Source organism: Marivivens sp. ABH4_498 (genome assembly GCF_056160585.1).
Map to the genome: position 1 here is coordinate 1 of NZ_JBSWXL010000002.1, position 114,701 is coordinate 114,701.

The 114,701-nt window shown below is 56.0% G+C and carries 112 protein-coding genes, 1 tRNA gene and 1 pseudogene (1 of these 114 running past the window's edge); 59 read left to right on the plus strand and 55 right to left on the minus strand.

What is annotated here, in order from left to right; genetic code table 11:
- Positions 1-292 precede the first annotated feature (292 nt).
- The 4 genes from msrQ to clpB all read right to left on the minus strand — a co-directional run bounded on the left by msrQ (position 293) and on the right by clpB (position 6,055).
- Positions 293-898 (minus strand): protein-methionine-sulfoxide reductase heme-binding subunit MsrQ, encoded by a 606-nt coding sequence (gene msrQ / locus ACXAGA_RS03965; protein WP_475116228.1) that lies wholly within the window; start codon positions 896-898, stop codon positions 293-295.
- Positions 898-1,791 carry a protein-methionine-sulfoxide reductase catalytic subunit MsrP gene (gene msrP, locus ACXAGA_RS03970; RefSeq protein WP_475116229.1) on the minus strand — a complete coding sequence of 298 codons (894 nt, stop codon included), beginning with the start codon at positions 1,789-1,791 and terminating at the stop codon, positions 898-900. Before msrP ends, msrQ begins: the two co-directional genes overlap by 1 nt.
- Positions 1,792-1,848: 57 nt before the next feature.
- The gene (locus ACXAGA_RS03975; protein ID WP_475116230.1) at positions 1,849-3,348 is read right to left on the minus strand and encodes an FMN-binding glutamate synthase family protein; all 1,500 of its coding nucleotides are present in this window, start codon (positions 3,346-3,348) and stop codon (positions 1,849-1,851) included.
- A gap of 91 nt (positions 3,349-3,439) precedes the next feature.
- Positions 3,440-6,055, minus strand: coding sequence for an ATP-dependent chaperone ClpB (gene clpB, locus ACXAGA_RS03980; protein ID WP_475116231.1), 2,616 nt, complete (start codon positions 6,053-6,055; stop codon positions 3,440-3,442).
- Positions 6,056-6,279: 224 nt separating this feature from the next.
- On the opposite strand from clpB, the gene pyrF reads away from it, so the two are divergent.
- A complete protein-coding gene (gene pyrF / locus ACXAGA_RS03985; RefSeq protein ID WP_475116232.1) occupies positions 6,280-6,984 on the plus strand; it encodes an orotidine-5'-phosphate decarboxylase in 705 nt (234 codons plus the stop codon).
- Between the two features lie 92 nt (positions 6,985-7,076).
- A complete protein-coding gene (locus ACXAGA_RS03990; RefSeq protein WP_475116233.1) occupies positions 7,077-7,277 on the plus strand; it encodes an orotidine 5'-phosphate decarboxylase in 201 nt (66 codons plus the stop codon).
- A gap of 108 nt (positions 7,278-7,385) precedes the next feature.
- Here ACXAGA_RS03990 and ACXAGA_RS03995 read toward each other — a convergent pair whose 3' ends face one another.
- On the minus strand, positions 7,386-7,799 hold the full coding sequence (locus ACXAGA_RS03995) for an NUDIX domain-containing protein (protein ID WP_475116234.1): 414 nt from the start codon (positions 7,797-7,799) through the stop codon (positions 7,386-7,388).
- 45 nt (positions 7,800-7,844) lie between these two features.
- Here ACXAGA_RS03995 and ACXAGA_RS04000 point away from each other — a divergent pair, with 45 nt between their 5' ends.
- Both ACXAGA_RS04000 and ACXAGA_RS04005 read left to right on the plus strand, forming a co-directional pair.
- Entirely contained in the window at positions 7,845-9,098 is a 1,254-nt protein-coding gene (locus ACXAGA_RS04000; RefSeq protein WP_475116235.1) for a DNA polymerase IV, read from the plus strand.
- A gap of 75 nt (positions 9,099-9,173) precedes the next feature.
- On the plus strand, positions 9,174-10,901 hold the full coding sequence (locus tag ACXAGA_RS04005) for a glycosyltransferase family 61 protein (RefSeq protein WP_475116236.1): 1,728 nt from the start codon (positions 9,174-9,176) through the stop codon (positions 10,899-10,901).
- On the opposite strand, the gene ACXAGA_RS04010 is transcribed toward ACXAGA_RS04005, so the two are convergent.
- Complete coding sequence (locus ACXAGA_RS04010; protein WP_475116237.1) at positions 10,902-11,759, minus strand: N-formylglutamate amidohydrolase; 858 nt, start codon at positions 11,757-11,759, stop codon at positions 10,902-10,904.
- Between the two features lie 149 nt (positions 11,760-11,908).
- Between ACXAGA_RS04010 and ACXAGA_RS04015 the strand changes: the two genes are divergently transcribed.
- The 3 genes from ACXAGA_RS04015 (at position 11,909) to ACXAGA_RS04025 (ending at position 13,513) form a co-directional block, all read left to right on the plus strand.
- A tRNA-Val gene (locus ACXAGA_RS04015) sits at positions 11,909-11,983 on the plus strand.
- Between the two features lie 68 nt (positions 11,984-12,051).
- Entirely contained in the window at positions 12,052-12,177 is a 126-nt protein-coding gene (ykgO, locus tag ACXAGA_RS04020) for a type B 50S ribosomal protein L36 (RefSeq protein ID WP_008231708.1), read from the plus strand.
- Positions 12,178-12,313: 136 nt separating this feature from the next.
- On the plus strand, positions 12,314-13,513 hold the full coding sequence (locus tag ACXAGA_RS04025; RefSeq protein WP_475116238.1) for a pre-peptidase C-terminal domain-containing protein: 1,200 nt from the start codon (positions 12,314-12,316) through the stop codon (positions 13,511-13,513).
- A gap of 40 nt (positions 13,514-13,553) precedes the next feature.
- Here the strand turns inward: ACXAGA_RS04025 and ACXAGA_RS04030 are convergent, their stop codons facing one another.
- Together ACXAGA_RS04030 and ACXAGA_RS04035 are read right to left on the minus strand one after the other, a co-directional pair.
- Positions 13,554-14,795, minus strand: coding sequence for an aminopeptidase (locus tag ACXAGA_RS04030; RefSeq protein WP_475116239.1), 1,242 nt, complete (start codon positions 14,793-14,795; stop codon positions 13,554-13,556).
- An 86-nt stretch (positions 14,796-14,881) separates the two neighbouring features.
- On the minus strand, positions 14,882-16,540 hold the full coding sequence (locus ACXAGA_RS04035) for a peptidoglycan-binding protein (protein ID WP_475116240.1): 1,659 nt from the start codon (positions 16,538-16,540) through the stop codon (positions 14,882-14,884).
- 172 nt (positions 16,541-16,712) lie between these two features.
- On the opposite strand from ACXAGA_RS04035, the gene ACXAGA_RS04040 reads away from it, so the two are divergent.
- Together ACXAGA_RS04040 and ACXAGA_RS04045 are read left to right on the plus strand one after the other, a co-directional pair.
- Positions 16,713-17,357: a histidine phosphatase family protein gene (locus ACXAGA_RS04040; protein WP_475116241.1), complete on the plus strand. Its 645-nt coding sequence runs from the start codon at positions 16,713-16,715 to the stop codon at positions 17,355-17,357.
- Positions 17,332-18,387 (plus strand): saccharopine dehydrogenase, encoded by a 1,056-nt coding sequence (locus tag ACXAGA_RS04045; RefSeq protein WP_475116242.1) that lies wholly within the window; start codon positions 17,332-17,334, stop codon positions 18,385-18,387. The genes ACXAGA_RS04040 and ACXAGA_RS04045 overlap by 26 nt, the downstream gene beginning before the upstream one ends.
- On the opposite strand, the gene ACXAGA_RS04050 is transcribed toward ACXAGA_RS04045, so the two are convergent.
- From ACXAGA_RS04050 to ACXAGA_RS04060, 3 genes are read right to left on the minus strand one after another with little or no spacing between them, the layout of a single operon-like run.
- On the minus strand, positions 18,388-18,738 hold the full coding sequence (locus ACXAGA_RS04050) for a hypothetical protein (RefSeq protein ID WP_475116243.1): 351 nt from the start codon (positions 18,736-18,738) through the stop codon (positions 18,388-18,390).
- Positions 18,738-19,328 carry an MlaC/ttg2D family ABC transporter substrate-binding protein gene (locus ACXAGA_RS04055; protein ID WP_475116244.1) on the minus strand — a complete coding sequence of 197 codons (591 nt, stop codon included), beginning with the start codon at positions 19,326-19,328 and terminating at the stop codon, positions 18,738-18,740. Before ACXAGA_RS04055 ends, ACXAGA_RS04050 begins: the two co-directional genes overlap by 1 nt.
- On the minus strand, positions 19,328-20,098 hold the full coding sequence (locus tag ACXAGA_RS04060) for an MlaA family lipoprotein (protein ID WP_475116245.1): 771 nt from the start codon (positions 20,096-20,098) through the stop codon (positions 19,328-19,330). Before ACXAGA_RS04060 ends, ACXAGA_RS04055 begins: the two co-directional genes overlap by 1 nt.
- 177 nt (positions 20,099-20,275) lie before the next feature.
- Here ACXAGA_RS04060 and ACXAGA_RS04065 point away from each other — a divergent pair, with 177 nt between their 5' ends.
- Genes ACXAGA_RS04065 through ACXAGA_RS04095 form a run of 7 tightly spaced genes read left to right on the plus strand, consistent with a single transcriptional unit; the run spans position 20,276 to position 26,865 of the window.
- Positions 20,276-22,012 carry a type I secretion system permease/ATPase gene (locus ACXAGA_RS04065; protein WP_475116246.1) on the plus strand — a complete coding sequence of 579 codons (1,737 nt, stop codon included), beginning with the start codon at positions 20,276-20,278 and terminating at the stop codon, positions 22,010-22,012.
- Positions 22,009-23,283, plus strand: coding sequence for an HlyD family type I secretion periplasmic adaptor subunit (locus ACXAGA_RS04070; protein WP_475116247.1), 1,275 nt, complete (start codon positions 22,009-22,011; stop codon positions 23,281-23,283). Before ACXAGA_RS04065 ends, ACXAGA_RS04070 begins: the two co-directional genes overlap by 4 nt.
- Positions 23,284-23,339: 56 nt before the next feature.
- Entirely contained in the window at positions 23,340-23,801 is a 462-nt protein-coding gene (locus tag ACXAGA_RS04075; RefSeq protein ID WP_475116248.1) for a RidA family protein, read from the plus strand.
- Complete coding sequence (locus ACXAGA_RS04080; RefSeq protein ID WP_475116249.1) at positions 23,801-24,550, plus strand: glycerophosphodiester phosphodiesterase family protein; 750 nt, start codon at positions 23,801-23,803, stop codon at positions 24,548-24,550. Before ACXAGA_RS04075 ends, ACXAGA_RS04080 begins: the two co-directional genes overlap by 1 nt.
- Before the next feature lie 31 nt (positions 24,551-24,581).
- On the plus strand, positions 24,582-25,754 hold the full coding sequence (locus tag ACXAGA_RS04085; protein WP_475116250.1) for a GNAT family N-acetyltransferase: 1,173 nt from the start codon (positions 24,582-24,584) through the stop codon (positions 25,752-25,754).
- The gene (locus tag ACXAGA_RS04090; RefSeq protein WP_475116251.1) at positions 25,754-26,020 is read left to right on the plus strand and encodes a 4a-hydroxytetrahydrobiopterin dehydratase; all 267 of its coding nucleotides are present in this window, start codon (positions 25,754-25,756) and stop codon (positions 26,018-26,020) included. Before ACXAGA_RS04085 ends, ACXAGA_RS04090 begins: the two co-directional genes overlap by 1 nt.
- Positions 26,020-26,865 carry a mechanosensitive ion channel family protein gene (locus tag ACXAGA_RS04095; RefSeq protein WP_086451210.1) on the plus strand — a complete coding sequence of 282 codons (846 nt, stop codon included), beginning with the start codon at positions 26,020-26,022 and terminating at the stop codon, positions 26,863-26,865. The genes ACXAGA_RS04090 and ACXAGA_RS04095 overlap by 1 nt, the downstream gene beginning before the upstream one ends.
- Positions 26,866-26,902: 37 nt before the next feature.
- Here ACXAGA_RS04095 and ACXAGA_RS04100 read toward each other — a convergent pair whose 3' ends face one another.
- Positions 26,903-27,391 carry a redoxin family protein gene (locus tag ACXAGA_RS04100; protein WP_475116252.1) on the minus strand — a complete coding sequence of 163 codons (489 nt, stop codon included), beginning with the start codon at positions 27,389-27,391 and terminating at the stop codon, positions 26,903-26,905.
- Between the two features lie 86 nt (positions 27,392-27,477).
- Between ACXAGA_RS04100 and ACXAGA_RS04105 the strand changes: the two genes are divergently transcribed.
- Genes ACXAGA_RS04105 through ACXAGA_RS04115 form a run of 3 tightly spaced genes read left to right on the plus strand, consistent with a single transcriptional unit; the run spans position 27,478 to position 29,887 of the window.
- On the plus strand, positions 27,478-28,692 hold the full coding sequence (locus tag ACXAGA_RS04105) for an NAD(P)/FAD-dependent oxidoreductase (RefSeq protein ID WP_475116253.1): 1,215 nt from the start codon (positions 27,478-27,480) through the stop codon (positions 28,690-28,692).
- Entirely contained in the window at positions 28,689-29,249 is a 561-nt protein-coding gene (rsmD, locus tag ACXAGA_RS04110; protein ID WP_475116254.1) for a 16S rRNA (guanine(966)-N(2))-methyltransferase RsmD, read from the plus strand. Before ACXAGA_RS04105 ends, rsmD begins: the two co-directional genes overlap by 4 nt.
- A complete protein-coding gene (locus ACXAGA_RS04115; RefSeq protein ID WP_475116255.1) occupies positions 29,246-29,887 on the plus strand; it encodes an HAD family hydrolase in 642 nt (213 codons plus the stop codon). Before rsmD ends, ACXAGA_RS04115 begins: the two co-directional genes overlap by 4 nt.
- 27 nt (positions 29,888-29,914) lie before the next feature.
- Here the strand turns inward: ACXAGA_RS04115 and map are convergent, their stop codons facing one another.
- Positions 29,915-30,727 (minus strand): type I methionyl aminopeptidase, encoded by an 813-nt coding sequence (gene map / locus ACXAGA_RS04120; protein WP_086451205.1) that lies wholly within the window; start codon positions 30,725-30,727, stop codon positions 29,915-29,917.
- A 60-nt stretch (positions 30,728-30,787) separates the two neighbouring features.
- Positions 30,788-31,498, minus strand: coding sequence for a DNA/RNA nuclease SfsA (gene sfsA, locus ACXAGA_RS04125; RefSeq protein ID WP_475116256.1), 711 nt, complete (start codon positions 31,496-31,498; stop codon positions 30,788-30,790).
- 41 nt (positions 31,499-31,539) lie between these two features.
- Here sfsA and ACXAGA_RS04130 point away from each other — a divergent pair, with 41 nt between their 5' ends.
- From ACXAGA_RS04130 to ACXAGA_RS04145, 4 genes and pseudogenes are all read left to right on the plus strand, one after another.
- Positions 31,540-32,262: a competence/damage-inducible protein A gene (locus ACXAGA_RS04130; RefSeq protein WP_475116257.1), complete on the plus strand. Its 723-nt coding sequence runs from the start codon at positions 31,540-31,542 to the stop codon at positions 32,260-32,262.
- Positions 32,259-32,972: a GNAT family N-acetyltransferase gene (locus tag ACXAGA_RS04135; protein WP_475116258.1), complete on the plus strand. Its 714-nt coding sequence runs from the start codon at positions 32,259-32,261 to the stop codon at positions 32,970-32,972. The genes ACXAGA_RS04130 and ACXAGA_RS04135 overlap by 4 nt, the downstream gene beginning before the upstream one ends.
- A 105-nt stretch (positions 32,973-33,077) precedes the next feature.
- Positions 33,078-33,929, plus strand: coding sequence for an OmpA family protein (locus ACXAGA_RS04140; RefSeq protein WP_475116259.1), 852 nt, complete (start codon positions 33,078-33,080; stop codon positions 33,927-33,929).
- An 84-nt stretch (positions 33,930-34,013) separates the two neighbouring features.
- Positions 34,014-34,874 (plus strand): annotated as a pseudogene (locus ACXAGA_RS04145) (cation diffusion facilitator family transporter).
- Between the two features lie 45 nt (positions 34,875-34,919).
- Here ACXAGA_RS04145 and ACXAGA_RS04150 read toward each other — a convergent pair.
- From ACXAGA_RS04150 to ACXAGA_RS04165, 4 genes are all read right to left on the minus strand, one after another.
- Complete coding sequence (locus ACXAGA_RS04150; protein ID WP_475116260.1) at positions 34,920-35,825, minus strand: LysR family transcriptional regulator; 906 nt, start codon at positions 35,823-35,825, stop codon at positions 34,920-34,922.
- Between the two features lie 131 nt (positions 35,826-35,956).
- Positions 35,957-37,978: an FAD-dependent oxidoreductase gene (locus tag ACXAGA_RS04155; RefSeq protein WP_475116261.1), complete on the minus strand. Its 2,022-nt coding sequence runs from the start codon at positions 37,976-37,978 to the stop codon at positions 35,957-35,959.
- 70 nt (positions 37,979-38,048) lie between these two features.
- The gene (locus tag ACXAGA_RS04160) at positions 38,049-38,408 is read right to left on the minus strand and encodes a hypothetical protein (RefSeq protein ID WP_475116262.1); all 360 of its coding nucleotides are present in this window, start codon (positions 38,406-38,408) and stop codon (positions 38,049-38,051) included.
- Between the two features lie 10 nt (positions 38,409-38,418).
- Positions 38,419-39,177 (minus strand): DUF6478 family protein, encoded by a 759-nt coding sequence (locus ACXAGA_RS04165; RefSeq protein ID WP_475116263.1) that lies wholly within the window; start codon positions 39,175-39,177, stop codon positions 38,419-38,421.
- Between the two features lie 213 nt (positions 39,178-39,390).
- Here ACXAGA_RS04165 and accD point away from each other — a divergent pair, with 213 nt between their 5' ends.
- From accD to ACXAGA_RS04185, 4 genes are all read left to right on the plus strand, one after another.
- Complete coding sequence (accD, locus tag ACXAGA_RS04170; RefSeq protein ID WP_475116264.1) at positions 39,391-40,317, plus strand: acetyl-CoA carboxylase, carboxyltransferase subunit beta; 927 nt, start codon at positions 39,391-39,393, stop codon at positions 40,315-40,317.
- A gap of 33 nt (positions 40,318-40,350) precedes the next feature.
- Positions 40,351-41,619: a bifunctional folylpolyglutamate synthase/dihydrofolate synthase gene (locus tag ACXAGA_RS04175; protein ID WP_475116265.1), complete on the plus strand. Its 1,269-nt coding sequence runs from the start codon at positions 40,351-40,353 to the stop codon at positions 41,617-41,619.
- Positions 41,620-42,025: 406 nt separating this feature from the next.
- Positions 42,026-42,664, plus strand: a complete 639-nt coding sequence (locus ACXAGA_RS04180) for a rhodanese-like domain-containing protein (RefSeq protein WP_475116266.1) — start codon at positions 42,026-42,028, stop codon at positions 42,662-42,664.
- A gap of 18 nt (positions 42,665-42,682) precedes the next feature.
- On the plus strand, positions 42,683-43,561 hold the full coding sequence (locus tag ACXAGA_RS04185; RefSeq protein WP_475116267.1) for a LysM peptidoglycan-binding domain-containing protein: 879 nt from the start codon (positions 42,683-42,685) through the stop codon (positions 43,559-43,561).
- Positions 43,562-43,590: 29 nt separating this feature from the next.
- Here ACXAGA_RS04185 and zapE read toward each other — a convergent pair whose 3' ends face one another.
- Complete coding sequence (zapE, locus tag ACXAGA_RS04190) at positions 43,591-44,664, minus strand: cell division protein ZapE (RefSeq protein ID WP_475116814.1); 1,074 nt, start codon at positions 44,662-44,664, stop codon at positions 43,591-43,593.
- A 137-nt stretch (positions 44,665-44,801) separates the two neighbouring features.
- Here zapE and ACXAGA_RS04195 point away from each other — a divergent pair, with 137 nt between their 5' ends.
- Positions 44,802-46,031: an MFS transporter gene (locus tag ACXAGA_RS04195; protein ID WP_475116268.1), complete on the plus strand. Its 1,230-nt coding sequence runs from the start codon at positions 44,802-44,804 to the stop codon at positions 46,029-46,031.
- On the opposite strand, the gene ACXAGA_RS04200 is transcribed toward ACXAGA_RS04195, so the two are convergent.
- The 6 genes from ACXAGA_RS04200 to rsfS are packed head-to-tail and all read right to left on the minus strand — an operon-like array spanning position 46,028 to position 49,732.
- Complete coding sequence (locus ACXAGA_RS04200) at positions 46,028-46,648, minus strand: HAD family hydrolase (RefSeq protein ID WP_475116269.1); 621 nt, start codon at positions 46,646-46,648, stop codon at positions 46,028-46,030. The genes ACXAGA_RS04195 and ACXAGA_RS04200 overlap by 4 nt on opposite strands.
- Positions 46,648-47,097, minus strand: coding sequence for a YaiI/YqxD family protein (locus tag ACXAGA_RS04205; RefSeq protein ID WP_475116270.1), 450 nt, complete (start codon positions 47,095-47,097; stop codon positions 46,648-46,650). The genes ACXAGA_RS04200 and ACXAGA_RS04205 overlap by 1 nt, the downstream gene beginning before the upstream one ends.
- On the minus strand, positions 47,094-47,921 hold the full coding sequence (gene fghA / locus ACXAGA_RS04210) for an S-formylglutathione hydrolase (RefSeq protein ID WP_475116271.1): 828 nt from the start codon (positions 47,919-47,921) through the stop codon (positions 47,094-47,096). The genes ACXAGA_RS04205 and fghA overlap by 4 nt, the downstream gene beginning before the upstream one ends.
- A gap of 12 nt (positions 47,922-47,933) precedes the next feature.
- Positions 47,934-48,860 carry an AEC family transporter gene (locus ACXAGA_RS04215; RefSeq protein ID WP_475116272.1) on the minus strand — a complete coding sequence of 309 codons (927 nt, stop codon included), beginning with the start codon at positions 48,858-48,860 and terminating at the stop codon, positions 47,934-47,936.
- Positions 48,861-48,899: 39 nt separating this feature from the next.
- Complete coding sequence (rlmH, locus tag ACXAGA_RS04220; protein ID WP_475116273.1) at positions 48,900-49,370, minus strand: 23S rRNA (pseudouridine(1915)-N(3))-methyltransferase RlmH; 471 nt, start codon at positions 49,368-49,370, stop codon at positions 48,900-48,902.
- Complete coding sequence (rsfS, locus tag ACXAGA_RS04225) at positions 49,370-49,732, minus strand: ribosome silencing factor (protein ID WP_475116274.1); 363 nt, start codon at positions 49,730-49,732, stop codon at positions 49,370-49,372. Before rsfS ends, rlmH begins: the two co-directional genes overlap by 1 nt.
- Positions 49,733-49,989: 257 nt before the next feature.
- On the opposite strand from rsfS, the gene ACXAGA_RS04230 reads away from it, so the two are divergent.
- From ACXAGA_RS04230 to ACXAGA_RS04260, 7 genes are all read left to right on the plus strand, one after another.
- Positions 49,990-51,321 (plus strand): hypothetical protein, encoded by a 1,332-nt coding sequence (locus ACXAGA_RS04230; protein ID WP_475116275.1) that lies wholly within the window; start codon positions 49,990-49,992, stop codon positions 51,319-51,321.
- 228 nt (positions 51,322-51,549) lie between these two features.
- Positions 51,550-52,956: a 3-isopropylmalate dehydratase large subunit gene (gene leuC, locus ACXAGA_RS04235; RefSeq protein WP_475116276.1), complete on the plus strand. Its 1,407-nt coding sequence runs from the start codon at positions 51,550-51,552 to the stop codon at positions 52,954-52,956.
- A 12-nt stretch (positions 52,957-52,968) separates the two neighbouring features.
- Positions 52,969-53,574, plus strand: a complete 606-nt coding sequence (gene leuD, locus ACXAGA_RS04240) for a 3-isopropylmalate dehydratase small subunit (RefSeq protein WP_475116277.1) — start codon at positions 52,969-52,971, stop codon at positions 53,572-53,574.
- A 390-nt stretch (positions 53,575-53,964) separates the two neighbouring features.
- On the plus strand, positions 53,965-54,795 hold the full coding sequence (locus ACXAGA_RS04245; RefSeq protein ID WP_475116278.1) for a hypothetical protein: 831 nt from the start codon (positions 53,965-53,967) through the stop codon (positions 54,793-54,795).
- A 23-nt stretch (positions 54,796-54,818) separates the two neighbouring features.
- Entirely contained in the window at positions 54,819-55,763 is a 945-nt protein-coding gene (locus ACXAGA_RS04250; RefSeq protein WP_475116279.1) for an endonuclease/exonuclease/phosphatase family protein, read from the plus strand.
- Positions 55,764-55,854: 91 nt separating this feature from the next.
- Positions 55,855-56,961, plus strand: coding sequence for a 3-isopropylmalate dehydrogenase (gene leuB / locus ACXAGA_RS04255; protein WP_475116280.1), 1,107 nt, complete (start codon positions 55,855-55,857; stop codon positions 56,959-56,961).
- Positions 56,962-57,088: 127 nt separating this feature from the next.
- The gene (locus ACXAGA_RS04260; RefSeq protein WP_475116281.1) at positions 57,089-58,081 is read left to right on the plus strand and encodes a DMT family transporter; all 993 of its coding nucleotides are present in this window, start codon (positions 57,089-57,091) and stop codon (positions 58,079-58,081) included.
- 33 nt (positions 58,082-58,114) lie between these two features.
- Here the strand turns inward: ACXAGA_RS04260 and ccoS are convergent, their stop codons facing one another.
- The 8 genes from ccoS to ccoN form a co-directional block, all read right to left on the minus strand.
- Positions 58,115-58,273, minus strand: coding sequence for a cbb3-type cytochrome oxidase assembly protein CcoS (gene ccoS, locus ACXAGA_RS04265; RefSeq protein ID WP_086451178.1), 159 nt, complete (start codon positions 58,271-58,273; stop codon positions 58,115-58,117).
- A 2-nt stretch (positions 58,274-58,275) separates the two neighbouring features.
- A complete protein-coding gene (locus tag ACXAGA_RS04270) occupies positions 58,276-60,453 on the minus strand; it encodes a heavy metal translocating P-type ATPase (protein WP_475116282.1) in 2,178 nt (725 codons plus the stop codon).
- 4 nt (positions 60,454-60,457) lie between these two features.
- Positions 60,458-60,925, minus strand: coding sequence for a FixH family protein (locus ACXAGA_RS04275; RefSeq protein ID WP_475116283.1), 468 nt, complete (start codon positions 60,923-60,925; stop codon positions 60,458-60,460).
- Positions 60,925-62,346 carry a cytochrome c oxidase accessory protein CcoG gene (gene ccoG / locus ACXAGA_RS04280; protein WP_475116284.1) on the minus strand — a complete coding sequence of 474 codons (1,422 nt, stop codon included), beginning with the start codon at positions 62,344-62,346 and terminating at the stop codon, positions 60,925-60,927. The genes ACXAGA_RS04275 and ccoG overlap by 1 nt, the downstream gene beginning before the upstream one ends.
- Before the next feature lie 241 nt (positions 62,347-62,587).
- A complete protein-coding gene (ccoP, locus tag ACXAGA_RS04285) occupies positions 62,588-63,520 on the minus strand; it encodes a cytochrome-c oxidase, cbb3-type subunit III (RefSeq protein ID WP_475116285.1) in 933 nt (310 codons plus the stop codon).
- Positions 63,517-63,711, minus strand: coding sequence for a cbb3-type cytochrome oxidase subunit 3 (locus ACXAGA_RS04290; protein WP_475116286.1), 195 nt, complete (start codon positions 63,709-63,711; stop codon positions 63,517-63,519). Before ACXAGA_RS04290 ends, ccoP begins: the two co-directional genes overlap by 4 nt.
- Before the next feature lie 9 nt (positions 63,712-63,720).
- A complete protein-coding gene (ccoO, locus tag ACXAGA_RS04295; RefSeq protein WP_475116287.1) occupies positions 63,721-64,446 on the minus strand; it encodes a cytochrome-c oxidase, cbb3-type subunit II in 726 nt (241 codons plus the stop codon).
- Between the two features lie 12 nt (positions 64,447-64,458).
- A complete protein-coding gene (ccoN, locus tag ACXAGA_RS04300; protein ID WP_475116288.1) occupies positions 64,459-66,051 on the minus strand; it encodes a cytochrome-c oxidase, cbb3-type subunit I in 1,593 nt (530 codons plus the stop codon).
- A 184-nt stretch (positions 66,052-66,235) separates the two neighbouring features.
- On the opposite strand from ccoN, the gene ACXAGA_RS04305 reads away from it, so the two are divergent.
- On the plus strand, positions 66,236-67,078 hold the full coding sequence (locus tag ACXAGA_RS04305) for a universal stress protein (RefSeq protein WP_475116289.1): 843 nt from the start codon (positions 66,236-66,238) through the stop codon (positions 67,076-67,078).
- Here the strand turns inward: ACXAGA_RS04305 and fnrL are convergent.
- On the minus strand, positions 67,075-67,812 hold the full coding sequence (gene fnrL / locus ACXAGA_RS04310; RefSeq protein ID WP_475116290.1) for a transcriptional regulator FnrL: 738 nt from the start codon (positions 67,810-67,812) through the stop codon (positions 67,075-67,077). The two genes, ACXAGA_RS04305 and fnrL, sit on opposite strands and share 4 nt — an antisense overlap.
- Before the next feature lie 69 nt (positions 67,813-67,881).
- Between fnrL and hemN the strand changes: the two genes are divergently transcribed.
- The 4 genes from hemN (at position 67,882) to ACXAGA_RS04330 (ending at position 71,650) form a co-directional block, all read left to right on the plus strand.
- Positions 67,882-69,237: an oxygen-independent coproporphyrinogen III oxidase gene (gene hemN, locus ACXAGA_RS04315; protein ID WP_475116291.1), complete on the plus strand. Its 1,356-nt coding sequence runs from the start codon at positions 67,882-67,884 to the stop codon at positions 69,235-69,237.
- Between the two features lie 54 nt (positions 69,238-69,291).
- On the plus strand, positions 69,292-69,855 hold the full coding sequence (locus ACXAGA_RS04320; protein WP_475116292.1) for a GNAT family N-acetyltransferase: 564 nt from the start codon (positions 69,292-69,294) through the stop codon (positions 69,853-69,855).
- Between the two features lie 82 nt (positions 69,856-69,937).
- Positions 69,938-70,960 carry an aspartate-semialdehyde dehydrogenase gene (locus ACXAGA_RS04325; RefSeq protein WP_475116293.1) on the plus strand — a complete coding sequence of 341 codons (1,023 nt, stop codon included), beginning with the start codon at positions 69,938-69,940 and terminating at the stop codon, positions 70,958-70,960.
- Between the two features lie 555 nt (positions 70,961-71,515).
- Positions 71,516-71,650, plus strand: a complete 135-nt coding sequence (locus ACXAGA_RS04330) for a hypothetical protein (RefSeq protein ID WP_475116294.1) — start codon at positions 71,516-71,518, stop codon at positions 71,648-71,650.
- Positions 71,651-72,346: 696 nt separating this feature from the next.
- Here the strand turns inward: ACXAGA_RS04330 and ACXAGA_RS04335 are convergent.
- Positions 72,347-72,994 carry a carbonic anhydrase gene (locus ACXAGA_RS04335; protein WP_475116295.1) on the minus strand — a complete coding sequence of 216 codons (648 nt, stop codon included), beginning with the start codon at positions 72,992-72,994 and terminating at the stop codon, positions 72,347-72,349.
- Between the two features lie 113 nt (positions 72,995-73,107).
- Here ACXAGA_RS04335 and ACXAGA_RS04340 point away from each other — a divergent pair, with 113 nt between their 5' ends.
- The 3 genes from ACXAGA_RS04340 to ACXAGA_RS04350 all read left to right on the plus strand — a co-directional run bounded on the left by ACXAGA_RS04340 (position 73,108) and on the right by ACXAGA_RS04350 (position 75,745).
- On the plus strand, positions 73,108-73,509 hold the full coding sequence (locus tag ACXAGA_RS04340) for a hypothetical protein (RefSeq protein ID WP_475116296.1): 402 nt from the start codon (positions 73,108-73,110) through the stop codon (positions 73,507-73,509).
- A gap of 62 nt (positions 73,510-73,571) precedes the next feature.
- The gene (locus tag ACXAGA_RS04345; protein WP_475116297.1) at positions 73,572-74,939 is read left to right on the plus strand and encodes a leucyl aminopeptidase family protein; all 1,368 of its coding nucleotides are present in this window, start codon (positions 73,572-73,574) and stop codon (positions 74,937-74,939) included.
- Positions 74,939-75,745, plus strand: coding sequence for a C40 family peptidase (locus ACXAGA_RS04350; RefSeq protein WP_475116298.1), 807 nt, complete (start codon positions 74,939-74,941; stop codon positions 75,743-75,745). Before ACXAGA_RS04345 ends, ACXAGA_RS04350 begins: the two co-directional genes overlap by 1 nt.
- On the opposite strand, the gene ACXAGA_RS04355 is transcribed toward ACXAGA_RS04350, so the two are convergent.
- Together ACXAGA_RS04355 and ACXAGA_RS04360 are read right to left on the minus strand one after the other, a co-directional pair.
- Positions 75,742-76,080, minus strand: a complete 339-nt coding sequence (locus ACXAGA_RS04355) for a DUF2794 domain-containing protein (protein WP_475116299.1) — start codon at positions 76,078-76,080, stop codon at positions 75,742-75,744. The two genes, ACXAGA_RS04350 and ACXAGA_RS04355, sit on opposite strands and share 4 nt — an antisense overlap.
- A 222-nt stretch (positions 76,081-76,302) precedes the next feature.
- Positions 76,303-76,590, minus strand: coding sequence for an I78 family peptidase inhibitor (locus tag ACXAGA_RS04360; protein WP_475116300.1), 288 nt, complete (start codon positions 76,588-76,590; stop codon positions 76,303-76,305).
- A gap of 137 nt (positions 76,591-76,727) precedes the next feature.
- On the opposite strand from ACXAGA_RS04360, the gene ACXAGA_RS04365 reads away from it, so the two are divergent.
- Entirely contained in the window at positions 76,728-77,858 is a 1,131-nt protein-coding gene (locus ACXAGA_RS04365) for an S-(hydroxymethyl)glutathione dehydrogenase/class III alcohol dehydrogenase (protein ID WP_086451162.1), read from the plus strand.
- A 30-nt stretch (positions 77,859-77,888) separates the two neighbouring features.
- Here the strand turns inward: ACXAGA_RS04365 and ACXAGA_RS04370 are convergent, their stop codons facing one another.
- Positions 77,889-78,512, minus strand: a complete 624-nt coding sequence (locus ACXAGA_RS04370; RefSeq protein ID WP_475116301.1) for a TetR/AcrR family transcriptional regulator — start codon at positions 78,510-78,512, stop codon at positions 77,889-77,891.
- Positions 78,513-78,671: 159 nt separating this feature from the next.
- On the opposite strand from ACXAGA_RS04370, the gene mbfA reads away from it, so the two are divergent.
- From mbfA to ACXAGA_RS04400, 6 genes are all read left to right on the plus strand, one after another.
- Positions 78,672-79,649, plus strand: coding sequence for an iron exporter MbfA (gene mbfA, locus ACXAGA_RS04375; RefSeq protein WP_475116302.1), 978 nt, complete (start codon positions 78,672-78,674; stop codon positions 79,647-79,649).
- 84 nt (positions 79,650-79,733) lie between these two features.
- Positions 79,734-81,257, plus strand: coding sequence for a 2,3-bisphosphoglycerate-independent phosphoglycerate mutase (gene gpmI, locus ACXAGA_RS04380; protein ID WP_475116303.1), 1,524 nt, complete (start codon positions 79,734-79,736; stop codon positions 81,255-81,257).
- Complete coding sequence (locus tag ACXAGA_RS04385) at positions 81,254-82,375, plus strand: murein hydrolase activator EnvC family protein (RefSeq protein ID WP_475116304.1); 1,122 nt, start codon at positions 81,254-81,256, stop codon at positions 82,373-82,375. Before gpmI ends, ACXAGA_RS04385 begins: the two co-directional genes overlap by 4 nt.
- 8 nt (positions 82,376-82,383) lie before the next feature.
- The gene (locus tag ACXAGA_RS04390) at positions 82,384-83,715 is read left to right on the plus strand and encodes a S41 family peptidase (protein WP_475116305.1); all 1,332 of its coding nucleotides are present in this window, start codon (positions 82,384-82,386) and stop codon (positions 83,713-83,715) included.
- A gap of 65 nt (positions 83,716-83,780) precedes the next feature.
- Complete coding sequence (locus tag ACXAGA_RS04395; RefSeq protein WP_475116306.1) at positions 83,781-84,398, plus strand: DUF6064 family protein; 618 nt, start codon at positions 83,781-83,783, stop codon at positions 84,396-84,398.
- A gap of 1 nt (position 84,399) precedes the next feature.
- Positions 84,400-84,882 (plus strand): RNA pyrophosphohydrolase, encoded by a 483-nt coding sequence (locus ACXAGA_RS04400; protein WP_475116307.1) that lies wholly within the window; start codon positions 84,400-84,402, stop codon positions 84,880-84,882.
- Here ACXAGA_RS04400 and rnr read toward each other — a convergent pair whose 3' ends face one another.
- On the minus strand, positions 84,883-87,141 hold the full coding sequence (gene rnr, locus ACXAGA_RS04405; protein ID WP_475116308.1) for a ribonuclease R: 2,259 nt from the start codon (positions 87,139-87,141) through the stop codon (positions 84,883-84,885). It abuts the gene before it with no gap.
- A 44-nt stretch (positions 87,142-87,185) separates the two neighbouring features.
- Positions 87,186-88,340: a succinyl-diaminopimelate desuccinylase gene (gene dapE, locus ACXAGA_RS04410; protein WP_475116309.1), complete on the minus strand. Its 1,155-nt coding sequence runs from the start codon at positions 88,338-88,340 to the stop codon at positions 87,186-87,188.
- Between the two features lie 275 nt (positions 88,341-88,615).
- Between dapE and ACXAGA_RS04415 the strand changes: the two genes are divergently transcribed.
- From ACXAGA_RS04415 to ACXAGA_RS04425, 3 genes are all read left to right on the plus strand, one after another.
- The gene (locus ACXAGA_RS04415; protein WP_475116310.1) at positions 88,616-90,196 is read left to right on the plus strand and encodes a Hint domain-containing protein; all 1,581 of its coding nucleotides are present in this window, start codon (positions 88,616-88,618) and stop codon (positions 90,194-90,196) included.
- Complete coding sequence (locus ACXAGA_RS04420) at positions 90,196-91,275, plus strand: Hint domain-containing protein (protein WP_475116311.1); 1,080 nt, start codon at positions 90,196-90,198, stop codon at positions 91,273-91,275. The genes ACXAGA_RS04415 and ACXAGA_RS04420 overlap by 1 nt, the downstream gene beginning before the upstream one ends.
- Positions 91,276-91,337: 62 nt before the next feature.
- The gene (locus ACXAGA_RS04425) at positions 91,338-92,387 is read left to right on the plus strand and encodes a transporter substrate-binding domain-containing protein (protein ID WP_475116312.1); all 1,050 of its coding nucleotides are present in this window, start codon (positions 91,338-91,340) and stop codon (positions 92,385-92,387) included.
- A gap of 5 nt (positions 92,388-92,392) precedes the next feature.
- Here the strand turns inward: ACXAGA_RS04425 and ACXAGA_RS04430 are convergent, their stop codons facing one another.
- Together ACXAGA_RS04430 and dapD are read right to left on the minus strand one after the other, a co-directional pair.
- Positions 92,393-92,764 (minus strand): hypothetical protein, encoded by a 372-nt coding sequence (locus ACXAGA_RS04430; RefSeq protein ID WP_475116313.1) that lies wholly within the window; start codon positions 92,762-92,764, stop codon positions 92,393-92,395.
- Between the two features lie 274 nt (positions 92,765-93,038).
- Complete coding sequence (gene dapD, locus ACXAGA_RS04435; protein ID WP_475116314.1) at positions 93,039-93,866, minus strand: 2,3,4,5-tetrahydropyridine-2,6-dicarboxylate N-succinyltransferase; 828 nt, start codon at positions 93,864-93,866, stop codon at positions 93,039-93,041.
- Between the two features lie 88 nt (positions 93,867-93,954).
- Here dapD and ACXAGA_RS04440 point away from each other — a divergent pair, with 88 nt between their 5' ends.
- Positions 93,955-94,803, plus strand: a complete 849-nt coding sequence (locus ACXAGA_RS04440) for an LOG family protein (RefSeq protein ID WP_475116315.1) — start codon at positions 93,955-93,957, stop codon at positions 94,801-94,803.
- Positions 94,803-95,279, plus strand: a complete 477-nt coding sequence (locus ACXAGA_RS04445; RefSeq protein ID WP_475116316.1) for a gluconokinase — start codon at positions 94,803-94,805, stop codon at positions 95,277-95,279. The genes ACXAGA_RS04440 and ACXAGA_RS04445 overlap by 1 nt, the downstream gene beginning before the upstream one ends.
- Here ACXAGA_RS04445 and rlmN read toward each other — a convergent pair.
- From rlmN to serB, 4 genes are all read right to left on the minus strand, one after another.
- A complete protein-coding gene (gene rlmN, locus ACXAGA_RS04450) occupies positions 95,270-96,457 on the minus strand; it encodes a dual-specificity RNA methyltransferase RlmN (RefSeq protein WP_475116317.1) in 1,188 nt (395 codons plus the stop codon). The two genes, ACXAGA_RS04445 and rlmN, sit on opposite strands and share 10 nt — an antisense overlap.
- A gap of 104 nt (positions 96,458-96,561) precedes the next feature.
- Positions 96,562-97,089, minus strand: coding sequence for an invasion associated locus B family protein (locus tag ACXAGA_RS04455; RefSeq protein ID WP_475116815.1), 528 nt, complete (start codon positions 97,087-97,089; stop codon positions 96,562-96,564).
- Between the two features lie 155 nt (positions 97,090-97,244).
- Positions 97,245-98,006, minus strand: coding sequence for a TSUP family transporter (locus ACXAGA_RS04460; RefSeq protein WP_475116318.1), 762 nt, complete (start codon positions 98,004-98,006; stop codon positions 97,245-97,247).
- Positions 98,007-98,882, minus strand: coding sequence for a phosphoserine phosphatase SerB (gene serB / locus ACXAGA_RS04465; RefSeq protein WP_475116319.1), 876 nt, complete (start codon positions 98,880-98,882; stop codon positions 98,007-98,009). It abuts the gene before it with no gap.
- Positions 98,883-99,103: 221 nt separating this feature from the next.
- On the opposite strand from serB, the gene ACXAGA_RS04470 reads away from it, so the two are divergent.
- The 4 genes from ACXAGA_RS04470 to mnmH all read left to right on the plus strand — a co-directional run bounded on the left by ACXAGA_RS04470 (position 99,104) and on the right by mnmH (position 103,811).
- Positions 99,104-100,249, plus strand: a complete 1,146-nt coding sequence (locus tag ACXAGA_RS04470) for a phosphoserine transaminase (protein ID WP_475116320.1) — start codon at positions 99,104-99,106, stop codon at positions 100,247-100,249.
- 75 nt (positions 100,250-100,324) lie between these two features.
- On the plus strand, positions 100,325-101,920 hold the full coding sequence (serA, locus tag ACXAGA_RS04475; RefSeq protein ID WP_475116321.1) for a phosphoglycerate dehydrogenase: 1,596 nt from the start codon (positions 100,325-100,327) through the stop codon (positions 101,918-101,920).
- Between the two features lie 114 nt (positions 101,921-102,034).
- The gene (locus tag ACXAGA_RS04480; protein WP_475116322.1) at positions 102,035-102,748 is read left to right on the plus strand and encodes a metallophosphoesterase family protein; all 714 of its coding nucleotides are present in this window, start codon (positions 102,035-102,037) and stop codon (positions 102,746-102,748) included.
- 10 nt (positions 102,749-102,758) lie between these two features.
- Positions 102,759-103,811, plus strand: coding sequence for a tRNA 2-selenouridine(34) synthase MnmH (mnmH, locus tag ACXAGA_RS04485; protein ID WP_475116323.1), 1,053 nt, complete (start codon positions 102,759-102,761; stop codon positions 103,809-103,811).
- Here mnmH and selD read toward each other — a convergent pair.
- The 9 genes from selD to ACXAGA_RS04530 form a co-directional block, all read right to left on the minus strand.
- Entirely contained in the window at positions 103,798-105,966 is a 2,169-nt protein-coding gene (gene selD, locus ACXAGA_RS04490; RefSeq protein WP_475116324.1) for a selenide, water dikinase SelD, read from the minus strand. The genes mnmH and selD overlap by 14 nt on opposite strands.
- 12 nt (positions 105,967-105,978) lie before the next feature.
- A complete protein-coding gene (locus ACXAGA_RS04495; protein WP_475116325.1) occupies positions 105,979-106,995 on the minus strand; it encodes a lipocalin-like domain-containing protein in 1,017 nt (338 codons plus the stop codon).
- Positions 106,985-109,339, minus strand: a complete 2,355-nt coding sequence (locus ACXAGA_RS04500) for an FtsX-like permease family protein (RefSeq protein WP_475116326.1) — start codon at positions 109,337-109,339, stop codon at positions 106,985-106,987. Before ACXAGA_RS04500 ends, ACXAGA_RS04495 begins: the two co-directional genes overlap by 11 nt.
- A complete protein-coding gene (locus ACXAGA_RS04505; RefSeq protein WP_475116327.1) occupies positions 109,336-109,989 on the minus strand; it encodes an ABC transporter ATP-binding protein in 654 nt (217 codons plus the stop codon). The genes ACXAGA_RS04500 and ACXAGA_RS04505 overlap by 4 nt, the downstream gene beginning before the upstream one ends.
- 3 nt (positions 109,990-109,992) lie before the next feature.
- Positions 109,993-110,772 carry a peroxide stress protein YaaA gene (gene yaaA / locus ACXAGA_RS04510; RefSeq protein ID WP_475116328.1) on the minus strand — a complete coding sequence of 260 codons (780 nt, stop codon included), beginning with the start codon at positions 110,770-110,772 and terminating at the stop codon, positions 109,993-109,995.
- Between the two features lie 100 nt (positions 110,773-110,872).
- Positions 110,873-111,970: an ABC transporter ATP-binding protein gene (locus ACXAGA_RS04515; RefSeq protein ID WP_475116329.1), complete on the minus strand. Its 1,098-nt coding sequence runs from the start codon at positions 111,968-111,970 to the stop codon at positions 110,873-110,875.
- A gap of 5 nt (positions 111,971-111,975) precedes the next feature.
- Positions 111,976-112,866: a carbohydrate ABC transporter permease gene (locus ACXAGA_RS04520; protein ID WP_475116330.1), complete on the minus strand. Its 891-nt coding sequence runs from the start codon at positions 112,864-112,866 to the stop codon at positions 111,976-111,978.
- Entirely contained in the window at positions 112,859-113,734 is an 876-nt protein-coding gene (locus ACXAGA_RS04525) for a carbohydrate ABC transporter permease (RefSeq protein WP_475116331.1), read from the minus strand. The genes ACXAGA_RS04520 and ACXAGA_RS04525 overlap by 8 nt, the downstream gene beginning before the upstream one ends.
- A gap of 65 nt (positions 113,735-113,799) precedes the next feature.
- Positions 113,800-114,701, minus strand: partial view of an ABC transporter substrate-binding protein gene (locus tag ACXAGA_RS04530; RefSeq protein WP_475116332.1) — the 3' portion only. The gene runs 343 nt beyond the window's last position; only the last 902 of its 1,245 coding nucleotides appear in the window; the start codon falls outside the window, past its right edge — the gene reads right to left on this strand; its stop codon occupies positions 113,800-113,802.

Consider the following 114,701-nt stretch of genomic DNA (forward strand, 5'->3'; position numbering starts at 1 on the left):
AGCTGCGCCCTAACTTATCGGCGCGCCCCGCCCGTCCTGCTTCAGAAGTCCCAACCGCGCCTCAGCGCCGCCGGTGAAGGGGGTTCTAAGGCCAGCGCAGCATGGGCGCAAGGCGAAAAATACAGAAATTCGAAAAAACTTTGAAAAACCCGAAAAAACGCGTGTTTTCATAGGTTTGCGAAATTTAAGCCAAGTTTTGAACGGTTTTTTATTCTATTTATTACCCCACAGATGCAGGTGCAGCATCTGTGGGCGTAGGCCTACGTACCAAAGGCGCAAATTCGGTCAGAATCTATGCCTTGGCGCGGCGGAATCGCACGGGTTTGAAACGGACAACCAACAGCGCGATGATCACTGCGAGGTATATAAACGGCTCTGCAGGCCATCCTTTGACCAGCCAAACATAATGTATGCCGCCCAACAGGACCGCCGGGTATGTCAGTTTGTGCAGTTTGCGCCATTTGGCACCCAGCGCGCGCATGCTGGCGTTGTTCGATGTGACTGCCAAAGGAATCAACAGCACGAACGCCGCCATACCGATGGTCACATAGGGACGCTTTATGATTTCCTCGATCACGCGGGACCACGCCCGCACGTCTAGGAATATCCATACAGCCAAATGCGCGGCGGCAAAGAAAAACGCCGATAGGCCAATCGCACGGCGGTATTTGATCAGGTTCACGCCCGCATAGGTTCGCAGCGGCGTAATGACCAACCCTAAGATCAGCAGTTTGAGCGCCAGTTCGCCGTATTCACGTTCCAGCGCGTTGATCGGTTCCGGCCCCAAGGCTCCAGTGAGGCCTTGGTAGAATTGGAACCCAGCGATCAAAGCCGCCACTATATATATAGGCCAAGCGGGAATGCGGCGCGTGGCGCGGTTTATGCGATCAGCTATCATCAGTAAAAGGTCGCCAAATCCATGCCTTCGTAGAGGCCAGCCACTTCGTCATAGCCGTTGAACATCAGGGTATCCTGACGCGCTGCAAACAGACCGCCGCCGATCTTGCGTTCGGTGGCTTGGCTCCAACGGGGGTGGGACACGTTCGGGTTCACATTACTATAGAACCCGTATTCGCGCGCGTTGATCAGGTTCCACGTCGATGGCGGCTGTTCATCGACCAGCGAAATGCGGACGATCGATTTGATCGATTTGAACCCGTATTTCCACGGCACAACCAATCGGATCGGTGCGCCGTTCTGATTTGCCATCGGCTCACCATAGATACCTGTGGCAAGGATCGTCAGCGGATGGCGGGCTTCGTCTAGGCGCAGACCTTCGACATAAGGGAACGGAATCACGTTGCGCTGAACGCCGATCATGTTTTCAGGCTGTACGACCGTTTCAAAGGCCACGTATTTCGCGCCCGACTGGACGCCGACGCGGTCCAGAATATCGGCCAGTTCGATACCGTTCCATGGAACGACCATCGACCACGCCTCCACGCAGCGGAAACGGTAAATGCGTTCTTCGACCGTTAGGCCGCCGATCAGATCGTTCAGGCTGTATTCGCCGGGGTTATCGACCAGACCATCCACGGTGATCGTCCAGTTGGATGTATCCAGTTTTCCCGCATTACGCGCGGGATCCTCTTTCCCTGTGCCGAATTCATAAAAGTTATTGTAACTTTCGATGTCGGATTTGCTGTTCGGGGTCAGAGCGTCCTGCGCATAGGCAGACGATCCGACCAGACCGACGCCCGCAGCGCCAGCGATGATTTGGCGGCGGTTCAGCCACAGCGGTTTTGGGGTGACGTCAGCGCGGCTTAAATCGTTCTTCCAGCGATAGGCCATTGGTTCCTCCGGAAATTGCTTTGATCAGTATATAGAGCGATTTCCGGTTACAGCGCGTCACGATGCCGTTGGGTGGCTGTAACGGTCGAACAATTCATTCAGCGGGATAGACGTTCCATCGGGTTGCACGATCCGCACATGGCGGCGGCGCATTTTGCGCGGCTCGCTGACGCCGACGGAATGCGCGATGGTTTCCACGTCGTGCACCATGTTTTGCGCATAGTTGCGAACGCGTTTCCATTTTTCTTCGGCAACCAGACCTTTTTGCAGACGTGGATCGTGGGTCGTGATCCCTGTCGGGCAGGTGTTTTTGTTACACTTCAGCGCCTGAATGCAGCCCAGCGAAAACATGAAACCGCGCGCGGCCGTCACAAAATCCGCACCCGCGCAGACAGCCCACGCCACATCAGCGGGGGTCACCATTTTGGCGCTGGCGATCAGGCGGATGCGATCCTTTAGGCCTGCACTGTCACGCAAGGCGGACACGATGGGCAATGCTTCGCGGATGGACATACCGACGTGATCCATCAAAGGCATCGGGGACGCGCCTGTGCCGCCTTCGCCCCCGTCCAAAGTGATAAAATCGGGGGCACAATCGGGCCCGCGTTTGTTGATCAGGTCAAACAATTCACGAAACGCACCGCGTTCGCCGGCCACGGTTTTGATACCAGTGGGCAGGCCCGACACGTCGCGGACATGGCAGATGAAATCCAGCAGGTCGTTCCAGTCGTCGACTTCTTGATGGCGGTTCGGCGATAGGCTGTCTTTGCCCATTTCGATCCCGCGAATTTCGGCGATTTCAGGCGTGATTTTGGACGCGGGCAGAATGCCGCCTTTGCCCGGTTTGGCGCCTTGGGCCAGTTTGATTTCAATCATCTTGACGCTGTCATGCATCGCGATTTTGCGCAGCTTTGCGTCATCCAGCGTCCCGTCAGGGCCGCGCACGCCGTATTTGGCGGTGCCCATCTGGAAAACGATGTCGCAACCTGCCTCTAGGTGAAAGGGGGACAGACCACCTTCGCCCGTGTTGATCCAGATGTTCGCGGCTTTAGCCCCTTTGGACAGCGCCTGAACCGCAGGTTTGGAAATCGCGCCATAGCTCATGCCCGAGATGTTGAAAATCGACGGGGCCAAATAGGGTTTCGCCGCCGTCGGGCCGATCAACAGGCTTTCGGTTTTGGCGGATTGTTCATCCAACGGGGGAAACGCCGCGTTGATGAAAATCGGGGTGCCAGGCAGGGTCAGGTTACGAGTCGACCCAAATGCGATGGTGTTGCTGTGGCCTTCGGAGGCGTGATGCACCCAATCGCGCTGCGCACGGTTGAACGGCATTTCTTCGCGATCCATGGCAAAGAAATACTGACGGAAAAATTCGCCCAAGGTCGTGAACAAATGACGGAACCGCCCGATGACAGGGTAATTGCGGCGGATCGCATCGCCCGTTTGGGTGCGGTCGATCACAAACAAAACGATCAGCGCCAACACCGCGACGCCCAGCGCCACGATAAATGCCAATGCCAACCATTCGAAAAACTGGTTCGTGAATTGCGAAAACATTTGTACCCCCGTCGCCGATGTATACCGGACCTAACACGTACGACGGTTAAGTAAACAAACGGCGGACAAATTGCCCGCCGCTGTTTCGTAATTAGTGCACAACCGCATCATCTGGTTTGGGCCGATTTGTCCCGCCCACGCGGTCCCCGATGATCAACCCGTCAGAGCCCGCCGAGATGGTGATCGTATCCCCATCTTTGACATCCCCCGCCAGCAGCATTTCCGCCAACTGGTTCTGTAGCGCGGTTTGGATCACGCGTTTCAGCGGACGGGCACCGAACACAGGATCGTACCCTTCGTCGGCCAGCCATTTATGCGCACCTTCGTCCAGTTCGATCGAAATGTTCCGACCAGCCAGACGTTTTTGCAGGCGTGCCAGCTGGATATCGACGATGCCGTCCATGTCCGCACGGCCCAGACGATCAAAGATGATCGTTTCATCCAGACGGTTCAGGAATTCAGGGCGGAAATGCGCCCGCACCGCATCCATCACATCGCGTTTAGCCGAACCACTGTCAGCGCCGTCAGGCAACTGGCTGAGCGCTTGGGCGCCCAAGTTCGACGTCAGAATGATCAACGTCTGTTTGAAATCGACCGTGCGTCCCTGACCATCGGTCAGAACACCATCGTCCAGAACCTGCAGCAACACGTTGAACACATCTGGGTGGGCCTTTTCGACCTCGTCGAACAGGACAACCTGATATGGACGACGACGAACCGCTTCGGTCAGCACGCCGCCTTCGTCGTAACCGACATAGCCCGGAGGCGCACCGATCAGACGCGAAACCGCGTGTTTTTCCATGAATTCGGACATGTCGATCCGAACCATCGCGCTGTCATCGTCGAACAGGAATTCGGCAACCGCTTTGGTCAATTCGGTTTTACCAACACCCGTTGGCCCGAGGAACAGAAACGACCCAAGCGGGCGGTTTTCATCGTTCAGACCCGCACGGGCACGGCGCACCGCGTTGGCCACTGCACGCACCGCTGCATTCTGGCCGATCACGCGTTTATGCAGGCCGTCCTCCATCCGCAGCAGTTTTTCGCGTTCACCTTCCAGCATTTTGCTGGTTGGAATGCCCGTCCACCGTTCGACGACTTCGGCGATTTGTTCTGGGCGAACGGCCTCTTCGACCATCTGTTCGCCCTCATGCGCCTCTGCCTCGGCCACTTCGCGTTCCAGCGTGGGGATCACGCCGTAGGACAGTTCGCCCGCTTTGGCCAAGTTGCCTTCGCGTTTGGCGATTTCCAAATCGGCGCGTGCCTTGTCCAGCTTTTCTTTGATGACCCGCGCGCCCTCTAGTTTGTCGCGTTCCGACTGCCATTTGGCGGTCATCACATCGGCCTTTTCCTGAAGGTCGGACAGTTCCTGTTCCAGTTTAACCAAACGATCCTTGGATGCGTCGTCGTCCTCTTTCTTTAGGGCCTCTGCTTCGATCTGCATTTGCAGGATCTGGCGGTCCAGCGCGTCCAATTCCTCTGGCTTGCTGTCGACTTCCATGCGCAGACGGCTTGCGGCTTCGTCCACGAGGTCGATCGCTTTGTCAGGCAGGAAACGGTCGGTGATATAACGGTGCGATAGCGTCGATGCAGCCACCAGCGCGCTGTCGGAAATGCGGACCCCGTGGTGAAGTTCGTATTTTTCTTTAATCCCGCGCAGGATGGAAATCGTATCTTCGACCGTTGGTTCGGACACCTGAATAGGCTGGAAACGACGGGCCAGCGCCGCGTCTTTTTCAACGTATTTGCGGTATTCGTCCAATGTCGTCGCACCAACGCAGTGCAATTCGCCCCGCGCCAGCGCAGGTTTGATCAGGTTCGCCGCATCCATCGCGCCGTCCGATTTACCCGCACCGACCAGCGTGTGCATTTCGTCGATGAACAGAATGATTTCACCAGCGGCCGCTTCGATCTCTTTCAGGATCGCCTTTAGGCGCTCCTCAAACTCGCCGCGGTATTTCGCACCGGCGATCAGCGCACCCATATCCAACGCAAGCAGACGTTTGTTGCGCAACGATTCAGGCACGTCACCGTTGATGATCCGCAGGGCCAAGCCTTCGGCGATGGCGGTTTTACCAACGCCGGGTTCACCGATCAGAACGGGGTTGTTTTTGGTACGGCGCGATAGAACCTGCATGGCGCGGCGGATTTCTTCGTCACGGCCAATGATCGGGTCAATCTTGCCTTGTTCGGCGGCTTCGGTCAGGTCGCGCGCATATTTTTTCAACGCGTCATAGCCTTCTTCGGCATTCGCGCTGTCGGCGGTGCGGCCTTTGCGGATGTTGTTGATCGCCATGTTCAGGCCCTGCGCCGTCACGCGGCCAGCATCTAGCGCGTCTTTGGCGGGGGATTTCACCATCGCCAGCGCCATCAGCAGGCGTTCGACGGGTACGAAACTATCGCCAGCTTTTTCCGCCAGCTTTTCCGCCTCGGCCAGAACGCGGCCTGTGGTCTGGTCCAGATAGGTCTGACCAGCATCGCCAGATACTTTGGCGATTTTATTCACGGCCAGATCGACCGCTTCGATCACGCGGGCGGCGTCACCACCTGATTGATTGATTAGATTTGCCGCCAGACCCTGATCGTCATCCATCAGCGCCTTTAGCAGGTGTTCTGGCGTCAGCCGTTGATGGCTTTCGCGCATCGCAATTGTTTGTGCGGCCTGAATGAAACCGCGTGCACGTTCCGTGAACTTCTCCATGTTCATCGGTCTCTCCTTTTTACCTAAGCGCCTCACGGTCAAAACGCCCGCCCTTGCGGCACGTCCCTGTTACGAGGCCTCGAGATTTAGATGGGGATGGATTTAAACCTCTGCAAGTCCCTGAATTCCAGAATTATGTTAATAAATCAGACACCGATTTGACCTGTTTCCTTGACAGTTACCGGCCGCCCGCGCATGTGGGTGCGACTCAGCCAAAAAAGGATTGCCCCATGTCCGACGACCGTTTGATTGTAGCCCTAGATGTCCCCAATGTTGTCCAAGGTTTGGACCTTGCCGATCGTCTGGGTGATAGCGTTTCTTTCTATAAAATCGGTCTGGGCATGCTGACAGGCGGCGGTCTGGCGTTGGCCAATGAACTGAAACAAGAACGCGGTAAACGCGTGTTTCTGGACATGAAATTTTTCGACATCGGCGCGACGGTCGAAAACGCGGTGCGCGGCATTGCCCAATACGATCTGGATTTCCTGACCGTCCACGGCGACCCCCACGTTGTGCGCGCCGCCAAAGAAGGCGCAGGCGGCAAAGACCTGAAAATTCTGGCTGTCACCGTTCTGACGTCGCTGGACCGCGCCGATCTGGATGCGTCTTGCTACAAAGACGGCACCGTTGCCGAACTGGTGACCGAACGCGCGGCCCGCGCGCTAGAGGCTGGCGCGGATGGCGTTATCGCATCCCCACACGAAGCCGCCATGATCCGCGCCCTGCCCGAAGCCGCAGGCAAATTGATCGTCACCCCTGGTGTGCGCCCTGCCGGTGCCGCGCTGGGTGACCAGAAACGCGTTATGACCCCAGCCGAGGCGATCGTGAATGGCGCCGACCACGTGGTTGTTGGCCGCCCGATCTGGCAACACAGCGATCCTGCGGCAGCGGCCCGTGCCGTGATCGCCGAAATCCAGTCGGCCAAAGTCAACTAAAACGACTTTATTTACAATTTTTACGCACCCAAGGGAACTTGGACCGAAGTTTGCAGTTGTATAGGTAACTGCTGCTTAGAAAGGTCCCTTGGATGCCTAACATCTCTTTCGGCCAAATTCGTTACAACGACGCCACCGGCAATTTCGAAGCTCGCGTTGACGTCCACCGCGGAGACCATGTGTTCCGCTACCCATGTCAAATGAGCGCTCCACGCGAAATGGACGTCGAACAGGTCCGTTTTGGATTGGCCTGTCAGGCGCTGCGCATGTCCGACACCCCGAAACATCACTAATTTGCATCCCGAACGGCTGTCCCTCCGCTTCGGTTCCAGCTGATTGACTTTGTCCTTTGCCGATCAGCTACCCTCCTGCCCCTGACGCCTCCCCGCGTCGGGGGTTTTTTATAGGGTCGTCAGCGCAAGCCTAAGGCGCGTTTTCAGCTGCGGAATGACATAGGTATGCTCTAGAAACACTTCGATCGGCATGAATTCCCATCGCTGGCCTTCGGTGCCAAAGTTGATATCCTCATCGGCCAAACTGCCCCATAACGCGGCGAAAAAATAGACGGGCAGGCCAAGGTCATTGATTTGGCGGACCGAATAGAACACGCGCTGTTCGGGTAAGGTCACACCGACCTCTTCGAATGTTTCGCGCGCGACGGTTTCAAATGGTGTTTCTGCGCCTTGACGCCCGCCGCCGGGCAGATCCCAATAATTCGGCCAGACAATATCATCGCGATCATCACGCAAAATCGTCAGCACATGACCACGGCGCAAGATCGCACATTTTGCACCATCAAAATCTTGGTCGTACATAGCCGTCCTTTTGGTATTATCGCCCCGTAATGACGAAGTGCCCCGATGCCCGCCTTATGTAAAGATTGCCTACATCAATTTGACGCTGGCGCGCGGTGCCCCGCCTGCCGGTCGCCGCGTGTCGTAGTGCATGACGAACTGTGGGATTTGTCTATCGCACATATGGATTGCGACGCGTTTTATGCCAGTGTGGAAAAACGCGACAACCCTGAATTGCGCGACAAACCTGTGATTATCGGCGGCGGCAAACGCGGCGTGGTTTCTACGGCCTGCTATATTGCCCGTATCCGCGGCGTGCGGTCCGCGATGCCGATGTTTCAGGCCACAAAATTATGCCCCGACGCCGTGATCGTCCGCCCCCGAATGGAGGCCTACGCCGAAGCATCCCGCGCCGTGCGCGCATTGATGGACGAACTGTCGCCGCAAATCGAACCTTTGTCGCTGGACGAAGCATTCATTGACCTGACCGGCACGCAGCGCCTGCACGGCGCACCGCCCGCCGTAATGCTGGCGCGGCTGGTCAAACGGATGAAAGACGAATTGGGCCTGACGGGGTCCATCGGGCTGTCGCATAACAAATTTCTGGCCAAGGTCGCATCAGATCTGGACAAACCACGCGGGTTTTCCGTCATCGGGCGCGCCGAAACGGTTGATTTCCTGCGCCCCAAACCTGTGCGGATTTTCTGGGGCATCGGCCCTGCGACTCAGGACGCGCTGGAACGGGCGGGCATTCACACCGTCGCGGATTTGCACCGCTGGGATTTGGATCAATTGACGGAACGGTTCGGACACATGGGTGATCGCCTATGGCATCTGGCCCGCGGCCAAGATCGCCGCCGTGTATCCCCGAATGCTCCGGTCAAAAGCATTTCAAAGGAAACGACATTCTTTGAAGATACCAGTGATCCTGACGTGTTGGACGGCCATATCTGGCGACTGGCCGAACAGGTCAGCAGCCGCGCCAAAGCCAAAGCCAAAGCGGGGCGCGTTGTGACCCTGAAACTAAAAACCGCAAAATTCAAAACAATCACGCGCCGCCAAACCCTGCACCAGCCGACCCAGATGGCTGACACGATCTATCGCCGTGCGCGCGCGATGTTTGATGCAGCGGGGGATAGCGGGCCGTATCGATTGATCGGGGTCGGCATATCGGACATCGTCCCAGAAACCCAAGCCGACCTAGAAGGCGATTTACTGGACCCGAACGCATCCAAACGGGCGGATGCAGAACGGGCCGCCGATAAAATTCGCGAAAAATTCGGGTCTAAGGCGATTATCAAGGGACGCGCCCTACGGTAGAGCGAAAATCAACCGAAGCAGAACTTGGCGCTGGAAATTTCCACATTCAGCGGTCAAAATTAGGCTGTGAAACCCGTGACGACGATCAATTATAATCTACCGCCGCAAGAGCTGTTCTTTATCCCTGGAGTCGATTCAGGGTTAGCCGTTTTGCGGCCCAATGAATGGGTTTGGCGGCCTGCACAGCGGGCGAATATCGCTGGGTATTCCATCAGCGCCTATGACACCCATAATCAAACAGTCGATATCGTCATCGATCAGGCCACGCGGTCGCGGGTTTTTGAATCAACCATAGAATTCAACAGCATCCCTGCCGTTGCGCAAAACCTGTCGGTCGTCAAAAACTGCATGGGCGTCAATGGGAAATGGTTGCTGTCGGGTGCAGGCGGTGCGCGCGTCCGAAACCGCAGCGTTTGGCGATCTTCATCCGATCCGATCGAAGTCGACACCCAGACCGACGCATACCTATCACAGTTTCAAGGCCCCGATAGTGCCATGCAGCCATTGGCGCAGTATGATGGCGACTATCGTTCTTTGCCCTATGTGATCGACGCACGAAACCTACACAACTATTACCACTTTTTGACCGAAACCCTGCCGCGTCTGCAGATCCCGATCGATATCGGTCATACTGGCCCGATCTATATCTGCTACAAAGGCGAACAGGTTTCAGGATTTCCCAAACGCCTGATCGATGCGCTGTTTCCAGAAATCGCGGATCGAGTCGAATTCGTGAAATCCCCGCTAAATCTCCCGCAGGCCGTCATTGATTTCGCCTGGGATCATTATCACGCCGTCGCACCAGATCGCATCGTACCATCCATTTCGCCGCTGATTCCCACAGGGCAAAAATGGTTGAACAATTCCACCGCCCGCACCGCGCGCCGCATTCTGGACCTGAACGCCTTTAACACTCTGCTGGTGAAATTGCGCGAACGCGCGCTGAACGCGATCAACGGGATGGACGTATCGCATTTGCCGAAACGGTTCTGGGTCACGCGCGATCCGTCTTCGCCACGCGCCCGCATGATGAAAAACGAAGAGGCGTTGATAACCGAACTAGAAAAGCTGGGGTTCCAGTCGATTCTATTCGAACAGTATTCGCCGCTGGAACAAATCGCCCTGATGGCCAATGCCGACGTCATGGCGTCGCATCACGGCGCGGCATTTGCGAACATGCTGTTTGCAGGGCCAAACACCCAAGTCATCGAAATAGGCACGCCCCAAACGGCCATGGTGCGATGGGCGGATTTCTTTCCTTTGGCGCACGCAGCCAAAGCCCAATACACGACCTTTTTCGCCGACATGGATTGGGCGACCCCTGAAATCATCCCGAACTTTGACAAGGATGGGCATATTGCGGTGTCGGTCACCCCGAACGCCATAAAAACAATCGTCGATTTCATCGCCTGCATTATCGGCGCCTATCCAGAAAAAATCGGACGCAAACGGCTGTTACAGAACCTAGAGGTTTTGGACAAAACCGGAAAATTCGCCGCCGCCATCGGCCTGATGGAACAGTACGACAATCAGGTTCAGGGCGATTTGGATCTGATGCGCATGTACGTAAGGATGTGTACGGAACTAGATCTGCCAGACAAAACGTTCAAAATGCTGTCTGCGATCTGGCTGATTGACCAAAGCAAACCCGCATCACTGGAACGTCTGATTTGGCTATGTCGCAGGACCGACCAATTGGAATTGGCACCTGCATTGGTCGCCGAACACCGCCAGAGGTTTCCGCAGCGGCATGACGCATTCCGGAAAAAAATTCGCTGGTTTGATCGTCTGGAACAGGCCTGATTATTCCGCCGCCACTGGCTGTTCTTGGGCCCCGATCTGCGCCAACACCTTGATCACACCAGCTATTCGGTCGCGGAACCTGTCAAAATGCAGGTGCGGTTCGATGGCCTGTTCATTCATGTAAAGGGACCGATCAATTTCAACCTGGATCGCATGCTGAGAGCGCGCAGGGCGACCGTATGCAATCGTGCTGTAGGCACCGGCAAAGGGCGAATTATGGGCGACCCGAAACCCTGCACCACGAAATGCCGTGGCGACTTGATCCACGATATCTTTGGAAGCCGAGGCCCCAAATCGATCTCCGATCACGATTTCAGGTCGTTCCGACTGCGCCCGCGCCGAATCAAGAGCTTCGCGCGGCATGGAATGGCAATCAATCAAGATGGCCTGACCAAACTGACGGGTGTTTTCATCCAGCAAAGCCTGCAACTGATCGTGATAAGGGTGCCAATATGTTTTCAACCGATCATGCGCTTCGGTCAGTGACAATTTTCCACGATAAATCGCACGCCCCCCCGCAACTACGCGGGGAATCACGCCCAGCCCGGACACGATACGCGGATTGTGGACGTTACGCCGCACACCTTCGATCAGGGCGGGGTCCAATTCATCCACGCCGCGATTCAAATCAACGATCGCGCGGGGAATGCGCGCAGATAGCAACGGCGCGCCATGATCGGGCGCAGATGCAAACAATTGATCTACAAAGGCATCTTCGGATGTGCGAATCGCATGCGCGTCTAAAACAACATTTTCCCTTAGCCATGGCGCGTAATGATTTCCGCTGTGCGGCGACGCAAAAACAACCGAAGTGGTCCGTTCTGTGGGCCGCGTAAGGGTAAAAGGCGTTTCAGTCATGGGGGCTCCTTGTATAAAAAAACAATAGCGCGTGAATCTGTTTTGGCAAAAGCCCTTGAACACCGCTCCGACTCCTTTTATAGAGCCGCTCACCCGACGCGCTTTGCCGCGTCTTGTTTATTCAAGGCGATGGTAAACAAGTTGGCTGTGGGCGGTTAGCTCAGCGGTAGAGCACTACGTTGACATCGTAGTGGCCACTGGTTCGATCCCAGTACCGCCCACCACGAATTCACTGGCCTTTGGGCTGAAACGCAACAGGCGCAATCGCCGCGCCGCGAATAGGAGATGAACAATGAAAGTTCGCAACTCGCTCCGCTCGCTCAAGCAGCGCCACCGCGATTGCCGCATTGTGCGCCGTAAGGGCCGTGTCTATGTTATCAACAAGACACAGCGTCGCTTCAAAGCTCGTCAGGGCTAATTTGAAGCAGATAAGATTAGGGGCCGCTCCGCAAGGATGCGGCCTTTTTCTTTTGGATCGAACGATCCAAAGCTAGCCAGCACCCCGATCTTGCCGATAGGATTAACCCAAGTTGTTACCTGTCGGAGGAATTGTCATGACCACCATTTTAAAACGTCTGCCATTAGCGGCAGCGATATGCGTGGGCAGCGCTGGTGCTAGCTTTGCCCAAGAATACTGTGCGGGCATCGGCTCCTCTGGGCAATGGATCGGCGGCACCGAAGCGTTCTCTGACCTGACCACATCGCCTGACTATGCTGAACAAATGGCGTTGGTCATGGGGTCAAACGAATACATTGCGTTGTTTACCCTGTCCGACACGACACCGACCCGAATCGAAGCTGAAGGCCGCGGATCGGGCGATCCGATGATCGAAATTTATGACAGCGCTGGGTATCTGGTCGCCACCGACGACGATTCGGGTGGCGGCGTTTCGTCCCGTTCTGAACTCACGCTGGATAGCGGCACCTACTGCGTGGCCCTGCGCAGCTACGATTCTGCACCGATGACCGCGTTTGTTCGCGTGGGCCGTCTGGAACATGAACCGCTTACCGCTGGTTACGTGCCCGGCAATGACACAGGCGGCGGCGCATGTTTTGGCCCGCTACCGAATGATGAACTGGTCGATGAACTGCCCAGCACGGCAACCATTGGCGATATCAACGCCTATCGGTTTACGTTGACCGAACCTCGGGCGCTGACGTTGACCGCGACCAATCCCTCTGCGGACCCCTACATCACGCTGTATGATGGGAACGGGAACTACATCGATGAAAATGACGATTGGGACGATCTGAATTCCCGAATCGAAATCACCTATCCGCTGGATGCCGGCGATTACTGCGTCGAAGTTGACGCCCTAAGCGACGCCAGCCAGCCGATTACCGTGATGCTGGAAACCCTGACCGAAGAAGAGGCCATGCGCGCCATGTATGACCGTGGCGAGGCTGCCCCACCACTGGACGGCAGCTATCCTGTGACAGATCTGGGCCAGCTACAGAATCGTCAGCGCGTCGATCTACAGAACGGGCCCACCGTGACATGGTACAGCCTTGATATCGCCGAAGCGGGCGCAATCGTCGTCGAAGCGGTATCCCTGAACGGTATGGGCGATCCGTATCTGATCCTATTCGACGATTTCGGTCGCGAAGTTGCCTATAACGATGACACAAATGAATTGGACCCCGTTCTGGCCGCCCGTGTATCGGCAGGAACCTACACGCTGGGTGTCGGCGAATATAACGACGGCACATCCCCTGTACGGATGATCCTAGAACGATTTATCCCAGCCAAATAAAACAAAGGCCCCCGAAATCGGGGGCCTTTTCTTTTTGTGATTAGTTGGCCCATTCGCCTTTGCGGAACACAGGCACGCGGCTGCCATCTGCGCGGATACCGTCGATGTCCGTTTCAGGACCGCCGATCATCCAATCGACGTGGATCATCGATGCGTTGCCACCTTGGGCTACGACCTGTTCTTCGGTCAGGGATGCGCCATCTAGGAAACATTTCGAATAACACTGGCCCATCGCGATGTGGCAGGCTGCGTTTTCATCGAACAATGTGTTGTAGAACAGCAGGCCAGACTGCGAGATCGGCGAACTATGCGGCACCAGCGCGACCTCGCCCAGACGGCGGGCGCCTTCGTCGCTGTCGACCATGTTCGTCAGAACGGTCTGGCCTTTGGACGATTTCGCCTCGACCGCGACGCCATCAACGAACTTCATCTCGATCTCTTCGATCAGGTTTCCGTTGTAGGACAGCGGTTTGGTTGCACGGACAACGCCGTTGACGCGGTGGGCGTGCGGGGTGGTGAACACCTCTTCGGTTGGGATGTTGGGGTTACAGACCACGCCGTTTTGCGCCTGAGACGCGCCGCCGTGCCATTCATGGCCGTCGGCCAGCCCAACGGTCAGATCGGTGCCGTGGCCCGTGAAATGCAGCGCATCGAACCGTTCGTCGTTCAGCCATTTGCTGCGGGCGTGCAGCGCTTTGTTATGGTCGATCCACGCGGCAACGGGATCATCGTTTTTCACGCGCGAGGCGGCGAAAATCGCATCGGCCAATTTCGCGATCGCCTCGTCCTCTGGCAGGTCGGGGAATACCTGACGCGCCCAACCCGGGGTCGGATAGGCGACGATATTCCAGTTGATGCCAAAGTTCGCGATCTTTTCCAGCGCGGGTTTATAGGCAATCGAATTGGCTTTGTTTGCGCGGCCCACTTTGGCGGGGTCTTCGTTCGCCAGCGCCATCGGGTCACCGCCCGCAATCGCCAGACGCGCGGATCCAGCGTTAAACGCTTCGGCCATGCCGTTGTACAGCCAGTTCGCGGCCTTATCGAAACTGTCATCCTGCGCGTTCTGGAAACGGCTGCGGGCGATTTCATCGTCTGACAACAGCGGCGTCACCACACCTGCGCCCGCTTTGTACGCGCTGGCGGCGATTGCACGCACCAGCGGCAGCGCCTCGACCGGAGCGGTCATGACCAGATCCTGACCGGGCTGTAGGTTCAGACCCACGTTCACCGCAACATCAGCAAGGCGCGACAGCAGGACGGGATCGATATTAGGTTGGGTCATGGAAAATTCCTTTTGTTCCTTACCCTGAAATCTGGCGATCAAATCAGGAAGGTCAAGCAAAAGGCCCCGCAAAGGGGGCCTTTGGTTTATTGAGCGATGTCGTTAACCGCGTCGGCCAGCAATCGGACCAACGTTGCCTCGTTCAGGTAACCCATACCGTCGATTTCCGCATTCGCCTGATAGCGGCGGATCGCGCGGCGGGTGTCTTCGTCAAAAGTGCCATCCACAGCGCCCGGTTCGAACCCAGTTTGCTGCAAACGCAGTTCGACCAGACGGCGGGTTAGCGTGTTCAGGGCCAAATCAGCCTCGGCGGCTTGGGCGGCCTCGACCTCGGGGGCGATTTGTTCCTCTTGGGTCAGATTGGCGATGGCGGCTTGGGCTTCGCTTACGAATTGGCCTTCGGGGTAGATCGACAGGTAATCCTGATAGGCGCCTACCGTGTCCGATTCCGTGGCGCGATCCCATGCTGCGGCTTCTTCGGCGGCAGCGGCGCGGCGTTTTTCAGCCTCGATCGCGTCCAGACGTTCGGTGGCAACTTCGGCAAAGATGCCATCGGGGTAACGGTCCAGATAGGCGCGCAGGCCCGGTTCGTCCCCTTTGGCGCCCGTTTCCTGCCAATAGGTGTTATCCAGCGCCTCGGCCTCTTGGCGGCGGCGTTCGGCTTCGGCCTCCAGCTCGGCCGCGCGGCGGGCGGCTTGGGCGTCCAGTCGGGCGATCTGATCGGTCGTCAAATAGGACGTTTGCGAAAATCCGTTTTCCTGCTGCCAATTGGTGATGGCCGCGCGGGTGCCAGACCCGAAAATACCATCAATACCGCGGGTGTTATAATCCAAGATCGACAAATCACGTTGAATTTCGCGGCGTTCGTCGCGGGACAGCGATAGCGATTCTTCGGCCAGACGCGCATCACGGTTTGGTTCGTTCACGATTTCCGCGATCAGGCTTTCAGCCTCGGCGCGGTATTCCCCGTTGGGATATTGGCGCAGATAGCTGCGATAGGCGACAACAGTGTCCAAGGCCCGCGCGCCTTCCCACATCGCGACTTCGGCTTCGTTATCATCGGCCTGGGGTACGGTCGGCGCTGGTACATCAGCGGGGCGCATCGGCATTACGACCAGCGTATCCGGCATATACCCCCAGCCCGTGATGTTATAGCCGGTGCTGCTGGTCAGATCATATTGGGGGCGCACCAGAATATCGGTGGCATAGCCCGCAACATCGCGCACTGGCCCGCGCAACACGGTCACGCCTTGGGGGATGTCCAGATCACCGATGGTGGGCGACAGATAGGCCATCGTGCCGGTGACCGGATCACTACCCAACATCAAAACGGCCTGACCGGGGGCTTGGGCCAAAACCTGCAACACGCTTTCAACCGATACGGCGGTCTGGGGCGTCCCGAAATAAGACGGCTGATCCGCATCCGACGTCAAAAACCACGTCCGCCCACCATCGGTGACAAAGCGGCCCGCCATCACCACAACGATACGATCCGCTGTTTCGGCAACATCGGCAAATTCGGTCAAAGCTTCGACAGTGGCATCCATGCGTCCGTTGCGCAGGGCGTGTACATCAAACCCCAATGCCTCCATGTCGTCTGCAGCGTCTATGACTTGATCCGCACGATCCACACGGCCCAATCGTTCGTAACTGTCGTTGCCCAAAATCAGGGCGGCATCTTTGGCCCAAACGGCAGGCGCAGCCAAACCAATCGCTGCGGTGGTCATCATCATAAAACGGCGCATAGAATCCTCTAATTTTATTCACGTAGGCAAAAGCGCTGTTCCGACGATAACCTGCGTTTCCAACAACACAAATCACATAGGCGAAACCTTGCCCTATTGAATGTTACAACGCGCCGGGTTGTCATTTGTTTCATGCCCCCCTACCCATTGTCTGTCAAAACTGGAGACGATCATGGGCACAATCACCTTTGTCCGGCACGGTCAGGCCAATTCAGCCGCCAAAACCGAAGAGGACTATGACCGCCTATCCCCAAAAGGCCACGAACAGGCCGCCGTTTTGGGAAATTGGATGCGCGATCAGGGGCATAGCTTTGATCTGGTGCTATCGGGCAGCTTGCGTCGTCACCGCGAAACGGCGCTGGGGATGGGCTATGATGCGCCGCAAATCGACGACCGTTTAAACGAGGTTGATTATTTCAATCTGGGCAAAGCGATGGAGGACGTCCACGGGATGCCAATTCCCGATGGCGACGATTTTGCCCGTCACATTCCGCTGGTGATGGAGGCATGGCACCGCGCGGAAATCATGGGCAATGAAACATTCGAGGCCTTTGAAAATCGCATCAGTACAGTTTTGGACGCCGCCCTGACACCGGGACGGAACGTTTTGTGCATCACATCGGGCGGCGTGATCGCGATGATCGTCCGTCATCTATTGGATCTGGACCCGCGCCGCATGGCCCATGTGATGATCCCCATTTTCAATACATCCCTGCACCACGTCCACGTGTCCCCCGTGGGCCCGATTTTGGCAGGGTTCAACACCATTCCCCATTTAGAAAGCAGCAACCGTGAACACCTCCGCACACATTTCTAAACCACACCTTTGGGTCCGCACCGAAGAACGCCCAAACGAAGAACGCGTTGGCATCACACCCCAAGGCGCCGCCGAAATGATCGCGATGGGCTATCGTGTGACGGTCGAACACAGCAGCCAACGTATTATTCCGATTGAAGAATATGCCGATGCGGGCTGTGAAATCGCACCCGAGGCATCGTGGCCCGACGCGCCCAAAGACGCGATTATCTTTGGCCTGAAAGAATTGCCCGAAACCGGCATGCCGTTGGTGCATCGCCACATCATGTTCGGCCACGCCTACAAAGGTCAGCCTGCTGGCCGCCGCCTGCTGGATCGGTTTCAGGCGGGGGGCGGGACGCTCTATGATCTGGAATACCTCACGCTAGAGGACGGACGCCGTGTAGCGGCGTTTGGATATTGGGCGGGCTATGCGGGCGCTGCCGTAACGGCGCTATCCTATGCGGCGCAGCCTGCGCTGTGCCCAGCCGTGTCCACTTATAAAAACGCGGATGCGCTGGCCGATGCCGTGCGCGCCGCACTGGGCAGCAAAACAGCGCGCGCCATCATCATTGGTGCGCTGGGACGCGTCGGATCGGGCGCGGCAGAACTGTGTGAACGCGCGGGCATTGCTGTGACCAAATGGGACATGGCCGAAACCGCAAGCGGCGGGCCGTTTCCTGAAATTCTGGATCACGAACTGTTCCTGAACTGCATTCTGGCACGCCCCGGCACGCCCGTTTTCGTGCCGGCATCGGCCAAAACGGATCCGCGCAAATTATCGGTTATCGGCGACATCGCATGTGACCCCGACAGCGATTTTTCCCCGATCAAAGTCTACGACCGCACGACGACGTGGGATGCACCTGCCCTGCGGGTACATGACGATCCGATTTTGGACGTCACCGCGATCGATAACCTGCCGTCGATGTTGCCAATGGAAAGTTCGGTAGACTATGCAGGTCAGCTGCTACCGCATCTGAAAACGTTAGATAAAATCGACGACGATGTATGGGGTCGCGCCAAAGCCTGCTTTGACGAACATCTGTAATTATTCGGGTTCGCAGGTTTCGTAACGAAACGCATACCCGTTCCATAGCATGATGATGCCGTCGCTGTCGGCGGCATTCATGATCAAGGCGCGTTCGGTCCAATGGTCGTCTTCGCCGCTGCAATGAAACGTATACAGCGTTGCGTCCATATCGGTCACATTTACGGGGTTTTCCATACGGCATTCCATGCCGACACCGTGGAAAATCCCGTCCTTGATCATCAGCGCGCCGCCATCAACGCCCACCAATCCACAGTCGGCATTGGCAGCCTGACGATAGACCCCGTCATAGGGCGTTGCTGTTGCAATCACAGGGACCGCAACCAACGCCAATGCCAAATACCGGCGCATCACAGCGCCTCTAGGTCCGCGATCAAACCATCAATATCACCGCGGCGGCGGTCCAACATGGCGCCTATTTCAGTACGCTCCGAAGTGATCATGTTGATCCCTTCGATAAACATATTGATAAATTTCGCCTGACCCGACCCGTCAGAGATCACAAAGCTCACCTCGAACGGCGATTGGCCCTGCAGAATCGCACGTGCGCGGACCTCGACCCCGTTCGGGACGGTGGCGGTTTCGGTCACTTCGATCCGGCCCCCGATGAATTCGCGGAACCGGCGGCCATATTTCGACGCAACATAATCACGGAACGCGCTCACGAACCTGGTCCGCTGATCTGCCGTTGCAGCGCGCCAATCAGCGCCCATTGCGGTCCGCGCGATGATCGGAACATCCGCATAGCGGTCAAAGATCGATGCAAAATCAGCAATCATTGCCGATTCCGATTTGCCCGATGCAATGATCGCGTTGATGTCAGACACCAAACGGTCAACCAATGTGCGGGCTTGGGATTCAGTCAACGCCATCGAGGTTGTCGGAACGACCGCCGCGGCGGCTACGGCCAGAAACTGACGGCGGGAAAACGTGTTAAACATTATTGGTCCTCATAGGGATCGAAGTACGGATCGGCATATGGGTCTGCGTAAGGGTCCGCATATGGATCGGATGATGCATCAACAACAGTGGTGCCCAGTTCATAGCGACGACTGTCTAGGTAAAAAACACGCGTCTGCGCATAGCTGTCTGCGCTTTCATACAAAACCGAATCCACTGTATCACCAAAGCGCCCACGCTTGATCACAATATCTGCAGCCCGCGACCCAGTCGCATAGGGCAGCACTTCGGATTGTACGATAGAATCCAAAGGATCGATCACGAAATCAACAATGCGGCCCGCAGCATCACGTTCAGTTGATGGTCCGAACCCAGGTAAAACCACATAGGCGCCTTCGGGAACGCCCCAAACAGCCAGCGTTTCGCCGAAATCGGTGTCTTCGGCGTAAATCCCGATCCCATCTGCGGGATCAAACAGGCCACCGATGCCAAAGATCGTGTTCACAACAAACCTAAAGGCGTTTGTGCCTGCGCCTTTGATGTCGCCCTGAAGGACACCGTTCACCACCATTCCAGGCAAACCAACGTGATCCGCGAAATTGCTGACCGGTTCTGTGATGACCACGGGCATTGCATTCGTGACACGCGATGCAGGCCGCAAAACAACGCGATCCAACCCAGTGTTGAATTCATGCACTTTGCGGTTTGTGTTTTCGTAGGGGTCGTGGATCGCGACACCATCGGGCGCGACCGAACAGGCGGTCAGCGCGATAGATGAAACCAGCGCAGAAATAGATAAAAATCGAGTCACGGGGCGGCCATTTATTAAAGTCATCTCAACTTGCACTCAAATACCTATCTGGACCAAAATCACAGTGCCCTGTTGTCAGCTCTGCAAAAATCGTGACAGATTTGAAACATAAACTTCATCTCTGACAGGCATAAGCCAGAGCGCGTAAACAGGCATCAGATAGGCGACAACCCGCACATGACAACCCGCACGACCCAATTGGGCGCAACAGAATTAGCCGATATCCGCAAACGCGGTCGCCCGATGTTTTGGCTGGTTGCGATTTTTAGCATGGTCGTCAATCTACTGATGCTGACGGGACCTTTGTACATGCTGAACGTCTACGACCGCGTTTTAGGGTCAGGGTCGTTCGAAACACTGGTCGCGCTGACGGTTTTGGTGTTGTTTTTATACCTATGCATGGGTGTTTTGGATTTCGTGCGCGGCCGGATCATGGGCCGCGTTGGTGCACAGTTCCAATCCGATTTAGACCGACGCGTGTTCGAAGCATCGACAACAGCAGCGTCGACCGGCACCCTGCCCGCGCAATCGGCCAGTGCCCTACGCGATTTGGAATCGATCCAGCGCATGATCACGTCGCCCGCTGTGATGGCAGCCTATGATTTGCCGTTTATGCCTATATTTTTCCTAGGTATTTTTATATTCCACACCGATTTGGGCATTTTGGCTTTGGTCGGTGCGGGCGTTCTAATTGCGATCACATTGGCCAATAGATTGCACAGTCGAAAACCGCTGGAACAATCGACGCGCTCCACCCAATCGGCCGAAATCATGGGCCATATGATCCGGTCAGAGGCTGAAATCGTGGGTGCTTTGGGTATGCGCAATGCCGCGTTTGACCGTTGGAAAACCTTGCGCGACCAATCCCTAACCGCGTCGATCGACTTTGCCGACAAAAGCGGTGGATACACCGCAATGACACGTGCCATTCGTCTGTTTTTACAATCCGCGATGCTGGGGCTGGGCGCCTATCTGGTTTTACGCGGCGAAATGACGGCAGGCGCCATGATTGCAGGTTCGATTTTGTTGGGCCGCGCATTGGCGCCCATCGAACAAATCATCGGCCAATGGGCCGTGATCGAACGTGGCCGCGAAGGATGGGCAAATCTGTCCGATTTGCTGGGCACCATTCCCGCACCGCAACACCGCACGACCCTGCCCCGTCCCCGCGCAATCCTAGAAGCGCAGGCCGTCACCGCCGTTCCCCCCGGCGAAAGCACCGCAGCATTGCGCGTTTTAACATTCAAATTAGAACCCGGTCATGCGGTTGGCGTGATCGGACCGTCTGGCGCGGGCAAATCATCCTTGGCCAAATTGATCACCGGCATTTGGACGCCCGCTGGCGGGAAACTGCGTTTGGATGGCGCCACTTTGGATCAATACGACCCAGATACATTGGCGGGTTACATCGGATATCTACCCCAACGTGTTCAGCTGTTGGATGGCACGATCAAAGAAAACATCGCACGCATGTCCACCGCGCCTGATGATGCCGCCGTGATCGCCGCCGCGAAAAAAGCCGCGGCACACGACATGATCCTGAAACTGCCAAACGGCTATGATACGCGGGTTTCAACAACAGGAGGGCGGTTATCGGGCGGCCAAATTCAACGGATTGGCCTTGCACGTGCGATGTACGGCGATCCCGTCATACTGGTTCTGGATGAACCCAATTCCAATTTGGATAACGAAGGGTCCGTCGCATTGAATGCGGCCATCCGCGCTCATCGCGACGCAGGCGGATCAGTCATGATCATGGCCCACCGTCCCGCCGCTATTCAAGAATGCGACCAGCTCATGATGATTGACCACGGAACCATCCGCGCCTTTGGCCCGAAAGAAGAGGTCATGCGAAATGTTCTGAAAAATCATACGGATGTGGCACGCAGCACCACGCCAGGAGGCGTGTCATGAATTTGTCTGCCGCTCGCTATATCTGGATTGGTCTGATTACGCTTGCTGTGTTAGTCGGCGGATTTGGAACTTGGGCCACGTTGGCGGAACTGGGCGGGGCCGTCATCGCATCAGGCCGGATCGAAGTGGACCAAAACAGGCAAATCGTTCAGCACCCCTATGGCGGTCAAGTCGACGCCATTTTGGTAGACGAAGGCGATTTTGTCGATGCGGGCCAGATACTTATCCAACTAGAAGGCGCCGACCTGCGGTCGCAGTTAACTGTGGTATCCGGTCAGTTGGCCGAAACCATTGCCCGCCGCAATAGGCTAGAGGCCGAACGCGACGGTGCAGATCAGATCGTGTTTGATCCCATGCTTTCGAACGGTTTCGACGATCTGATCGCAGGTCAGACCCGCCTGTTCGATGCCCGCCGCCAAAGCACCCAAACCCAGATCGAACAATACGAACGCCGCATCGAACAGATCACGGACCAGATCACTGGGATCGAGGCGCAACAACAGTCACTTGCGCGTCAACTGGACCTGATTGAACAGGAATTGACCGACCAACGGTCGCTTTTGGAACGTGGCCTTGCGCAGGCCACGCGGGTGCTGGCTCTGGAACGGGAAAAAGCCAATCTAGAGGGCCGTAGGGGCGAACTGACCGCCTCTGCTGCGCAAGCGCGAGGGCGCATCACAGAAATCGAATTGGGTATCCTGAATATCGATACAGTCCGCCGCGAAGAAGCCATCGCCGAAATCCGCAATCTTCAGCCGACTGAATTGGAACTGCGCGAAACACAGGTTTCGCTGAATACGCAGCTGGACCGTTTAGATATTCGCGCTGGCGTTTCCGGCGTGGTTTACGGATTGCAGGTCTATTCAACCTCTGCCGTGATCGAACCCGCACAGCCCATTTTGTACATCGTCCCCCAAGACCGCCCCCTGATCATCACAGCCCGCATTGATCCCCGCGATATCGATCAGCTGTTGGTCGGTCAAAACGTGACCTTGCGGTTTTCGGCGTTCAATCAAAAAACCACGCCCGAATTATACGGCACGGTCGTCAACCTATCGGGCGATGCCTTTGAAGATGACGCAACAGGCCAATCGTTTTACCGCGCAGAGGTGACTTTGAACGAAAACGAAATCACGCGCCTGCCCGAAGGCACTGTTTTGGTCCCGGGCATGCCTGTTGAAACCTTTATCCGCACCGCGGATCGGACCCCCATGCAATTCTTGCTGAAACCGCTGACCGATTTTTTTGCCCGCGCATGGCGCGAGACCTGATTGCAGCGCCCGGCAACCCGCGATAGCGTCCGACCAAATTTATAGACGGAGCCAACATGAGCGACATCGAAACCAAACTGGCCGAACTGGGCGTCACCCTACCCGACGCCCCAGCGCCAGCCGCAAATTATGTGCCTTTCACCATCACCGGCAATTTGGTGCATATCTCGGGCCAGATTTCCCAGAATGACGACGGTCTGATTTTGGGACGTTTGGGCGACACCATGTCCACCGAACAAGGCGCGATTGCCGCAAAACAATGCGCGATTTCCCTGCTGGCGCAGGTCAAAGCGGCCTGCGGCGGTGATATTTCCCGCCTGAAACGCGTCATCAAACTGAACGCCTTCGTCAATTCGGCCCCTGATTTTTACGAACAACCCAAAGTCGTCAACGGCGCATCGGATTTTCTGGTTGAGGCCTTGGGTGATGCGGGTCGTCACGCGCGTTCTGCGGTTGGTGTTGCCGCGCTGCCTTTGGGCGTTGCGGTTGAAATCGACGGTATTTTCGAGATCGAATAATGCTGCATCCTGATTTTCTGGCGCGGCCCATCGCGCATCGTGCCTTGCATGACATCGCCGCTGGTCGCCCAGAAAACAGTGTTTCGGCCATACGCGCGGCGGTGGACGCTGGATACGGTATCGAAATTGACATTCAGCTATCCAAAGACGGTCAGGCGATCGTGTTTCACGACTATGATCTGGCCCGCCTGACCCATGAAACAGGGCCGCTGGCCACCAGAACGGCGGCCGAACTGACCGCCATACAGCTGCGCCACGGGTCCGAAGCTATCCCGACATTGGAAACGGTTCTGTCGATCATCGATGGCCGCGTGCCCCTGCTGATCGAAATCAAAGATCAAAGCGGCATTCTAGGCCCCACCAACGGGGCATTAGAACAGGCCACCGCCGATTGTTTGGCGGGATATGACGGACCGGTTGCCGTTATGTCGTTCAATCCCCATAGCGTCGCACGCATGGCCGAACTATCGCCAACGGTGCCACGCGGCCTAACCACCTGTAATTTCGACGCGGGTGATTGGCCCACCATTCCTGCGCGCATCCGCGACACGTTGCGCGATATTCCTGATTACGCGCGCACTGGCGCCTGTTTCATCAGCCATCAGCACGATCAGCTAAACGCCCCCCGCGTCGCCGACCTGCGCAAAGATGGGGCGCATATCCTGTGCTGGACGATCCGCACACCCGACGCCGAAAGAAAAGCGCGCGAAATCGTGGATAACATCACTTTCGAAGGTTACGCCGCTTGACGGCTCGCCCCGCACCATCACCATACGGGGCATGACCGACGCGATCGAAATATCCCTGCATTCCAGCATTGCCGATATTGGCGAGGACGATTGGGATGCCTGCGCGAACCCTGACGGGGGCCGCGCTGTCGATCCGTTCACGACCTATCGGTTTTTGTCCGCGCTAGAGCGTAGCGGATCGGTCGGGCCACGCACAGGGTGGGAACCCCGATATTTGGCTGCAAAATCAGACGGTCAGGTGATCGCGGTCGCGCCTTTGTACGGGAAATCCCACAGCCAGGGCGAATATGTATTCGATCACAGCTGGGCGCATGCCTATGAACGGGCGGGCGGTCAATATTACCCCAAACTGCAAATCGCCGTCCCGTTTACCCCCGCCACAGGTCGCCGTTTTCTGACACGCGCAGGGTTCGAAACCGCAGGCATTTCCGCCCTGACCCAAGGCGCCGTACAGTTTGCGACTGAATTGGGCGTGTCATCCATCCACGTCACGTTCTGCACCGAAGCCGAGGCGATTGCAGGCCGCGAATTGGGCCTATTGCACCGAACCAGCCAGCAATTTCATTGGGAAAATCAGGGCTATGATAGTTTTGACGATTTCCTGAACGCCCTTTCGTCGCGCAAGCGCAAAGCGATCCGCAAGGAACGCAAACAGGCGCAATCTTTTGGAGGGGACATCCTGCAATTGACGGGTGACGCGATATCGCCCGACCATTGGGATTATTTCTGGCAGTTCTATCAGGACACAGGCTCGCGCAAATGGGGATCGCCTTATCTGACCCGCGCGTTTTTCGATCTGGCCCACGACGCCTTGCGTGACGACATGCTGCTGACCCTTGCGGTGCGCGATGGCACCCCAGTGGCGGGCGCGCTGAATTTCATCGGGCGCGATACGCTGTTCGGGCGCTATTGGGGCTGCACCGAACATCACCCCTGCCTGCATTTCGAACTGTGCTATTATCAGGCCATCGATTTCGCGATTGAAAACGGCCTACGGATCGAAGCAGGCGCCCAAGGCGAACATAAATTGGCCCGCGGGTATCTGCCCGCGCAAACCCATTCCCTGCATTGGATCGGCAACCCGTCCTTTCGCACCGCCGTTCAGGATTTTCTGGACCAAGAACGCCAGATGGTCGACGAAGAAATCGACATCCTGACGGCTTACGGCCCCTTCAAACACACCCAAGTAAAGGAGCAAGACTGATGGACATCACCATGCTCAAGTCCCGTGGCTGGACCGCCAATGACGACGGCACGAAAATCACGAAAACATTTGAATTCCCCACCTTTCCCGAAGCCTTTGGTTTTATGGCTGAGGCAGCTATTTGGGCGGAAAAGTGGAACCACCACCCCGAGTGGACTAATATATATAGCAAGGTCGTGGTGACGCTCACCACGCATGACGCTGGCGGTCTGACGGACAAAGACGTCAAGCTGGCGGAAAAAATGGATGAAATACAAGGTTCATAATGGAACAACTACTGAATACTGAAATTTATAACGGGAACACGATCGGCGATTATTTGACGCTGGAATTCCTGGTCGCGCTATTGGGCGACGTGCTGTCGGTCATTTTGATCATCATTCTGGGGTTCATCATCTCGGGGTGGGTGCAGCGCCGCATCGCCAACATCGGCCAGAAAAACCGCCATCTGGACCCGACTCTGTTTAATTTTCTGGGCAATATCGCCCGCTATCTGATCTTGGCCTTTGCCGGTCTGTTCGTTTTGAACACATTCGGCATTCAGACAACGTCGATTGTCGCCGTTATCGGTGCCGCCGGTTTGGCCATTGGTTTGGCGTTGCAGGGCACGCTGTCGAACGTGGCAGCAGGGGTGATGATCATCATGTTCCGCCCGATCAAAATCGGTGATTTCGTCGAAGTAAACGGCGTGTCTGGCACGGTGAAAGATATTTCGCTGAACTACACCGAACTGGCGAACCTATCGAACGTTCAAGTCATCGTTCCCAACGCCGAAGTCTGGGGTAACACCATCACCAACTATTCGATCAACCAGACCCGCCGCGCGGAATGGGTGTTTGGCGTTGGCTATGGCGCTGACCTGAAACTGGCCGAACAGGTGATCCGCGATACGATCATGGCGGACGAACGGTCGCTGACGGACCCTGCGCCATTTCTGCAAGTGAACAACTTGGGTGATTTTTCGGTGGATTTCCTGTGCCGCGTTTGGGTGCAGTCGTCGGATTATTTCCAATATCAGGCTGACATGAAACGCAAAGTCAAAGAGGCGCTGGATGCCAACGGCATCGACATTCCGTTCCCAACGCGCACAGTCTTGAACGAAAATGCCTAAATAAAAACGGCGGGGTGATGGCCCCGCCGTTTCGCTATCAGATTGCCTCTAGCAGGCTTTCACCGCCCGACAAATCGCAGACGCCTGGGTTTTCATCCAGCTGCAGTACTTTGACTTCGCCGTCTTCGGCGTACAGCGCATAGCGTTTCGAACGGTCATAGAAACCAACGGGGGGCGCGGTGAATTCCATGCCGATCGCTTTGGTGAATTCGGATGCTGCGTCGGCTAGGAAATGAATGCCCGCGTCAGCGCCGCCAGTGGATTTCGCCCATTCAGCCATCACGAACGGATCGTTCACAGCCACGCAGATCACAGCATCAACGCCTTTGGCATCGAAATCGCCTTTGGTCCGGATAAAGCTGGGCACATGCGCTGTGGTGCAGGTGCCGGTATAGGCGCCAGGCAGGCCAAAGATCACAACCTTTTTGCCCGCTGTCAGGTCAGACATTTTCACCTGTTCGGGGCCTTCTGCGCCCATCACGCATAGGGTTGCGTCTGGCAGTTTATCACCTACTGAAATCGTCATTTGCTTTTCCTCTGTTCGCAATTGCCGCTGTTTGTTCGAACATATAGGGTCGGCCCCGAACTAGGCCATAATAATCGGGGGCTAAGATGAAACATTTCGTGGTGATCGGCGCAGGACAAGCCGGCGCAACGCTGGTCGCACGCCTACGCAGCGACGGTTTCGACGGGAAAATCACGCTGATTGGGGCGGAAAACGTGCCCCCCTACCAACGCCCCCCATTGTCCAAGGCCTATATGCTAGGTGAAATGGAGCTGTCCCGCCTGCTGCTGCGCGCACCCGACTGGTACGCAGAAAACAACATCGACCTGATGCTGGACACCCGCGTGATCGCGATTGATCCCGCTGCGCAGACCATCACCCTGCAAGGCGACCGCACGATGGCCTATGACGAACTGGCGATTTGCACGGGGTCGCACCCGCGTACCCTGCCTGCTGCCATTGGTGGTGATCTGGATCGCGTTTATACCGTGCGCGACCTGAAAGACGCCGACACGATGGCCCCCGAATTCGCGCAGGGCCGCAAACTGTTGGTCGTGGGCGGCGGATATATCGGGCTAGAGGCCGCAGCCGTCGCCGCGAAAAAGGGCTGTGATGTGACGCTGGTCGAAATGGCTCCGCGTATTTTGCAGCGCGTCGCTTGCGCGGAAACATCCGACTATTTCCGCGACCTGCACACCGCCCACGGCGTCAAAATCATCGAAGGCGTGGGCCTAACAAAACTGACCGGCACCAATGCCGTCACCGGAGCCGTGCTGACCGACGGCACCGAATTGGACGTGGATTTCGTCATCATGGGCGTGGGCATTTCGCCTGCCTCTGTGCTGGCAGACGCCGCAGGCCTGACCTGTTCCAACGGGATTGATACGGACGTGCATGGGCAAACGTCCCAGCCGCATATCTGGGCCGCTGGCGATTGCGCCAACCTGACATTCAAAGGCGAACGCATCCGCATCGAAAGCGTCGGCAACGCCATTGATCAGGCGGATGTTGTGGCCCGCAATATGCTGGGCAAAGGCGTCAGCTATGATCCCAAACCATGGTTCTGGTCGGATCAATACGACGTCAAATTACAAATCGCAGGCCTGAACATTGGCTATGACGCGGTTTATGTAAAACGCTATTCCAATGATCCGCAGTCGCGCGTGCATTGGTATTTCAAAGGCGACGAATTGATTGCCGTGGATGCCATGAATGCCGCCCGTGATTACATGGTCGGCAAACGATTGATCGAGGCTGGCAAATCCCCTGCCCCTGCCGATCTGATCGATGAATCCACAGACCTAAAGGCGCTATTACGTTGAGGATCATCGGCGGCGATCATCGCGGGCTGGCGCTGGCGTCAGTGGGCAAAGGCGACGCGGGCGCTCATCTGCGCCCCACCACCGACCGCGTGCGCGAAAGCCTGTTTAACGTTCTGATGGGCGGCAAATTCGGTGATCCCATCACCGATACCCGCGTGCTGGACCTGTTCGCGGGGACAGGCGCGTTGGGGCTAGAGGCACTGTCGCGTGGCGCGTCCCATGTCACCTTTGTTGATGACGGGCGCGTGGCGCAAAAACTGATCCGCGAAAACATCGCCAAAACACGGCGCAAAAGCGAAACCACGCTGGTTGCCCGTGATGCGACCCGTTTGGCGTCCAATCCCGATGCGCCCTATGACCTGATATTTCTGGATCCGCCTTATGGCAAATCTCTGGGCGCCAAAGCGATCGAGGCCGCCGTTACAGGCGGTTGGGTTGCCGATAATGCATTGATAGTATGGGAAGAAAACGCGCCGCAGATTGCTCCTGCGGGGTTTGCGACGCTGGACCAACGCAAATACGGCGACACCCATGTGACGTTTTTGGAAAAAGAATGATGAAACCTGATTTGGTAATTTTCGACTGCGACGGCGTGATCGTCGACAGCGAAGGCCCCACCTGCGAAGCCATCGCCGCGAACCTGTCACGCTATGGCATGGCCCTGAAACCCGAAGGCGTGCATGAACTGTTCATGGGCCGCACCCTGTACGACATTCAAGCGTCAGAAGAGGCGAATAACCTGAATTTGCCTGACAATTGGGTCGATGAACTCTACGCCGAAATGTTCGAAATCCTAAAGGGCGCGCCATTGTCCGACGGGGTGATCGACCTGTTTGATGCGCTGGAAAATCAGGGCACCGCTATTGCGATCGCATCGAACGGCGCGATGGATAAGATGAAGGTGACGCTGGGCCCGTCGGGTCTGTATGACCGCCTAAAAGACCGCATGTATTCAGGCCATACCCACGCCCCCAAACCGCAGGCTGGTATGTTGGTCGCGGCGATGGAACAGGCGGGTGCGCGTCCCGAATATACTGTGATGATTGATGACAGCACCGCAGGCGCAGGCGCGGCAAAGGCAGCTGGAACGCAGTTCTATGGCTATAGCGAACACAGCCCAGATAGCGTGCTGAAACCGCTGGGCGTCGACATCGTTTATTCGATGGCAGAGCTGAAACAGAAATTGGTGAAATAAAAAGGGCCGCAGATGCGGCCCGTTTTATTACAGATAGGTCGGGTGGAACTTACCGCCCGGCGACAGGGTGAAAATATCGGCCCCGTCTGCGGTGATCCCGATCGAATGTTCAAACTGCGCCGACAGCGATTTGTCGCGGGTCACAGCGGTCCAATCATCGGCCAAAACTTTGGTTTCAGGACGGCCAAGGTTCACCATCGGTTCGATGGTGAAGAACATGCCTTCCTCTAGCGTGGCACCGGTGCCTGCGCGGCCATAATGCAGAACGTTCGGCGCGGCGTGGAACACGCGGCCCAGACCGTGACCACAGAAATCGCGCACAACGGACATGCGGTTCGATTCCACATAGGTCTGGATCGCATTGCCGATATCGCCAAAGGTGTTGCCCGGCTTTGCGGCTTCGATCCCCAACATCAGGGAATCGTGGGTGACTTGGATCAGGCGTTCAGCTTTGCGCGGCAGTTTGCCCGCGACATACATGCGGCTGGTGTCGCCAAACCATCCATCAACGATCACGGTGACGTCGATGTTCAGGATGTCGCCTTCTTTCAGCTTTTTGTCACCAGGGATACCGTGACAGACAACGTGGTTCACGCTGATGCAGCTGGCGTGCTGATAGCCTTTGTAACCGATGGTGGCCGAGGTTGATCCGCTTTCGGTCACCATTTCAGTGATCTTTGCGTCTATTTCGCCCGTGGTCGCGCCGGTTTGGATGAACGGGATGATGTCATCCAGAATTTGCGCAGCGACTTGGCCTGCTTTGCGCATGCCGGCAAAGTCAGCGTCTTCGTAGATGCGAATTCCGTCTTTGGTCAGGCGACCGCGCAGATCTTCGTTCAATGTACCACTCCGTTCGTTATCAGGCCCTATGTAAGGCCGATGAGCCAAAAGGGCCAGACCTCAGATACCAAGGTCAAACGGGATTTCGCCCGCGATTTCGACACCTTTTGGTGAAATGCGGGTGCCCAGCGCCAAAACGCGCACCCCGTCAGCCACCGCATCGCGCAGGGCCGCAGCATATTTGGGATCGATGTCAGCCGCAGGGGTGACACGCGTGCAATCGGTGCGCTGCACCAAAAACAGCACCATCGCATCATCGCCGGCACGCGACATAGCGGCCAATTCCCCCATATGTTTCGCCCCGCGTGCCGTGACACTGTCAGGGAATTCGGCAACGCCGTTTTGGCGCATAAGAGTGACCGATTTCACCTCGATCCACAGGTCGGGGCGGCTACCGCCGGACAGATGAAAATCAACGCGGCTGTTTTCGCCGTATTTCAACTCGGGTCTGATAATGGGATAATCCGACAGCGTTGGAATTTCACGCGCCAGCAGGGCCTGTTTCAGCGCGCGGTTCGGCATAGCGGTATCGACGCCCGTAAAATGACCGTTTTCGTGGTCCACCAGTCGCCAACCGTATTTCAGTTTCTTTTTCGGATCGTCATTGGGTTCCAGCCATATTTTCATGTCCGGATCCGCAAGGCCCAACATACTGCCAGGGTTCGGGCAATGCGCGGTGATTTCTGTCCCATCCTCTAGCCGGCAATCGGCAAGGAACCGTTTATAGCGGCGGATCAGGCGGGCGGGCATTAACGGAGTGGAAAACTGCATGGCACAGACCTATACCGTTTCTTGCAACGATGGAGAAGCAGATGCCAAACCCAACCGCCGCTATTTTGATTATCGGGGATGAAATCCTTTCGGGCCGCACGCGCGAAGGTAACATGTATTATCTGGCCGGAAAGCTAACGGCGGCGGGTATCGACCTGAAAGAAACGCGGATTGTGTCAGACGACCGCGAGGCCATTGTTGGCGCGGTTCAGGCGCTAAGCACGGCCTATGACCACGTATTCACATCGGGCGGCATTGGCCCAACGCATGACGACATCACCGCCGATTGCGTTGCGGCTGCGTTCAACGATCACATCGACGTGCGCGATGACGCCTACGCCCTGCTAAAGGCGCATTATGACAGCCGCGGCTACGAATTTAATGACGCGCGCAAACGCATGGCCCGTATCCCTGACACCGCCAGCCTAATCGAAAATCCAGTGTCGATCGCCCCAGGTTTTACGATCCAGAATGTCCACGTCATGGCAGGTGTTCCATCCGTATTTCAGGCGATGGTCGCCACGGTCCTGCCGACACTGACGGGCGGTGCGCCTTTGCTATCGCAAAGCCTGCGCATCGACCGAGGCGAAGGCGATATTGCGGGGCCTCTGGCGCAACTGGCCCAAGAATTCCCAGAGCTATCGATCGGATCGTACCCATTTACCCAAAACGGGGCCTATGGATCGAATATCGTGATCCGAGGCACGGATGGCGCGATGGTTGACGAAGCGATTATAAAACTAACGGCGCTATTCCCTGCATGACAAACCCAACGGTTGCGCAACTGTACGACGTGATTGACGCCACATGGGCGCCATTCGCCAAACATCACGTCGGCGCGTTCACCATTCGCGAAGGCGCTGGTGGCGGCAGCCGTGTGTCTTGCGCAACCGGCCCTGCGGATGATGCCGGCATAGAATTAGCCGCCGCCAAGATGCGCGAACTGGGCCAAACGCCCATTTTTATGATCCGTGATGGCGATGATGAATTGGACGGTTTTCTGGCCGCGCGCGGATATCGGGTTAAAGATCCGGTTACGCTATATGCCGCGCCGGTTGATCGCATTGCCACTGACTGGACCTATAGTACAGAAATTTACGACATCTGGCCGCCTATAGCGATCCAACGTGAAATTTGGGCAAATGGCGGAATTGATGATGCACGGCTAAACGTGATGAACCGCACGACGGGTCCAAAAACCACGATTATGGGCCGTATCGGTGATATACCTGCCGGCACGGGGTTCATCGCAATCAGCGGTCAGATCGCCATGGTTCATGCGCTAGAGGTATCCCCCAATTGCCGCCGCAAAGGTGTGGCTGTACGCATCCTGCGCCGCATGGCATTCTGGGCCAAAAGCAACGGCGCAGCACATATATCTTTGGTTGTAACCGAAGCAAACTTGGCCGCTAACGCGTTGTACACTTCGTTAGGGTTTGATGTAGTAGGACATTACCATTATCGCAGTTTATAAACTGAAAGAACTTAACGGGTTATATCGCTTTTGATCGGCATTCGGCAGTTATTGATTGGTTTTTGGGTTCTTTGGCCGGTTCACGCGATCGGTCAGAGTTTGGACATGCCCGCCAGCGCAACATTGTCGTTACGCACGACCGATAGTGCCAGTTCATACGATTTTCCGGTTTCAGCCTGGACCAGCAACCATATCGATTTAGCCACCCGCGATGGGGACGTCACCCAACAGGTCTGGCGTCTATCGAATGCCTCGCTGACAACGCTGCAAATCTATGCGCCCTTGCGGCAACAATTAACGGATGCCGGTTTCGACGTCATTTTCGAATGCCGAACCGAAGCCTGTGGCGGGTTTGATTTCAGATACAATGTGGATCTGAAACACATTCCGGATATGCAGGTTGATTTAAATGATTTTAGATACTTAGCTTCTGAAAAGGACGACGAAACCGTCATCGTTTTCGTCAGCAAAACCAAAGCGGCAGGGTTCGTTCAGATCATACACATCAGCGCGTCTGAAGCAGATGTTGGTTTGTCGGTCACGGCACTTGCACCCATACAGGCCGATCTGGAAACCGCCTCTATTTCGGCTGCGCTTCAAAACGCGGGCCATGTCGTTCTGCCAGGTTTATCGTTCGAAAGCGGGTCCAGCATTCTTGCGTCCGACGGCGCCGATAGTTTGGCCGAACTTGCCGCGTTTCTAAATGACCACCCCGACTATCAGGTTGCGATTGTGGGTCACACGGACAGCTCTGGGTCTTTGCAGGCCAACATTGATCTGTCCCGCGCGCGGGCCGAGGCTGTTGTAGCGGCTCTGCTTGCTGATTACGGGGTAAATTCCAACCAGCTTGAGGCCGCAGGAATGGGATACATGTCGCCTTTGGTCAGCAACCTCACACCCGAAGGCCGCGAAAAAAACCGCCGCGTCGAAGCTGTACTGACATCGATCAACGAATAAGATTGCGATTTATGTAGTCTAGGTATTGCGCTTCCCGCCGCTGGAACCGGCATATTCAGTCCATAATCATTAGGACAAGGCAATATGGGGCATAGTCATCACCACCATCACCCCGAAAATCTGGGGGATCGCCGTATTGCTGCAGCGGTTGGCGTAAACTTGGTTCTCACGCTCGCGCAAATTATCGGCGGGATTTTATCGGGGTCTTTAGCGCTGATCGCGGACGCGCTGCATAACCTGTCCGATGCAATTTCGCTGATCATTGCCTTTGCCGCGCGGCGCATTGCCCGCAGACCAGCCGATGAAAAGATGACGTTCGGATATGGCCGTATCGAAATTGTTGCGGCGCTGATCAATTACACCACATTGATTGTGGTCGGCCTGTGGTTAGCCGTCCAAGCGGTTGAACGTTTTTTCGTTCCTCAGCCCGTCGCGGGCTAGCCGATCATTTGGCTGGCTGCCCTTGCTTTGGTTGGCGATCTGATCACTGCATTGCTGACCTATACGATGGCCAAAAACAGCATGAATATTCGTGCCGCGTTTTTGCATAATCTGGCAGATGCATTGGGGTCCATCGCGGTTATCGTTGCAGGGATCATCATCCTGACCAAAGGCTGGATGTGGATAGACCCCGCAATCACATTGATCATCGCAGGTTACATTTTGTGGATGGCCTTTACCGAAATTGGCGATTCCATTCGGGTGTTGATGATGGGGGCGCCAACATCTGTGACTCCGGCACAGGTCACAGAAACCATAACCGGTGTTGCAGGCGTTGAATCTGTTCACAATTTACGGATTTGGGACATTCAGGAACATGAAATCGAGCTGATCGCCCATGTGGTCATCGCCCCAGCCACATCGGAAACGCAGCATGGATCAAAGACGAAATTCGGCTGCGGATACATGATCAGCACGACGCTGAAATGGCCGTGCTGGAAATAGAAACGGCGCCCGAGGTATGCCCCCAGACGCCGCAATATCACTAGATTACCAGTTTTCCGGCCCTTTTTCCGCGTAGGCATGCACCAGAAAATCGATGAAAGCGCGGACTTTGGGCTGTGTGAAACGACCCGGAGGATACACGGCATAAATGCCTTGGGTTTCCATCGGCAGGTCTGGAATGGCTTCTTCAACCAGACCTTGTTTCATCGCGTCGGCGTATAGGAACGACGGCAGATACGCGATGCCCAGACCCGAAACACACGCGTTCAGCAACGATTGCCCATCATTCACGGTTAACCAGCCGGCTGTGCGCACCTGACGTTTTTCACCGCTCGGCGCAATGATTTTCCAAACGGCCGAATTGGCTTGGTTCGAATAATGCAGCAGTTTGTGATCGTTCAGATCGTCGATCTTTTGCGGACGACCGTATTTTTCGAAATAGGCAGGCGACGCGATCATGCGGCGCGTTGTTTCAGTCAGTTTGCGCGCACGCAGGGTGCTGTCTTCCAGTTCTCCGATACGGATGGCCATATCAAAGCCTTCGGAAATCAGTTCGACGTAGCGGTTGTTCAGCACCATGTTCACGGTGATGTCTGGGAATTCTTGTAGGAATTCACCCAAAACCGGCGACAAATGGTTCACGCCAAAATCAGTCGCAACCGAAATGCGCAAAAGGCCAGATGGCGCCGATTGCATTGATGTCACCAGCGCATCCGCTTCGCCTGCGTCATTCAGCACGCGGCGGGCGCGGTCGTAATACGCCAGACCGATTTCGGTGGGGCTAACGCGGCGCGTCGTGCGGTTCAGCAACCGTGCGCCCAATCTCGCCTCTAGAGCCGAGACATGTTTGGAAACGGCGGATTTCGATATCCCCATTTTCTTTGCCGCATCTGTAAACCCACCTTGGTCAACCACGGTGGCAAAGGCTTCCATTTCTGTAAGGCGATCCATACCCAGACCCTTAAATACCTAATCGTTGGACCATCTATCGTCGCCAAATCGGGCACAATCTGGGCCATGGCCTGACAATATCGCGTTATTTGTCGATAAACCTTGGCCCAAATGTATAGGTCTGGGGGTATTCAGAGCGTCGCCGCCAATCGCGTGCCTTGATTAATTGCGCGTTTCGCATCCAACTCTGCGGCGACATCCGCGCCGCCGATCACGTGGCAGGACACGCCATTTTCGATCAATGCATCGGCCAGACTGCGATCAGACAGCTGCCCCGCACACAGAACAATCGTATCGCATTCGATCAGGGTCGGGTTTTCGCGCGACTCGCCATAGGACACATGCAGACCTTCGGCGGTTATGCGTTCATAGTTCACACCGCCCTTCATGGTGACGCCTTTCATTTGCAACGCAGCGCGGTGTATCCAACCGGTTGTCTTTCCCAGCCGTCGACCCGGTTTTTCGGCCTTGCGTTGAAGCAGGGTAACCTGACGCACAGGCGCATCTGGCTGCGGACCTTCGGGGGCAAGGCCGCCAACAGCGGCCTCTGGGTCAGTGACGCCCCATTCGCGCATCCATTCTGGCAAATCGGTCGTTGGGCTATCGCCAGTGACCAGATATTCGGACACGTCGAAACCGATACCGCCGGCCCCAATCACCGCGACGCGCCCGCCGACATCGGCACCTTTTAAGACATCGATATAGGACAACACATTCGGGCCATCTTGTCCTTCGATCCCCGGATCACGCGGTACGACACCGGTTGCAATGATGACTTCGTCGAAATGTTGCAAGCTATCGACGGTCGCGGCCGTGTTCAGGCGCACGTCAACACCCGCAGCCGCGACAGACGCACTGAACCAATCAACAAGGCCCCAGAATTCCTCTTTACCCGGGACCTGTTTTGCCAAATTCAGCTGACCGCCCAGCGCATCGCCGCGTTCAAACAATGTCACGTGATGACCACGTTCTGCCGCTGTAACCGCGGCAGACATCCCTGCGGGGCCAGCCCCCACAACCGCGACTTTTTTCGCGGTCGCGGCTGGTTCAATCACCAGTTCGGTTTCATGACAGGCGCGTGGGTTCACCAAACAAGACGTCAGTTTACCGCTGAACGTGTGATCCAGACAGGCTTGGTTACAGGCAATACAGGGTGCAATCATGTCCGACTGCCCATTTTCGGCTTTGATCACGAAATCAGGATCGGCAAGGAACGGTCGCGCCATGCTGACCAGATCAGCACAGCCTTCGGCCAAGACCTGCTCAGCCACTGCTGGGGTGTTGATACGGTTTGACGTCACAATAGGGATCGACACTTTGCCCATCATCTTTTGCGTGACCCACGCAAACGCGCGGCGCGGCACGCTGGTCGCGATGGTAGGAATGCGCGCTTCGTGCCAGCCGATGCCGGTGTTCAAAATGTTCGCACCTGCGGCTTCGATGGCTTGGGCCAATTGAACGACCTCGGCATGGGTGGACCCGTTCGGGATCAGGTCGATCATCGACAGACGGTAGATAATGATGAAATCAGGCCCGACGGCATCACGGATGCGGCGCACAATTTCGACGGGCAAGCGCATACGGTTTTCATAGTCGCCGCCCCAGCGGTCCGTGCGTTTGTTTGTGTGCAGCACCAAAAACTGATTGATGAAATATCCCTCAGATCCCATCACCTCGACGCCGTCATATCCTGCCTCTTTGGCGCGGGTCGCGGCGGTGACGAAATCGGAGATCTGTTTTTCAATGCCGTCTTCATCCAATTCTTTCGGCGGGAAAGGCGAAATAGGGGATTTGATCGCAGATGCCGACACACAATCAGGGCTATAGGCATAGCGGCCCGCATGCAAAATCTGCATCGCAATTTTGCCGCCCGCATCATGAACGCGGTCCGTCACAACGCGGTGGTTGGCGATGTCTTGGTCGTTGAACAACCCAGCCGCACCGGGGAATACGCCGCCCTCTTTGTTCGGGGCCATACCGCCCGTGACCATCAGCCCGACACCGCCGCGCGCACGTGCCGCATAAAATTCAGCGACGCGGTTCCAATCTTTGGTTTCTTCCAGGCCTGTATGCATGGATCCCATAATCACGCGGTTTTTCAGCGTGGTAAAACCCAGATCCAATGGGGCCAGTAGGTGCGGATAATTGGTCATGCGTGCCTCCCTCGTTCGGGGGCAGCATGCCCAAGTCTTACGTGCGCGTCACGTGCAACGCGGCGTCAAATCACATGCTTTCAACACAGTGCCGACGGAAGGCCTGTTTCAGCAGATCCAGTTCGGCCCGCAGCAGATCGATTTCCGCCCGCAAATCATCGGCGACGGGATCGCCGCAAATGATCGAAAAACTGGATAGCGTCGCACCCGAATCTTTGTCGGCAATCACAAAGGTTTGCACGCCATCCGCCAGAACATTTGCAGGAATCGCTACGCGCACGACCCATCCATCTTGGCCCTGTTCAACCGTCACATCGTGAATTTCACGCGCCAGATGTGTCACCACGATTTGTGGCGCAACGTCTGATCCGGTTTTCAGCACGCCTTCCCAGACACCTTCGAACAAACGGGTTTTGGTCACTGTGATCATGATGATACCTTTATAGTTCGGCGCGTGGGTAGCGGCTAAAGGTGATATCGCGCACGGTCACCTGATTCATTTGCGGGCCTTCTAGGATTAAATCCACCCAGACCTTTTCAATGCGTTTTTCATTCAGTTTCGAATAGCCCAAGTCGAATTCGATCATCTGGTTATCTTGGGTCAAGGGTAATTCGCGGACGATCTGTTCGACGTTAGGACCGTGTTTGATGTTCAAACGGGCGAAAATTTCCAGCGGTTTTTCGAATTCGATGATCGGATCACACCGCACCAAATGTTTCATCCGCAACCCTTCGCAAGCCTCTGGCGGCAAATCAATTGCAAGGCTTAGGTACGACCCATCGAATTGGAATACGTCCATCCGCAACCCAAAAGGTGCCAAATCGGATTCGCGGGTATTGCGCAGCTGGCGCAGCGTCAATTCGCTGACGCGACAATCGTGATACAAGGTGACTTCATCGCCGATCTTCGATTTCGATGGGGCAGCGGCCAGACCTTTGGTGGCCAGCGGCCCGCGCCACAGCTGTGGGCGCCATGCCCAATCGGTGCCGCGCGGTGTCGGGAACAGATTCGATCCAATCGCCGGCAGCGCCAGACGGCTGTCTGCGACATAGGCAAATTCAGCGCATTTTGCCCGCAGTTTGGAAATCATTCCGCGCTCTTCACGCAAACTCGACGTGGTCGCCTGATGTGCGCCGCGCACCATGCGATCCAATTGGCGCAAAAAACGCCGTTGCGTGATTTTATCGGTCAGCCGCATGAAAGAAACGCGCCCCGTCTATTGTTTTGATATTGGCAACAAAATCTCATGCGGCAGGTAAAGGTCAAGATACTGACCAGCGGTTTTGGGAATGTTTGCAACAAGTTCCCCCCAAGTCACAGCCCGAAGTTTGCGACAACTGACCCTACGTCGATTGCATTTCAATCAAAGGGCGCTTATTTCCCTGACCAACTAGGAACAAAGGCACGTGATATGAACTGGATTACCAACTACGTCCGCCCAACCATCAATTCGCTGTTTTCCCGCCGCGAGGTGCCTGAAAACCTGTGGACGAAATGTGGTGAATGCGGAACGATGCTGTTCCACCGCGAATTTGCCGACAACCTGAATGTCTGCACGAACTGCGGACATCACATGGCGATCACGCCGCGCGCGCGTTTCGCTGCCCTGTTTGACAACGGCAATTTCAAAGAGGTCAAAGTCCCGACCCCGATCGAGGATCCTTTGAAATTCCGCGATCAGAAAAAATACACAGACCGCATGAAAGCCGCGCAGAAAAACACCGGCGAAAAAGAGGCGATGCTGGTTGCCGAAGGCGACATTCACGGCACGCCGATTGTCGCTGCTGCGCAGGATTTCAGCTTTATGGGCGGGTCCATGTCCATGTTCGTCGGCAACGCGATCATCGCGGCCGCTGAACGCGCGATCGAACTGAAACGCCCTCTGGTTTTGTTTTCGGCCGCTGGCGGCGCCCGCATGCAAGAGGGCATCCTGTCCCTAATGCAAATGCCGCGCACCACGATTGCCGTCGACATGCTGAAAGAGGCAGGCCTGCCTTACATCGTCGTCCTGACCCACCCAACCACGGGCGGCGTAACTGCATCCTACGCGATGCTGGGTGACGTTCAGATCGCAGAACCAAACGCGCTGATCTGTTTCGCTGGCCCCCGCGTGATCGAACAAACGATCCGCGAAAAACTGCCCGAAGGTTTCCAACGCGCCGAATACCTGCTGGACCACGGCATGCTGGACCGCGTGACCCCGCGCGGCGAAATGAAAAACGAACTGGCAAACATCATCCGCATGCTGACAGGCATGGATGCCATCGCCGCGGCAGAGGAAGAAGCCCCTGCTCCGGTTGAAGAAACGCCAGCCGAAACAGAAACTCCAGCCGAATAATCCGCGGCCTATACGCGGCAGATGGACACAAACATGACGTCGGATGTTATCCTTGAACGGTTGATGACCCTCCACCCAAAGGTCATCGATCTGGTACTTGATCGTGTTTGGCGCCTGTTGGACGCGCTGGGAAATCCGCAAAATGACCTGCCGCCCGTGATCCACATCGCGGGCACCAATGGCAAAGGCTCGACCCAAGCCATGATCCGCGCAGGCCTGGAGGCGGACGGCAAAAAGGTACACGCCTATACATCGCCCCATCTGGCGCGTTTTCACGAACGGATCCGTCTCGCGGGCGAACTGATTTCCGAACCCGCGCTGATGGCCGCGCTCGAAGAATGCGAAAAGGCGAACGGCGGCGAACCGATCACCTATTTCGAAATCACGACCTGTGCCGCGATTTTGGCGATGGCGCGGACCCCCGCAGATTATACGCTGCTCGAAGTCGGATTAGGCGGACGCCTAGACGCGACAAACGTTATTGCGAAACCTGCGCTCACAATCATCACGCCCGTGTCCATCGACCACGAACAGTTCCTCGGCAACACCCTGACCGCGATCGCAGGCGAAAAGGCGGGCATCATCAAACGCGGCGTTCCGGTCATCGTTGGCCCCCAACAGGACGAAGCGATGGACGTGATCGAACGCACCGCCATGAAACTGGGCGCACCGATGATGGCTTACGGTCAACATTGGCACGTCGGCACCGAACATGGCCGCATGACTTACCAAGACGACAACGGCCTGCTTGACCTGCCGCGCCCAAACCTTCCGGGCGATCACCAAATTCAAAACGCAGGCGCAGCGCTCACAGCCCTACGATACTTGGGATGTTCCGATGCGTCATTTGACGGTGCCGTGACAGGCGTTCAATGGCCCGCCCGCATGCAGCGCCTGAAAACCGGCCCGTTGGTCGACGCTGCCGGCACCTGCGAACTCTGGCTGGACGGCGGACATAACCCCGCTGGCGGCACTGCGGTCGCAGCCACTCTATCGGCGCTTCCACAACGCCCGACCCACCTGATCTGCGGTATGATCAATACCAAAGACGTCAGCGGCTACATGCGTCCTTTGGCAAATGTCGCCCAATCTATCCAATGCGTCACGATCCCTGACGAACCAAACAGCTTTGACGCATCCGTTTTGGCCGACGCCGCCGAAAACGCAGGGTTTGCAGATACGACAACCGCAACATCGGTATCGCTCGCCGTGGAAAAGATCGCTCAGTCGGACCCGACAGCGCGCATCCTGATCTGCGGCTCGCTTTATCTTGCTGGCCACATTTTGCGCGCCAACGGATAATCCCGCGCCAAACCCGAGCGCCCCAAGGCGCGAGACAAATAAAACGCAGCTTGCTGCACAATTTAACAGCACCAGCACCAATTCTATCCTTCTGAACGAATCACACCACTTGACCGCGAATCACCCACGCAGTTAGATTCGGTTCAGAATTCGTCATTCGGCGCATCGCGCCCCATGGCACAACGTCCAGGCAGGGCGGGGAGGCGGGCTAATTTGGGCTCGTCTTTCTGTTTTAGCCGACAGTTTCAGCGGTTCACAAAAAATCGTCGCTGCGCACGAATCAATCTCGCCTCTGGGTTTGACTTGATTCGCCTGATTCTACTACATATGGACAAAGCTATGATTTCAGCCCCGCCTGCCAGCGGGATTGGATAGATAAAGTAGCAGCGCAGACGGGGGACATTATATGTTGCGTTTTTCGGCAGTTTTTTCTGCTATTTTTATTCTTATTCAAACCATTTCCGCTCAGGCGCAAACCGTTGCGATCACCGAAGATCTGCCTCAGGTATCGTTCTCTATCAACGGTCAAAGCTTTACCGTTGCCCGCATTCAAGACACCGAACATCAACTGACGGGCGATTTCACAAAAACATCGCGTGCCTGCCCGCCATTTTGCATTCAACCGATGACGGCTGCCCCTGGCGTTGAAACTGTGGGCGAACTAGAGCTGTTGGATTTCCTTCAAAACCAGGTTGCTGGCGGCACCGGTTTGCTGATCGACGCCCGTGTGCCTGACTTTTACAACACCGGCGCCATTCCCGGCGCAGTGAACGTACCGTTCAACGCACTAGAGTCCGACAACCCCTATCGCGATGACATCATGCGTGCGCTTGGCGCTGTAGACAGCGGCGACGGCCTCGATTTTTCTAACGTCTATGACCTTATGCTGTACTGCAACGGTCCTTGGTGCGGTCAGTCAAAGCACGCTATCGATGGCCTGCTAGACGCAGGTTATCCCGCTGATCGACTGTTTTATTATCGTGGCGGCATGCAAAATTGGCTTCTGTTGGGGCTAACCACCGTAACGCCGGCCAATGGCGGCTGATTTCGCGCAGGAGTTCCTATGATCCGTATTGTACTTGCCTTTTTTGCCACCGCCGTCATCGTTTGCGCCGCAATCGTCTTTGCTCCCATTGGGAATGACGATGATCCTGCGCAAACCGACGTAACCCGTACGCAATCGCAGACCGTCACCTCACCGTCTTTGGCCCCAGCAATCGCTGGCCAGAACACCTCGGACGGTCTCGCCGTTAGCGCCGCGTCGCGCATTTTGGCCGCGACTGGCGGCGCTGTCCAACCAGAGCCATCGATTAAAACCGACAATAGCAGCATTTCCGATACCACGGCTGGGGTTTTGTCCGCGCTAGGTTTGGCAACGGGGGCCCCCGCGCCGACGCCTGCGTCCACGACCGGCGATGACCAAATGATGAACATGACCGCAGGTGCATTGGCCGGCATTCGTGCCATCACAGGCCAACCCGCCGCAGAAACCGTCGAATCGAACAGCCTTCAGTCTCTGGTCGCCAAAGCGCTACAAGAAGGACAGAACGACGCCTACATTGATGCGCTACTGAACGAAGCCGCCCAAGCAGGCGACGTCAGCGTTCCAGCGATGCTTGTCACGTCCGATGGACGCGTCGACACCTCTACGCTGCTTGCCTCGATTGTGCAGCAAGCCACGACGATGACCACAGGTCAGGCACCCGCTGCGCCGACGACCCCGCTGGGCGCAGCTGACGGGGTAGAGGTTCGTGTCGTTCAGCGTGCAGGTACAACCGAGCAATATAAATTTTACACCGTGGCCGAAGGCGACAGCTTGGGGTCCATTGCGGTGAAATTCTACGGATCGGTCGAATTTTACCCCAAAATTTTCGAAGCGAACCGCCAAATCCTATCGTCGCCCGATCGCGTTCAGGCGGGCCAACGACTGGTCATTCCATAAAGCGAAAGGCGGGGATTTCCCCGCCTTTTTCATTCCTTGGGGTCTTTGCCCCAATTTGCGTCCTGCATTTCCCGCAACCGGCTGGCCGTGCGTTCAAATTCAAAAACGCCCTCGCCTTCTAGATACAGGGTTTCAGGCTCGGATGCGGCGGAACAGATGACTTCGACTTTGGCTTCGTATAGGGCGTCGATCAGCGTCACGAAACGTTTGGCTTCGTTGAAATTGGATCGGCTTAGGGCGGGGATTTCTTCGATGATCAGCACGCGCACGGATTCGGCGATGGCCAGATAATCCGCCGCGCCCAGCATTTTCCCGCACAGATCAAAAAACGTCGCCCGCGCCACGCCATTACAGAACCCCGGCAGGGTCACATCGCGTTTTTTGACGCGCAGCACCAAAGGATGCCCCTGATCACCCGCGAAATCATCCCAGATCGCACGCACCGCCGCGCGGTTTTCGGCGTTCAACGGGGTGAAATAGCGTTTCGTATCCTGCAAACGTCCCTGACGGTGATCCGTGTCGCTGACCAGTTCGCGGATTTCCATGCGGTCTTTGACCAATGCGATGAACGGCAAAAACAGCTGACGGTTCAGACCGTTTTTATACAGATCGTCAGGAATACGGTTCGACGTCGTCACAATCGTCACACCCGCATCAAACAGTTTTTCAAACAACCTCCCCACCAGCATCGCATCCGTGATGTCGGTGATCTGCATTTCATCGAACGCTAGGAACCGCACGTCTTTGGCTAGGTTTTCGGCCACGGGGCCAATCGCGTCTTCGACGCCTGCGGCGCGGGCTTTGGCCAGTTCATCGTGGACCCACTGCATAAACGCGTGGAAATGTTCACGGCGTTTGGGGGCGTCGACCATCGAATAGACCAGATCCATCAACATGGATTTGCCCCGCCCGACACCGCCCCATAGGTACAGGCCCTGAACGGGTTCATAGGTCGCTTTGCGGAACAGCCCCTTTTTCACAGGGGGCTGAGCCAACCCGTGGCGCACGCGTTCCAACGCATCCAGCACCGTTTCCTGCGCGGGGTCAGGTTTCAGACGTCCTTCGGCGACGCCTTGGCGATATGCTTCGATCACTGTGGTCATGGTCGGGACATACCCCTGCTGCAAAACAAAAGAAAGCGGGTCATACACAAACGGAATTCCTGCCATCACAATTTTGCATTGCGCGTCTGGTGTTTGCACATTGACGCAGCATTTCCCGCCAGACAAAGCTGTGCGGCATGAAACAGTCTATCTTTACCCCCGTTCTGATCGTCGGCTGCCTGATCATCATGATCAGCTTTGCGGTCCGTGCGTCCTTTGGCGTTTTTCAGATTCCGATCGCCACTGAAAACGGTTGGCTAAGGTCAGACTTTAGTTTGGCGATTGCGATCCAGAACCTTGCGTGGGGGTTTGGTCAGCCGATTTTCGGCGCGATTGCCGAAAAGATTGGCGACCGCAAGGCGATCATTATGGGCGCTGTGGTCTATGCCGTTGGCCTGATCCTGTCGGCGGGCGCGACATTGCCCATTCAGCACCAACTGTACGAAGTTTTGGTCGGCTTCGGCATCGCGGGCACGGGTTTTGGCGTCATTCTGGCTGTCGTGGGCCGCGCCAGCAGCGATGAAAACCGATCGATGAGCCTTGCCATCGCCACCGCTGCAGGGTCCGCGGGTCAGGTCATCGGCGCCCCAATCGCCGAGGCGATGTTGCAGGTCATGTCGTGGCAGGTGGTGTTCCTGTGGTTTGCCGCTGCGATCCTTGCGTCGCTGCTGTTGCTGCCGTTCATGCGCGCACCGCAAGCCGCATCCAAGGCCGAGCTAGAGGAATCCATGGGCGCCATCCTGACCCGCGCGTTCAAAGATCCGTCCTACACCATGATCTTTCTAGGGTTCTTTTCCTGCGGCTATCAGCTCGCGTTTATCACCGCACATTTCCCCGCCTTTGTGGCCGAGGTCTGCGGCCCTATCGCCGCGGGCGGCATTCTGTCTTCGGTCGGAGTAAACACCACATCCGCCTTGGGCGCAGTTGCGATTTCGCTGATCGGGCTGGCCAATATCGTGGGCACGCTGACGGCGGGATATCTGGGCAAACGATACACGAAAAAATACCTTCTGGCGGGCGTATACGCGGGCCGTACCGTCGTTGCGGCGTGGTTTATCCTGACGCCGATGACACCAACGACCGTGATCGTGTTTTCGGTCCTGATGGGGTCGCTATGGTTGGCCACAGTCCCGCTGACATCGGGGTTGGTCGCGCATCTATACGGCCTGCGCTACATGGGCACGCTGTATGGCATCGTGTTCTTTAGCCACCAGTTGGGCAGCTTTATGGGCGTGTGGCTGGGAGGGAAACTGTACGACCTATACGGCAGCTATGATGCTGTTTGGTGGGTCGGAGTGGGCGTTGGGGCGTTTTCGGCGCTGGTACATCTGCCCATCCGCGAAAATCGCCCCACCGCAATAGCTTAGGCCGCTTCGGATTCCGATAGCACACCTTCGGATACCAGACGATCTGCCCACGCCTGAGGGCCGGTAAACAGATGCGTTTGCCACCCGCGCGCGTCGGCGGCTTTGATGTTGTCGACGCGGTCATCGGTGAACAACAGACCGCTGGGCGCAATGCCGCAATCCTGTTCGACCATTTCGTAAATGCGCGCCTCTGGTTTGATCACACCCATATGGCCCGACACATAGCGGCGATCGAATTCTTCTAGGAACGGGTATTCGCGTTCGCCCAATTCGAACGTCTGAATGCCGAAATTGGTCAGCGCAAAAACGGGCACGCCCGCCGCACGCAAGGCACGCAGCAAACGCACCGAATGATCAATCGCGGGCGACGCCATTTCGATCCAGCGACTGTGCCACATCATGATTTCGTCATGCCATTGCGGATATTTCGCGGCGGTCGCCTCAACGGCCTCTAGCCAGTTGTCACCACGGTCCACGCCGTCGTTCATGCCGTGCAGGTCCACCTCGGCGAACATTTCTTTACGGCGCTCTTCGCCGATGACTTTGTCATACAGGCGTTCGGGTTGCCATTCGATCAGCACATTGCCGATGTCGAAAATGACGGCTTCGATGCTCATTACAAACCTCGTTTAATTCGTTGTAGTTCGCGTTCCAACGCGTCCAGAAAACGCGAACGGTCTGCTTTGGAAAACGGTTTCCCGCCGCCCTGACGGAATGGATCGGCGGACCGTAGATCTGCCATCAAATCGCGAGTCGCCAGAACGTTGCCGATATTGGCTTGGGTTAGGGCTTCGCCATTGTGTTTCAGGACCCGGGCGCCGGATTCGATGCATTTTGCGGCCAGCGGAATGTCGCCCGTGATCACCACATCGCCGGCTGTCGCGCGGTCTGCGATCCACATGTCGGCGATATCGGGGCCTTCGGGGACGATCACGTTTTCGACCAGCGGGTTTTGCGACGGGCGCAGACCGCCGTTAGACACGACAAACATGCGCGTGCCATGGCGGGTGCCGACCCGTTCAACCTCTGCCTTTACCGGACAGGCGTCCGCATCCACATAGATCACGCGTAGAGAGCCTCTGCATGGAATGCGACGTGATCCTCTAGGAATGATGTCACAAAGAAATAGCTGTGATCATAGCCTGGCTGCAGGCGCAGGGTTGCGGCCTTGCGGCGTTCGGCAACAGCGGCCCACAGGTTTTCTGTCATCAGGTAATCGGCGTATTGGTCGTTTGCGCCTGTATCCACAAGCAGCGGGATATCCAGACCAACATTGCGCATCATCAACGTCGCATCGTGACGTTCCCAAGTAGATTCGTCGCTGCCCAGATAATTGGTAAACTGAGGACGGCCCCAATCACCGGCGGTCGGGTTACAGATTGGCGAAAACGCGGACACAGACCGATACTGCGGGACATTCATCGCCAGCGTCAGCGCGCCATGGCCACCCATCGAATGGCCCGTGATGGATTGGCGTTCTTCGTCCACGGCAAAATTGTTGGTGATGATTTGCGGCAGTTCGCTGGTCACATAATCAAACATGTTGAAATGCGGAGCCCAAGGTTTTTGGGTGGCATTCACATAAAAACCAGCGCCTTGGCCCATGTCATAGGCGTCATCATTGGCCACGCCTTCGCCGCGCGGGGACGTGTCGGGAAACGCCAGCGCGATGCCATGTTCGGCGGCCCAAACCTGAGCGCCCGCTTTGACCATTGCGTTTTCATGGGTGCAGGTCAGGCCCGCCAGAAACCATAGAACCGGAACGGGGGCGTGTTCGGCTTCTTCTGGTAGGAACAGGCCAAAGGTCATATCGGTGCCCGTCGCGTCCGATGCGTGTTTGTAAACGCCCTGAACGCCGCCGTAGCAACGGCTTTCTGAAATGGTTTCCATGTTATCCTCCAATCAAAACTGAACCAGCGCGATCACCGCGGACAGCGTAAAAATACTTAGCACAGTGGATATCAAAATCGATGCAGATACCCGTGCAGGGGCGGCCCCGTAATGTTGCGCGATGATATACACATTGCCCGCAACAGGCAGCGCCGCAGTCGCGACCATAACCATTGCTGCATATGGATCAATGTTGAACACGACATATGCCGTGACAGCAACGGCAGCAGGGTGCAGCACCAGTTTGGCAAAGGTCAGCCACCCCGCCACAGAAACCCGTTCGGCGGATTTCACCGCCAACGACGCCCCGATCGCAAACAGCGCACCAGGCGTTGCCGCTGATCCCAGAATTTCCAGAAATTTATTGATCGGCACAGGGATATGCCAACCAGTGGCCGAAATCGCGACCCCCAACAAAATCGACATAATCATCGGGTTGGTGATCAACCCGCGTCCGACAATTTTAAACGCTGACAGGCGCAGGCGTCCGTCACGGCTCGCCAAAACCAGCACAACAAACAGCGTCATGAAAAAGATCAGATCGACGACCAAAATCATCATGATCGGCCCAATCGCCCCCGCGCCCAACAGCATCGTTAACATCGGGATACCCAGAAACCCCGTGTTGCCCGTGATGCTGACATGGCTTTCGGTTGCGGCTTCGGCGATGGAGGCTTTGCGGATCAGGGCCACGGCCATCACTAGCCCCCAGATCGCCAAAGACCCAAATAGGTAGGCACCCATGAACGGCCAGTTGACCAGTTCATCAATCGCAAGGTTTGCCGAAAATCGGATCAGCATGGCCGATAGCGCGAAATAGAAAATAAATCGCGATAGATAGGCGGTTGCTTCGGCCGTGAAAAAACCTGTGCGACCCGACCCGTAGCCCAAACCGATCAATAAGAAAAAAGGAAGTGTTTCAAGAAATATCGCTAACATAGCAAATCGCTAACACGCGATTTGACGAAGCGAAAGCGTTCATGCGCGGTGATATGGTGAACCGGCCAAAATCGATGATGCGCGGTACAGTTGTTCCGACAGCATCACGCGCACCAACATATGCGGCCAGACCATTTTGCCGAATGACAGCGCCGCATCCGCGCGGGCACGGAACGCAGGATCTAGACCATCCGCCCCGCCAATAACAAAGGCAACATCCTGTCGCCCTTGATCACGCCAGCCGCCCAATTGGTCGGAAAACTGGGGCGAGGTCATCACCTTGCCGCGTTCATCCATGATGCAGATCAGCGACCCGTTGGGGATCGCTTTTTCCAGCAGGGCGGCCTCGGCCCCCATGCCGGCGTTCTTTTTATCCTCGACCTCAATGATATTCGCGGGGCCAAGGGCCAAAGCCCGCCCCGTTCGATCAAAGCGTTTTAGGTAGTCGTCGATCAGGTCGCGTTCGGGGCCCGCCCGCAGGCGGCCCACCGCAACAATGTGCACGCGCATCAGTTATCTGCAGCAGTAGCGCCTGTTGGCAGCCACATTTTCTCCAGATTGTAGAATTCGCGGACCTCGGGACGGAAAACATGCACCAGAATATCAGCCGCATCCACCAGAACCCAGTCGCCGATTTCGGCACCTTCGACTTTGCACAGGATGCCGAATTTTTCCTTTAGCCGTTCGACCAGCTTTTCCGAAATGGCCGCAACTTGACGTGTGGAACGACCCGACGCGATGACCATGTAGTCAGCGACCTCGGTTTTCCCGCGCAGAGGAATCTCTACTACGTCTTCAGCTTTGTCATCATCAAGGGAAGAGCGAACAAGTGCGAGGATATCCTCGCTCGTTACATTCTGCTGGGCCGTCATCAAAGGCTCCACGTTGGCAGCGCTTGCTGCCTCTGAATTGAAAGACAGTTCATTGTCCTCCGGGGTTGCGCACCGTCCATCAGCCACGGCACTAGGCTAACGCCAACCGTAGCACCGATTGGGGATCGCTTCAACCAATCGCCTGAGGCATTGCTGCAGCGCCGCACGCAACGCGCAGAGATACACATCCAAGGGTTTATTTTGCGTCAAATTAACCCATAGTTTACGAATCTAGTTATTTCGATTGGGTGATTTTGATGTTTTTGCTGCTGTCGGCCGTGCCTGCGCTCATGACCGCTTGGGGTCTTGCTGAACTGTTCGACTGGCTGGACGGCAAACCCTCGGACGACTCTGATAATTCGGCAACCCCAGAACCGGTTACGCCAGTTGATGTGGAAGAAACTGAAACAGTCGAACCGACCGTAGCCAACGCAATCACCGGCACCGACGGCGATGACCTGATCCAGACGGATGATCCCACCGCGAACTTATACGGCGGCGAAGGATCGGATGTGTTTTGGGTCGATGGCGAAGATAGCGACAAAGTGAGTTCCACTTACGATGTTGACGCAGACTACGCTATTTTCGACGAAAACGCTGAAATCACCATTATCAGTGATTACGACTATGCGTCGGGCGACCGCATTCTGATCGAATATAACTGGGTTCCCGACGTCGAAGGCACCCTAGCACCCGATGATTTACCCACAGCAGGCGTCGGTTATTCTGTTTCGACCAGCTACGGTCAATTGGCGAATGGCACGATGGGGACCCTGATCGAAGGCAGTAATATCGACGTAGAGGGCGGCCATTTCGAAGCAACGCCCGCCTTTGTCGAAGGTAATCATGATCACAGTTTCTACGTAGAAGCCGTTGCATGGCTCGTGCGCGATACCGAAGATCCCATCGACGAAGACGCGTTGAAAAATGAGATACTAAGATCGAATGGCGGCATCTTGCTCGCGTCAGACTTTTCAACGGTGACAAACAAAGTCATCGGGACCGATGACGACGATCTGATCCAGTCCGATGACACCACCGCTAATCTATACGGCGGCGACGGGGCCGATGTGTTCTGGGTCAGCGAAACATCTGCCAATGATTTTGATATCACGACCGACGCGGCCTACGACGACCCAGATTCGGATCCGTATGGCACCTACCTTAAAATCAGCGAAGATGCCGACATCACCGTTGTCCGCGATTTCAATTATGAATCAGGCGACCGTTTGCTGATCGACGTGAACTGGTACCCAGACACCGAAGGTACCGCGGCACCGACGGACGTATCGGGCATCTATTATAATGCAGTTGCCGCCGAACTGCCCGATGGCACGACTGGCACGCTGTTCTACAGCGATGATGCGTATATCTCTGACGACGGCGAATCTTTGGACGGATCGTTTGCCATGACCCCGGTTTTCGTCGCGGGCTATGGCAACCCTTATGAATTCGAAGTCGAAGGCGTTGTGTTCTTGGTCCGCGATACGGACGCCGAACTGGATGAAACCGCGCTGGCGGCTGCCGTCCAAGCCTCTGATTCCAACGCGGTCAGCTTTGATGCCTCTGACTTTGCTTTGTCAGTGTAAATTGGCAAAGTGATCGGCACGTCAACACTGCTGACTTGATAGACTCAGGTTAAAGGCGTATGTGACCGCCATGATCCGCATTTTTGACATGGATGACCGCGCGCGTCTGCGTGAACGGTTCTACGGCGAAACCCGCTCGATCCTCGCTCGACTGTAATGTCCCGCGGGGCGCCCACGCGTGCGCCCGTCTCTCGATCTGACTAGCAACAATTCCAAAAGGTAAGAGCCATGTCGCCTAAGACGCTCTATGATAAAATCTGGGACGCACACGTCGCCCATGAATCCGAAGACGGCACCTGTCTGCTGTATATTGACCGCCACCTGGTTCACGAAGTGACCTCGCCTCAGGCTTTCGAAGGCCTGCGTATGGCGGGCCGCAAGGTGCGCGCGCCTGAAAAAACCATCGCTGTGCCGGACCACAACGTTCCGACCACGCTGGACCGCGCAGACCCGGCCACCATGACCGAAGACAGCCGCATTCAGGTTGAGGCGCTGGACAAAAACGCCAAAGAATTCGGTATCAACTACTACCCAGTGTCCGACGTTCGTCAGGGCATCGTGCACATCGTTGGCCCAGAACAGGGTTGGACCCTGCCGGGCATGACCGTTGTTTGTGGCGACTCGCACACTGCAACCCACGGTGCATTCGGCGCGCTGGCACACGGTATCGGCACATCCGAAGTGGAACACGTTCTGGCAACCCAGACCCTGATCCAGAAAAAATCGAAAAACATGAAGGTCGAAATCACCGGCAAACTGCGCCCAGGTGTGACCGCGAAAGACATCACTCTGGCTGTTATCGGTGAAACCGGTACTGCTGGCGGCACCGGCTATGTCATCGAATATTGCGGCGAAGCGATCCGCGATCTGTCGATGGAAGGCCGCATGACTGTCTGTAACATGGCAATCGAAGGCGGCGCACGCGCTGGCCTGATCGCACCTGACCAGACCACATTCGATTACGTGCGCAACCGTCCGCACGCGCCAAAAGGCGAAGACTTCGACAAAGCGATGGACTGGTGGAAAACCCTGTTCACCGACGAAGGCGCGCATTTCGACAAAGTCGTCACCCTGAAAGGTGAAGAGATCGAGCCTGTTGTAACTTGGGGCACCTCGCCCGAAGACGTTCTGCCGATTTCCGCTGTGGTTCCATCCCCAGAGGATTTCAAAGGCGGCAAAGTCGACGCAGCACGCCGTTCGATCGAATACATGGGTCTGAAATCGGGTCAGAAATTGACCGACATCGAAATCGACACCGTATTCATCGGTTCGTGCACCAACGGCCGCATCGAAGATTTGCGCGCTGCAGCCGAAATCCTGAAAGGCAAAAAGATCAAAGACGGCATGCGTGCCATGGTCGTGCCGGGTTCGGGTCTGGTTCGCGCACAAGCCGAAGAAGAAGGCATCGCGCAGATCTTTATCGATGCTGGTTTCGAATGGCGTATGGCTGGTTGTTCCATGTGTCTGGCAATGAACCCCGACCAATTGGCCGAGGGGGAGCGTTGCGCATCCACATCCAACCGTAACTTCGAAGGTCGCCAAGGTTACAAGGGTCGTACCCACCTTGTGTCGCCAGGCATGGCAGCAGCCGCTGCACTGACCGGCAAACTGACCGACGTCCGCGAGCTGATGTAAGGAGAGCCAGCGATGCAAAAGTTTGAAACATTGACCGGTATCGCGGCACCTATGCCGCTGGTGAACATCGACACCGACATGATCATCCCCAAGATTTTCTTGAAAACGATCAAACGTTCGGGTCTGGGTGTGAACCTGTTCGACGAAATGCGTTACGACCGTCAGGGCAATGAAATTGCAGATTTCGTCCTGAACAAAGAACAGTACCGTGACGCTGAAATTCTGGTGGCTGGCGACAACTTTGGTTGTGGTTCGTCCCGTGAACACGCGCCATGGGCAATCGCTGACTTTGGTATCAAAGCCATCGTTTCGACCTCTTTCGCAGACATTTTTTACAACAACTGCTTCAAGAACGGCATCCTGCCAATCGTGATGCCAGAAGACGTCGTAGAAGTTCTGATGAAAGACGCTGAAAAGGGTTCGAACGCACGTATGACTGTCGATCTGGAAAACCAGACCGTCACCACCTCGGACGGTCAATCGTTCCCGTTCGAAGTCGACGCGTTCAAGAAACATTGCCTGATCAACGGTCTGGATGACATCGGTCTGACCATGGAAAACGTGGACGCAATCGACGCATTCGAAGCCAAAGCATCGGCAGCACGTCCTTGGGTCTAATCCCAACCGACTGATCTAATTAGAAAAGGCCGCTCGGAATTGGGCGGCCTTTTTGATTCTGCTGACCGAATCCGCTGTCCATATTTTCGCCACAATTGCCTGACCCATATTTAGTATGCAGTCGACACCTTTTCGCTACATTTGTGTTATTCGGTTTTCGCGCCAAACCGTATCGCCATGTACACGTACCGAAATGGTTGCAATCTGGCACCAGTAAGGCCGCAAATCTGCCCAAAATATTTCGTCTTATTAATCTGTTAGTTGCGAAAGGGGGCTGATGTGCGCAACATTGTGGCAAAGATGAGGCAACCCGTTTCCTATAAACGGGGTCAAACTGGAAACAGAGCACGGCAAAGTACCGCGTTCGGCCGGATTGAGGATAACAAGGCAGTGGTTTCGCGAATTGCGGGGGCAGTACTGCGCGCAGTTTTGATGGTCGTTCTGATTTCGACGCCATCTATGCTGATGCCAGGCACCCATTCGGACACAACACAGATTGTTGCGCTCGTGGCGATTGCCGCGGGGGTCTTTACCTTTGTCGAATATAACTCTGAATACCCCAGCCTAGTGGAATTCCGCGACGCGCCGCCGTTCAACCGCATTCGGTTTATCGCGCTTTTCGTCTGCGTTTTATCATTGTCGCTGATTGCACGCGGCAATGCAGATGCATCAACCCTGTCGCGATTTATCGAAGCCGTCGGCCAAAACCTGTCGGAAACGATTGATTTTCCTTATTCGCCCGTGCGCCTGATGGTCCTAATGCTGCCGCAAGACGCAGACATCGGGCTGATCAGCTCTGTTCGGACTGCGGCAGGTGTCAGCTATTTGGTGTCTGTTGTATCGTTGGCTGTGTTCGTCGTGTTGATGCGCGTCAACCATTGGCCATCCAGCAAATCCGGCTTTAACGTCTGGGTGAACATGCCGACCTTTGATCCCACCGCGGGCGGCGATGTCGTCGAAAGGCTGCAACGCGATAGCCAAATTAACCTAATCTTAGGATTCCTTTTGCCATTTATCATTCCAGCCGCGGTGAAACTGGCATCGGATGTGATTGACCCAATCAGCCTGTCTGAACCGCATACATTGATCTGGACCGTTACGGCATGGGCATTCTTACCTGCATCATTGATCATGCGCGGAATCGCGATGGGCCGCGTCGCCCAGCTGATCGAAGACAAACGCCGCCGCACGGTATCCGATCAGTCATTGCAATTGGCCTGATATGCTTGTGGCCCACATGGGCCATGTCCGACATCAGGATTGCAACATTCGCGGCGCCATTGTCGCGGGACGGCCCCGGATTGCTGTTGCGGGATCTGGGGCGAAACGATCCGCAGATCGATGCCACCGCCCAAATTATAAATCATGTCGCCCCCGACATTCTGGTCCTGACCAACTTTGATTTCGATTTGTCATGGATTGCGCTGAATGCGTTCAACGCACAGCTAGACCGCCCATTCGACCATCTGTTTTCTGCGCGCCCCAACGCGGGCCTAGCGACCGCGTTCGACATGGATGGAAACGGCAGAAAAGGCGAACCACGCGACTCCCAAGGGTATGGCGCGTTCACCGGCGATGGCGGCATGGCCATACTGTCGCGATACCCGATCGGCACTGTGCGCGATTTCACCGACCTGTTGTGGCAGGATTTGCCCTCTGCCCGATTGCCGCGGGTGAATGACACATTGTTCCCGTCAGTCGAGGCAATATCGATCCAACGACTATCTTCTACCAACCATTGGATCGTGCCGATTGAAACGCCGTTTGGGCAGTTAAACCTATTGGCTTTTTCCGCGACTCCGCCCGTTTTCGACGGCCCCGAGGACCGAAATGGGTTGCGAAATGCCGATGAAATCAGGCTATGGGATCTGGTGCTATCGGGGCATTTCGGACCTCCGCCGCCCAATCCGATTGTGATCGGCAACGCGAATTTGGATCCGACAGCGGGCGATGGACTGCGCAGCGCAATCCGATCTTTGTTGGAAAACCCTGCGCTCATCGATCCACTTCCCGCCCAACCGACAGCCGTTTGGCCCGAAATCGGACAGCTGCGTGTGTCCTATGTCCTGCCAGCGTCATCGCTCGGCATCCAAAAGGCCGAAACGGTATGGTCCGCGGGCGGTTTGCCACCCGATACGGTTTCGGTATCGGGGCCACACCGAATTGTATGGGTGGACGTGGCCGACTGACACGTAAAACGCAATTTTTAAAGGGGTTTCTTGACCCCCGCACAGCAAAGGTTTAACCCGTCCCAGACCTTTTCAGACAAGGAATACCGAGATGTCCAATCCCTCGATCCTGATCCTAGCCGGTGACGGTATTGGCCCAGAAGTAATGGGTGAAGTTAAGAAAATCATTAACTGGTTCGGCGACAAACGCGACCTGACCTTTGACGTAAGCGAAGATCTGGTTGGCGGCTGTGCGTATGACAAACACGGCACCCCGCTGCACGACGACACGATGGCCAAAGCCCAAGAGGTTGACGCCGTTCTGTTGGGCGCTGTTGGCGGCCCTCAATACGACAATCTGGATTTCTCGGTGAAACCAGAGCGCGGCCTGCTGCGCCTGCGTAAGGAAATGGACCTGTATTCCAACCTGCGCCCTGCACAGTGTTTTGACGCGCTGGCCGATTTTTCGTCGCTGAAAAAAGACGTGGTTGCCGGTCTAGACATCATGATCGTGCGCGAACTGACCTCGGGCATCTATTTCGGTGAACCTCGCGGTATCTTCGAAGAAGGTAACGAACGCGTTGGTATCAACACCCAGCGTTACACCGAATCCGAAATCGAACGCGTTGCACGTTCGGCATTCGAACTGGCACGCCGTCGCGGCAACAAAGTTTGTTCGATGGAAAAAGCCAACGTAATGGAATCGGGCATCCTGTGGCGCGAAGTCGTTCAGCGCGTGCACGACACCGAATACCAAGACGTAGAACTGTCGCACATGTACGCAGACGCAGGCGCGATGCAGCTGTGCCGCTGGCCAAAACAGTTCGACGTGATCGTCACTGACAACCTGTTCGGCGATTTGCTGTCGGATGCGGCTGCAATGCTGACCGGTTCGCTGGGCATGCTGCCATCGGCATCGCTGGGTGCCCCAATGGCAAACGGCCGCCCAAAGGCAATGTACGAACCAGTCCACGGCTCCGCACCAGATATCGCTGGCCAAGGCAAAGCAAACCCAATCGCTTGTATCCTGTCCTTCGCGATGGCGCTGCGTTATTCGTTCGATCTGGGCGCCGAAGCTGACCGTCTGGAAGGCGCTGTTGAAAAAGTGCTGTCCGACGGCGTTCGCACCGCAGACCTATTGGCAGGCGAAGGCGTTTCCCCAGTTTCGACCAGCGAAATGGGTGACAAAATCATCGCAGCACTGGACGCTTCGCTGTAATTCAGCGACCAGCCTTAGTTTAGAACGGGCGCCTATTTGGGCGCCCGTTTATTTTTATTTACCAGTTTAGACTTGCACCCACTATCAAAGCTGTTTCATCACTGGGTTAGCGCAAACAGGAGGTTCCATGGCCGATTACGCAAAAAGCAATGTCAAAGGCGCGGTTTATGCCTTGGGTGCTATGGGCATCTATGCAACCCATGACGTCGTCGTGAAATATCTAGGCGAGGCGGGCTTTGGCGCGTTCCAGATTATTTTCTTTTCGGCTCTTCTGGGGTTTCCGATGGTGACGCTGATCTTGATGCGGGACACCACCAACGGCACCTTGATTCCACGCCACCCCTATTGGATGGCTCTGCGCGTTATCTGCATGGTGAACACGGGCGTTTGCGCCTTTTACGCGTTTACGGTTTTGGAACTTGCGCAAACTTACGCCATTCTATTCGCATCCCCGCTGCTGATTACGATCATTGCGATCCCGATCTTGGGCGAAAAGGTCGGATTTCACCGTTGGGCCGCTGTTATTGTGGGCTTGATTGGCGTTCTGGTCGTGTTGCGCCCAGGTGCAGAGCCTCTGACCGGGGGGCACCTGGCCGCATTGGCCGCAGCGATTACCAATTCGATGGTTGCAGTGATTTCCCGCAAAATCGGCAGCGAAGAACGTTCGGTCGTCATGCTGATTTACCCGATGCTGGGGAACTTTGTCGCGATGCTGATTGCGATGCCGTTCGTCTATGAACCGATGGAGTTCAACCACATCGGCATGACCGGCATTATCGCCCTGTTCGGATTGATCGCGTCTTTTTTGTTTATTCAAGCCTACCGCGTCGGCGAAGCCGCCATTGTAGCGCCTATGCAGTACAGCCAGATCATCTGGGCGACGTTCTATGGGTATCTGCTGTTCAACGAAAAACTGGATCTGCCGACAATTACCGGCGCAGGGATCATTATCGCATCGGGCATCTATATTGTTATGCGTGAACGTGGTGGCGCATCGGAAACAAATCCTGTGTCCCAGACCCGCCTACGCAGCGAAACGGTCACATCGCCACGCGTGTCCATCCTGATGCGCATTTGGCACAAAGACACCTACCGCAAATCCAAAGGTGTTTGGCACTAAAACGAAAGACGCCCCATTGGGGCGTCTTTTGCATTAGGGGGCGGGGCTATCGTCATAGTCCGTACGCAAAATACGTACCGCGTCGCCTTCGGGGTCTTCGTATTGGCGCGATTTCATCGTCCAGAAAAACCCGACCAACCCCAAGGCGCCAAGGCACAGGGAAACGGGGATGAGGATAACCAGAACTTCCATTTTCAACGTGTCCTTAGGGCGTTTAGCGAAACGATGATCGATGACGTCGACATTGCGATGGCCGCAGCCAATGGGGTCGCAAAACCAGCAAAAGCAATCGGTACGGCAATCATATTATAGACGGCGGCCACTGCAAAGTTTTCCAAAATGCGCGATCGGGCGGATCGGGCGGTGCCAATCGCGGAAAATACATTGCGCAAATCAGGCGAAACCAGAACCATATCTGCTGCCACCCGCGTTGCCTCTAACGCGGATGCAGGCGCAATAGACACATGCGCCACCGCCAACGCGCCCACGTCGTTCAGGCCATCACCGATCATCAGAACCTTCTGTCCCGACTGAGTGCATTGATTCAGGAATTCGATTTTGTCCTGCGGCAACATTTCATGAAACCTGTTGTCGATACCCAATTGATCGGCAACCTGATCGACCGCCATTTTCACATCACCCGATAACAAAGCGACGGGAATATCGCGGTCTTTAAACGATTGGATCAGGTCCTTGGCCCCATCGCGCAAACTGTCACGGAATTCCAACGAATGGACATTAGTTCCGATCTGCAACACGGTCATCGTCGACGATACGCACCCGACCCAGACCGCACGGCCCAGACGAACGGTTTGCCCGCCATGGCGACCTTGTAGGCCCATGCCCGGCTCTTCGGTGATGTCGGTAACTGCCGCGGCTGTAACGCCGCGTGCCAAAGCCGCCTGAACGATCGCTTTGGATCTGGGATGCGCCGATTGACCCGCGATGCCGGCTGCAATCGCCAGATCGTCATCGGACAATGTCGTGACCAGCTCTGGCAATCCAAATGTCAACGTACCGGTTTTATCCAAAACAACGGCATCGATTTCAGCCAGCCGTTCCAAGGCGGTCGCGTGTTTAACCAAAATGCCTGATTTAAACAGACGACCCGAAGCAACAGTCGACACTGCGGGAACTGCCAACCCTAGGGCACAGGGGCACGTGATGATCAGAACCGCGACCGCAATGTTCATCGCAATACGAACATCGCCTGCCGTCAGCCACATCCACAACGCAAAGGCCGCAACAGCCAGCAAATGCACCGCAGGCGCATAGATACGCGCCGCGCGATCCGCCAGCGAATTATACCGCGATTTGGCGGATTCCGCGACCGACACCAAATCGGCCAACGAATGCAGCAAAGTGTCTTCGCCAACTGCGGTCGCCTGTATCTGGATTGGGGCCGATAGATTGATTTCGCCCGCGTTTACATTGCTGTTGATACCGACGGAAATAGGATCGGATTCGCCTGTTAGGAAAGACCGGTCCATGTCGGTGATGCCGCTGATAATGCGCCCATCAACCGGTACTTTACCGCCTGCCTGCACCATTAAAATATCGCCAACGACGACATCCTGAATCGCAACGGTTTCCATGTCGGTGCCATGCATCCGCAGCGCTGTCGGGACCTCCATCGCGGCCAATTCTGTCGCGGCAGACCGCGCAACGCTCCGCATTTTTTGATCTAGGTATCGACCCGCTAGCAGGAAAAACGTCAGCGATAGCGCCGCATCGAAATAGGCATGATCACCATGGCTGATCGTTTCAAATAACGACATCCCCGATGCCAACAAAATCGCCAGCGTGATCGGAACATCCATGTTCAATCGCCCGACACGTAAAACACGCCATGCACTGGTGTAAAACGGACGCGCAGAAAACAATACGGTCGGCAAAGTGATCAGGGCAGACAGCCAATGAAACAAATCACGGGTCGCATCTGAGGCGCCCGACCAAACCGCAACGGACAAAAGCATAACATTCATCATCGCGAACCCCGCGACGCCCAAACGCATCGCCAGATCGCGCGCCGCGCGGTCCGTTTCTCCCGCAGACAATGTTGCGCTGTCCAAAGGAACGGCTTCGTATCCCAGCGCGGAAATGGCGCCGATGATGTCCTGTTCAGGCGTTTGCGGGCGCGCGTGGACCGTGGCGCGTTTGCGCGTCAGGTTGACACGTACGTCATCAACGTAGGGCAGGTTCGACAGCTGTGTTTCAATTGTCTGAATACAGGCCGCACAATGAACGGTCGGCAGGGAAAACTGATATTCGACGCTAGCTGCATCCACAGTATTCGCTGCCCGCGACAATGCGGCAGGTGTCGCAATACAAGCGGGACACGCCATCACACCGGCAGGTTGGTCGATACTCATGCGATTAGTCCCTGAACTCCACCTTTAGGCGCTGATGAAACGGGGTTCCATCGGCAGCGGTGGCCTGCATGCGAAAATCCCAGTTACCCGTTTCGGACACATGGATCGGCGTGCGATAAACGGCGCCGTCAAATTCCAGTATGACATCCACGTCGTCTCGCATTTGGGTGGGGCGGCCAAAAATTCCGACCACGGTCGCGTCTGGAACGGGTCCGTCTGTAGTCACGATTTCCACGATCAATTCATGATCCACAACATAGGCGGATGTGTCCCAACCCAATGCCTGTTGCGCCGCGCGCTCTGCATCGAACGTTTGGCTTGCGACATAGGAATTGCGCACCACCAACCCTGGGAAAGTACCCACCGCTTGCATTGCCATGACGACATTCACGGTGATGATGACGATGAAAAACGACGCAAAGATCGCAAAGAATTTCGGACCTGTGATCGGGCCTCTGAACATGTGCAGCATTAGTTCACTTTCCCATTAAATACAGTGTTTTCGGATGTGCGGTCATCGTTTGTGGTATCGGTGACCCAGATGGTAAATTCGGTGCGATCGTTTGATGCCTCGGGGGTGTTCGGCGCGGCATCGACATAGACGCGGATCAATTTTGCAGTATCTGCTGGGACCATAACGATGTTGTCGTCTGTTCCTTCGACAGTCACAGCCAAATCCACCTGATCGATCAAAGCGACTTCGAACGGGCGTTCTTCGCCGTGTTTGTTGCGAATGCGAATTTCATAGACGTTACGGATCGTGCCATCGGATTGAACGATAAAGCTAGGGTTCCGAACCGGAGACACCGTCATATCGATGTCGGGGCGGATAAACAGCGCAAAGACCAATGCGAACCCAACCGCAGCCCATAGGACCGTATACAGCATCGTGCGCGGGCGCAGGATGTGTTTGATCACAGGAATAGGTGTCTGGCCGCTGGTTTCGCGTTCTTCGTCCTTTAGCGCCATGTAGTCGATCAGACCGCGCGGTTTGCCGATCTTGTCCATCATGTCGTCGCAGGCATCGATACACAGACCGCAGGTGATGCACTCCATCTGCTGGCCATCGCGGATATCGATCCCCATCGGGCAGACATTCACGCAGGCCATACAGTCGATGCAATCGCCCTGTTTGTTGACCTCTTGTTTCTTTAACTTGCCGCGGGGTTCACCGCGCCAGTGACGGTAACCGATGGTGATGGTGTCTTCGTCCATCATTGCGGCCTGAATACGGGGCCAAGGGCAGGCATAGATGCAGATCTGTTCCCGCGCGAAACCGCCGAAAACAAACGTGGTCGCCGTCAGGACAAACATCGTGGTGTAGGCAATCGGGTGCGCCGTGCCGTTCAGCAGGTCAACGAACAAAGTCGGCGCATCGGTGAAATAGAACACCCAAGCACCACCCGTTGCCAGACCGATCAGCGCCCACACGATCCATTTGGTGATCCGCAAACGCGCCTTGCGGAACGACCATTTGGCATTCCACAGGCGGACGCGGGCGTTTCGGTCGCCTTCGATCCAGCGTTCGACCAGAATGAACAGATCGGTCCAAACGGTCTGCGGGCAGGCATAGCCGCACCAAACACGGCCCAGCGCGGACGTGAACAAAAACAGGCCCAGCCCCGCCATGATCAACAAGCCGGCTACGAAATAAAATTCATGCGGCCAAATTTCGATCCAAAAGAAAAAGAAACGGCGGCTGGCCAGATCGACCAGAACAGCCTGATCGGGCAATTCAGGACCACGATCCCAACGAATCCAAGGCGTGAGGTAATAAATCCCCAAGGTGACCGCCATGATCACCCATTTCATATTGCGGAAAAAACCGCTGACGCGGCGGGGGAAAATGGGCTCTCTGGGGGCGTATAGTTTTGGGGCCTCGGGCGCAGACATAGAATCGTCCTGACGTTTTGCTTTGCATTCTTGTCAGTTGTGCCTGTGCGCGGCTTTCGTGGCTTTGACCCAGATCAACTAATGCCGCACCTACGAGTCAACTTATCCCCTAAACATGAAAATCCCCCGATCAGAGAAAACTGATCGGGGGGAGTCGCACCAGCCCAGCAAATGCGCGAACAGGGGGCAAGACCGGTGCCTAATCCTGCGCGGCGGCTGCAACACCGCGCAGGAATACCGTTTACTGACCGCCACCCAATTGGTGGACATAGGCGGCAACAGCGTTGATTTCCGCATCGGTCAGACCAAAGCCAGGGCGATATTCGATGCCCCATGCGGGCATGACGCCAGCGCGACCGTTCAACAGCGTTTCGGTAATGCCGTCTTCGGATCCGCCATACAGCCAGATCGCATCCGTCAAATTCGGAGCACCGGTCATTTCGCCGTCTGCGATGATCGCTTCGGGGTCTTCGAATTCGCGGGTGTTCATCAGGCTGCCCATACCCGCATCGCCGTGGCAGGATGCGCAGTTATCTGCGAACAGAACAGCGCCTTCGCCAGCCAGCGCCGCGTCGTGCTCTTGTCCCGAAATTTGCAGAACGTAAGCAACCGTTGCCGCGATTTCATCGTCTGTGAACGTGTCGGCAAAGGATGGCATCACACCACCATAGCCGCGCGCGTCCCAACTGCTTTCGTTACGGATACCGTTGCGAACAGTCCAAGCGATTTCATCGATACGGCCGCCCCAGATCCAATCGTCGTCGATCAGCGCAGGATACCCTTTGGCCCCTGCTGCGCCCGAACCGTGACACTGCACGCAGTTCGCTTTGAAAACGGAGGATCCCATGTTGACGGCAAATCCATGCAGCGCGTCGTCATCAGACAGTGTTGCCAGATCAGCGGTTTCCAGCGCCGCAATCACGTCAGCGTTGGATGCGTTGACTGCATCAATCTGTTCTTCGACCTGACCACGGGTCGAAAACCCCAGATAGCCAGCGGTCGCCGATTTGATACCCGGCCATGCGGGATAGGCCACTGTGTACCACAGGCCCCAAACGATGGTCGCGTAGAACACCCAGACCCACCAACGTGGCAAAGGGTTGTTATATTCTTCGATGCCGTCCCACGAATGGCCCGTGGTTTCGACTTCTTTTTTGTCGTTGCGGGTTGTCATTGTTTGACCTCTGCTTCGGGGTTTGCATCTGCGGCTGGCGCGTTTTCGTTACGGAAAACAACGCTGGCTGCGTCTTGGTGAACGGGGCGGCTGCCGGGGCGAAACACGAACACGATCGCCCCAACAAAGAACAAAAACAGTGCAAGCAGCGCCCAGCTATCTGCGATTTCACGGAAAATGTGATAGTCCATCACGTCCCCCTATCGGCTGGCATCTGGTTCAAAGGTCGAAAAATCGACCAAAGTGCCCAGCATCTGCAGATAAGCGATCAGCGCATCCATTTCGGTGACGGCGTCTTGGCCGTCGAAATTGGCCACGACCGCATTAGGATAGCGTTCCAGCAAACCGTCCCAATCGCCATCGGGATCAACCTGAACCTCGAAATCGGCAACCGCTGTTTCCAGCATTTCGTCGGTGTATGGAACGCCCACAACGCTGTGAGTGGCCATCAGGTCACCGATGTAGGTTGGTTCCAATTCGCGATCCATCAGGAACCCGTATTTCGGCATCACCGATTCTGGCACCACCGATTGCGGATCGGTCAGGTGGTCAACGTGCCATTCATTCGAATAACGGCCGCCAACACGTGCCAGATCAGGCCCGGTGCGTTTCGATCCCCATTGGAATGGGTGGTCGTACTGCGATTCCGCCGCCAACGAATACATGCCGTACCGTTCGACTTCGTCACGCATCGGGCGGATCATCTGGCTGTGACAGACGTAGCACCCTTCGCGGATGTAGATTTCACGGCCCGCCAGTTCCAGAGGGGAGTAGGGGCGCACGCCCTCTACATCCTCGATGACGTTTTCCAGATAGAACAGCGGAGCGATTTCCACGATCCCGCCGATGGTTACCACGCCCAGCGCGCCAACCAGCAGCAAGGTTGCGTTCTTTTCCAGAACCTTATGGTGGTCAAGGATACCCATGTCCCTAACTCCTTATTCTGCAGGGACGGCAGCGGCTTTTGGCATTGTTTTGCCAAAGGCTGTCATCCACAGGTTATAGGTCATGATCACAGCGCCCAGCAGGTACAGAACCCCGCCCATTCCGCGTGCGACATACATTGGGAATTTTGCTGCAACGGTGTCGGCAAAGGTGTTCACTAGGAAACCGTTTGCGTCGACTTCGCGCCACATCAGGCCTTCCATGATGCCGGTGACCCACATGGATGCGGCGTACAGAACGATACCAATCGTCGCGAGCCAGAAGTGCCAGCTGACCAGACGCAGGCTATACAGACCATCGCGGTTCCACAGGCGTGGCGTCAAGAAATACAGCGCACCAAAGGTGATCATACCGTTCCAGCCCAGCGCACCCGAGTGTACGTGACCAATGGTCCAGTCGGTGTAGTGCGACAGCGAATTCACCGCGCGGATCGACATCATCGGGCCTTCGAATGTGGACATGCCGTAGAAACCGATCGAGATCACCATCATACGGATCACAGGGTCCGTGCGCAGTTTGTCCCATGCGCCCGACAGGGTCATCAGACCGTTGATCATACCGCCCCACGATGGCATCCACAGGATGATCGAAAACACCATGCCCAGCGTCGATGCCCAATCAGGCAGCGCGGTGTAGTGCAGGTGGTGCGGACCAGCCCAGATGTACAGGAAGATCAGCGCCCAAAAGTGGATGATCGACAGTTTGTACGAATAGACAGGACGTTCGGCTTGTTTCGGCACGAAGTAGTACATCATGCCCAAGAAACCCGCAGTCAGGAAGAAACCAACAGCGTTGTGGCCATACCACCACTGGGTCATCGCGTCCTGAACACCAGCCATGACCTGAACCGAACGGGAACCAAAGATCGATACAGGGACAACCAGGTTGTTGACGATGTGCAGCATCGCGATGGTCACGATGAACGACAAGAAGAACCAGTTCGCAACATAGATGTGCGGCTCTTTGCGTTTCAGGATCGTGCCAAGGAATACCAGCAGATAGGCAACCCAAACGATGGTCAGCCACAGGTCAACGTACCATTCTGGTTCTGCGTATTCTTTGGACTGGGTCGCACCCATCAGGTACCCCGTTGCCGCCAGAACGATGAACAGGTTGTAGCCCCAGAACACGAACCACGCCAAATTACCGCCCCACAGACGCACAGCCGATGTACGCTGCACGATATAGAACGATGTTGCGATCAGCGCGTTACCACCAAAGGCGAAAATAACCGCCGAAGTGTGCAGGGGGCGCAAACGGCCAAAGTTGCCGTAGCCCTGCAAAAATTCAAAGTTCAACGCAGGAAACGCCAGCTGGAACGCGATGAACGTCCCGACCAGAAACCCTGCCAAACCCCAAAACGTCGTTGCGATCACGCCATAGCGCACAACGCCGTCCATATATCCGGTTTCGACCGCTGGCTTTTCTTCGCCAGCGCTGCGAACGGACCAAATAAACATGCCAGTCGAAACGGCCATAATAATCAGCGCGTGTACCTGATAGGCCAGATCGCGCGCGAAATTCGCGGCAATCGCAGCAAACAGGGCAATGACCCCGAATGCTATAATCTTAACCCAATCCCACATCTCTTCGCGTTCCCTCTTTATTGCCCGCACGGATTCGCGCAGGCCGGTTTGCTTTGATTGTGGTTTCACATTCTGGTGACCGTCTTGCCTTGATCCATGTCAATACGATCGGCCAATTGCTCTGCTACCTCTTTTATCACTGGCTGGGCCCTGCCTGGGCCGTGTTCCAACGAAGGAGAACGCCATGACATATAAAACTATTGCCGTGATCATCACGGACAGCGCAGCCGATGCGAACGCGTTGGAAACTGCAATAAATATTGCCGATCGAACCGACGCGCATGTGAATGTCACCTGCGTTGGAATCGACCCTGCCCGCTATGATGCGATCCCCGCTGGCGGCGGCGCGGCCCTGATCGAAGTCGGCGCGAAAGAAGCCCGCACCCAAGCGGACAGTTTGGAAAAATGGGCCCGTGAACAGGTTGCGAACGTGCGCCCGTCCGTTAGCGTCGAATCTGTGATTATGCCCCAAATGGGCGTGGAAACCATGGTCGCACGAACCGCGCGCTACAGTGATTTGATCGTGGCGACAAAGCCCTATGGCGCTGGCCGCGGCCCCGTTCAGGTCAACGTTCTAGAGGCCGAGCTGTTCGGCACAGGCGTGCCTGTTTTGATCGTGCCAGAAAACGGACCAATCGGCAGCGAACCATTTTCCCGCGTTGCGATTGCATGGAATGAAAGCAGCGAAGCCTTTGCCGCGATCCGTGCGGCTTTGCCTGTCCTGATGGCAGCGGACCGCGTTGATATCGTGATGGTCGATCCGCCCAGCCATTCGCCCGAACGGTCCGACCCCGGCGGTGCGGTATGCCTGTTGTTGGCACGGCACGGCGTGCGCGCAGAAGTATCCATTTTGGCCCGCACATTGCCGCGCGTATCAGACGTGATTGATCGTTTTGCCGCAGAACATGGCGTCGAATTGATCGTCATGGGCGCCTATGGCCATTCGCGTTTCCGCGAAGCCATGTTGGGCGGCGCGACACGCGACACCTTAGAATCCACAAAATTACCGCTATTGATGACGCGCTAAGCGATCATCCCGCCATCGGTATCATCGCCGGTTTCTGCGACAAGGGCCTGAAAATCTTCGACGCGAAACCGGCGTTTGCCGTCTAGATGGATCACTCCGTCCTTTTTCAACGCGGAAATCTGGCGACTGACTGTTTCCAGCGTCAAACCCAGATAATCGGCCATCGCTTCGCGCGTCAAAGGCAGGTTGATGTTGATCTGCCCCGACAACGGCTGCATCCCGATCTGCGATTCACGGCGCGCGATGATGGTCAAAAGGCTGGCGATTTTTTCGCGGGCCGTTTTGCGACCCAAAATCAGCATCCATTCCCGCGCTGCGTCCAATTCATCCAGCGTCATGTCCAGCAACCGCTCCGCCACATGCGGAGTGGTGTACATCAGCTCTTCGAATGGTTTACGGCGGAAACAACAGACGGTGATGTCGCTGACTGCGGTGATGTCATAGGGCGACTGACTACGGCCCGGGCGGCCAATGAAATCAGACGGTAGCAGCAGACCAACCATCTGTGTGCGGCCGTCCTCCATTGTTTGGGTCAAAGACGCAACACCCGTCACAACCGAGGCGACGAATTCCATGTCGTCGCCCGCCCAACAGATCGCCTGACCTGCTTCGTAGTTGCGGTAGTATTTGATCTTTTCCAGAACTTCCAATTCGTCGGCGTCGCATTTGGCGCAAACAGCGCGGTGCCGAATTGGGCATTCTTCGCAATGAATATCTGTTGCTATTTGACCCATCGCAAAAACAACCCCACCAAAATCATGTATTTCGCAATCACTATAAGCCGTTTTTTGAAAGGATTGGCAATGAATAGCAGCGAAAGATTACGTGAATTGGGGCTATTTGACGCCCGCGCGCCACGTTACACCAGCTATCCACCCGCCAATCATTTCAAATCCGGCGCGTTTGGCGACCAGACAGCCGAATGGTTGCGCGCCGTTCCTGCGGGTGGCCGCGTGTCGTTATACCTACACGTACCCTATTGTCGGCGCCTGTGCTGGTTCTGCGCCTGCCGCACCCAAGGCACGGCCACAGACCGCCCTCTGGTGCCTTATGTTAAACTGCTGAAACAGGAACTGGCGCTGATTGATCAGCACCTACCGCAGGACGTCGCGATCAGCCAAATCCATCTGGGCGGCGGCACACCAACGATCCTGCCCCCGCATCTGATCGCCGAAGTCGGCCGAATGGTGAACACGTTCCGCCCTCTGGCGGATGATCTGGAATTTTCGGTTGAAATTGACCCGACCGAAGTAGACCAAGCCCGCATTGATGCATTGGCCGCGATTGGTATGACACGCGCGTCTATCGGTGTGCAGGATTTCGACCCTATCGTGCAAAAATCCATTGGCCGCGATCAAAGTTTCGAACAAACGCGCGACGTTGTGGCGATGCTGCGCCGCGCCCGCGTGCATTCTGTGAATATGGATATTCTGTACGGTCTGCCGTTCCAGACCAAAGAACGCATTTCGGATTCTGTTCAGCGGGTGCTGTCGCTAAACCCTGACCGCGTGGCGCTGTATGGATATGCCCATGTGCCGTGGATGGCGAAACGTCAGGCGCTGATCCCTGCGGACGCCTTGCCAGACGCGGAAACGCGGCTGGTGCTGTTCGATACCGCCCGCGAATTATTCATGTGGGACGGATACAAAGAAATCGGCATCGATCACTACGCCCGCCCATCCGATAGCCTGTACAAAGCTGCGCAGCAGGGCCGCATGCACCGCAATTTCCAAGGCTACACAGATGACACCGCGCCGGTTCTGATCGGGCTTGGGGCTTCGGCCATTTCGCGTTTCCCCCAAGGGTTCGCACAAAACGAATCCGCATCGTCAAAATACGCGACGATGATCGAAACCGGTCAGATCGCGACCTCTCGCGCTCATGCGATGACGAATGACGATCTGCTGCGCAGCGATATGATCGAACGGCTGATGTGTGATTTCCGTCTGGACCTGAACACTCTGGCATCGGCGCATGGCCGTGCGGTTGATGACCTGCTGGAAATGACCAGCGACATGCGCACGCAATTCCACGACCAGATGACGATGCGGGACAATATCATCCAGCTAAACAGCAATGCCCGCCTGATTGCCCGCCTGTGTGCCCAGAAAATCGACGCCTATTCGATGCCCGAAGGTCGGCACAGCCGCGCTCTTTGACATCCCTATGGTTGCACGACATAACGTCACCGATTGGATCAGATTGGTGACGTTATGACTTTTGACACGCAGCCCAGCATCGTAGGATATGGATATCGCATTGATCCCCTGCGCGAAGAAGACCGCGAAGCGCTGTATCAAGCCGCATCAGACCCCGTGACGTGGGCGGGCCACCCCGCCACCACGCGTCACAAACGCCCCAATTTCGACGCCTATTTCGACGATAACCTGTCCAGCAAACAAACCGTTGTGTTGCGCAACGACGCAGGCACCGTGATCGGCTGTTCGCGCTATTATCCCGCGCCAGACGTCGAAAACAGCATCTGCATCGGCTATACATTCATCGATTGCAAATTCTGGGGCGGCGATACCAATTACGCGTTCAAACGCCTGATGCTGGAACACGCGTTCAAAGATTTCGATGAAGTCTGGTTCCACATCGCGCCATCGAACATCCGGTCGCAAAAAGGCACAGGCAAATTGGGCGCTGTATGGCGCTATGATGCGTCGCTGGGCCTGATGGGAACCGCCCCCGAAGACTGGAAATGTTACACCATTTCCAAAGAGGCATGGGAAAACACGGTAAAACAGCGCGAAAACGCCGTTTCAGCGCAATAAAACAAGGCGGGCAGCCCCTGCCCCCTTCCCCTTGGGGGCCTTTGGGTCTATAGCCCGCTCCGTCAAACCGAAGGAGAAGCCAATGGGCTACAATGTCGTCGTCGTTGGTGCCACGGGCAACGTGGGCCGCGAAATGCTGAACATCCTCGCTGAGCGCGAGTTTCCGGTCGAAAAGATCGCTGCGCTGGCTAGCCGTAAATCGCTAGGCACCGAAGTTAGCTTTGGCGACAAAACCCTAAAGACCGAAGATCTGGATACGTTCGATTTTTCGGGCTGGGATATGGCCCTGTTCGCTGTCGGTTCGGACGCGACCAAAAAATACGCGCCTATCGCTGCCAAAGCTGGCTGCGTGGTGATCGATAACTCGTCGCTGTACCGCTATGACCCAGACGTGCCGCTGATCGTTCCAGAAGTGAACGCAGCAGCCATCGACGGTTACACCAAGAAAAACATCATCGCGAACCCGAACTGTTCGACCGCACAGATGGTTGTTGCCCTGAAACCGCTGCACGACCGCGCGAAAATCAAACGCGTTGTTGTATCGACCTACCAGTCGGTATCCGGTTCCGGCAAAGAAGCCATTGACGAACTATGGGATCAGACCAAAGGCATGTATGTGCCAGGTCAGGAAAAGGCACCAAACGTCTATCCGAAACAGATCGCATTCAACGTGATCCCGCACATCGACGTGTTCATGGACAGCGGCGACACTAAAGAAGAATGGAAAATGATCACCGAAACCAAAAAGATCGTCGATCCGTCGATCAAGGTTACGGCAACCTGCGTTCGCGTTCCTGTATTCGTCGGCCACTCGGAATCGATCAACATCGAATTCGAAGATTTCCTGGACGAAGACGAAGCCCGCGACATCCTGCGCGAAGCTCCAGGTATCATGGTCATCGATAAACGCGAAAACGGCGGCTATGTGACCCCTGTTGAATGCGTTGGCGATTACGCGACCTTTATCAGCCGCATCCGTCAGGACGTGACTGTCGAAAACGGCATCAACCTGTGGTGCGTTTCGGACAACCTGCGCAAAGGCGCGGCACTGAACGCTGTTCAGATCGCCGAAGTTCTGGGCCAGCGCTGCCTGAAAAAAGGCTGATCGACCTAACCATAAGATTACAAAGGCCAACCTATTCGGGTTGGCCTTTTTTTGTGACGTGGCGGCGGAAATCAAAGGCATATAATCGATGCCATAATGATTCCCCCAGCACCCCATGCGCCGAACCCCACCGACAAAATCGCGATTCATTTTATACCCCCTTTAGAATAATTTTTTGTCTCGGATGTTCGCCTGACGAATATCCAAAAGCGTGTGTCGCAGCCCCAAAGCAATTTTGAATCATCCTTTAATCGGCAAAAATACCGACCCGTATCGCGCTACACTGTTTTTGCAGAGCTTGATGAGACGGGGGTCATGTCGGTCTGCAACAAAAATGCCAGCTATGTGGCATTGGGCGTAAGCCGCCTACACGTAAGGGGTAGAACAATGAACAAAGTCCACAATCGCACTTCGCCTAAACCGGCTTCGGTCTTTGCCGATCGCATTCGACACCGCGCGGCCGAACGCAACGATTTTGGATGGTCTACCTTTGATCCGGCATTTCGCACAGCTGCCGTGCAATGCCACCACCACCGCTAACGAAAGGAACCGACCATGCACGATCTGATGAACAAAGCCCGCAAAGGACGCGTTTCCGCTGTTTCAGGCGTTCGCGAAAAAGAAAGCAACATCTTTAGCGACTCGTTCGGCCAACGCCGCCGTCCACGTCCGAACCAGCCAAAATTCTGATTCTTTCAGGCCTGAACAGTCCCATCCGCAATCTTGGTCGCGTAGGGTTCATGCGAAAAACGCCCAGCGACCCCACAGACAGCCCGATTTTACGATAGCCGGACCATACCAAAGGATAGGATCGCCATACGCCAAGACGCTGAAACTCTTCATGCGGGCAGGTGATTCAACTAATCCCGTTCAGGTAGTGTGAACATACGGAAACGATGTCCCAATCCATCGGCTCCGTAATTAGCTCGACTAACCTTCCTCGGTTCGGTGTCTTTTGTGTCCCAATCCGCAAAAGACACCGACAACCGTAAGGCCACAACAGTAACCCGCCTTGCCCCCGAAGGCCCTTTGGAATGGATGTATCCATGACCATTGTAGCTTGGTGGCGCAAAGCGTCCGCAACAAAACGGTCAGCATCGCGTTGGCCCAAAAAACAAAAACGGGTAACCCGCGACGAGATCTGCCAACTGTTCGCAAAAGAGTTGGAATCGCATCATAGGTGGCCCCCGCAATAAGGATCGGCAACATGTGTCTTGCAACCAAAGCCCGCTTGGGTCGTCGCGCGGCTCTTTTGGGTCGTTATCGCCGCGGATTATCGCGCCGTACCGCTGCAAATCGCCCACAACTGGCAGCATAAGTTTCAGTAACAACGCCACTCACGTTGAACGGAAAAGGGACGGCAATTTGCGCCGTCCCTTTTCTATTTTAGATTTGAACGAATTTACCTTCGCCCGCGTCGTACATATCCAATGTGCCTTCGCCGATGTTATTCCACAGGCCGTGAATGCTCAGCGTGCCATTGTTCATCGCGTCTTTGACGAATGGGAAGGTCGACAGGTTTTCCAGACTGACCAGAACCGCCTCTTTTTCCAAGGCAGCAACGCGTTTATCATCGGGCAGATCCGCGACACGTTCGTACCCTGGGCGCAAGATGTTCAGCCATGTCCCAACAAACGATGTTTTGCTTTCCAGTTCTGGGGCTTGGCCGCTGCACATCGCATTACAGCCCGCCACACCGCCACAGGACGAATGGCCCAAAATGATGATATGTGCGACTTTCAACGCAGTCACAGCATATTCCAGCGCCGCCGATGTGCCGTGGTGATCGCCATCTGGGTTATATGGCGGGACAAGGTTCGCAATGTTACGGTGGATGAAAAACTCGCCCGAATCCGCACCAAAAATCGATGTGACGTGAACGCGGCTATCACAGCATGAAATGACCATCGCGCGGGGGTGCTGACCTTCGGTGGCCAATGTGCGGTACCATGCGCGGTTGTCGGCATAGGTCGTCGCCTTCCATCCCTGATACCGGCGGACGAGATATTCGGGCAACGGTCGTGCGGCTTTCATAATGTCTCCTCTCGATAAACTTTCGACTAGTTAGGGCTAATTTGCCCTAATTTCGAGTGATAATTGCGTTTCGCATAAAGATATCGCTAGCAGCGGGCGGGTATTTTGCAGTCATGACAGATTTACAGCCCCAAAAACTGGACCCGATCCACCGCCAAAGCGCAATCATACGTTTGTCGCCGCCCGTTGGGCCGCAAGTCGATCATTTTGCCCTTAGCAGCTCTCTTTCCTATCTGGCGAGCGCCAGTGGCGCGCTGACCTTGATCCATCTGATAAAAGAACAGGTCGCCGACATCTTTGATCATTTCCACAAAAGCGACTTTTCAATGATTGCGCCGATGGCGACCCATATCAGCGATGTCGCCGAAAAACTGTCGTTGCCTGAAATCGCGTTCGTCGCGACCCAGATTGCGCGCTGCGCCGACATTGCGGATTGCACCGCGCTGGCTGCGTTGATCGCGCGGTGTCAGCGATTGATCGCCCACGCGCATGATGAGCTGGAACAGTTTGACTGATCTGACCACCTTGCGGCGCGGCACAGGCAGGCTAGTGTGTTGGCAAATGAACAGAGGCCATCATGACCGACACCACACAGAACACTGCCATCCCCGCACGCGTCGTCAATCAAACTGACTGGCCACATGTTGCGGAAAACCTGCCGCCGATGGCGGCGCGTTGGGCCATGACCCAAGGTTTCAGTGGCAAAGCAGGGGAATGCGTTACCGTCCCTGACGCGAATGGAAATATCTCCATGGCCCTGTTGGGCGCAGGATCGCCCCAATCCGCGGAACGGCAGCGTTTTCAAATTGCAACAGCCGCAGCCAAGTTGCCAAAGGGTGAATACCAGCTGCAGGGCCTAACCGGCGACGCGTTGTTCGAAGCAGCCATGGCCTGGCGTTTGGAATCCTATCGGTTTGACCGGTACCGCGCACAATCCCCGATGGCAGCGACACTACAAACACCCGAAGGCATTGATGACGTCCTTCTGGACGCCATGGTCAACGGTGAATTCCTGACCCGCGATCTGATTAATACACCTGCGTCCGATATGGGCCCGCAAGAATTGGAAAACGCAGCACGCGCATTGGCAGATACGCATAACGCGACCATCCACGTAATTGCAGGGAACACGCTGCTTGATGAAAACTTTCCTCTGATCCACACGGTTGGCCGCGCGTCATCACGCGCCCCGCGCCTGATCGACATCAAATGGGGCGGATCGGGGCCGAAACTGACTCTGGTCGGTAAAGGCGTGTGTTTCGACACCGGCGGATTGAATATCAAGCCCGGCGCATCCATGGGCCTGATGAAAAAGGACATGGGCGGCGCAGCAACCGTATTGGGATTGGCCCACATGATCATGGCAACGCAGATGCCGGTTCAGCTGCGGGTTCTGATCCCCGCGGTCGAAAATTCGATCGACGGATCGGCTTTCCGCCCCCAAGATATTTTAACCAGCCGCAAAGGCCTGACTGTCGAAATCAACAACACCGACGCCGAAGGTCGTTTGGTTCTGGCGGACGCACTGGCCTATGCCAGCGAAGAAAACCCCGACCTGATGATTTCCATGGCGACCCTAACAGGCGCCGCGCGTGTGGCGGTGGGGCCGGACCTCGCGCCGTTTTATGTCGACAATGATGACATTGCCGCCGCCATACAATCAGGCGCAATCAAAGGGGCCGATCCCGTCTGGCGCATGCCGTTCCACGCCCCCTATGAATCCATGATCGAACCGGGGATCGCCGATTTGGATAACGCACCATCTGGCGGCATGGCTGGATCCATCACTGCTGCCTTGTTCTTGCGTCGTTTTGCGGACGCGCCTTATGCCCATTTCGACATTTACGGATGGCAACCCAGCCCCGCTCCCGCCCGCCCCAAAGGCGGCGCAGGTCAAGGCGCGCGGGCCCTGCTGCGCGCATTGCCAACCATCCTGTCCCTATAATGGATCGCCGTCGCACAGCCGCGAACGGACGGGTCGCCGCGACCGCTCTGAAAGGCATGGTCGAGGCGGACCATTATGTCGATGGATCACCTGCTTGGGTGTCCGTGCCTGTTGCAGATCTGTTGGATGCCCCAGACGGCAAAAGGGACCGCCAACTGATCGCAGGGACCCCAGTCATGGTGTATGACACGGTCGGGTCGATGCATTTCGTCCAGTCCCTGCGCGATGGTTACGTGGGCTATTTGCAACAGACCCAACTGTCGCCAACTTGGATGGCGACGCATCGCGTGATTGCGCCCGTCACGCACGCCTTTCGCGATGCCGACATTAAATCCACCGACCTGTGCCGCATCAGTTATGGGGCCCAACTGCCCGTATTTGGAACAGATAACAAAATGGTCAAAACGCCGCTTGGTTTTGTGCCTGAACAGATGTTAGCAGAGGTTGATCATTTAGACACTATTCCGGCCCAACAGGCTCTGAAATTTGTGGGGGTGCCTTACCTTTGGGGGGGTAACTCTGCCGACGGAATAGACTGTTCCGGACTGGTGCAAATGGCGCTGATGGGCTGCGGAATCGACTGCCCAGGCGACAGCGATATGCAGCGGGATGAAGTCGGCACTTTGCTGCCCCCAAACACACCACCACAGTCTGGTGATCTGTTTTTCTGGCCTGGTCATGTGGCCATGGCTGTGGATTCAACACAGATTGTCCATGCCAATGCGCACCACATGGCAGTTACGGTAGAAACCATAGAAACCGGATTTAACCGTATGGGCCAACCGATCCATCATCGCCGTCCCTAATCAACGATACGGATCAATTTACGTTCCAAAACGGTCAGAACCTGACGCAGATCATTACCGCGTTTCAGCACCTGACCTTCGGCACCGATGACGGCATATTGCCCCTGCCTCATGCGCAGCTTGGGACGTTTTTCGATGCGGAAATGCGGGTTTTCTGCCGTGCGTTTAAAGGCGGCGAAAATGGCGGCGTCCTTTAGGCTGGAAATACCATAGTCACGCCATTCGCCCGCGGCGACAAAGCGACCATAAAGGCCCATGATCACGTTCAACTCTGTCCGGTGGAACGCAACCTTTTCGTCAGGGCGCGGAAATGGAGTCGGTGTGTAAGCTGTCATAACCAATGATGTGCGCTAAACGGATCACAAATCAATAGCGCCTTTGTTTTGCCCCAAAATCACCGATGAATTGCCCCGCGACCGTCGAGTTACCGCCCAAGCTGTACGCAATCCTAACATCACAAGGTGTAATTGACTGGCGTTGTTATTGCCCCCACCCAGTGCGTCAGGCAGCCTTGAAGTTAAGGATAGCTCCACGACATAGCAGCGTGGAGCTATCACTTAACCACAATAAATCCGCGAAATTTTGCCCTGTTCGTCGATCGCGAAATTGATGCGTTCGGCCCGATAATCCATCGTCACCACATCACCGGGCCGGATGATACGGATTTGGCGCATAATCAAAACGCGTTCCAATGCTGTTTGATCGCGATCCAACAATGCGGCGTATTGTGCGCCGCGGCAGGTGTCCGCAGCGGTATCGGGCAGCCGCGCAAGCTCTGGTTCGGGTTTTAGACATCCCGCCAACCCCAGCGCGAAAAGTGCAATAATCCAGCGGATTTGTGTCATTCTAATTCATCCTTTGCGCCGCATTCAGCCCCCAGAGTGCCGCGATTAAAAAGACAGGTCAAACACGTGTGAGTTTAGTTGCATTGAATACGACCTTGGTCCAACCTGCACCCAATTATTTAGGGAGGAATTTTGTTATGCGTACCAAAGCAGCCGTCGCCGTCGAGGCAGGCAAACCGCTTGAAATTATGGAGGTCAACCTAGAAGGCCCCAAAGCTGGCGAAGTCCTGATCGAGGTCAAAGCCACTGGCGTTTGCCACACGGATGAATTCACCCGTTCCGGCGCCGACCCCGAAGGTCTGTTTCCTTCGATCCTAGGCCACGAAGGCGCAGGGATTGTTCTAGAAGTCGGCGAAGGTGTCACCACGCTGAAACCCGGCGATCACGTTATTCCGCTATATACGCCAGAATGCCGTGAATGCCCGTCCTGCCTGTCGGGCAAAACCAACCTGTGTACTGCGATCCGCAACACCCAAGGCCAAGGCCTGATGCCGGACGGCACCACCCGTTTTTCGATGCTGGATGGCACCCCGATCTATCACTACATGGGCTGTTCGACCTTTGCGAACCACACCGTGATGCCTGAAATCGCGCTGGCAAAGGTGCGTGACGACGCGCCGTTCGACAAAATCTGTTACATCGGCTGCGGCGTGACCACGGGCATTGGCGCTGTGATCAATACGGCTGGCGTTGAAATCGGATCGACCGCTGCGGTGTTCGGTCTGGGCGGCATCGGTCTGAACGTTATTCAGGGCCTGCGCATGGCTGGCGCTGATATGATCATCGGCGTTGATCTGAACGACGACAAAGAAGAAATGGCCCGCAAGTTCGGCATGACCCATTTCGTCAACCCGTCCAAAATCAGCGGCACCGTTGTCGAAGAGATCGTGAACCTGACCAAAATCGGCGCAGACCAGATCGGCGGCGTAGATTATTCGTTCGACGCGACAGGCAACGTCAAAGTCATGCGTGACGCGTTGGAATGTTCGCACCGCGGTTGGGGTGTGTCCGTGATCATCGGCGTGGCACCTGCTGGCGCCGAAATCAGCACCCGCCCATTCCAGTTGGTCACTGGCCGCGTCTGGAAAGGGACCGCTTTCGGCGGCGCCAAAGGCCGCACCGACGTGCCGAAATTCGTGGACTGGTACATGGATGGCAAAATCGAAATCGATCCGATGATCACGCACACCATGCCACTGGAAAAAATCAACGAAGCATTCGACCTGATGCACTCGGGCGAATCCATTCGTTCGGTTGTTTTGTACTAATTGAAATGGGCCCCTGCGATGCGCGGGGGCCTATTTTTCTGCGCCATAGCGCGCCAAAAACATATCGACCGCGCTGTTTACAACATGGTCGACATCAACGGCGGGAAAATCGGTTTCCAATCTAAACAGCGCCCGATCCATCAGATCGACACGGCACAGCTGTAGAAATTGATCCGATGCCAAATCGAAATCTTCGATTTTTAGCTGCCCGTTTTCTGTGAACATCCGCAGAAAAAATCCAATCCGTTCGCGCACCAATGCGGGACCGAATTCATAGAATAGTTCACCGACCTGCGGGAAACGTTCGGATTCAGCGACACACATGCGGTACATGCGAACGTTGAACTGTCGGCTCATCGCGCCGATCATGCTACGCCCTGCAAATAACAAAATATCGCGTAATGGCAGAGACGTATCCACCAACGCTTCGGCTGCGTCAGCTTGGGCTTCGCATTCGCGTCGTGCGACTTCCATGAACAATAGACGTTTGTCGGGGAAATAACTGTATAAAGTCGCTTTGGATACGCCAGCGGCTTTGGCGATGTCATCCACGCTGGCGCCATCAAATCCATCTTTCAGGAAAATTTGCTGCGCACCCGCAAGAACCTGATCAAACTTACGTCCGCGTTTGATCGTGTTAACACCGTCTGCCATGTCGACTCCGCTCTATTAGAACTTGATTATAGGCAAACCTGTTCGCGTGTCAAAAGTCGCATTTAGTCGTATCAAAGTTCAATTTGACGCAGCAGATCAGGTTCCCATTGCAACCCGCAATAAAGGCCATACGTTAACACCGACTAGAAAGGCCTAACCATGTTGCCACAACTTTCGGCCAAACGCCGTTTTTCTGACCTGAGCGAGCAGGAAATCCTAGCTCTTGCCATATCTTCCGAAGAAGACGATGCCCGCATTTACCGCAGCTACGCCGAACGGCTGCGCGTCGATTACCCATCGACCGCCGCTGTATTCGACGGCATGGCTGCCGAAGAGGACACCCACCGCCAACGCCTGATCGACGAACACAGCCGCCGCTTTGGCGATGTGATCCCGCTGATCCGCCGCGAACATGTGGCGGGCTATTACAATCGGTCCCCCGTTTGGCTGATCGAAAATCTGGGCATCGACCGCATCCGTACCGAAGCCACAGCAATGGAACAGGACGCTGAACGGTTTTATCTGGCCGCTGCGAAAAAAACCTCGGACGCGGGCACGCGGAAATTGCTGGGCGATCTGGCCGCCGCCGAAGCCTCCCACGCCCACACCGCCGAAGATTTGGCCGAAACCCACCTAAGCGATGACGCCAAAGACACCGAAGCCGACACCGCACACCGCCAGTTTCTGCTGACATGGGTGCAGCCTGGTTTGGCGGGTCTGATGGATGGGTCTGTGTCCACATTGGCCCCGATCTTCGCCACCGCTTTCGCGACCCAAGACCCGCATACAACGTTCCTTGTTGGTCTGGCCGCATCCATCGGCGCAGGTATATCAATGGGCTTTACCGAAGCCGCATCAGACGACGGGCAACTGTCGGGCCGCGGATCGCCCGTGAAACGCGGCATTGCGGCGGGCGTCATGACGGCTTTGGGCGGGTTGGGCCACGCGCTGCCCTATTTGATCCCGCATTTCTGGACCGCAACGATCATCGCGTTTGTTGTTGTGTTCGTCGAATTATGGGCCATCGTCTGGATTCAAAACCGCTATATGCAGACCCCGTTCCTGCGCGCCACGTTCCAAGTCGTTCTGGGCGGTGCGTTGGTTTTCGCAGCAGGCGCATTAATCGGCGCGGGGTAGCGGATTTTCGCACCAATTGGGTTAGTGGGGCTGTTCCTGCCTTGCGGTCATCGTTAAGTAGATACCGACAAAGAGGAGCAGACCATGAGCCAACCCAAACCCGTTGTTTTGTGCATTCTGGATGGCTGGGGCAAAAACGCAGATACCTCTGCGAACGGCCCCGCGCTGGCGAATACCCCAACATTTGACCGCATTATGTCGGAATGCCCAACGGCAGAGCTGATCACCCACGGCCCTGACGTGGGCCTGCCCAGCGGACAAATGGGCAATTCCGAGGTTGGCCACACAAACATCGGCGCAGGCCGCGTTGTGGCAATGGATCTGGGCCAGATCGATCTGGCGATCGAAGACGGCAGTTTCGGCAACACCGATGCCATCGTGAAATTCATCGCAAAGATGAAAGAAACCGGTGGCCGTGCGCATCTGATGGGCGTGATTTCCGATGGCGGCGTGCATGGTCACATCGAACACGTTCTGGCCGCGGCCAAGGTGATGACCGACGCGGGCGTCCCTGTCGTTCTGCATGCGATCACCGATGGCCGCGACGTCGCGCCGAAATCGGCAGATAGCTATATGGCTGATCTGGTTGCACGCCTGCCAGAGGGCGTAAAAATCGGTACGGTGACGGGCCGCTATTTTGCGCTGGACCGCGACAACCGTTGGGAACGCGTATCGACCGCCTATGATGCCATCGCAAACGCCAAGGCGGATTTCACCGCTGACACAGCGACCGATGCCGTCGCCGCAGGTTATGCCCGCGACGAACTGGACGAATTCATCAAAGCCACCGTTATCGGCGATTATGCTGGCGTGACGGACGGTGACGGCCTGTTCTGCCTGAATTTCCGCGCGGACCGCGCTCGCGAAATTTTGGCGGCATTGGGCAACCCTGATTTTGCTGAATTTGATCGCGGCGCGATGCCTCCATTCGCGGCTCTGCTGGGCATGGTTCAATATTCCGAAGCCCACAACCAATGGTACGACATCGTTTTCCCGAAACGGAAAATCGAAAACACGCTGGGCGCTTGGGTCGCGAAACAGGGCAAAACCCAGTTCCGTCTGGCCGAAACCGAAAAATACCCGCATGTCACGTTTTTCCTGAACGGCGGCAAAGAAGACCCCGAAGAAGGCGAAGACCGCTATATGCCCAAATCGCCAAAGGTCGCGACCTACGACCTGCAGCCCGAAATGTCGGCGGCAGAGGTGACAGAAAAATTCGTCGAAGCGATCGAAAAAGGCTACGACCTGATCGTCACCAACTATGCCAACCCTGACATGGTCGGCCACACCGGCGACCTGAACGCGGTTATCAAAGCGTGCGAAGCGGTCGATCAGGGCCTGACCCAAGTCGTCGCTGCATTAGAAAAAGCAGGCGGTGCGATGGTGATTACGGCGGATCACGGCAACTGCGAAATGATGGTCGATCCTGAAACGGGCGGCGCACATACCGCGCACACCACCAATCTGGTGCCTGTTGCGGTATTCGGCGGACCTGATGGTATTTCCCTGCGCAACGGACGTCTGGCCGATCTGGCCCCGACTATTCTGGATCTGATGGGTCTGGAAAAGCCTGCGGAAATGACCGGCGAAAGCCTGATCTCCAAATGATCCGCGCTTTTGCGTTCATATCCATGATTTGGGCCAGCACCGCGTTGGCCCAAACCAGCCCGGGCGAAGCTGCGGTCGCAGCGGCTCAGCGGATCGAAGACGCCAGCATCCAGCTGCAAAATGCCAGCAGCGCCCGCGACCGCGTGACCGCATTGACCGAAACCGTCAAAGCCTATGAGGAAGGCCTGATCGCCCTACGCGAAGGCCTGCGCCGCGCCGCCGTCCGCCAAGAAGCGTTAGAGCTGGAGCTGAACGCCAAATCAGATGAAATCGCGCAGCTATTGGGCGTTCTGCAATCGATGGGCCGCGCGCCTTCGCCTGTGTTGCTGTTGCACCCGACGGGACCGACAGGCACCGCGCGGTCGGGCATGATTTTGGCCGATGTGACCCCCGCCCTACAGGACGAAGTCGTCGCCCTACGCGCCCAGTTGGAAGAGGTCGCATTCCTGCGCGATCTACAGAACAACGCAGCAGATACATTAACCAAGGGCCTGAACGGCGCCCAATCTGCGCGAGCCTCTTTAAGCGCTGCGATTTCGGACCGCACGGATTTGCCTCAACGCTTTGCCGAAGACAGCATTCAAACCGCATTGCTGATCGCATCGGCGGAAACGCTGGATGCTTTTGCCAGCGGATTGAACGACACCATCGGCACCGAATTGGACGTCGCATCGCCCGATGCATTATCCCAGCGCGGAGAATTGCCCCTACCCGTTCAGGGGCGTGTCCTACGCGGTTTCAACGAAGAAGACCTAGCAGGCATTTCCCGCCCAGGCCTGTTGATTGCCGCCCGCCCGCGCGTGATTGTCACCACGCCAGTGGCCGCCACACTACGGTTTCGCGGCCCATTATTAGATTATGGGAATGTTGTCATCGTGGAACCCGCAGCAGACGTTTTGTTCATCTATGCGGGACTGGCAGAAGTTTTCGGCAATGTCGGTGAAATCCTGCCCGCAGGTTCGCCAATCGGCATGATGGGCGGCGACTCACCATTAGTTGATGAGATTTTGACAGAAATGCAGAACGGAGCGGGCTTAACTGCTACAGAGACCCTTTATCTCGAGGTGCGAGAAGGGCAAGCTCCGGTAGACCCCGCAACGTGGTTCGCGATCGAATGAGGTACGACATGAAGAAATTTGCAATTGCCGCTGCAACTGGCACCGTTCTGGGCATTCTAGCCACGACGCAGTTCGCAGGCCCCCTGATCGCGCAAGAGGCGGAAAAAAACACATCCGTGTATGAACAGCTGGATCTGTTCGGTGACATCTTTGAACGTATCCGCGCCCAATATGTCGAACCCGTGGACGAAGCCGCGCTGATCGAAGCTGCGATTGACGGGATGCTGACCTCGCTTGATCCGCACTCCAGCTATTTGTCGCCAGATGACGCCGCGGATATGCGAATTCAGACATCGGGTGAATTCGGCGGATTGGGCATCGAAGTCACCCAAGAAGAAGGCTGGATCAAAGTTGTGTCGCCAATGGACGGCACACCGGCAGATGCAGCCGGCGTTTTGGCGGGCGACTACATCACGCATGTGGACGGCGAAAGCCTGCTGGGTCTGACGCTTGATGACGCCGTCGATCTGATGCGCGGCCCGGTTGGATCCGAAATCATCGTGACCATCGTCCGCGAAGGCGAAACCGAACCCTTCGACGTATCGATCATCCGCGACACCATCAAACTGGCCGCTGTGCGCGCCCGTACCGAAGGCGATGCCATTGTGCTGCGTATCGCAACTTTTAGCGATCAGACCATCAGCGATCTGGTGGCAGGCTATCAAGAACAAATCGAAGAGGCTGGCGGCGTCGAAAATGTCGATGGCGTTATTCTGGACCTGCGCAACAACCCCGGCGGTTTGTTGAACCAAGCCATCTATGTATCCGACGCATTTCTGAATGCCGGTGAAATCGTTTCCACGCGTGGTCGCAATACAGCAGACGCCGATCGTTATAACGCCGAAGAAGGCGATATTACCGGCGGTTTGCCTGTTGTCGTTCTGATCAATGGCGGGTCGGCATCCGCATCTGAAATCGTTGCCGGCGCATTGCAAGACCACCGCCGCGCAATTGTGGTGGGCACAAAATCCTTTGGTAAAGGATCGGTCCAGACAGTCATGCCGCTGCGTGGTGATGGCGCGATGCGCCTGACCACGGCCCGCTATTACACGCCGTCGGGGCGCTCGATTCAGGCTCTGGGTATTCAGCCTGACATTATCGTCGAACAGCCGATCCCACGGAACGACGAAGAAACCGAAGAAGAAGGTTTCGTCTTCCGTTCCGAAGCTGATCTGCGCGGCGCACTGGACAACGACAGCCTGACCGAAGATGAAATTCGCCAGATCGAAGAGGACGCAGCCCGCGCAGAGGCGACAGCCGCGCTTCGTGAAGATGATTATCAACTGGCCTATGCAATCGACATTCTGCGCGGATTGGGCGCACTCGGCCCGCAGAACTGATCAGTTTCGACGGTTGAAAAATTCTGTTTGTCATTCATGGTGTAGCAGCCGAAAGGAGGAACACCATGGATGACGAACTGCTGGCCCGTGTCCGAGATCAATTGGATGTCTACAATGACGTCATTTGGCCTTTGCCGTTGGTGTTTACCACGCTTGGCCTGATCGCCCTGATCGCTTCGCTTTTGGATATGTACCGGATTTCGTATTACGTCGCTGCAACCGGATGGTTGATGGTCGGCGTCGTTTTCTTTGGGCTGTTTTTCGGCAACTACCATTACATGGCATACGTGAATCTGGTCATCTTCACGGCGCAAGCGTTCATAATGGCGATCAGCAAACCTAATTATTCAGGCAACAAAGCAAGGCGCATCTGCGGAGCGCTGATTATGATTTTCGGTCTTGTCGGTTACATTGTTATGGGATTTCAGCAAGGCCGCGAAATCAATGAAATGGGTTATTTTGGCACCGGCCCGTTCCCGACCGTTATGTTCACAATTGGTCTGTTTCTGGTGGTCCCAGCCAGATACGTTTGGTTCATTCCGATAACGCTGGCGCTATTTTACGGTGCGCTTTCGTTTAAAATCCACATGCCTTTCGGTCGCCCGCTGGCTTATGCTAGTTTGATAACGGTCGCGCTGATGCTGGCCGACCTGATGGCACCGAAAAAACATAAACTGGACTAAAATGACCCCCGAAGACATCGCCAAACTCCCCTATCGTCCTTGCGTCGGCGTCATGCTGGTTAACAAAGACGGCAAAGTTTTCGTCGGCCAACGCAATGACCGCGACACCGACGCGTGGCAAATGCCCCAAGGCGGCATCGACAAAGGCGAAGAGCCTGAACAGGCAGCATTACGCGAACTGGGCGAAGAAATCGGCGTATCGCCCGATCTGGTGACCGTTGGCGGCGAAACCAAAGGCTGGGTGGCCTATGACTTGCCGCATGACGTGGTGCCGAGCATCTGGAAAGGCCGCTACAAAGGTCAGGAACAGAAATGGTTCCTGCTGCGGTTTAACGGCACGGATGACCAGATCAACATCCAGACCGAACACCCCGAATTTGCGGCGTGGAAATGGATTGACCCCGCCGATGTGGTCGGCGCGATCGTTCCGTTCAAACGTGCGGTCTATGAACAGGTTATGGCCGAGCTAGGCCCGCAAATCTGATTATTTGCGGGTCCGTTTGACCTTGCGGGCTGTTTTCGCGGCTTTCTTTTTGAAACTTACCGCCTTGCGCCGTGGCGCAGGGCCGCGTTTGCCGCCGCGTCCGCCTTTGGGCATTGCGCGGTCATCGATCGTAACGATTTCGCCAACCATGCCGCCCGTGACTGGGGCCGCTTCGGTCAATTTCAGCGTCACGCGTTGACCCACGCGCACCACGGTGCCCGATTTTTCGCCGAACAATTCCATCGCGGCCGCGTCAAAGTGGAAAAATTCCGACCCCAAAGACCGGATCGGCACCATCACATCCGCGCCGGTTTCGTCCAATTTCACGAACACGCCGAATTTCTGCACGCCGCTGATACGGCCCGGTAATTCGGTGCCAACACGGTCGGACATGAACGCCGCCAGATACCTGTCGGTCGTATCACGTTCGGCCAGCATAGAACGGCGTTCTGTATCGGAAATCTGTTTGCCGGTCGCGTCCAACATGTCGATATCCCAATCCGACAGGCCGTCATCGCCAAAGCCATGCGCCTTGATCAGCGCGCGGTGCACGATCAGATCGGAATAACGGCGGATGGGCGACGTGAAATGCGCATAGTTGCGCAGCGCCAGACCAAAGTGGCCAAAGTTTTCAGGATTATAATAGGCCTGCGTCATCGACCGCAGAGTCGACATGTTAATCAGCTCGGACTGATCCGAATTGGCCGCCTGTTTCAGCAACTGGTTCAGGTGACGGGTCTGCAGCACCTGACCTTTGGCCAAATTCAGACCACTGGCCTGAGCGACCTCGCGCAGGGATTCCAGTTTTTCCTGACTGGGTTCTTCGTGCACGCGGAACAGCAGCGGCATCTTGTGTTTGATCAGTTCCTCGGCCGCGGCGACGTTGGCCAGCACCATGAATTCTTCGATCAATTTGTGGGCGTCGAACCGTTCTTTGAACGCAACCGATGTCACCTCGCCTTCGTCGTTCAGCACGATCCGACGTTCAGGCAGGTCCAATTCCAGCGGCTGACGCACGGCACGGGCGCGTTTCAACGCCTCGTACGCGCCATATAGCGGTTTCAGGATCGGTTCGATCAGCGGTTCGGTCCGTTCATCCGGATTACCGTCCATGGCCGCCTGTACATCTTCGTACGCAAGCGACGCGATGGATTTCATCAGGCCGCGCACAAAACGGTGACTGATCTTGTTACCTTGGGCGTCGATCTTCATCTCGACGGCCATACAGGCGCGCGGGACGTCTTCGTGTAGGGAACACAGATCGCCTGACAGACGGTCGGGCAGCATCGGCACAACGCGGTCAGGGAAATAGCTAGAGTTGCCGCGTTTACGCGCCTCGCGGTCCAATGCCGAATTCGGGCGGACGTAATGGGCGACATCCGCAATCGCGACCCACAGCAGGAACCCGCCTGTGTTTTTCGGGTCCTCATCAGGGATCGCCAGAACGGCGTCATCGCGGTCGCGGGCATCGGCGGGGTCGATGGTCAACAGCGGCAGATGGCGCAGATCGGTGCGGCCCTTTAGGCCTGCTGGTTTGGCGTTGTCCGCCTCTTTGATCACATCATCAGGAAACGCATCTGGGATACCGTGCTGGTGGATGGCGATCAGGCTGACAGCCTTGGGCGCGGTTGGATCGCCCAGACGTTCGACGATACGCGCCTTGGGTAGGCCCATGCGGCCCTTTGGACCGGACTGTTCGGCCTCGACCAATTCGCCGTCTTTGGCGCCATGCACCGCGCCTGCGGGCACGATCCATTGTTTGTCGTTCTTTTTGTCGATGGGCATGATCCGCCCGCCTTCGTGGCCTTGGCGGAAAATACCGACGATGCGCTGCGGATTATGGCCAATCTGGCGGATGATGCGCGCGGTGTAATCGTAATCTTCACCGTTCGCTTGGGTCAGTTTGCCCAAGATACGGTCGCCCGGCGCAACGGCAGGGTCGCTGTCGCGCTGGATCAACAGGATGCGCGGCGCGTTGCCTTTGCCCCGCCATTCAATCGCGCGGCACCACAGATCACCGTTGTGATCGGGATCAACGATCTGCAACACGCCCACGGGCGGCAATCCTTCGCGGTCGGCGCGGGAAGATTTGCGTTTGGTCAGCGTCCCGTCGGATTCCATTTCGCGCAGCACGCGTTTCAAATCGATCCGCGCAGAGCCTTTGATCCCAAAGGCTTTGGCAATATCGCGTTTCGCGGCGAGGGTCGGGTTCTGGGAAATCCATTCAAGGATTTCCTCTTTGGACGGGATACGAGTCATATCTTTGCCCTACCATTTGGCAGGGCAAAGCGCACGCTGGAAAATTAGGCCTGATGACCGAAATAATCGGCCAAAACGCGCGAATAGATGGTTTTCAGCTGGTTGATTTGTTCGACCTCTACGCGTTCGTCGACTTGGTGCATGGTTTTGCCGACCAGACCGAATTCCACAACGGGGCAGTGGTTTTTCACAAAACGCGCATCCGACGTCCCGCCCGAGGTCGACAGTTCTGGTGTACGTCCTGTCACCGCCTGCACGGATTTGGCGACCAAATCCGACAATTCCCCCGGAGGCGTGACAAAGCTTTCGCCGGAACATTTCACTTTGACGGCAATTTGCAGCCCGAATTCCTGCGCAACGCTATCGGCCTGTTCGTGGATCCATTGTTTCAACGACGCGCCCGTATGCAGATCGTTAAATCGGATGTTCACGGTCGCCTTTACCTCGGCCGGAATGACGTTGGTGGCGGGGTTGCCTGTGTCCACCGTCACAAAGGCCAGCGTGGACGCATCGAAATGATCGGTGCCCTGGTCCAATTCGTGGCTGGACATGCGATCGACCAAACGCGCCATTGCGGGCAGTGGGTTATTGGCCCGATGCGGATAGGCCGCGTGGCCCTGAACGCCCGCAATCGTGAACCATGCGGTGATGGACCCACGGCGGCCGATTTTCATCATCTCGCCCATTTCATTCGGGCAGGTCGGTTCACCCACCAGACAGACCGACATCGCCTCGCCCTGTTTATCCATCCAATCCAGCAGCGCGATGGTGCCGTGTTCGGCGTCCGCCTCTTCGTCGCCTGTGATGGCAATCGCAATCGCGCCATCGGGGGGCGTTTCGCGCACATGGTCGATCGCCGCCGCGACAAAAGCCGCAACGCCCGATTTCATATCGGTCGTGCCGCGTCCGTACATGATGCCATCTTTGATCTCGGCCCCGAACGGGTCGGTCGTCCAGTCGTCGATGTTTCCGACAGGCACAACATCGGTGTGTCCGTTAAACCCAAATGTGCGGTTTGCGCCCTTGCGACCCCAGCGCGCGTATAGATTCGCGATTCCCTCGCGGTCGACGCGGGTGCATTCAAAACCAGCAGCCTCGAGTTCATTTTGCAGCAGGACCAATGCGCCGCCTTCGGCCGGAGTCACGGAATTACAGCGCACCAAACGGGCGGTCAGATCGACAGGATCGGTATATTTCATTGGGGTCTCCTTTGACTTAGGCGTACCCAAGCCGCGGCCCCGATGCAATCAATCACAATGTGGCGATTTGAACACAGTTTCGCCACATGGGGAGCCAAACGCCCAAAAAGGTTAACAAAATTCTCAAACGGATCATAACTTGTACCCATAAGAATGACCCGAGGCAGGGCAGACCATATATGGTCCGTGGCGAGCAGGAATAGCCACAATATATAGTGAAGTCGGCAAAGACCGACCGAATCTGCGCTGACCTTGGCTGGGGCTGAGGCATAAAAATGGTACGTGGACGCGAGATAGGCTACGATACCAATGCATCTGCGATGGAGATGGCCGAAACCATTTTCGGCGATGGCGTCACAGTTGTATCGGCATCGTACACCGGAGATAACAATTCTTCGGCAATCTATACGAACGGCGATTTGACGGGCGGTGTGGCTCCGTCGGACACAGGTGTGATCCTGTCGACCGGTTATGCCGCGTCCTTTACCACTAGCAACCGTTGGCAATCCAACACATCCACGAACACATCCGGCAACACAAACGGTGTAAATAACAACGCCGATTTTAACGAAGTCGCGGGCACGACCACTTACGACGCCAGCTGGATTGATGTGTCTTTCGTCCCTGATGGCGACGTCATGACCCTAAGCTTTGTGTTCAGTTCGGATGAATACCCTGAATACGCAGGGTCGGTGTTCAACGACGTTGTGGGCGTTTGGGTTAACGGCGAACATATTCCGATCACGGTTGGGGACGGGTCCACATCCGTTTCAAACGTAAGCGGCACCAGCCAAGAAAACCTATACGTCGACAACACCGGTGACCAATACAACACCGAAATGGACGGGTTTACGGTCACCCTGACGCTGAACATGCCCGTCAATTCGGGCGAAGTGAACACGATCCGCGTCGGTATCGCCGATGTGACCGATTACAATTACGATTCCAATGTTCTGATCGCGGCAGGTTCGGGCCAAACCTATCTGATTGCCGAACTCGACGATGAAACAATGTTCATCGACGGCAGTAAAACGTTGGATCTGCTGGCGAATGATACCAATCAAACAACCGGTACGCTGCAAATCACGCAGATCAACGGACAGAACGTCACCGTTGGCAGCACCGTCACCTTATCGACCGGCCAAGTTGTCACGCTGAATGCAGACGGAACGATCACCGTTGATGCAGATTCCGATGCCGAAGATATCGCCTTTACCTATCAGGTGTCTTCGTTCGAAAACGGGAACGAAATTGCTGTTTCGACCGGCATCGTCAATTTGGACGTCATCCCCTGTTTCGTGGCGGGAACGCGTATCGAAACCATGCGCGGCATGGTCCCCGTCGAAGATCTGGAAGCCGGTGACTGGGTCATAACATTAGACGACGGCCCACAGCCGTTGCGTTGGGTTGGCAGCCGTACGGTCCCTGCGACAGGTAATCTGGCCCCGATCATGATCGAAAAAGGCGCCTTGGGTCTTCATGAACGCCTGATGGTATCCCCACAGCACCGCGTTTTGCTAAAAGACACCAAAGCCGCCCTATTGTTTGGCGAAGACGAAGTCTTGGTCAAAGCCAAAGATCTAATCAACGATCAAACGATCCGGCCCGTTTCGGGCGGAATGGTCACCTACCACCATATCCTGTTCGATTCGCACCAAGTCGTCTTTTCCGAAGGCTTGGCCACCGAAAGCTTTCACCCCGGCCCTCAGACAAAAGATTGCTTTGAAAAAGACGTTCTGGATGAAATTTGTTCGCTGTTTCCAGAATTGTCCCCCGAAACCGGGTTGGGATACGGACCTTCGGCACGGCTATCGCTTAAATCCTACGAAGCGCAATTATTGGCAGGTGTCGCGTAATGGCGTGGATCGGCCTGCGGGATAGACACGGCATAGGCCGGTTTGCTCCGCGGGGGTTAGATGCCTCGCGTCAGGGTCCGCTAAAGCTAAAGGCCAATGCGCTGTTCACGCGCGGCACAATTGTCATCGAATGTTCGATTGATCCCGATCACGTGCGGCAAAATATGCTTCGCTATGCGGCTTCGGCCCCTTGGCATAGCTCGTTCCGCATCGCCCTAGACGATGACGGTACCGTTCATCTGATGATGTCAATGGGACCATCGACGGTTTCCTACGAACTGCCTACATCCTTGGCCACGCATAAAGGCACGGCGACGATCTGGTATACGTGGGACAGTCAAAACCGCACGGGCATGTTGGCTGCGCGCAGCTGTGCAGGTGACGAATTTTTCACCGATCTACAGGGGCCTATGCCGCTATCCCTACTGGATTCGGATCGTATGTTTACCCAATCCGCGCATACGCGACTGGGACCAACCACGCAGTTTTTTGCGATGGCAAACACGATCGAACCCGTCGGATTGCCTGCGAGTTTATCTGGTGATGCCGTCGTCGAAACAACCACCGGCCGCCAAAAGGTCAAAGACATCAAACCCGGCACGTCACTTCACACAGCAAATGGCGGCAGGGCGCAGGTCATTTATGTGGTCGAACAAACACTGCCCGCCCGCGGACGGTTCGCGCCACGGATCATTCGCGCGCCCTATTATGGGGCTACGACGGATATCGGTTTTGGTGCGACGCAGCAGATCGAATTGGCTGGGTCAAAAATCGAATACCTATTCAACCAAGAACACGTTCTGGCGGAAATCGGTCATCTGGTAGACGACAGCGAAATCATTATCGACAAACGCAATGACGTGGTGACCTATTACCACTTGCTGCTAGATCACCATGATGTGATATCCCTGTCCGGAGTGCGCGCGCCGACGCTAAACCCCGCCCCTTTCCATGCGAACCCTGCCGTCATTCGTGCTGGAATCTTGCGCGATGTGCCGATCGAACTGGTGCCACATGCGACAAGTTTGGACACCCCGCAGCTGCGCGATTTCGAAGCATTGCTTATTCCACTAAGGTGACTTTGTTGCGTGTCGCCTAAAAGACAGGTATCCCAATACCCAAGGATATCGGGGACACAAATATGAAACTACTACGCGGCATCTTTGTGCTGTTCGGTTTGCTGTGCCATCCGGCATTTGCCGAAACCTTGACGGTCACAACCGTCACGCGCCCACCTTTTTCCATGCCAGACACCGATGGCGGCGACACTGGGTTTTCCATCGACCTTTGGAATGCGATTGCGACCGAATTGGGCGATGAAACCGAATTCCGCCGTGTCGACAGTTTTGGTGAAATGTTGTCCCTGGTCGAAAATGGCGAAGTCGATGCAGCCATCGCCAATATTTCGATCACTGCATCACGCGAAGAGGTCATGGATTTTTCCCAACCTGTTTTCGAATCTGGATTGCGGATTTTGGCCCCGATTGACGGCAGCGCCGGATCGGTTTGGTCGGCCATTTTTTCCCGTGATGTGATGATCGCAGTTGCCGCCGCAATTGGTCTTTTGTTCGGTGGCGGGGCCGTCATGTGGTTGCTGGAACGCAAAGCCCAACCCTATTTTCATGGCACTTTCAAAGAAGCGGCCTTTCCATCCTTTTGGTGGGCGCTGAATCTGGTCGTCAATGGCGGTTTCGAAGAACGGATGCCCCGAACCATTTTGGGCCGCATGTTTGCCGTTGTGCTGGTGGTGTCGTCTTTGTTCATCGTGTCGATTTTCGTGGCGCAAATCACGACCGTCATGACAGTCGAAGCGATCCAATCAAAAATCACAGGCGTGAATGACTTGTACGAAAAACGCGTCGGCACGATCCAAGGATCGACAGCAGACCAATTTTTGGACCGCCGCGAAGTAACCGCAATTCGCTACGATCAACTGGAATCGATGTATGCAGCGCTTGAAAACGGCGAACTGGATGCGGTGGTTTTCGATGCGCCTATTCTGGCTTGGTACGCTCAGACACGCGGTGCAGGTCAATTCAAATTGGTTGGAAACAATCTGGTGCCCGAAAACTATGGCATCATCTTGCCATCGGGCAGCGAATTGCGTGAACAAATCAACCGCAGCTTGCTAACCCTGCGCGAAAACGGCACCTATGATGCCATTTATCGCGACTGGTTCGGAGCGCGATAACGCGCTCAGGCGTTTGGCACTTCGCCTTCGATATCACGCAAATTTTCGTCACCGAAAAACGGCGTCATCTGTGCAACGATGACGCTGTTTTCTGCTAGCGCACGTTCCATCAATTCACGTTCGTCATCGTCAATATCATGTCCCGCTGCCTCGCGGTCGGACAGGTTACCATAGCCGGTCACATCCAGCGGACTCAGATCAGCTTGTTTAAGAATTGCAACGGTTTCGCGGACAGCTTCAGCCTCGTCCACGCCGCTTGAGTAACACATCAGCGCGGCGCCTGTGCTGCCCTCTGGCAAACCATCGCCATCCTTGCGGCCGACCTGCACGACCAATGTGTAGACCTGTTGTTTGCTGTCTTTTTTCGCCATGGTCATTTCCTTGCCCTGCGACCGCTTAGTGCGGTGTAAACTTTCGACACCCTATACGAATGCGACCACGGCTTTGCACTTTTGGGCAATCGCCTTTGCCGTGTCTTTCAACGTAAAGTTAAGGGGTCGAGGCGTGATGCTCTCCATTCTTGGTTGTTATTATCAGAATGGGTCCCCATAACGTCGCTTCAGTCTTTCAGCGGTCACGGACACACTTCCGTCCATCCGTGACCTACTTATTCCCCCGCAGGTTCCCCAAAAACCTGCGGGTTTTTTTTGCTTAGTCGCGCAGCAGTTCGTTGATGCCGGTTTTCGAACGGGTTTTTTCGTCAACGCGTTTCACGATAACTGCGCAGTACAGATTGATACCGTTCTTCGATGGCATCGAACCGGATACCACGACCGAATATGGTGGAACTTCGCCATACATGACTTCGCCGGTTTCGCGGTCAACGATTTTGGTCGACTGGCCGATGTAAACGCCCATGCCCAGAACCGAACCTTCGCGAACGATACAGCCTTCGACGACTTCGGAACGCGCGCCGATGAAACAGTTGTCTTCGATGATGGTTGGGCCAGCCTGCATTGGTTCCAGAACGCCGCCGATGCCAACGCCGCCCGACAGGTGAACGTTTTTACCGATTTGCGCACAGGACCCAACGGTCGCCCACGTATCAACCATGGTGCCTTCGTCAACGAATGCGCCCAGGTTCACAAAGGATGGCATCAGAACCACGCCTTTGCCGATGAACGCGGATTTGCGCACAACAGCGTTAGGAACAGCGCGGAAACCTGCGGTTTTGAATTCCTCAGCGCCCCAGCCTTTGAATTTGCTGTCGACTTTGTCCCACCAGTTGTGACCTTGCGGGCCGCCTTCTTGCAGTTCCATGTCTTTGATGCGGAAACCCAGTAGGACGGCTTTCTTTGCCCACTGGTTTACGTGCCAATCGCCGTTTTCCAGTTTTTCAGCAACGCGCAGGGCGCCGCTGTCCAGCGCATTCAGCGTATCTTCGATCGCTTCGCGCTGTTCGCCAGTGGTGGCTGGGGTGATGGTGTCGCGGGCTTCCCACGCGGATTCGATTGCGGCTTCTAGCTGAGCGTTCGACATGTGGCCTCTTGGTGTTATCTGTGCTTTGTAGACGGTTGCGGGGATATAAACTGTTTCCCCATCAAAGAGCAACAAACGGGACGAGTAGATGACCGAAGACCACCGCCGCCACCCCCTACGCAACAGCGGACAAGACCGCAAAGCCGTGGTGGATGTGCCCGACACAGCGCAAACGCGGTCGCCGACGTACCGTTTGGCCTTTGCCGATAATGATTTTCTGTGCCGCGAAGAATTGCGCCCCGTGCGGTTGCAGCTGGAACTGCTGAAACCCGAATTGGACATGGACGACGCAGGCATCGACAGCACCATCGTCATGTTCGGCGGCGCGCGCATTCCTGCACCCGATAAAAAAGACACCGCTCGTACCAAGACTTTGGCGGATTTGTCGGCGTTCTATGACGAAGCCCGCACCTTTGCCCGCATCATGACCGAAGAATCGTTGAAAACCGGCGGACGTGAAAACGTGATCGTCACCGGCGGCGGTCCCGGCGTGATGGAAGCAGGCAACCGCGGCGCCGTGGACGCAGGCGGCAAATCCATCGGCCTGAACATCGTTCTACCGCATGAACAGGCGCCAAACGAATACGTGACACCAGAGCTGTGTTTCAATTTCCACTACTTTGCGATCCGCAAAATGCATTTCCTAATGCGCGCCAAAGCGATCTGTGTGTTCCCAGGCGGTTTCGGCACATTGGATGAAATGTTCGAAGCCCTGACCCTGATTCAGACGGGCCGCATGGAACAAGTGCCGTTCCTACTGTTCGGCAAAGAATTTTGGCAGAAAATCGTGAACTGGGACGCACTGTCCGACGCGGGCACGATTTCCCCCGAAGATCTGGACCTGTTCCGATTCGTGGATACCGCCGAAGAGGCCATCGACGCATTGAAAAACTGGGCTCACGCTGGCGAAACCCGCGACGCTATTCCGGGTCGCTGATGCGCATTGTTGTGATGGGCGTTTCAGGGTCGGGCAAATCGACCTTGGGCGCGGCGATGGCGGATGCCCTAGGGGCGGTCTTTGTCGAAGGCGATGGGCTGCATCCGCCAGAGAACGTTGCGCATATGGCTGCTGGGAAACCGTTGGACGACGATATGCGTTGGCCATGGTTGCAGGCCTGCGGGGCAGAGTTGGCTGGAAACGACCCGATCGTTCTGGCCTGTTCGGCGCTGAAACGCGGCTATCGCAACCTGCTGCGCGTCTATGCGCCCGATGTGGTGTTTGTGTATCCCAAAGTGGACGCCGAAACGATCCGCGCGCGGATGGCGGCACGCACAGATCACTATATGCCGACCAGCCTACTCGACAGCCAATTGGCCACGCTGGAAGAGCCCGAAAAAGAAGAGGCGCCCATTGTCGTGGACGCCTCTGGATCTATCGAAGAGATGGTAAAATCAGCGCTGTATCAGCTTTGAATACCAGCCTCTGCCGCGATCTGGGCGCGCGATTTGCGTGCGCGTTCGGTCGCGGATTTCAACTGACCACAAGCGGCCATGATGTCTTCTCCGCGCGGGGTGCGGATCGGCGAGGCATAGCCTGCCTGCATCAGGATCGTCGCAAAGGCGCGGATACGGTTGTTCGACGAACGCTGGTACGGCGCACCTGGCCATTCGTTGAATGGAATCAGGTTCACCTTGGCCGGAATGCCGTCCAGCAATTTGACCAAGCGGCGCGCGTCTTCGTCCGTGTCATTCACGTCCTTTAGCATCACATATTCAAAGGTGATCCGTTCAGAATTCGTCGCCTTTGGATATTCACGCAGTGCCTCTAGCAGTTTTTCGATGTTCCATTTTTTGTTCACTGGAACCAGAACATCGCGCACTTCGTCGGTGGTGGCGTGGAAAGACACGGCCAGCAGACAACCGATTTCTTCGGCGGTGCGGGCGATTTCAGGCACAACGCCCGAGGTTGACAGCGTGATACGGCGGCGGCCCAAGGCGATACCTTCGCCGTCCATCGCGATTTTCATCGCGTCGCGCACGTTTTCGAAATTATACAGCGGTTCGCCCATGCCCATCAGAACGATGTTCGACAGCAAACGGGGGCCATCGTCGCCCGTACCTGTGCCTGGTTCTGGCCATTCGTCCAGATCGTCGCGCGCCAGCATGATCTGACCCACGATTTCCGCCGCGGTCAGGTTGCGCACCAATTTCTGGGTGCCGGTGTGGCAGAACGAACAGGTCAGTGTACAGCCCACCTGCGACGACACACATAGGGTGCCGCGGCCTTCTTCGGGGATGTAGACGATTTCAACTTCGTGGCCGCCTGCGATGCGGACCAGATATTTGCGTGTGCCGTCTTCGGACACCAGTTTGGTGACCAGTTCAGGGCGTTCGATCACAAAGTTTTCCGACAGCATTTTGCGGAAATCTTTGGATAGGTTGGTCATCACATCAAATTCGGTTACGCCCCAGTGATAGACCCACTGCCACAGCTGATTGACGCGCATTTTCAGCTGTTTTTCAGGCGTGCCTGCTTCGGCCAAAGCCTCGCGCATTTGGTCACGGGTCATACCGGCCAAATTTTTCGCGCCATCTGCCGCTTTGCGCGGGATGGTCATAACGTCTTGGGTAATCGGAGCGGTGGCAGTCATGGCGGCCTCGAATTTTCGGATAAGCGGTGCTCATATAGGATTCGAGGCAGAATTCAAAAGAATTCCGCCCCAATGTATTCAAAACGGCGCGACTGGCGCCTGTCTTAGCCTGCGCAGCGGCGCTGTGCCTCGTCCAAGGACGCGGTAAAGCCCAGCAGCGAAAATGTATCGCGGGTCACGGTGCCGCGTGACGAACGTGCGGTCAGGGTCGCGTTTGCGCCTGCTTTCATCGCGGCCACAATAGATGCATCTGCTGCGGCATCAGCAGGCCACGCATATTCATCCTGAACATACAGGTCGAAATTGGTACCGCCGATTTCCAGATTTACGGTGCTATCAGACGCGAACGGATATCCGCCGGTGAAAGCCACCTGACCCGCAACACCCGATGCAGGGCGGAAGAAAACATACAACAGAATGTCACCGCGACGCACAGCAACCACGTTGCCATCGCGGGTGTTTACCGTTTCCTTCGGAGCCGAAACGATCCAGCACTCGCGCGGGTCGGTGCCTTCGAAAACGCTCCAGTCAGTGTTTGCAGCTACGCGGTTGTTCGAATCTTGGGCGGCAGCAACCGTTGCTGTTCCCAGCGCCAAAACCAAACCCACGCTACGCATCAAAGACGAAATCATGTCTGCAGCCTCCAAGCTGTCTTTTGCCTCTTTGCCCCTAACGCTCTGACGGCGATATTCGAGGCGGATGTACCCGATAAAGTAGCCATAACAATAAACGGCTAGTTTGGGAAACACCAAATAACTTGGGCGTTATGTGCGGTTTTTCGCCAAAATCAGGCGACCGCGTCCCAGATCAATTTGATCGCCATCGCGGTCGACGCAACAACCAGCACCGGTTTGATGCCTTTGGACCCGACCCGCATGGCCAATCGCGACCCCAGATAAGCGCCCAGCATTTGCCCCGCGCCCATGCACAGCCCCGTGATCCACAGCGGTTTCGCCACCAGCGCAAAGGCCAGCGTTGCCCCCACGTTCGAGGCAAAGTTCAACAGTTTCGTATGCGCCGTCGCCTTTAGCACGCCGTAACCCGCCAATGCCACGAATCCGACCATGAAAAACGCGCCCGTGCCTGGCCCCAGGAGCCCGTCATAGAACCCGATCAGCGGCACAAAGGTCAGGATAAACACGCCCATCGTGATGCGCTGCTGTCGGTCGATGTCGTTCAGGCCGGGGCGGAATGCGAAAAACATGGCCACCGCGATCAACAGAACAGGCAGGCCCAGACGGATGACGTCGGTCGGTAGGTGGCTGGCCAACAGCGCCCCCGCGATCGACGCGGCAAAGGACATGAGCGCAGCAGGCATTTGTTTTTTCAGATCAACATGGCCGTGCCGCGCATAACTGAACGCGGCCATGCCTGCGCCGAACAGGCCCTGCACTTTGTTCGTGGCCAATGCGGCGACGGGCGGGATGCCTGCGATCATCAGGGCAGGCACGGTGATCAAACCGCCGCCGCCCGCGATGGAATCGACAAAACCCGCGATCACAGCCGCACTGGTCAGAAGAATCAGAACCTCGACCGAAACTTCGATCATTTAGGACACGAAATCTTCGCGCGCGTAGCCCTGAAGGAACAAGAGCGCCGACAGATCACAGTGGTTGACGCGGATATCGCATTCCGCCTGAACGCTGGGTTTGGCGTGCAGCGCAACGCCCGCGCCCGCGCGGCCCAGCATCCCCAGATCGTTCGCGCCATCGCCAACGGCGATCACATCGGATTCAGAAATGCCCAGTTCTGCGGTGATTTCTTCCAGCGCCTGAACTTTGGCTTCGCGGCCCAGAATTGGATATCCAACCTTGCCCGTCAGTTTGCCGTTTTCAGCGATCAGAGTGTTCGCGCGGTTGGTGTCAAAGCCCAATTCCGATGCGATGCGCGCGGTAAAGGCAGTAAATCCGCCCGATACCAGCGCCGCATAGCCGCCGTTGGCTTTCATCGTTTGAACCAATTCGCGGCCACCCGGCATGTGGGTGATGCGTTCGTTCAGAACCTTTTCGATGACCGATTCATCCAGCCCCGCCAGCAGACCAACGCGTTCTTCCAATGCGCCGTTGAAATCCAATTCGCCGTTCATCGCGCGTTTGGTGATGTCGGCAACGCGTTCGCCAACGCCTGCCTCTGCTGCCAGTTCGTCGATGCATTCTTGTTGGATCATCGTGCTGTCCATATCGGCCAGCAGCATCTTTTTGCGGCGGTTCGCAGATGGCTGGATCACCAGATCAATCTTTTGCGCCTGCAGGTCGTTCCAGACATCCCAGAAATTCGACGGTTTGGTCTGCACTTCGAATTCGGCGGCCTCTCCTGTCGACAAAACGGTCGCGTCGCCGCCACCCCATGCATTGCGCAGCGCATCAACCATGGCTGATTCTAGGGTTGGGTTCGATGCGGCGGTCAAAAGGCTGACGGTGAACATTGTCGGCTCCGGAATTTGTGCGGTTTCGCCCCGTTTCGCACATCGCGTTACCCCTGCCAAGCGCCCTGATGTTTCCGATAGTGGTCACCGCAGGTTCAAATGCGACACCTTGTCGGGTTTTGACGTCATTTTCCCTATTGCAGGCGCAGCATCTGGGCCTTATGTCCGGCCGTGGGACACCCTACCCCAACGTAGGGCATATATCTGAGAGGGTAACACCTATGGCTATCGAAGCTCCGGCAACGCGTCCGGCCAATCCGCGTTTTTCTTCTGGCCCATGCGCCAAAATCCCCACCTTTTCGTTGGACAAGCTTGCTGATGCGCCTTTGGGCCGCTCGCACCGCGCAGCTATCGGCAAAGAAAAGCTGAAAGCAGCCATCGAAAACACCCGTGAAATTCTGGGCATCCCTGCTGACTACCACATCGGCATCGTTCCTGCGTCCGACACCGGCGCGGTTGAAATGGCTATGTGGTCGCTGCTGGGCGAACGTCCTGCTGAAATGGTCGCTTGGGAATCCTTTGGCGCTGGCTGGGTCACCGACGTTGTGAAACAGCTGAAAATCGAAGCCAACGTTCACACCGCTGAATACGGCGAAATCGTTGATTTCACCAAAGTGAACTTTGACAACGACGTTGTGTTCACATGGAACGGCACCACGTCGGGCGTTCGCGTCCCGAACGGCGATTTCATCCCTGCAGACCGCGCTGGTCTGACCATCTGTGATGCGACCTCGGCCGCATTCGCACAGGATCTGGCTTGGGACAAACTGGATGTCGTAACCTTCTCTTGGCAGAAAGTTATGGGCGGCGAAGCAGCACACGGTATGCTGATCCTGTCCCCACGCGCTGTTGAGCGTCTGGAAAACTACACCCCAGCATGGCCACTGCCGAAAATTTTCCGCCTGACCAAAGGCGGCAAACTGATCGACGGTATCTTCCGTGGTGAAACCATCAACACGCCATCCATGCTGGCGGTTGAGGATTATCTGGTCGCTCTGGACTGGGCCAAAGAAGTCGGCGGCCTGCAAGGTCTGTTCGCACGTGCGAATGCCAACGCTCAGGCAATTTTCGATTTCTGCGAAACCCGCGACTGGATCGAAAACCTGGCTGTTGACCCAGCGACCCGTTCGAACACTTCGGTTTGCCTGAAATTCACCGACGACCGCATCAAAGACGGCGCTGTATTCGCCAAAGCTGTTGCAAAACGTCTGGAAAAAGAAGGCATCGCACTGGACATCGGCGCATACCGCGACGCGCCAGCAGGTCTGCGCATCTGGGCTGGTGCAACGGTTGAAACCGCTGACATCAACGCAATGCTGCCTTGGCTGGAATACGCGTTCAACGCTGAAATCGAAGCGCAAGCCTAATCGATCTTATTTCGGGCGCGGGCCCATCCCCGCGCCTATTCCCCCTATCCTTATCTACTGTGGAAGGAGCCCATCATGGCCCCCAAAGTTCTGATTTCCGATAAACTGTCCGACGCAGCTGTTCAGATCTTCAAAGATCGCGGCGTTGAGGTAGATTTCCGCCCCGAGCTGGGCAAAGACAAAGACGCTCTGCTGGCTGTTATCGACCAGTACGACGGTCTTGCGATCCGTTCGGCAACCAAAGCGACCGACAAAATCATCGCTGCTGCGACCAACCTAAAAGTCATCGGCCGCGCTGGTATCGGCACCGACAACATCGACAAAGAAGCCGCTTCGAAAAAGGGCGTCATTGTCATGAACACCCCGTTCGGCAACATGATCACCACCGCCGAACACGCAATCGCAATGATGTTTGCTGTTGCACGTCAAATCCCAGAAGCGTCGGCATCGACCCACGCTGGCAAATGGGAAAAGTCGAAGTTCATGGGCGTTGAACTGACCGGCAAAACGCTGGGCGTTATCGGTGCAGGTAACATCGGTTCGATCGTGATCGACCGCGCACAGGGCCTGAAAATGAAGGTCGTTGCATACGATCCATTCCTGTCCGAAGAACGCGCAGACAAAATCGGCGTTGAAAAAGTCGAGCTGGAAGAGCTGCTGACCCGCGCTGATTTCATCACGCTGCACGTTCCGCTGACCGATTCCACCCGCAACATCCTGTCGGCTGAAAACATCGCGAAAACCAAAAAAGGCGTTCGCATCATCAACTGTGCACGCGGCGGTCTGGTAGACGAAGCTGCACTGGCCGAAGCCCTGAAATCGGGCCACGTTGCCGGCGCTGCATTCGACGTATTCTCGGAAGAGCCAGCAACCGAAAACCCACTGTTCAACCTGCCGAACGTTGTTTGTACCCCACACTTGGGCGCAGCAACCACCGAAGCACAGGAAAACGTTGCTCTGCAAGTTGCAGAACAGATGGCTGACTACCTGCTGACCGGCGCTGTTTCGAACGCATTGAACACCCCATCCGTGACCGCAGAAGAAGCCAAAGTCATGGGCCCATGGGTGAAACTGTCGACTCACTTGGGTAACTTTATCGGTCAGATGACCGACGAGCCGATCAAAGCGATCAACATCCTGTACGATGGTGAAGTTCAGGACATGAACCTGGCTGCTCTGACCTCGGCTGTGGTTGCTGGCATCATGAAAAAGGGCAACCCTGACGTGAACGTCGTTTCCGCACCAGTGATCGCAAAAGAACGCGGTGTGAAAATCTCGACCACGACTCAGGACCAGTCGGGCGCATTCGAAGGCTACATCAAAGTGACCGTTGTCACCGAAGCCAAAGAACGTTCGGTTGCAGGCACCGTATTCTCGGACGGCAAACCACGTTTCATCCAGATCAAAGGCATCAACGTGGACGCCGAAGTTGGCGAAAACATGCTGTACACCACGAACGAAGACGTACCAGGCATCATCGGTACCTTGGGTTCGGTTCTGGGCGACAATGGCGTGAACATCGCAAACTTCACCTTGGGCCGTTCCGAAGCACGCGGCGAAGCCATCGCTTTGCTGTATGTTGACGATGCGCTGAACGACGCGACACTGGACGCGCTGGCAGCGACCGGCAAATTCAAACAGGTCAAACCACTGACCTTTGATATTGCCTAAGGCACACAGGTTCAGATGAATTCAAGGGGGCGGTTTTCCGCCCCCTTTTGTTTTACCCCGTGACAGGGGACACTATCGACTTAGGTTCAGACCAAAGACATTTGAAAGACCCATATGATTTACGCGATTGGCGACATCCACGGCCAAATTGAACAGATGGATAAAGCCTTGGCCATGATCGACGCAGACGGCGGGCCCGATGCCCATATTGTTTTTCTGGGCGATTACACCGACCGCGGCCCTGATAGCCGCGCGGTTGTGCAAAAACTGATTGATGGCGTCGCTGCGGGCAAAAATTGGACCGTTTTGCGCGGCAACCACGACCGCATGTTTGTGCTCTATGTGACCCAAGGCATCGAACATGACGAACGCATCCTGTCTGGCAAAGGGTGGCTGAACCCGTCGCTGGGCGGACGCGAAACGCTGGCATCTTATGGCGTTGATCCTGATGCGGCGGATGTATTGGAACAGGCGCGCGCCGCCGTTCCCGCAGAACATATGGAGTTTCTGTCGTCCCGCGATCTGTGGTTTGAAACCGATGATCTGCTGTTTGTGCACGCGGGCATCAAACCCAACGTCGCCATGCAAGATCAGGACGAAGACGACTTGATCTGGATCCGTGACGGGTATCTGGATTACACCGATCCACACTTTAAACTGATCGTTCATGGGCATACCGCGCTGGACCATCCCACCCATTTCGGCAACCGCATCGATTTGGACGCAGGCGCAGGCTATGGCCGCCCCATCGTTCCTGCGGTATTCAGTGGCAAAGACTGCTATATCCTGACCGAAACCGGACGACAGGCGCTATTGCCCACGTCCTAAGGGGCGCATAATGCCGATTGAGTTCACATCGCTAACCGATCTGATGTCGCACGGGTTTGATACCGTGATCGACGTCAGGTCGCCCGCTGAATACGCCGAAGACCACGTACCAGACGCGATCAGCCTACCCGCCATGTCGAACGAAGAACGCGCCAAGGTCGGCACAATCTACAAACAGGTCAGCCCCTTTGACGCCCGCAAAATCGGCGCGGCGATTGTGTCGCGCAATGTGGCGCATCTTCTGGAAACGGCGCTCGCTGAGAAAGACGGCAGTTGGAAACCTTTGGTCTATTGCTGGCGCGGTGGGCAGCGTTCTGGATCGGTCGCGATCATCCTGAAACAAATTGGCTGGCGCGCGGATACCATCGCAGGCGGATATCGCACCTATCGACGGTTTGTGTTTGAGGACCTGCACGAAAAACCGCTGCTGCATCGCGTTGTTCTGTTGGACGGCAACACGGGCACCGCGAAAACAGATATCCTGCAACGACTGCCAGACCACGGCATTCAAATTCTGGACCTAGAGGCCGCAGCGCACCATCGCGGGTCCATGTTAGGCGGCATGGCAGGCGGTCAGCCCGATCAAAAGGCGTTTGAATCGACGATTGCCTGCGCGTTGGCCCGCATGGACCCCACCCGACCTGTGGTGATCGAAGCAGAAAGCAGCAAGATCGGCAAAATCAACGTCCCGCCCAGCCTGTGGTCCGCCATGTGCGCCGCGCCGCGCGTGGATATCAGTGTGCCACTGGACGAACGGGCGCGCTATCTGGCGGCGACCTATAGCGATCTATCAAATGACACAGACCGCCTGATGGCGCGGCTACAGCCTCTGCGCCAACACCGCAGCCACGCGACCGTAGACAAATGGGAACAACTGTTCGCGGATGGCGACATGCACGGATTTGCCGCCGCACTGATGCAGGACCATTACGATCCGTCCTACGCCAAATCCCGCGCAGTTCACACGCCAACAGTTTTGCATACGATTGAACCTGCGGACCTGACCGATACAGGTCAGGCCGCTGCGGCGGCGCAACTGGCGGACATCATCAAATCACTTTGATCCCCGGGGTTTCCGTGAAATGCCCGATGATCGATGCGTGGTGCCCGCATAGCCACAGTTTTTTCTGAATCTCTTCGGCCTGATCGGCGCGAACGGCGGCCATCAAACCGCCAGCTGTTTGCGGATCAAACAGCAGATCGAAAACAGGGCCTTGTTTGCCGAAAATAGACTCTACGCTGGCCCGATTTTCATTCCACAGGCTGGAACGAATACCGTTTTCCGCCAGCGCATAAGCGCCATTTAGCAGTGGAATAGAGTCTGTTTTCAGTTCAGCACCGACACCTGAATGATCGCACATGCCCGATAGATGCCCAGCGATGCCAAAGCCCGTCAAATCTGTCATAGCGCGGGCGTGATCACGCAATATGCGCGATGCCATGCCTTGGGGTTCGATCATTTGTGACAGGGCTGCGGTCACATCGGCTCCGCGTGCTTGGCGCTGCATGTCCGCTGCCATAATCACGCCAGTCCCGATAGGTTTGGTCAAAATGATCGCATCGCCCGCTTGTGCGCCTTGCAATGTGATCGGGGTGCTGTCGCACAATCCGGTCACGGTAAAACCAATGGTCAACTCTGCCCCCACAGAGCTGTGACCGCCGATGATTTCTGCGCCCGCGGCTTTGGCGATCGTAGAGGCCCCAGCGACGATTTCGGATAACATGCGTTGCTGCAATTCGGGTGACCGTCGCGGCAGGATCACCGTCATGGTCATCGCCTGCGGATCGCCCCCCATGGCCCAAACATCCCCTAACGCATGAACAGCAGCGATCCGCGCCATGTCATAAGGGTCTTCGATGAAACTGCGCAAATGATCTGTGCTAATGACCTGAGTCGTATTGTCGACCCTGATCACAGCAGCATCGTCGCCCGACAGAAACGATACGTCATCGCGGGTCGGCGCGGGCAGCGCCGTTAGCGCATCCCCCAATGCTGCGCGGCCAACTTTGGATCCGCATCCCCCGCACATCGGTTGATCACCCAGCGCTTCGGCCACGCCCTGCGCGGCGTTTCGCGGTATTTTTGGAGCCGCCATAAGGGGCAGTTCATAAAACTTGCGCATGAAAGACAGATCGATGTGGTTTTTCCATTTCCACACCCAGCCGCCTTTGATGATCCGCCCGAATTTTTCGCCCAGCGCGGCTTTGTCCCCCAATGAAATCAGTTTGAGGTAATCCTTTTGCGGATTGAACGATTTCATCTGCGGCGACAGCGTATTCCCGCGCAGCGCGACCGAAAGGTTATGATATAAGATCGGTGCAGCACGCACCGCGAAAACCCCTGCTTTGGGCCGTGGATCATAGACCAGATTGGCGCAATCACCCACGGCAAAGACATTCAAATCACTGGTTTGCAGGGTTTCGGAAACCGTCAGATATCCGTCCTGATGCTCCAACCCAGTGGTCGACAGCCACCCATGCGCACGCGCCCCTGCAACGCCAACAACAAAATCCGCCTCGATCTGATCACCATTTTCCAGTTCGACGCCGTTTTCATGCACAGACCGCACCGACGCGTTGTCAAACAACTGGATACCTAGATCGGTCAATTCGCGGCGCAAAATACCGCCAGGCTTTTCATCAAATTCGCCTGCGATATCGCTACGATCAATGATCGACACAGTCGCATCTTTACCGCGAAGCGCATGGGCCATTGCCATAGACAATTCGATCCCGCCAACGCCGCCGCCTATAACGGCAACTTTGGGGTTTGATGCTGTGCTACGATAAGCATCCCATCGCTGGGCAAAGGTCGCCAGCGGTTTGGCCGGCACCGCGAATTTGGCGAAACCGTCAATGTCGGGCATATCTGTTGTGATCCCGATATCGATCGACGCAATATCATAATTGATCGGCGGGCGCCCCTCGATCGCGATTTTTCGCGCTTCGATGTCGATGCTGGTCGCTTTGGCCATAATGATCCGCGCGCCCGCAAAACGGGCCAGTTTCACCAGATCAATGTCCAGATCATCTCGTGTGTAATGGCCCGCAACGAACCCCGGCAACATCCCTGTGTATGGCGCGGTTGGACCGGGGTTTATGACCGTGACACGTACGCCCGGCACTGGCTTCATGCCCCACATACGCAAAACCAAAGCATGTGCGTGTCCGCCGCCAATCAAAACCAAATCGCGTGTCAGGGGAATATCGTTTTGCATCAATGCGACTTTCTAATCGTAACCTGTCATTTCCAGATACCCCACGCCGCCGTGTGATCCGGTCACCGTGACGGGACCTTCCCAATAGGGGACAGACACAGGCAGGTAAGCATCTGGATTAATTGCGTTTACGATTACATCTACCCCTTGCAAGGGCAAGGTCACGCGCCATTCCACCGGCAAAGTTACGCCTGCGGTTTCATGCACCCTGCGCGGTTCGGCTAAAAATGCACCATTTCCATACGCTGTCACGCCCCCGTCCGCACCGATCCAACTGGCTGACGTATAGGTGTCCGTTCCGCGCAACTGAAACCCCATCAATTTGTCACCATTATCGAACGACAACGAAAACCAATCCCAACCAGACTGATCCGAGGCCAAAGGTTGAGACGACCATTCACGGTCCATCCAGGCCTGTCCGGTCACAGGAATTTCAGCGCCATCTGCGTATATCGACCCTGAAATACCAATATAAGGCTGCGAATAATAATAGGACGCCTGACCAGCGGCGGATTTCACTGAATACCCATCGTCCCCATGGAACACCAAAGGGCCATCAAATTGCAAATCTAGGTCATAGGCCCAGTCCGCGCCTTGTGCGGTCATATGGGTTTCCTTCAGTTCCCATTCGTCGATCCATACATCCAGCGCCATGTCTTTGGCACCTGCCTGACCGATCCCCGACCGACCAAACCGTTCCGCGAAATAATGATCCGTCGGAGTCGTGAGCGCCGCATGTCCCAGCCAAATCTGAGGCGCCCCCCAACCGGCCCCCATTTCAGGCTCTAACGCGTTGCGAAACACGGTCCATTGCGCGCCATATGGCGTCCCGTCAGGGCCTGTCAGGTTGGCGGTCACATACCACCATTCGATACGAAATTCCGGGTGCGCGCCATGGTCTGCGGGAAAGGTAAATTCATGCCCTGCGGTCGGCACCGCGAACCCGTCTGCCGTTTCCCCCAAACCTGCAAACCCCTGCGCGTGGCTGCAGACAGGCACGATACATAGCACGATCGCTTTAACGTTCATTTGCAAACACCTTGGTTAGGTCAGCAGGGGGCATGCGCGCGATACGTACAGCGGGCCAGGCCGCGGCAATGATCGCCGCTAAAACGGCCTGAATACCCAGCACTGCGTAATCCATTGTGAAAACCTGCATCGGCAAACGCCACCCGAATGCAGCCACATTCACAACCGCCAGCAACACCCAAGCCAAAGCCAATCCAACAGGCAGTGCGATGATCGCCGTTCCAACGGCCAAAATCACCGCACGGGCCAATTCGATCCAGCCCAATTGACGCCTGTCCAATCCGATGGCCCAAACGGGTGCCAATTGCGGCAACCTCATCCCCGCCAATGTCAGCAATGACATCAACATCGCAAAGCCTGCGACGCCCAGCGTTAGAACATTCAGCGATGCAGTCACGGTAAATGTCCTTTCGAAAATCTCCATGGAATAGGCCTTCAACGCGTTTTGATCGATGACGTCTTGGCCCGACAAACCGAATTCCTGTCGGGCTGCGGCCATAAAATCAGTGGCTTGTTCCGGCGCGATACGGATACCGAACGACGTTGCCGCGCTGTTGGGATAGGCCTGCAAAAACAGATCGCGACCAATAATGATCTGGCCGACGGGGTTCCCGTAATCCCCATAGACGCCAACAACCGGCAACGAGGCACCAGCGACCATGATCACATCGCCGACCCTATACCCTCCACGATAGGACAACTGTTCGTTGATCGCAGCGCCATCGCCCGCGTGGATCAATGCCCAGGCATCGGGCTGTGACGTCAGAAACGCCCAATGATCGCGATAGGTCTGATGCGCAACGGGGCCATACAGCTCTGTTGGGATACCGTCGATGGTCACATCTGCCTTATCGATCGGCAGGATAGCATCGACGCGATCCGTGGCCCAATCAATGAAATCCTGACCCTGTTCAGGCGATTTAGTGTCTATGTAGACCTCGGATGCCAGCCGCTGATCCAGAAAACCCTGAAACGTATTTCGAAAAGACCCAACCATTGTCGACACGCCAATGTTTGCCGCCATGGCCAACATCAATGCCGCTAGGGCCAGCGATAAACCCGGCATTTGCTGGCGTGTATCTGCCCAAAACCATGTCGTCATGGGGCCAGACGCTGATCGTTCAGCACCCGCTAAAAACAAGGTCCAAATGACGGGGACCAATGACGCGGCGCCGATCAATAGCGCCGCCAATATCGCAAATCCCATTATCAACCCGGTCGCAAAGAACGACAGCACCCCAGCGGCCCCAATCAACCCAATGCCAAAGACGCACAGAACAACCTGCCCCCGCCCCGACTGCATCGCCCAACTGCGTGGCTGGGCAATTTTCAGGATCGGCATTCGGGCAATCGATACCAAAGCACGGATCGACGCCACCATCGCACCCACAACAGCAATGCCCAGCCCGCTGATCCACCATATGGGACGCAAAGACAGCGTTCCGCCCACCTCTGCCCCGTAAAGACCGCGCAGAGTCGCCGCAACATCAGGTAGCAAAGCAGAGGCGATAAAATACCCTAGGATCACGCCAATGGCTCCCGACACAATCGCGATCGCCAAGAGCTCTATCGCCATAACGGTGATGATCTGACCAAGCGGAGCCCCAACAGACCGCAGGGTCCGCACCAATGGCCGACGCTGTTCAAAGATCAGTCCGACAGCGCCATGCACGATAAAGATACCGACCACGAATGATAACAGCCCAAACGCGGTCAGATTTAGGTGAAAACTGTCTGTCAGCCGCCCGATATCCGTTTGATCCGCCCCTGAAATAATCATCAATTCAGGTGAAATAGACTCTATTTTTTCCCGAAACAGAGTCTGTACGGGGTTAATCACCAGATAAGAAATTCCAGCCCCGGTTAGGTCGCTGACAACGCCTATGTCACCGATGGCCGTACCGGGCGGTAGATCCGGATCAACAACGGTAGTTACGGTTTTCGACGTAATTTCTACATTTTCCGCAACCCATAACGTCGGCGTATTTGGCGTAGCAGGTTGACCGTCAATCAGTTCAAAATCGGGCATGGTCAGGACGTCGATACCCGTGACTTGGGTGCCATCCATATCTGCCACGATGACAGGGGATACCAACCAACCAGCGCGGCGCAGCGCAACAAAGGCGTCGACCGCAATCGGCCCACCATCGGATCGTTCGATCCGATCAAATCCGCCCGTCAGTTCATCTGCCGCCGCAGCATAACTTGCCCGTGCTTCGGCATTGATTGCCTGAACGCCCGACCACAGCGCAGTGGCCAAAGCCAGCCCCATAACAAGCGTAAACAACTGCAACGGCATTCGCCGCCAATGGCTAAGGACTGCGGACCAAATCGCACGCGTCATTCGACCTTCCCGTGGGTCAGATGCAGGCGACGATCCATAGACTGCGCAATTTTTTCCGAATGGGTCACCATCAGCATTGCGGTGCCTGTTTCACGAACCAATTGGTTCATGACAGTCATCACCGCATCGGCGCTGGTTTCATCCAAATTTCCTGTCGGTTCATCCGCCAATATGATCTTTGGTTTTGCGGACAAAGATCGGGCAATAGCCACCCGCTGTTGTTGGCCGCCAGACAGCTGTTCAGGGTATTTTGCCAGCTGATCGGCCAACCCTAATTCAGACGCGAGGTCCGCCGCATAGGCGCGATCATACCGCCCCGACAATCGCGCCTGAAACGCGATATTATCGCCCACAGTCAGCGACGGGATCAGGTTGAATTGTTGGAACACGATGCCCAGCGTCGACCTGCGCAATTCGGCCTGCTGTTTGTCGGACATCGCGCCAATATCGCGCCCATCGATCAACACCTGCCCGCTATCGGGGCGATCCAACCCGCCGACCAAATGCAGGATCGTGCTTTTGCCGCTGCCGGATTCCCCCGTCAGTGCCAGCGTTTCACCAGAGGCCAGATCAAACGACACGCCCTGCAAAATCTGCAACGCCTGCCCGCCCAAGGCGTATGATTTGCGCAGATCACGGACGGTCAGCATCGGTTATTCCTTGGTATCAGGATAGGCGCGGCTAAAGGCCCACGTATCGCCATCCGACAGGTCCGCGTCATAGGCATAACCGCCCGTGGCAAAACCTTTGATCTCCTCAGCCTCGGTCAGACGGTTTTCAATGATGTAACGGGCCATGGCGCCGCGCGCGCGTTTGGCGAAAAAGCTGACGATTTTCGCTTTTCCGTCTTTGATTTCGTAGAACTGCGGGGTGATCACGCGCAGTTTCAGCGCTTTGGTATCCGCGGCGTGGAAATATTCTTGGCTCGCGCAGTTGACCAGAATGTCGGTGCCTATCGCCTCTGCCTCGGTGTTCAGGGTTTTGGCAATCTGGTCGCCCCAGTATTCATACAGGTTTTTGCCGCGGCGGGTTTTCAGTTTGCTGCCCATTTCCAGACGGTAGGGCTGCATCGCGTCCAAGGGGCGCAGCAGGCCATACATGCCCGACAGAATGCGCAGGTGATTTTGGGCCCACTGGATGTCATCGCGGTCCAGCGTTTTCGCCTCTAGCCCTTTGTAGGTGTCCCCGTCGAACGCATATACGGCCGCCTTAACCGCGTCGGCATCGGGCGTTTCTGAATAGGCTTTGAACCGATCGCGGTTCAGTTTTGCCAGATTATCAGAGATCGACATCAGCGATTTCAGATCGCCCAGCGTCAGGTTCCGCGCGGTTTTGGCAAGGCTCATTGCCTCTTTGGGGAACATGATATCGGTGGTTTCGACGTCAACAGGCGACAAATCCAGCGATTTTGCGGGCGATACGACGATTAGCATTCTGATCTCCTTACTTCCGCGCAGAACCTAGCATTCAGGTTCAAAAACAAAAGGGCAGGATCAATAGACCCTGCCCTATCATTACGCACAAAAGCGAAAATCAGTTCAGTCGCGCACCGGTTTCAGGGGCGAAATAGCTGACTTTGCTCAGGTCGAACGCCATTGGCAGCGCGGCCCCCGGCGTTGCAGTGGTTTCTGCGTGCAGACGTGCGGTGACCTGTTTGCCGCCCAAATGCGACACAACGTAGGTATCCGCGCCCGCAGGTTCGACCATTTCGACCATGCAGTCTGCGGTCTGAACGTTGTCGCCCGAACGGTAACCGGCTTCGGCGATGTCTTCGGGGCGCAGGCCCAGAATAACGTCGGCTGGCAGGTTGGTGTTCTGCGTGTCTTTCAGAACCAAAGGTTCCGCCGCTGGACGGTCGATCACGATTTCAGTCGCGCCGCCGTTTGCACGGGTTTTCGCAGGGATCAGGTTCATCGCAGGCGAGCCCATAAAATCAGCCACGAACAGGTTCGCAGGACGGTTGTAGATTTCCGCAGGCGATCCGATTTGCTGGATCACGCCGCCTTTCATCACAACGATCTTGGTCGCCAGAGTCATCGCTTCGATCTGGTCGTGGGTCACGTAAACCATCGACGCGTTCAGGTTCTGGTGCAGTTTTTTGATCTCGGTCCGCATTTCGACACGCAGTTTGGCGTCTAGGTTGGACAAAGGTTCGTCAAACAGGAACAACGCTGGGTCACGAACCAACGCGCGGCCCATGGCAACACGCTGACGCTGACCGCCCGACAACTGACCCGGACGACGGTTCAGCAGCTGTTCGATCTGCAACTGTGCTGCGACCTCTTGCAGTTTTTTGTCTTGGGTCGCTTGATCCACACCGCGCACTTTCATGCCAAAGGTGATGTTTTTGGCAACCGACATGGTCGGGTACAGCGCGTAGGACTGGAACACCATCGCGATGTTGCGATCCTTTGGCGACACCTCGGTCATGTCTTGACCTGCGATGCTGATCGATCCGCCGGTGATCGGTTCCAGACCTGCGATACAGTTCAGCAGGGTGGATTTACCGCAGCCCGAAGGCCCAACCAGCACCAGGAAATCGCCCGGCTCGATCGACACATTGATGTCTTTCAGAATTTCGGTCGAACCGTAATTCTTTTTCAGGTTTTTGATATCCAGAATAGGAGCCATCGGGATTATCCTTTTACGGAACCAGCGGTCAGACCGCGGATGAAGTATTTGCCAGCCACGACGTAAACGAGAAGCGTAGGAAGAGCGGCGATGATGGCAGCGGCCATATCGACGTTGTATTCTTTCACGCCCGTGGTGGAGTTAACGATGTTGTTCAGGGCCACGGTGATCGGCTGCGTCCCCGCCTGAGAGAACGAAACGCCGAACAAGAAGTCGTTCCAGATCTGCGTGAACTGCCAGATGACGGTTACAACGATGATCGGCAGCGACAGCGGCAGAAAGATCGACCAAAAGATGCGGAAGAACCCCGCGCCGTCGACTTTGGCCGCTTTGACCAATTCCTGTGGGATCGTGACATAGTAGTTACGGAAGAACAGGGTGGTAAAGCCCAGACCATAGACCACGTGCACGAAAATCAGGCCCGGAATAGTACCGGCAAGGCCCAGTTTGCCCAGCGTGGTGGCCATCGGTAACAGCACAACCTGAAACGGGATAAAGCAACCAAACAGCATCAGCGAAAAGATGATGTTCGCGCCTTTGAATTTCCATTGCGCCACGACATAGCCGTTCATCGCACCCAGCAGGGTGGAAATCATAACCGCAGGCACCGCAATCAGAACCGAGTTCCAGAAATAAGGCTGTAGGCCTTCGCACTGGATGCCGGTACATGCGCCCGACCATGCGGTGCGCCATGCATCAAACGTGACATCACGCGGCAGGGCGACCAGCGAACCGGTCCGGATTTCGTCCAGACTTTTCAGCGATGTGGTCAACATCACGAAAAGCGGCATCAGGTAATATAGGGCAAAGATGCCTAGCAGGAAATACAGGATCCAGCGCAGAGCGATCTTGCTCAGCCCGCCACTGCGGGCGTTGGTGACAGTCATATCAGTCATTTTTCGCCGCCCTCAGTTCGGAATACAGGTAAGGCACAACAATCGCGAACACGACAGCCATCATGATCATGGCCGAAGATGCCGCCTGACCGATGTCACCGCGCGAAAACGCCATTGCGTACATGTAGGTCGCAGGCAGGTCGGTTGCGTAACCAGGTCCGCCGCCCGTCAGCGCGATAACCAGATCGAACGATTTGATCGCAAGGTGCGACAGCACGATGAACGCGGACAAGAAAATCGGAGCCATCGACGGAATGATGATCGCCGAATAGATGCGCCATGTTGGAATACCGTCGACTTGGGCCGCTTTGATGATTTCGCCGTCTACCGACCGCAGGCCAGCCAAGAACAGCGCCATCACGAAACCGGACGACTGCCAAACACCCGCAATAACAACGGTGTAGATGGCCAGATCGCTATTCACGAGCCAGTCGAATTTGAAATCTTCGTACCCCCAGCCGCGCACCATCGCTTCGATGCCCAGACCTGGGTTCAGGATCCACTTCCATGCGGTACCGGTTACGATCATCGATAACGCCATCGGGTACAGATAGATGGTGCGGATCACGCCTTCGGTGCGGATTTTCTGATCCAAAAGGATCGCCAGCAAAAGGCCAAGGATCATCGAAATAACGATGAAAAGGGTACCAAAAATGAACAGGTTGTTCATGGCCGTGTCCCAACGCGGCGCAGCAAACAGGCGTTCGTACTGGATGAAACCTTCGATGTCGTATTTCGGCATCAGACGCGAACGGGTCAGCGAAACCCACGCTGTCCATGCGATAAAGCCATATACGAAAAAGAGGATCGCCACAAAGGACGGGGCCAGCACCACCTTGGGGACATGGCGTTCAAGCCATTCTGTCATGGGGTGTCTCCGTGAATAGAAAACCCCGCCCAGCATGACGCCGGGCGGGATTAGGGAGGGATGGATTACATCGAGTTTGCGACAGCGTCTGCCAGCATCTGAACAGCGTCTGCCGACGACATGTCAGAGTTGAAGTGTGCAGTCACAACATCAGTGATTGCGCCCGACTGTGCGCCGCGCAGTGCCATGCCGTGTGCATAGGATGGCAGCAGCGAACCGCGCTCGGACGTGCCCGACATGTCTTCTGCCGAAATGTTCGCGCACATGTCGAACGCAGCCAGATCAACGTCGGTACGAGCTGGGATCGAACCTTTGTTCAGGTTGAAAACCTCTTGGAAGTTCGGGCCCATGATCAGTTCTGCCAGCAGAGCCTGACCAGCTTGTTTGTCGTCACCGTCAACGTCGAACATCGCAAAGCTGTCTACGTTGTACAGGTAACCGTCACCTGGGGTCGATGCGCATAGGAAATCTTCGCCTGGAACTTTGCCAGCGGCCATGAATTCGCCTTTGGCCCAGTCGCCCATGATCTGGAACGCCGCTTCGCCGTTCATGACCATTGCAGTTGCCAGGTTCCAGTCACGACCCGAGAAGTTGTCGTCGACATAGCCGCGCATGGTGCGCATCTGGTCGAATACAGCAACCATCGTGTCCGAAGTCAGCGCGTCTTGATCCAGTTCAACCAGCGCTTTGTGGAAGAATTCAGGACCGCCTACGCCCAGAACAACGGTTTCGAATACGGTTGCGTCCTGCCAAGCCTGACCGCCGTGTGCAAGTGGGGTGATGCCAGCGGCCTGCAGTTTGTCTGCGGCTGCGTTGAACTCTTCCCAAGTGGTTGGCATTTCGATGCCGTTGGCTTCTAGGATGTCAGCGTTTGCCCAGATCCAGTCAACGCGGTGCACGTTAACAGGCGCTGCACACCATGTGCCTTCGCACTGCATGTGCGCTGCGATCGATGCGGGCAGCAGGT

Bases quoted from the DNA above. Each gene is read 5' to 3' on its own strand.
- msrQ (WP_475116228.1), bottom strand. From the start codon at position 898: ATGATAGCTGATCGCATAAACCGCGCCACGCGCCGCATTCCCGCTTGG.
- msrP (WP_475116229.1), bottom strand. From the start codon at position 1,791: ATGGCCTATCGCTGGAAGAACGATTTAAGCCGCGCTGACGTCACCCCA.
- ACXAGA_RS03975 (WP_475116230.1), bottom strand. From the start codon at position 3,348: ATGTTTTCGCAATTCACGAACCAGTTTTTCGAATGGTTGGCATTGGCA.
- clpB (WP_475116231.1), bottom strand. From the start codon at position 6,055: ATGAACATGGAGAAGTTCACGGAACGTGCACGCGGTTTCATTCAGGCC.
- pyrF (WP_475116232.1), top strand. From the start codon at position 6,280: ATGTCCGACGACCGTTTGATTGTAGCCCTAGATGTCCCCAATGTTGTC.
- ACXAGA_RS03990 (WP_475116233.1), top strand. From the start codon at position 7,077: ATGCCTAACATCTCTTTCGGCCAAATTCGTTACAACGACGCCACCGGC.
- ACXAGA_RS03995 (WP_475116234.1), bottom strand. From the start codon at position 7,799: ATGTACGACCAAGATTTTGATGGTGCAAAATGTGCGATCTTGCGCCGT.
- ACXAGA_RS04000 (WP_475116235.1), top strand. From the start codon at position 7,845: ATGCCCGCCTTATGTAAAGATTGCCTACATCAATTTGACGCTGGCGCG.
- ACXAGA_RS04010 (WP_475116237.1), bottom strand. From the start codon at position 11,759: ATGACTGAAACGCCTTTTACCCTTACGCGGCCCACAGAACGGACCACT.
- ykgO (WP_008231708.1), top strand. From the start codon at position 12,052: ATGAAAGTTCGCAACTCGCTCCGCTCGCTCAAGCAGCGCCACCGCGAT.
- ACXAGA_RS04025 (WP_475116238.1), top strand. From the start codon at position 12,314: ATGACCACCATTTTAAAACGTCTGCCATTAGCGGCAGCGATATGCGTG.
- ACXAGA_RS04030 (WP_475116239.1), bottom strand. From the start codon at position 14,795: ATGACCCAACCTAATATCGATCCCGTCCTGCTGTCGCGCCTTGCTGAT.
- ACXAGA_RS04035 (WP_475116240.1), bottom strand. From the start codon at position 16,540: ATGCGCCGTTTTATGATGATGACCACCGCAGCGATTGGTTTGGCTGCG.
- ACXAGA_RS04040 (WP_475116241.1), top strand. From the start codon at position 16,713: ATGGGCACAATCACCTTTGTCCGGCACGGTCAGGCCAATTCAGCCGCC.
- ACXAGA_RS04050 (WP_475116243.1), bottom strand. From the start codon at position 18,738: ATGCGCCGGTATTTGGCATTGGCGTTGGTTGCGGTCCCTGTGATTGCA.
- ACXAGA_RS04055 (WP_475116244.1), bottom strand. From the start codon at position 19,328: ATGTTTAACACGTTTTCCCGCCGTCAGTTTCTGGCCGTAGCCGCCGCG.
- ACXAGA_RS04065 (WP_475116246.1), top strand. From the start codon at position 20,276: ATGACAACCCGCACGACCCAATTGGGCGCAACAGAATTAGCCGATATC.
- ACXAGA_RS04070 (WP_475116247.1), top strand. From the start codon at position 22,009: ATGAATTTGTCTGCCGCTCGCTATATCTGGATTGGTCTGATTACGCTT.
- ACXAGA_RS04075 (WP_475116248.1), top strand. From the start codon at position 23,340: ATGAGCGACATCGAAACCAAACTGGCCGAACTGGGCGTCACCCTACCC.
- ACXAGA_RS04080 (WP_475116249.1), top strand. From the start codon at position 23,801: ATGCTGCATCCTGATTTTCTGGCGCGGCCCATCGCGCATCGTGCCTTG.
- ACXAGA_RS04085 (WP_475116250.1), top strand. From the start codon at position 24,582: ATGACCGACGCGATCGAAATATCCCTGCATTCCAGCATTGCCGATATT.
- ACXAGA_RS04090 (WP_475116251.1), top strand. From the start codon at position 25,754: ATGGACATCACCATGCTCAAGTCCCGTGGCTGGACCGCCAATGACGAC.
- ACXAGA_RS04095 (WP_086451210.1), top strand. From the start codon at position 26,020: ATGGAACAACTACTGAATACTGAAATTTATAACGGGAACACGATCGGC.
- ACXAGA_RS04100 (WP_475116252.1), bottom strand. From the start codon at position 27,391: ATGACGATTTCAGTAGGTGATAAACTGCCAGACGCAACCCTATGCGTG.
- ACXAGA_RS04105 (WP_475116253.1), top strand. From the start codon at position 27,478: ATGAAACATTTCGTGGTGATCGGCGCAGGACAAGCCGGCGCAACGCTG.
- ACXAGA_RS04115 (WP_475116255.1), top strand. From the start codon at position 29,246: ATGATGAAACCTGATTTGGTAATTTTCGACTGCGACGGCGTGATCGTC.
- sfsA (WP_475116256.1), bottom strand. From the start codon at position 31,498: ATGCAGTTTTCCACTCCGTTAATGCCCGCCCGCCTGATCCGCCGCTAT.
- ACXAGA_RS04130 (WP_475116257.1), top strand. From the start codon at position 31,540: ATGCCAAACCCAACCGCCGCTATTTTGATTATCGGGGATGAAATCCTT.
- ACXAGA_RS04135 (WP_475116258.1), top strand. From the start codon at position 32,259: ATGACAAACCCAACGGTTGCGCAACTGTACGACGTGATTGACGCCACA.
- ACXAGA_RS04140 (WP_475116259.1), top strand. From the start codon at position 33,078: ATGCCCGCCAGCGCAACATTGTCGTTACGCACGACCGATAGTGCCAGT.
- ACXAGA_RS04150 (WP_475116260.1), bottom strand. From the start codon at position 35,825: ATGGATCGCCTTACAGAAATGGAAGCCTTTGCCACCGTGGTTGACCAA.
- ACXAGA_RS04155 (WP_475116261.1), bottom strand. From the start codon at position 37,978: ATGACCAATTATCCGCACCTACTGGCCCCATTGGATCTGGGTTTTACC.
- ACXAGA_RS04160 (WP_475116262.1), bottom strand. From the start codon at position 38,408: ATGATCACAGTGACCAAAACCCGTTTGTTCGAAGGTGTCTGGGAAGGC.
- ACXAGA_RS04165 (WP_475116263.1), bottom strand. From the start codon at position 39,177: ATGCGGCTGACCGATAAAATCACGCAACGGCGTTTTTTGCGCCAATTG.
- accD (WP_475116264.1), top strand. From the start codon at position 39,391: ATGAACTGGATTACCAACTACGTCCGCCCAACCATCAATTCGCTGTTT.
- ACXAGA_RS04175 (WP_475116265.1), top strand. From the start codon at position 40,351: ATGACGTCGGATGTTATCCTTGAACGGTTGATGACCCTCCACCCAAAG.
- ACXAGA_RS04180 (WP_475116266.1), top strand. From the start codon at position 42,026: ATGTTGCGTTTTTCGGCAGTTTTTTCTGCTATTTTTATTCTTATTCAA.
- ACXAGA_RS04185 (WP_475116267.1), top strand. From the start codon at position 42,683: ATGATCCGTATTGTACTTGCCTTTTTTGCCACCGCCGTCATCGTTTGC.
- zapE (WP_475116814.1), bottom strand. From the start codon at position 44,664: ATGACCACAGTGATCGAAGCATATCGCCAAGGCGTCGCCGAAGGACGT.
- ACXAGA_RS04195 (WP_475116268.1), top strand. From the start codon at position 44,802: ATGAAACAGTCTATCTTTACCCCCGTTCTGATCGTCGGCTGCCTGATC.
- ACXAGA_RS04200 (WP_475116269.1), bottom strand. From the start codon at position 46,648: ATGAGCATCGAAGCCGTCATTTTCGACATCGGCAATGTGCTGATCGAA.
- fghA (WP_475116271.1), bottom strand. From the start codon at position 47,921: ATGGAAACCATTTCAGAAAGCCGTTGCTACGGCGGCGTTCAGGGCGTT.
- ACXAGA_RS04215 (WP_475116272.1), bottom strand. From the start codon at position 48,860: ATGTTAGCGATATTTCTTGAAACACTTCCTTTTTTCTTATTGATCGGT.
- rlmH (WP_475116273.1), bottom strand. From the start codon at position 49,370: ATGCGCGTGCACATTGTTGCGGTGGGCCGCCTGCGGGCGGGCCCCGAA.
- rsfS (WP_475116274.1), bottom strand. From the start codon at position 49,732: ATGACGGCCCAGCAGAATGTAACGAGCGAGGATATCCTCGCACTTGTT.
- ACXAGA_RS04230 (WP_475116275.1), top strand. From the start codon at position 49,990: ATGTTTTTGCTGCTGTCGGCCGTGCCTGCGCTCATGACCGCTTGGGGT.
- leuC (WP_475116276.1), top strand. From the start codon at position 51,550: ATGTCGCCTAAGACGCTCTATGATAAAATCTGGGACGCACACGTCGCC.
- leuD (WP_475116277.1), top strand. From the start codon at position 52,969: ATGCAAAAGTTTGAAACATTGACCGGTATCGCGGCACCTATGCCGCTG.
- ACXAGA_RS04250 (WP_475116279.1), top strand. From the start codon at position 54,819: ATGTCCGACATCAGGATTGCAACATTCGCGGCGCCATTGTCGCGGGAC.
- leuB (WP_475116280.1), top strand. From the start codon at position 55,855: ATGTCCAATCCCTCGATCCTGATCCTAGCCGGTGACGGTATTGGCCCA.
- ACXAGA_RS04260 (WP_475116281.1), top strand. From the start codon at position 57,089: ATGGCCGATTACGCAAAAAGCAATGTCAAAGGCGCGGTTTATGCCTTG.
- ccoS (WP_086451178.1), bottom strand. From the start codon at position 58,273: ATGGAAGTTCTGGTTATCCTCATCCCCGTTTCCCTGTGCCTTGGCGCC.
- ACXAGA_RS04270 (WP_475116282.1), bottom strand. From the start codon at position 60,453: ATGAGTATCGACCAACCTGCCGGTGTGATGGCGTGTCCCGCTTGTATT.
- ACXAGA_RS04275 (WP_475116283.1), bottom strand. From the start codon at position 60,925: ATGCTGCACATGTTCAGAGGCCCGATCACAGGTCCGAAATTCTTTGCG.
- ccoG (WP_475116284.1), bottom strand. From the start codon at position 62,346: ATGTCTGCGCCCGAGGCCCCAAAACTATACGCCCCCAGAGAGCCCATT.
- ccoP (WP_475116285.1), bottom strand. From the start codon at position 63,520: ATGACAACCCGCAACGACAAAAAAGAAGTCGAAACCACGGGCCATTCG.
- ACXAGA_RS04290 (WP_475116286.1), bottom strand. From the start codon at position 63,711: ATGGACTATCACATTTTCCGTGAAATCGCAGATAGCTGGGCGCTGCTT.
- ccoO (WP_475116287.1), bottom strand. From the start codon at position 64,446: ATGGGTATCCTTGACCACCATAAGGTTCTGGAAAAGAACGCAACCTTG.
- ccoN (WP_475116288.1), bottom strand. From the start codon at position 66,051: ATGTGGGATTGGGTTAAGATTATAGCATTCGGGGTCATTGCCCTGTTT.
- ACXAGA_RS04305 (WP_475116289.1), top strand. From the start codon at position 66,236: ATGACATATAAAACTATTGCCGTGATCATCACGGACAGCGCAGCCGAT.
- fnrL (WP_475116290.1), bottom strand. From the start codon at position 67,812: ATGGGTCAAATAGCAACAGATATTCATTGCGAAGAATGCCCAATTCGG.
- hemN (WP_475116291.1), top strand. From the start codon at position 67,882: ATGAATAGCAGCGAAAGATTACGTGAATTGGGGCTATTTGACGCCCGC.
- ACXAGA_RS04320 (WP_475116292.1), top strand. From the start codon at position 69,292: ATGACTTTTGACACGCAGCCCAGCATCGTAGGATATGGATATCGCATT.
- ACXAGA_RS04325 (WP_475116293.1), top strand. From the start codon at position 69,938: ATGGGCTACAATGTCGTCGTCGTTGGTGCCACGGGCAACGTGGGCCGC.
- ACXAGA_RS04330 (WP_475116294.1), top strand. From the start codon at position 71,516: ATGCACGATCTGATGAACAAAGCCCGCAAAGGACGCGTTTCCGCTGTT.
- ACXAGA_RS04335 (WP_475116295.1), bottom strand. From the start codon at position 72,994: ATGAAAGCCGCACGACCGTTGCCCGAATATCTCGTCCGCCGGTATCAG.
- ACXAGA_RS04340 (WP_475116296.1), top strand. From the start codon at position 73,108: ATGACAGATTTACAGCCCCAAAAACTGGACCCGATCCACCGCCAAAGC.
- ACXAGA_RS04345 (WP_475116297.1), top strand. From the start codon at position 73,572: ATGACCGACACCACACAGAACACTGCCATCCCCGCACGCGTCGTCAAT.
- ACXAGA_RS04350 (WP_475116298.1), top strand. From the start codon at position 74,939: ATGGATCGCCGTCGCACAGCCGCGAACGGACGGGTCGCCGCGACCGCT.
- ACXAGA_RS04355 (WP_475116299.1), bottom strand. From the start codon at position 76,080: ATGACAGCTTACACACCGACTCCATTTCCGCGCCCTGACGAAAAGGTT.
- ACXAGA_RS04360 (WP_475116300.1), bottom strand. From the start codon at position 76,590: ATGACACAAATCCGCTGGATTATTGCACTTTTCGCGCTGGGGTTGGCG.
- ACXAGA_RS04365 (WP_086451162.1), top strand. From the start codon at position 76,728: ATGCGTACCAAAGCAGCCGTCGCCGTCGAGGCAGGCAAACCGCTTGAA.
- ACXAGA_RS04370 (WP_475116301.1), bottom strand. From the start codon at position 78,512: ATGGCAGACGGTGTTAACACGATCAAACGCGGACGTAAGTTTGATCAG.
- mbfA (WP_475116302.1), top strand. From the start codon at position 78,672: ATGTTGCCACAACTTTCGGCCAAACGCCGTTTTTCTGACCTGAGCGAG.
- gpmI (WP_475116303.1), top strand. From the start codon at position 79,734: ATGAGCCAACCCAAACCCGTTGTTTTGTGCATTCTGGATGGCTGGGGC.
- ACXAGA_RS04385 (WP_475116304.1), top strand. From the start codon at position 81,254: ATGATCCGCGCTTTTGCGTTCATATCCATGATTTGGGCCAGCACCGCG.
- ACXAGA_RS04390 (WP_475116305.1), top strand. From the start codon at position 82,384: ATGAAGAAATTTGCAATTGCCGCTGCAACTGGCACCGTTCTGGGCATT.
- ACXAGA_RS04395 (WP_475116306.1), top strand. From the start codon at position 83,781: ATGGATGACGAACTGCTGGCCCGTGTCCGAGATCAATTGGATGTCTAC.
- ACXAGA_RS04400 (WP_475116307.1), top strand. From the start codon at position 84,400: ATGACCCCCGAAGACATCGCCAAACTCCCCTATCGTCCTTGCGTCGGC.
- rnr (WP_475116308.1), bottom strand. From the start codon at position 87,141: ATGACTCGTATCCCGTCCAAAGAGGAAATCCTTGAATGGATTTCCCAG.
- dapE (WP_475116309.1), bottom strand. From the start codon at position 88,340: ATGAAATATACCGATCCTGTCGATCTGACCGCCCGTTTGGTGCGCTGT.
- ACXAGA_RS04415 (WP_475116310.1), top strand. From the start codon at position 88,616: ATGGTACGTGGACGCGAGATAGGCTACGATACCAATGCATCTGCGATG.
- ACXAGA_RS04420 (WP_475116311.1), top strand. From the start codon at position 90,196: ATGGCGTGGATCGGCCTGCGGGATAGACACGGCATAGGCCGGTTTGCT.
- ACXAGA_RS04425 (WP_475116312.1), top strand. From the start codon at position 91,338: ATGAAACTACTACGCGGCATCTTTGTGCTGTTCGGTTTGCTGTGCCAT.
- ACXAGA_RS04430 (WP_475116313.1), bottom strand. From the start codon at position 92,764: ATGACCATGGCGAAAAAAGACAGCAAACAACAGGTCTACACATTGGTC.
- dapD (WP_475116314.1), bottom strand. From the start codon at position 93,866: ATGTCGAACGCTCAGCTAGAAGCCGCAATCGAATCCGCGTGGGAAGCC.
- ACXAGA_RS04440 (WP_475116315.1), top strand. From the start codon at position 93,955: ATGACCGAAGACCACCGCCGCCACCCCCTACGCAACAGCGGACAAGAC.
- ACXAGA_RS04445 (WP_475116316.1), top strand. From the start codon at position 94,803: ATGCGCATTGTTGTGATGGGCGTTTCAGGGTCGGGCAAATCGACCTTG.
- rlmN (WP_475116317.1), bottom strand. From the start codon at position 96,457: ATGACTGCCACCGCTCCGATTACCCAAGACGTTATGACCATCCCGCGC.
- ACXAGA_RS04455 (WP_475116815.1), bottom strand. From the start codon at position 97,089: ATGATTTCGTCTTTGATGCGTAGCGTGGGTTTGGTTTTGGCGCTGGGA.
- ACXAGA_RS04460 (WP_475116318.1), bottom strand. From the start codon at position 98,006: ATGATCGAAGTTTCGGTCGAGGTTCTGATTCTTCTGACCAGTGCGGCT.
- serB (WP_475116319.1), bottom strand. From the start codon at position 98,882: ATGTTCACCGTCAGCCTTTTGACCGCCGCATCGAACCCAACCCTAGAA.
- ACXAGA_RS04470 (WP_475116320.1), top strand. From the start codon at position 99,104: ATGGCTATCGAAGCTCCGGCAACGCGTCCGGCCAATCCGCGTTTTTCT.
- serA (WP_475116321.1), top strand. From the start codon at position 100,325: ATGGCCCCCAAAGTTCTGATTTCCGATAAACTGTCCGACGCAGCTGTT.
- ACXAGA_RS04480 (WP_475116322.1), top strand. From the start codon at position 102,035: ATGATTTACGCGATTGGCGACATCCACGGCCAAATTGAACAGATGGAT.
- mnmH (WP_475116323.1), top strand. From the start codon at position 102,759: ATGCCGATTGAGTTCACATCGCTAACCGATCTGATGTCGCACGGGTTT.
- selD (WP_475116324.1), bottom strand. From the start codon at position 105,966: ATGCAAAACGATATTCCCCTGACACGCGATTTGGTTTTGATTGGCGGC.
- ACXAGA_RS04495 (WP_475116325.1), bottom strand. From the start codon at position 106,995: ATGAACGTTAAAGCGATCGTGCTATGTATCGTGCCTGTCTGCAGCCAC.
- ACXAGA_RS04500 (WP_475116326.1), bottom strand. From the start codon at position 109,339: ATGACGCGTGCGATTTGGTCCGCAGTCCTTAGCCATTGGCGGCGAATG.
- ACXAGA_RS04505 (WP_475116327.1), bottom strand. From the start codon at position 109,989: ATGCTGACCGTCCGTGATCTGCGCAAATCATACGCCTTGGGCGGGCAG.
- yaaA (WP_475116328.1), bottom strand. From the start codon at position 110,772: ATGCTAATCGTCGTATCGCCCGCAAAATCGCTGGATTTGTCGCCTGTT.
- ACXAGA_RS04515 (WP_475116329.1), bottom strand. From the start codon at position 111,970: ATGGCTCCTATTCTGGATATCAAAAACCTGAAAAAGAATTACGGTTCG.
- ACXAGA_RS04520 (WP_475116330.1), bottom strand. From the start codon at position 112,866: ATGACTGATATGACTGTCACCAACGCCCGCAGTGGCGGGCTGAGCAAG.
- ACXAGA_RS04525 (WP_475116331.1), bottom strand. From the start codon at position 113,734: ATGACAGAATGGCTTGAACGCCATGTCCCCAAGGTGGTGCTGGCCCCG.